The sequence below is a fragment of the Microlunatus soli genome, assembly GCF_900105385.1.
Classification (GTDB): Bacteria; Actinomycetota; Actinomycetes; order Propionibacteriales; family Propionibacteriaceae; genus Microlunatus; species Microlunatus soli.
This window is the reverse complement of record NZ_LT629772.1, coordinates 2,345,023-2,459,644: the sequence shown is the minus strand read 5'-3', so window position 1 is coordinate 2,459,644 and position 114,622 is coordinate 2,345,023. Positions and strand designations below refer to the sequence as shown.

At 67.7% G+C, this 114,622-nt stretch carries 103 protein-coding genes, 3 tRNA genes, 1 other RNA gene and 2 pseudogenes (1 of these 109 cut by a window edge); 46 read left to right on the top strand and 63 right to left on the bottom strand.

The genetic code is table 11. The features are described 5' to 3' along the window. From BLU38_RS11375 to BLU38_RS11360, 4 genes are all read left to right on the top strand, one after another. Positions 1-766: the 3' portion of a glycoside hydrolase family 5 protein gene (locus tag BLU38_RS11375; protein WP_231920295.1), read on the top strand. It extends 632 nt beyond the left edge of the window; only the last 766 of its 1,398 coding nucleotides appear in the window; its start codon lies off the left edge, out of view; the stop codon is at positions 764-766. After that, complete coding sequence (locus BLU38_RS11370; RefSeq protein WP_091524595.1) at positions 763-1,872, top strand: zinc-binding dehydrogenase; 1,110 nt, start codon at positions 763-765, stop codon at positions 1,870-1,872. Before BLU38_RS11375 ends, BLU38_RS11370 begins: the two co-directional genes overlap by 4 nt. A gap of 45 nt (positions 1,873-1,917) precedes the next feature. Beyond that, the gene (locus BLU38_RS11365) at positions 1,918-3,633 is read left to right on the top strand and encodes an IlvD/Edd family dehydratase (protein ID WP_091524592.1); all 1,716 of its coding nucleotides are present in this window, start codon (positions 1,918-1,920) and stop codon (positions 3,631-3,633) included. Positions 3,634-3,899: 266 nt separating this feature from the next. Beyond that, complete coding sequence (locus tag BLU38_RS11360) at positions 3,900-5,615, top strand: DUF222 domain-containing protein (RefSeq protein ID WP_157683389.1); 1,716 nt, start codon at positions 3,900-3,902, stop codon at positions 5,613-5,615. A 13-nt stretch (positions 5,616-5,628) separates the two neighbouring features. Here BLU38_RS11360 and BLU38_RS11355 read toward each other — a convergent pair whose 3' ends face one another. From BLU38_RS11355 to BLU38_RS11325, 7 genes are all read right to left on the bottom strand, one after another. Further along, the gene (locus BLU38_RS11355; RefSeq protein WP_091524585.1) at positions 5,629-6,573 is read right to left on the bottom strand and encodes an aldo/keto reductase; all 945 of its coding nucleotides are present in this window, start codon (positions 6,571-6,573) and stop codon (positions 5,629-5,631) included. A 2-nt stretch (positions 6,574-6,575) separates the two neighbouring features. After that, positions 6,576-7,634: an NAD-dependent epimerase/dehydratase family protein gene (locus BLU38_RS11350; protein ID WP_197680078.1), complete on the bottom strand. Its 1,059-nt coding sequence runs from the start codon at positions 7,632-7,634 to the stop codon at positions 6,576-6,578. Further along, positions 7,631-8,002: a tautomerase family protein gene (locus BLU38_RS11345; protein WP_091524581.1), complete on the bottom strand. Its 372-nt coding sequence runs from the start codon at positions 8,000-8,002 to the stop codon at positions 7,631-7,633. The genes BLU38_RS11350 and BLU38_RS11345 overlap by 4 nt, the downstream gene beginning before the upstream one ends. 30 nt (positions 8,003-8,032) lie before the next feature. After that, the gene (locus BLU38_RS11340) at positions 8,033-8,821 is read right to left on the bottom strand and encodes a carbohydrate ABC transporter permease (protein WP_091524578.1); all 789 of its coding nucleotides are present in this window, start codon (positions 8,819-8,821) and stop codon (positions 8,033-8,035) included. Further along, the gene (locus BLU38_RS11335; protein ID WP_091524576.1) at positions 8,814-9,701 is read right to left on the bottom strand and encodes a carbohydrate ABC transporter permease; all 888 of its coding nucleotides are present in this window, start codon (positions 9,699-9,701) and stop codon (positions 8,814-8,816) included. Before BLU38_RS11335 ends, BLU38_RS11340 begins: the two co-directional genes overlap by 8 nt. Next, positions 9,698-11,089: an ABC transporter substrate-binding protein gene (locus BLU38_RS11330; protein WP_091524572.1), complete on the bottom strand. Its 1,392-nt coding sequence runs from the start codon at positions 11,087-11,089 to the stop codon at positions 9,698-9,700. Before BLU38_RS11330 ends, BLU38_RS11335 begins: the two co-directional genes overlap by 4 nt. 120 nt (positions 11,090-11,209) lie before the next feature. Next, a complete protein-coding gene (locus BLU38_RS11325; RefSeq protein WP_091524567.1) occupies positions 11,210-12,250 on the bottom strand; it encodes a LacI family DNA-binding transcriptional regulator in 1,041 nt (346 codons plus the stop codon). A gap of 116 nt (positions 12,251-12,366) precedes the next feature. On the opposite strand from BLU38_RS11325, the gene BLU38_RS11320 reads away from it, so the two are divergent. Then, positions 12,367-13,278, top strand: coding sequence for a DUF2510 domain-containing protein (locus tag BLU38_RS11320; protein ID WP_091524563.1), 912 nt, complete (start codon positions 12,367-12,369; stop codon positions 13,276-13,278). 86 nt (positions 13,279-13,364) lie between these two features. On the opposite strand, the gene BLU38_RS11315 is transcribed toward BLU38_RS11320, so the two are convergent. After that, a tRNA-Ser gene (locus BLU38_RS11315) sits at positions 13,365-13,451 on the bottom strand. 120 nt (positions 13,452-13,571) lie between these two features. Between BLU38_RS11315 and BLU38_RS11310 the strand changes: the two genes are divergently transcribed. The 4 genes from BLU38_RS11310 to BLU38_RS11295 all read left to right on the top strand — a co-directional run bounded on the left by BLU38_RS11310 (position 13,572) and on the right by BLU38_RS11295 (position 18,574). After that, positions 13,572-14,831 carry an alanine racemase gene (locus tag BLU38_RS11310; protein ID WP_091524560.1) on the top strand — a complete coding sequence of 420 codons (1,260 nt, stop codon included), beginning with the start codon at positions 13,572-13,574 and terminating at the stop codon, positions 14,829-14,831. A gap of 2 nt (positions 14,832-14,833) precedes the next feature. Next, positions 14,834-16,387, top strand: coding sequence for an N-acyl-D-amino-acid deacylase family protein (locus BLU38_RS11305; RefSeq protein ID WP_091524556.1), 1,554 nt, complete (start codon positions 14,834-14,836; stop codon positions 16,385-16,387). 219 nt (positions 16,388-16,606) lie between these two features. Then, positions 16,607-17,014, top strand: coding sequence for a MarR family winged helix-turn-helix transcriptional regulator (locus BLU38_RS11300; RefSeq protein ID WP_091524552.1), 408 nt, complete (start codon positions 16,607-16,609; stop codon positions 17,012-17,014). Positions 17,015-17,047: 33 nt separating this feature from the next. After that, positions 17,048-18,574, top strand: coding sequence for a potassium/proton antiporter (locus tag BLU38_RS11295; protein ID WP_091524548.1), 1,527 nt, complete (start codon positions 17,048-17,050; stop codon positions 18,572-18,574). Between the two features lie 23 nt (positions 18,575-18,597). Here the strand turns inward: BLU38_RS11295 and BLU38_RS11290 are convergent, their stop codons facing one another. Further along, entirely contained in the window at positions 18,598-19,119 is a 522-nt protein-coding gene (locus tag BLU38_RS11290; protein WP_091524545.1) for a LytR C-terminal domain-containing protein, read from the bottom strand. A 115-nt stretch (positions 19,120-19,234) separates the two neighbouring features. Next, positions 19,235-19,531, bottom strand: a complete 297-nt coding sequence (locus tag BLU38_RS11285; protein ID WP_091524541.1) for a type II toxin-antitoxin system VapB family antitoxin — start codon at positions 19,529-19,531, stop codon at positions 19,235-19,237. Between the two features lie 163 nt (positions 19,532-19,694). On the opposite strand from BLU38_RS11285, the gene BLU38_RS11280 reads away from it, so the two are divergent. Beyond that, entirely contained in the window at positions 19,695-21,413 is a 1,719-nt protein-coding gene (locus tag BLU38_RS11280; protein WP_091524538.1) for an alkaline phosphatase D family protein, read from the top strand. An 87-nt stretch (positions 21,414-21,500) separates the two neighbouring features. Here BLU38_RS11280 and BLU38_RS11275 read toward each other — a convergent pair whose 3' ends face one another. The 7 genes from BLU38_RS11275 to BLU38_RS11260 form a co-directional block, all read right to left on the bottom strand. Next, on the bottom strand, positions 21,501-21,731 hold the full coding sequence (locus tag BLU38_RS11275) for a hypothetical protein (protein ID WP_091524535.1): 231 nt from the start codon (positions 21,729-21,731) through the stop codon (positions 21,501-21,503). A gap of 85 nt (positions 21,732-21,816) precedes the next feature. Then, complete coding sequence (locus BLU38_RS30860) at positions 21,817-22,038, bottom strand: hypothetical protein (RefSeq protein ID WP_157683387.1); 222 nt, start codon at positions 22,036-22,038, stop codon at positions 21,817-21,819. Between the two features lie 411 nt (positions 22,039-22,449). Then, on the bottom strand, positions 22,450-22,584 hold the full coding sequence (locus BLU38_RS32035) for a hypothetical protein (protein WP_269458172.1): 135 nt from the start codon (positions 22,582-22,584) through the stop codon (positions 22,450-22,452). 811 nt (positions 22,585-23,395) lie between these two features. Further along, complete coding sequence (locus tag BLU38_RS30855; protein WP_157683386.1) at positions 23,396-23,539, bottom strand: hypothetical protein; 144 nt, start codon at positions 23,537-23,539, stop codon at positions 23,396-23,398. Between the two features lie 375 nt (positions 23,540-23,914). Continuing rightward, positions 23,915-23,999: transfer RNA gene (locus tag BLU38_RS11270), tRNA-Ser, on the bottom strand. A gap of 46 nt (positions 24,000-24,045) precedes the next feature. Next, positions 24,046-24,588: a DUF1707 SHOCT-like domain-containing protein gene (locus BLU38_RS11265; RefSeq protein WP_091524532.1), complete on the bottom strand. Its 543-nt coding sequence runs from the start codon at positions 24,586-24,588 to the stop codon at positions 24,046-24,048. Positions 24,589-24,707: 119 nt separating this feature from the next. Then, a complete protein-coding gene (locus tag BLU38_RS11260; RefSeq protein WP_157683385.1) occupies positions 24,708-25,247 on the bottom strand; it encodes a DUF1707 SHOCT-like domain-containing protein in 540 nt (179 codons plus the stop codon). Positions 25,248-25,583: 336 nt separating this feature from the next. Between BLU38_RS11260 and ffs the strand changes: the two genes are divergently transcribed. Further along, positions 25,584-25,680, top strand: an RNA gene (ffs, locus tag BLU38_RS11250) — signal recognition particle sRNA small type. 21 nt (positions 25,681-25,701) lie between these two features. Here the strand turns inward: ffs and BLU38_RS11245 are convergent. Beyond that, positions 25,702-26,322, bottom strand: a complete 621-nt coding sequence (locus tag BLU38_RS11245) for an HAD family hydrolase (protein ID WP_091524522.1) — start codon at positions 26,320-26,322, stop codon at positions 25,702-25,704. A gap of 125 nt (positions 26,323-26,447) precedes the next feature. On the opposite strand from BLU38_RS11245, the pseudogene BLU38_RS11240 reads away from it, so the two are divergent. The 3 genes and pseudogenes from BLU38_RS11240 to recR form a co-directional block, all read left to right on the top strand. Then, positions 26,448-28,679, top strand: a pseudogene (locus BLU38_RS11240) (DNA polymerase III subunit gamma and tau); the annotation flags it as partial. Positions 28,680-29,194: 515 nt separating this feature from the next. Next, positions 29,195-29,647 (top strand): YbaB/EbfC family nucleoid-associated protein, encoded by a 453-nt coding sequence (locus tag BLU38_RS11235; protein ID WP_407939673.1) that lies wholly within the window; start codon positions 29,195-29,197, stop codon positions 29,645-29,647. Positions 29,648-29,706: 59 nt separating this feature from the next. Beyond that, positions 29,707-30,306, top strand: coding sequence for a recombination mediator RecR (gene recR, locus BLU38_RS11230; protein WP_091524515.1), 600 nt, complete (start codon positions 29,707-29,709; stop codon positions 30,304-30,306). A gap of 6 nt (positions 30,307-30,312) precedes the next feature. Here recR and BLU38_RS11225 read toward each other — a convergent pair whose 3' ends face one another. Beyond that, positions 30,313-31,482, bottom strand: a complete 1,170-nt coding sequence (locus BLU38_RS11225) for a serine/threonine-protein kinase (RefSeq protein WP_091524511.1) — start codon at positions 31,480-31,482, stop codon at positions 30,313-30,315. A gap of 58 nt (positions 31,483-31,540) precedes the next feature. Here BLU38_RS11225 and BLU38_RS11220 point away from each other — a divergent pair, with 58 nt between their 5' ends. Beyond that, positions 31,541-32,122: an RNA polymerase sigma factor gene (locus BLU38_RS11220; protein WP_091524507.1), complete on the top strand. Its 582-nt coding sequence runs from the start codon at positions 31,541-31,543 to the stop codon at positions 32,120-32,122. Positions 32,123-32,131: 9 nt separating this feature from the next. Here the strand turns inward: BLU38_RS11220 and BLU38_RS11215 are convergent, their stop codons facing one another. The 6 genes from BLU38_RS11215 to BLU38_RS11190 form a co-directional block, all read right to left on the bottom strand. Further along, positions 32,132-33,322: a hypothetical protein gene (locus tag BLU38_RS11215; protein ID WP_091524505.1), complete on the bottom strand. Its 1,191-nt coding sequence runs from the start codon at positions 33,320-33,322 to the stop codon at positions 32,132-32,134. Positions 33,323-33,594: 272 nt separating this feature from the next. Next, a complete protein-coding gene (locus BLU38_RS11210; RefSeq protein ID WP_091524501.1) occupies positions 33,595-34,602 on the bottom strand; it encodes a Gfo/Idh/MocA family protein in 1,008 nt (335 codons plus the stop codon). Continuing rightward, positions 34,595-35,692 carry a phosphotransferase gene (locus BLU38_RS32350; protein WP_407939672.1) on the bottom strand — a complete coding sequence of 366 codons (1,098 nt, stop codon included), beginning with the start codon at positions 35,690-35,692 and terminating at the stop codon, positions 34,595-34,597. Before BLU38_RS32350 ends, BLU38_RS11210 begins: the two co-directional genes overlap by 8 nt. Before the next feature lie 30 nt (positions 35,693-35,722). Continuing rightward, entirely contained in the window at positions 35,723-36,463 is a 741-nt protein-coding gene (locus BLU38_RS11200; protein ID WP_091524498.1) for an alpha/beta hydrolase, read from the bottom strand. A 205-nt stretch (positions 36,464-36,668) separates the two neighbouring features. Then, positions 36,669-37,355, bottom strand: a complete 687-nt coding sequence (locus tag BLU38_RS11195; RefSeq protein ID WP_091524494.1) for a nucleotidyltransferase domain-containing protein — start codon at positions 37,353-37,355, stop codon at positions 36,669-36,671. Positions 37,356-37,359: 4 nt separating this feature from the next. Further along, positions 37,360-38,007: an ArsR/SmtB family transcription factor gene (locus BLU38_RS11190; RefSeq protein ID WP_091524491.1), complete on the bottom strand. Its 648-nt coding sequence runs from the start codon at positions 38,005-38,007 to the stop codon at positions 37,360-37,362. Between the two features lie 188 nt (positions 38,008-38,195). Between BLU38_RS11190 and BLU38_RS11185 the strand changes: the two genes are divergently transcribed. The 4 genes from BLU38_RS11185 (at position 38,196) to BLU38_RS11170 (ending at position 40,722) form a co-directional block, all read left to right on the top strand. Then, on the top strand, positions 38,196-39,461 hold the full coding sequence (locus tag BLU38_RS11185; RefSeq protein WP_091524488.1) for an aspartate kinase: 1,266 nt from the start codon (positions 38,196-38,198) through the stop codon (positions 39,459-39,461). An 80-nt stretch (positions 39,462-39,541) separates the two neighbouring features. Further along, a complete protein-coding gene (locus BLU38_RS11180) occupies positions 39,542-39,985 on the top strand; it encodes a hypothetical protein (protein WP_157683384.1) in 444 nt (147 codons plus the stop codon). Between the two features lie 78 nt (positions 39,986-40,063). After that, positions 40,064-40,357, top strand: a complete 294-nt coding sequence (locus BLU38_RS11175) for a hypothetical protein (protein ID WP_091524483.1) — start codon at positions 40,064-40,066, stop codon at positions 40,355-40,357. Continuing rightward, positions 40,354-40,722, top strand: coding sequence for a hypothetical protein (locus tag BLU38_RS11170; RefSeq protein ID WP_091524480.1), 369 nt, complete (start codon positions 40,354-40,356; stop codon positions 40,720-40,722). The genes BLU38_RS11175 and BLU38_RS11170 overlap by 4 nt, the downstream gene beginning before the upstream one ends. On the opposite strand, the gene BLU38_RS11165 is transcribed toward BLU38_RS11170, so the two are convergent. From BLU38_RS11165 to BLU38_RS11155, 3 genes are read right to left on the bottom strand one after another with little or no spacing between them, the layout of a single operon-like run. Then, positions 40,723-41,346, bottom strand: a complete 624-nt coding sequence (locus BLU38_RS11165; RefSeq protein WP_091524478.1) for a CoA transferase subunit B — start codon at positions 41,344-41,346, stop codon at positions 40,723-40,725. Continuing rightward, positions 41,343-42,143 carry a CoA transferase subunit A gene (locus BLU38_RS11160; protein WP_091524475.1) on the bottom strand — a complete coding sequence of 267 codons (801 nt, stop codon included), beginning with the start codon at positions 42,141-42,143 and terminating at the stop codon, positions 41,343-41,345. Before BLU38_RS11160 ends, BLU38_RS11165 begins: the two co-directional genes overlap by 4 nt. Positions 42,144-42,157: 14 nt before the next feature. Continuing rightward, entirely contained in the window at positions 42,158-43,069 is a 912-nt protein-coding gene (locus BLU38_RS11155; protein ID WP_231920292.1) for an SMP-30/gluconolactonase/LRE family protein, read from the bottom strand. An 81-nt stretch (positions 43,070-43,150) separates the two neighbouring features. Between BLU38_RS11155 and BLU38_RS11150 the strand changes: the two genes are divergently transcribed. From BLU38_RS11150 to BLU38_RS11140, 3 genes are all read left to right on the top strand, one after another. Then, complete coding sequence (locus tag BLU38_RS11150; protein WP_157683383.1) at positions 43,151-45,271, top strand: cytochrome c oxidase assembly protein; 2,121 nt, start codon at positions 43,151-43,153, stop codon at positions 45,269-45,271. Further along, positions 45,268-47,568 (top strand): heavy metal translocating P-type ATPase, encoded by a 2,301-nt coding sequence (locus BLU38_RS11145; protein ID WP_091524468.1) that lies wholly within the window; start codon positions 45,268-45,270, stop codon positions 47,566-47,568. The genes BLU38_RS11150 and BLU38_RS11145 overlap by 4 nt, the downstream gene beginning before the upstream one ends. 120 nt (positions 47,569-47,688) lie before the next feature. Continuing rightward, positions 47,689-48,591: an alpha/beta hydrolase family esterase gene (locus tag BLU38_RS11140; RefSeq protein ID WP_157683382.1), complete on the top strand. Its 903-nt coding sequence runs from the start codon at positions 47,689-47,691 to the stop codon at positions 48,589-48,591. 177 nt (positions 48,592-48,768) lie between these two features. Here BLU38_RS11140 and BLU38_RS11135 read toward each other — a convergent pair whose 3' ends face one another. Further along, a complete protein-coding gene (locus BLU38_RS11135; RefSeq protein WP_197680077.1) occupies positions 48,769-49,506 on the bottom strand; it encodes an SDR family oxidoreductase in 738 nt (245 codons plus the stop codon). A 417-nt stretch (positions 49,507-49,923) separates the two neighbouring features. Between BLU38_RS11135 and aspS the strand changes: the two genes are divergently transcribed. Then, positions 49,924-51,204, top strand: a complete 1,281-nt coding sequence (gene aspS / locus BLU38_RS11130; RefSeq protein ID WP_231920291.1) for an aspartate--tRNA(Asn) ligase — start codon at positions 49,924-49,926, stop codon at positions 51,202-51,204. 77 nt (positions 51,205-51,281) lie between these two features. Further along, on the top strand, positions 51,282-52,307 hold the full coding sequence (locus BLU38_RS11125) for a type IV toxin-antitoxin system AbiEi family antitoxin domain-containing protein (RefSeq protein WP_331715074.1): 1,026 nt from the start codon (positions 51,282-51,284) through the stop codon (positions 52,305-52,307). A gap of 45 nt (positions 52,308-52,352) precedes the next feature. On the opposite strand, the gene BLU38_RS11120 is transcribed toward BLU38_RS11125, so the two are convergent. The 3 genes from BLU38_RS11120 to BLU38_RS11110 all read right to left on the bottom strand — a co-directional run bounded on the left by BLU38_RS11120 (position 52,353) and on the right by BLU38_RS11110 (position 54,467). After that, on the bottom strand, positions 52,353-53,096 hold the full coding sequence (locus tag BLU38_RS11120) for an alpha/beta hydrolase (protein ID WP_157683380.1): 744 nt from the start codon (positions 53,094-53,096) through the stop codon (positions 52,353-52,355). 287 nt (positions 53,097-53,383) lie between these two features. Beyond that, positions 53,384-53,457 (bottom strand) — tRNA-Pro (locus BLU38_RS11115). Between the two features lie 77 nt (positions 53,458-53,534). Then, entirely contained in the window at positions 53,535-54,467 is a 933-nt protein-coding gene (locus tag BLU38_RS11110) for a metallophosphoesterase (RefSeq protein ID WP_091524449.1), read from the bottom strand. A gap of 162 nt (positions 54,468-54,629) precedes the next feature. Here BLU38_RS11110 and BLU38_RS11105 point away from each other — a divergent pair, with 162 nt between their 5' ends. After that, positions 54,630-55,097: a GatB/YqeY domain-containing protein gene (locus BLU38_RS11105; protein ID WP_091524445.1), complete on the top strand. Its 468-nt coding sequence runs from the start codon at positions 54,630-54,632 to the stop codon at positions 55,095-55,097. Between the two features lie 127 nt (positions 55,098-55,224). Here BLU38_RS11105 and BLU38_RS11100 read toward each other — a convergent pair whose 3' ends face one another. Further along, a complete protein-coding gene (locus BLU38_RS11100) occupies positions 55,225-57,684 on the bottom strand; it encodes a transglycosylase domain-containing protein (RefSeq protein WP_172836117.1) in 2,460 nt (819 codons plus the stop codon). Positions 57,685-57,928: 244 nt separating this feature from the next. Between BLU38_RS11100 and BLU38_RS11095 the strand changes: the two genes are divergently transcribed. Next, positions 57,929-58,240, top strand: a complete 312-nt coding sequence (locus BLU38_RS11095) for a WhiB family transcriptional regulator (protein WP_091532270.1) — start codon at positions 57,929-57,931, stop codon at positions 58,238-58,240. 105 nt (positions 58,241-58,345) lie between these two features. On the opposite strand, the gene BLU38_RS11090 is transcribed toward BLU38_RS11095, so the two are convergent. The 5 genes from BLU38_RS11090 to BLU38_RS11070 all read right to left on the bottom strand — a co-directional run bounded on the left by BLU38_RS11090 (position 58,346) and on the right by BLU38_RS11070 (position 63,773). Continuing rightward, the gene (locus BLU38_RS11090; protein ID WP_091524436.1) at positions 58,346-59,476 is read right to left on the bottom strand and encodes an ArsA family ATPase; all 1,131 of its coding nucleotides are present in this window, start codon (positions 59,474-59,476) and stop codon (positions 58,346-58,348) included. After that, the gene (locus BLU38_RS11085) at positions 59,473-60,480 is read right to left on the bottom strand and encodes an ArsA family ATPase (RefSeq protein WP_091524433.1); all 1,008 of its coding nucleotides are present in this window, start codon (positions 60,478-60,480) and stop codon (positions 59,473-59,475) included. The genes BLU38_RS11090 and BLU38_RS11085 overlap by 4 nt, the downstream gene beginning before the upstream one ends. A gap of 16 nt (positions 60,481-60,496) precedes the next feature. Further along, positions 60,497-61,174 carry an NADPH-dependent F420 reductase gene (npdG, locus tag BLU38_RS11080; protein WP_091524429.1) on the bottom strand — a complete coding sequence of 226 codons (678 nt, stop codon included), beginning with the start codon at positions 61,172-61,174 and terminating at the stop codon, positions 60,497-60,499. A 74-nt stretch (positions 61,175-61,248) separates the two neighbouring features. Then, the gene (locus BLU38_RS11075) at positions 61,249-63,024 is read right to left on the bottom strand and encodes a hypothetical protein (RefSeq protein ID WP_091524425.1); all 1,776 of its coding nucleotides are present in this window, start codon (positions 63,022-63,024) and stop codon (positions 61,249-61,251) included. Then, positions 63,024-63,773, bottom strand: a complete 750-nt coding sequence (locus BLU38_RS11070; RefSeq protein ID WP_091524421.1) for a hypothetical protein — start codon at positions 63,771-63,773, stop codon at positions 63,024-63,026. The genes BLU38_RS11075 and BLU38_RS11070 overlap by 1 nt, the downstream gene beginning before the upstream one ends. A gap of 134 nt (positions 63,774-63,907) precedes the next feature. Here BLU38_RS11070 and BLU38_RS11065 point away from each other — a divergent pair, with 134 nt between their 5' ends. The 4 genes from BLU38_RS11065 to BLU38_RS11050 are packed head-to-tail and all read left to right on the top strand — an operon-like array spanning position 63,908 to position 66,012. After that, positions 63,908-64,090, top strand: a complete 183-nt coding sequence (locus BLU38_RS11065; RefSeq protein WP_091524417.1) for a DUF4177 domain-containing protein — start codon at positions 63,908-63,910, stop codon at positions 64,088-64,090. Beyond that, complete coding sequence (locus BLU38_RS11060; RefSeq protein ID WP_091524414.1) at positions 64,087-64,548, top strand: RidA family protein; 462 nt, start codon at positions 64,087-64,089, stop codon at positions 64,546-64,548. Before BLU38_RS11065 ends, BLU38_RS11060 begins: the two co-directional genes overlap by 4 nt. 2 nt (positions 64,549-64,550) lie before the next feature. Continuing rightward, positions 64,551-65,243, top strand: coding sequence for an NUDIX hydrolase (locus tag BLU38_RS11055; RefSeq protein WP_091524410.1), 693 nt, complete (start codon positions 64,551-64,553; stop codon positions 65,241-65,243). Further along, positions 65,233-66,012, top strand: coding sequence for an MBL fold metallo-hydrolase (locus tag BLU38_RS11050; RefSeq protein ID WP_231920290.1), 780 nt, complete (start codon positions 65,233-65,235; stop codon positions 66,010-66,012). The genes BLU38_RS11055 and BLU38_RS11050 overlap by 11 nt, the downstream gene beginning before the upstream one ends. Before the next feature lie 53 nt (positions 66,013-66,065). Here BLU38_RS11050 and BLU38_RS11045 read toward each other — a convergent pair whose 3' ends face one another. From BLU38_RS11045 to BLU38_RS11005, 8 genes are all read right to left on the bottom strand, one after another. Further along, positions 66,066-67,139: a hypothetical protein gene (locus BLU38_RS11045; RefSeq protein ID WP_091524407.1), complete on the bottom strand. Its 1,074-nt coding sequence runs from the start codon at positions 67,137-67,139 to the stop codon at positions 66,066-66,068. Positions 67,140-67,145: 6 nt separating this feature from the next. After that, positions 67,146-67,628 (bottom strand): hypothetical protein, encoded by a 483-nt coding sequence (locus tag BLU38_RS11040; protein WP_197680076.1) that lies wholly within the window; start codon positions 67,626-67,628, stop codon positions 67,146-67,148. Then, positions 67,628-71,077: a zeta toxin family protein gene (locus BLU38_RS30850; protein WP_172836116.1), complete on the bottom strand. Its 3,450-nt coding sequence runs from the start codon at positions 71,075-71,077 to the stop codon at positions 67,628-67,630. Before BLU38_RS30850 ends, BLU38_RS11040 begins: the two co-directional genes overlap by 1 nt. Then, the gene (locus BLU38_RS31200) at positions 71,074-71,721 is read right to left on the bottom strand and encodes a hypothetical protein (RefSeq protein ID WP_172836115.1); all 648 of its coding nucleotides are present in this window, start codon (positions 71,719-71,721) and stop codon (positions 71,074-71,076) included. The genes BLU38_RS30850 and BLU38_RS31200 overlap by 4 nt, the downstream gene beginning before the upstream one ends. After that, on the bottom strand, positions 71,718-73,202 hold the full coding sequence (locus BLU38_RS11020; RefSeq protein ID WP_231920289.1) for a type IV secretory system conjugative DNA transfer family protein: 1,485 nt from the start codon (positions 73,200-73,202) through the stop codon (positions 71,718-71,720). The genes BLU38_RS31200 and BLU38_RS11020 overlap by 4 nt, the downstream gene beginning before the upstream one ends. After that, complete coding sequence (locus BLU38_RS31385) at positions 73,195-75,150, bottom strand: M48 family metalloprotease (protein ID WP_197680075.1); 1,956 nt, start codon at positions 75,148-75,150, stop codon at positions 73,195-73,197. The genes BLU38_RS11020 and BLU38_RS31385 overlap by 8 nt, the downstream gene beginning before the upstream one ends. Positions 75,151-75,244: 94 nt before the next feature. Continuing rightward, complete coding sequence (locus BLU38_RS11010; protein ID WP_091524402.1) at positions 75,245-75,958, bottom strand: hypothetical protein; 714 nt, start codon at positions 75,956-75,958, stop codon at positions 75,245-75,247. Continuing rightward, entirely contained in the window at positions 75,955-76,308 is a 354-nt protein-coding gene (locus BLU38_RS11005) for a hypothetical protein (RefSeq protein WP_091524398.1), read from the bottom strand. The genes BLU38_RS11010 and BLU38_RS11005 overlap by 4 nt, the downstream gene beginning before the upstream one ends. Positions 76,309-76,469: 161 nt before the next feature. Here BLU38_RS11005 and BLU38_RS11000 point away from each other — a divergent pair, with 161 nt between their 5' ends. Beyond that, positions 76,470-77,951, top strand: a complete 1,482-nt coding sequence (locus tag BLU38_RS11000) for a S1C family serine protease (RefSeq protein ID WP_157683378.1) — start codon at positions 76,470-76,472, stop codon at positions 77,949-77,951. 91 nt (positions 77,952-78,042) lie between these two features. On the opposite strand, the gene BLU38_RS10995 is transcribed toward BLU38_RS11000, so the two are convergent. After that, positions 78,043-78,720, bottom strand: coding sequence for a Crp/Fnr family transcriptional regulator (locus tag BLU38_RS10995; protein WP_091524391.1), 678 nt, complete (start codon positions 78,718-78,720; stop codon positions 78,043-78,045). A gap of 101 nt (positions 78,721-78,821) precedes the next feature. On the opposite strand from BLU38_RS10995, the gene nth reads away from it, so the two are divergent. The 4 genes from nth to BLU38_RS10975 all read left to right on the top strand — a co-directional run bounded on the left by nth (position 78,822) and on the right by BLU38_RS10975 (position 81,636). Then, complete coding sequence (gene nth, locus BLU38_RS10990) at positions 78,822-79,568, top strand: endonuclease III (RefSeq protein WP_091524387.1); 747 nt, start codon at positions 78,822-78,824, stop codon at positions 79,566-79,568. Continuing rightward, complete coding sequence (locus BLU38_RS10985) at positions 79,565-80,206, top strand: TlpA family protein disulfide reductase (RefSeq protein ID WP_231920288.1); 642 nt, start codon at positions 79,565-79,567, stop codon at positions 80,204-80,206. Before nth ends, BLU38_RS10985 begins: the two co-directional genes overlap by 4 nt. Beyond that, positions 80,203-80,874, top strand: a complete 672-nt coding sequence (locus BLU38_RS10980; protein WP_091524383.1) for an NUDIX hydrolase — start codon at positions 80,203-80,205, stop codon at positions 80,872-80,874. Before BLU38_RS10985 ends, BLU38_RS10980 begins: the two co-directional genes overlap by 4 nt. Positions 80,875-80,952: 78 nt before the next feature. Continuing rightward, positions 80,953-81,636, top strand: coding sequence for an HD domain-containing protein (locus BLU38_RS10975; RefSeq protein WP_197680074.1), 684 nt, complete (start codon positions 80,953-80,955; stop codon positions 81,634-81,636). A 203-nt stretch (positions 81,637-81,839) separates the two neighbouring features. Here BLU38_RS10975 and BLU38_RS10970 read toward each other — a convergent pair whose 3' ends face one another. The 10 genes from BLU38_RS10970 to BLU38_RS10925 all read right to left on the bottom strand — a co-directional run bounded on the left by BLU38_RS10970 (position 81,840) and on the right by BLU38_RS10925 (position 95,218). Then, positions 81,840-82,922: an ABC transporter permease gene (locus BLU38_RS10970; protein WP_091524379.1), complete on the bottom strand. Its 1,083-nt coding sequence runs from the start codon at positions 82,920-82,922 to the stop codon at positions 81,840-81,842. Further along, the gene (locus BLU38_RS10965; protein WP_091524374.1) at positions 82,919-83,803 is read right to left on the bottom strand and encodes an ABC transporter ATP-binding protein; all 885 of its coding nucleotides are present in this window, start codon (positions 83,801-83,803) and stop codon (positions 82,919-82,921) included. The genes BLU38_RS10970 and BLU38_RS10965 overlap by 4 nt, the downstream gene beginning before the upstream one ends. 154 nt (positions 83,804-83,957) lie before the next feature. Next, positions 83,958-84,650 (bottom strand): response regulator, encoded by a 693-nt coding sequence (locus BLU38_RS10960; RefSeq protein ID WP_231920287.1) that lies wholly within the window; start codon positions 84,648-84,650, stop codon positions 83,958-83,960. 8 nt (positions 84,651-84,658) lie between these two features. Continuing rightward, a complete protein-coding gene (locus BLU38_RS10955) occupies positions 84,659-86,002 on the bottom strand; it encodes a sensor histidine kinase (RefSeq protein WP_157683377.1) in 1,344 nt (447 codons plus the stop codon). 164 nt (positions 86,003-86,166) lie between these two features. Next, positions 86,167-89,847 (bottom strand): ABC transporter ATP-binding protein, encoded by a 3,681-nt coding sequence (locus tag BLU38_RS10950; RefSeq protein WP_091524361.1) that lies wholly within the window; start codon positions 89,845-89,847, stop codon positions 86,167-86,169. A 406-nt stretch (positions 89,848-90,253) separates the two neighbouring features. Next, positions 90,254-91,030, bottom strand: a complete 777-nt coding sequence (locus tag BLU38_RS10945) for a response regulator (protein ID WP_091524357.1) — start codon at positions 91,028-91,030, stop codon at positions 90,254-90,256. A gap of 70 nt (positions 91,031-91,100) precedes the next feature. Further along, positions 91,101-92,531, bottom strand: a complete 1,431-nt coding sequence (locus BLU38_RS10940; RefSeq protein ID WP_091524353.1) for a sensor histidine kinase — start codon at positions 92,529-92,531, stop codon at positions 91,101-91,103. An 85-nt stretch (positions 92,532-92,616) separates the two neighbouring features. Next, positions 92,617-93,135: a phage holin family protein gene (locus BLU38_RS10935; protein ID WP_091524348.1), complete on the bottom strand. Its 519-nt coding sequence runs from the start codon at positions 93,133-93,135 to the stop codon at positions 92,617-92,619. Positions 93,136-93,235: 100 nt separating this feature from the next. Then, complete coding sequence (nhaA, locus tag BLU38_RS10930) at positions 93,236-94,471, bottom strand: Na+/H+ antiporter NhaA (protein ID WP_231920286.1); 1,236 nt, start codon at positions 94,469-94,471, stop codon at positions 93,236-93,238. Between the two features lie 153 nt (positions 94,472-94,624). Further along, on the bottom strand, positions 94,625-95,218 hold the full coding sequence (locus tag BLU38_RS10925) for a TetR family transcriptional regulator (protein ID WP_091524344.1): 594 nt from the start codon (positions 95,216-95,218) through the stop codon (positions 94,625-94,627). 123 nt (positions 95,219-95,341) lie between these two features. Between BLU38_RS10925 and BLU38_RS10920 the strand changes: the two genes are divergently transcribed. Further along, positions 95,342-96,415, top strand: coding sequence for a saccharopine dehydrogenase family protein (locus BLU38_RS10920; protein WP_091524341.1), 1,074 nt, complete (start codon positions 95,342-95,344; stop codon positions 96,413-96,415). Between the two features lie 74 nt (positions 96,416-96,489). Here the strand turns inward: BLU38_RS10920 and BLU38_RS32030 are convergent, their stop codons facing one another. After that, positions 96,490-97,407, bottom strand: coding sequence for a YbjQ family protein (locus tag BLU38_RS32030; protein ID WP_091524336.1), 918 nt, complete (start codon positions 97,405-97,407; stop codon positions 96,490-96,492). Positions 97,408-97,775: 368 nt separating this feature from the next. Further along, positions 97,776-99,734 carry an acetate--CoA ligase gene (gene acs / locus BLU38_RS10910; RefSeq protein ID WP_091524333.1) on the bottom strand — a complete coding sequence of 653 codons (1,959 nt, stop codon included), beginning with the start codon at positions 99,732-99,734 and terminating at the stop codon, positions 97,776-97,778. Between the two features lie 303 nt (positions 99,735-100,037). Between acs and BLU38_RS10905 the strand changes: the two are divergent. Further along, positions 100,038-102,344: pseudogene (locus tag BLU38_RS10905) on the top strand (efflux RND transporter permease subunit); the annotation flags it as partial. Positions 102,345-102,734: 390 nt separating this feature from the next. Then, entirely contained in the window at positions 102,735-103,580 is an 846-nt protein-coding gene (locus tag BLU38_RS32345; RefSeq protein WP_407939703.1) for an efflux RND transporter permease subunit, read from the top strand. On the opposite strand, the gene BLU38_RS10900 is transcribed toward BLU38_RS32345, so the two are convergent. The 4 genes from BLU38_RS10900 to BLU38_RS10885 all read right to left on the bottom strand — a co-directional run bounded on the left by BLU38_RS10900 (position 103,543) and on the right by BLU38_RS10885 (position 107,127). Further along, complete coding sequence (locus tag BLU38_RS10900) at positions 103,543-104,133, bottom strand: pentapeptide repeat-containing protein (protein WP_091524325.1); 591 nt, start codon at positions 104,131-104,133, stop codon at positions 103,543-103,545. The genes BLU38_RS32345 and BLU38_RS10900 overlap by 38 nt on opposite strands. Positions 104,134-104,200: 67 nt before the next feature. Next, the gene (locus tag BLU38_RS10895) at positions 104,201-105,847 is read right to left on the bottom strand and encodes a solute symporter family protein (RefSeq protein ID WP_091524321.1); all 1,647 of its coding nucleotides are present in this window, start codon (positions 105,845-105,847) and stop codon (positions 104,201-104,203) included. Then, the gene (locus BLU38_RS10890) at positions 105,844-106,218 is read right to left on the bottom strand and encodes a DUF485 domain-containing protein (protein ID WP_091524317.1); all 375 of its coding nucleotides are present in this window, start codon (positions 106,216-106,218) and stop codon (positions 105,844-105,846) included. The genes BLU38_RS10895 and BLU38_RS10890 overlap by 4 nt, the downstream gene beginning before the upstream one ends. A 147-nt stretch (positions 106,219-106,365) precedes the next feature. Beyond that, positions 106,366-107,127, bottom strand: a complete 762-nt coding sequence (locus tag BLU38_RS10885) for a class I SAM-dependent methyltransferase (protein ID WP_091524314.1) — start codon at positions 107,125-107,127, stop codon at positions 106,366-106,368. A gap of 274 nt (positions 107,128-107,401) precedes the next feature. Between BLU38_RS10885 and BLU38_RS10880 the strand changes: the two genes are divergently transcribed. The 8 genes from BLU38_RS10880 to BLU38_RS10845 all read left to right on the top strand — a co-directional run bounded on the left by BLU38_RS10880 (position 107,402) and on the right by BLU38_RS10845 (position 114,035). Then, positions 107,402-108,130 (top strand): Fic family protein, encoded by a 729-nt coding sequence (locus BLU38_RS10880; RefSeq protein WP_091524310.1) that lies wholly within the window; start codon positions 107,402-107,404, stop codon positions 108,128-108,130. 554 nt (positions 108,131-108,684) lie between these two features. Further along, positions 108,685-109,788, top strand: a complete 1,104-nt coding sequence (gene ssd, locus BLU38_RS10875; protein WP_091524307.1) for a septum site-determining protein Ssd — start codon at positions 108,685-108,687, stop codon at positions 109,786-109,788. After that, positions 109,785-110,936 carry a TadA family conjugal transfer-associated ATPase gene (locus BLU38_RS10870; RefSeq protein ID WP_091524304.1) on the top strand — a complete coding sequence of 384 codons (1,152 nt, stop codon included), beginning with the start codon at positions 109,785-109,787 and terminating at the stop codon, positions 110,934-110,936. The genes ssd and BLU38_RS10870 overlap by 4 nt, the downstream gene beginning before the upstream one ends. Next, positions 110,933-111,754, top strand: coding sequence for a type II secretion system F family protein (locus BLU38_RS10865; protein ID WP_091524300.1), 822 nt, complete (start codon positions 110,933-110,935; stop codon positions 111,752-111,754). The genes BLU38_RS10870 and BLU38_RS10865 overlap by 4 nt, the downstream gene beginning before the upstream one ends. Then, complete coding sequence (locus BLU38_RS10860; RefSeq protein ID WP_091524297.1) at positions 111,751-112,548, top strand: type II secretion system F family protein; 798 nt, start codon at positions 111,751-111,753, stop codon at positions 112,546-112,548. The genes BLU38_RS10865 and BLU38_RS10860 overlap by 4 nt, the downstream gene beginning before the upstream one ends. A gap of 464 nt (positions 112,549-113,012) precedes the next feature. Continuing rightward, positions 113,013-113,267, top strand: a complete 255-nt coding sequence (locus tag BLU38_RS10855) for a hypothetical protein (RefSeq protein WP_091524294.1) — start codon at positions 113,013-113,015, stop codon at positions 113,265-113,267. 22 nt (positions 113,268-113,289) lie between these two features. Further along, positions 113,290-113,661, top strand: coding sequence for a TadE family type IV pilus minor pilin (locus tag BLU38_RS10850; protein ID WP_157683375.1), 372 nt, complete (start codon positions 113,290-113,292; stop codon positions 113,659-113,661). Continuing rightward, positions 113,658-114,035 carry an Rv3654c family TadE-like protein gene (locus BLU38_RS10845; RefSeq protein ID WP_091524288.1) on the top strand — a complete coding sequence of 126 codons (378 nt, stop codon included), beginning with the start codon at positions 113,658-113,660 and terminating at the stop codon, positions 114,033-114,035. The genes BLU38_RS10850 and BLU38_RS10845 overlap by 4 nt, the downstream gene beginning before the upstream one ends. Positions 114,036-114,622 lie beyond the last annotated feature (587 nt).

Below are 114,622 nucleotides of genomic sequence, written 5' to 3'. Positions count from 1 at the left end.
GCGGATCTTCGACGCCGTCCGAGAGATCGACGCCGATCACACGATCTATCTGGACGGCAACACCTACGCCACCGACTTCTCCGCCTTCGACGAGGCGTGGGACAACACGGTCTACGTGCTGCATGACTACGTGGCCGCCGGGCTGGGCCGCGGAACCGGCTACCCCGGGACCACCGACGGCGTCTACATCGACCGTGACTACGTGGAGCAGAAGTTCCTGCAGCGCTCCGAATTCGCCCGGCGGACAGGCACCCCGTTGCTGGTCGGTGAGTTCGGACCGATCTACACCGGCGACGAGGTCCAAGATCGTCAGCGACGCCAGATCCTTGATGATCAACTCGAGATCTATCGACGGTACGACGTCAGCTGGACGTTGTGGATGTACAAGGACCTCGGTCGGCAGGGGCTGGTCTCGGTGAAGCCGGAATCGCCGTACCAGCAGCGGTTCGGTGACTTCGTTGCCAAGAAGCGTCGGCTGTCGGTCGATCAGTGGGGCAGTGACGGCGAGGGCCCGAAGGACATCACGGGCCCGGTCCAGGAACTGATCGCACGCGAGTTCCCGAACTTCGACCCGTACCCGTGGGGACGCTTCGACTGGGTCCGGACAATGCTGCTCAACCTGCTGATCGCCCAACCGATGGCCTCTGAGTACGCTGACCTGATGAAGGGACTGGATGACAGCGAGCTGGACGCACTGGCCGACTCCTTCGGTTTCGACCAGTGCCAGGTGCGGCAATCGCTGCTTGATCAACTCCAGAACGGATGACCACGACCACGCGCGCCGCCGTGCTGCGGACTCCGGGCGAGCCGCTCACGGTGGAGGAAGTCGAGTTGGATCCACCGCAGCGCGGCGAACTCCGGATCCGGGTCGAAGCAGCCGGCGTCTGCCACACCGACTACCACTACATGACCGGCGACATGACCTGCCGGCTCCCGTCCGTGCTCGGCCACGAGGGAGCGGGAGTGGTCGAGGAAGTCGGACCGGGCGGCCGCAGCGGCGTGCAACCGGGCGACCGGGTGGCGATGCTCTGGCGACCGCACTGCGGCGCCTGCCCGGCCTGCCTGGCCGGCAATCCCGTGCTCTGCCGACTCGGCCGTGTCCAGGCCCAGACCGGTGGCCTGCCCGACGGCACGTCGCGGATCCGTCGCGGCTCGGAGACCCTGCACCACTTCCTCGGCGTCTCCTGCTTCGCCGACCAGGTGGTGGTGTCGGAAGACGCGGTCGTCCCGGTGCCGGACGGGGTCCCGGCCGAGATCGCCGCGATCTCCAGTTGTGCCGTGATCACCGGACTCGGCGCCGCGCTGAATGCCGTACGCGATGCGGCCGGTCGGCCGCTGGTGGTGCTCGGCGCCGGAGGTGTCGGGGTGTCCGCCATCCTCGGTGCGCGCCTGATCGGTGCCGACCCGGTGATCGCGATCGATGTCGACCAGCGTCGGCTCGACGCGGCGCGACGTCTCGGTGCCGACATCGTGATCAACGCCGGCGATGCCGACCCGGTCGAGCAGGTGCTCGACCTGACCGGCGGCGGAGCGCCGTGGGTGATCGAGGCGGTCGGTCGACCGCCGACGTTGCAGCAGGCCCTGGCGATGCTGTCACCGCGGGGCAGCCTGGTGATGGTCGGGCTCGGAGCGGTCGACGCGACCTTCGCCGTACCGGTCAATCTGCTGGTCCAGCAGCAGCGCAGCATCATCGGTTCGCTGTACGGCTCGAGCAATCCGTTCGTCGACCTGCCCCGGATCTTCGCCCTCTACGCCGACGGCAAACTACCCCTCGACGACCTGATCGGCGAGCGGATGCGGTTGGATCAGGTGAACGACGCGTACGCCGGACTGGTCGGCGGTGCGGTCGGGCGGACCATCCTGCGTCCATGATCAACTGGGCCCAGGAACAACGAGCGATCCGGCGAAGGAGTCGAGATGACCGGCCTGCGGAGTGACAACTGGTACGGCGGAGACAATCGGGACGGTTACATCCATCGGGCCTGGATGCGGCGCGGGCTGCCGCAGAGCGCCTTCGAGGGCAGGCCGCAGATCGCGATCGCCAACACCGCCTCCGACCTGACCCCGTGCAACGCCCACTTCAACGAGGTCGCCGAGTCGGTCAAGCAGGGTGTGTACGAAGCCGGCGGGATCCCGCAGAACCTGCCGGTGATGTCGCTGGGCGAGACCAACGTCCGGCCGACCGCGATGCTCTGGCGCAACCTGGCGGCGATGTCGATGGAGGAGATGTTCCGCGCGAACCCGGTCGACGGCGTGGTGCTCCTCGGCGGCTGTGACAAGACCATCCCGGCGCTGCTGATGGCGGCGGCGTCGGTCGACCTGCCGGCCGTGGTGATTCCTGGCGGGCCGATGCTCAGCGGCAGTTTCCGCGGTCGGCCGATGGCCTGCGGCACCGACATCTGGAAACTCAGCGAGGACGTTCGCGCCGGTGCGATGACCCAGGAACTCTTCCAGCGTTCGGAATCGTCGATGATCCGCAGCCGCGGGCACTGCAACACGATGGGCACCGCCTCGACGATGGGGATCGTGGCCGAGGCACTGGGGATGACCATCCCGGGGTTGGCCGGCACTCCGGCTGCGGACAGCCGGCTGCTGGAGGCCTCGCATGCCACCGGTCGGCTGGCCGTGGATCTGGTCCGGTCCGACCGGCGCCCGAGTCAGGTGATCACCAAGGCCGCCTTCCACAATGCGATCGTCGCCCTGGGCGCGATCGGCGGTTCCACCAACGCCGTGGTGCATCTGCTGGCGATCGCCGGGCGGCTCGGCGTCGACCTGAGCCTGGACGACTTCGACCGAATCGGCAGCAACGTGCCGATGCTGGTCAACCTGCAGCCGGCCGGCGAATACCTGATGGAGGACCTGTTCCGGGCCGGCGGTCCGTTGGCCGTCCTGCAGCAGGTCAAGGACCTGCTGGATCCGTCGGCGATCACCGTCACCGGCAAACCGTTGGTGGACTATCTGACCGACCAGGAGATCTGGGACAGTGCCGTCATCGGTACCCGTGACGCGCCCATCCAGGATCACGCCGGGATCGCCGTGTTGCAAGGCAATCTGGCGCCGCTGGGTGCCATCATCAAGCCGGCGGCGGCAACACCCGCGCTGCTCACCCATCGCGGCCGCGCCGTGGTCTTCGACTCGGTGGAGGACTGCCATGCCCGGATCGACGATCCGGACCTCGAGGTCGATGCCGACTCGGTGCTGGTGTTGCGTGGCTGCGGACCGAAGGGCTATCCGGGGATGCCGGAGGTGTCCAACATGCCGCTGCCGACCAAGTTGCTGCAGCAGGGCATCCGGGACATGGTCCGGATCTGCGATGGTCGGATGAGTGGCACCGCCTACGGAACGGTGGTGCTGCACGTCGCACCGGAAGCCGCCGCCGGTGGTCCACTGGCGCTGGTCCGCGACGGCGACATGATCGAACTCGATGTGCCGAACCGAGTGCTCCGGTTGGACGTCTCCGATGAGGAGCTGGCGACCCGCAGCGCGGAACCGGCGATGACCGAATCCGTCGCGCATCCGTTGCGGGGCTGGGAAAAGCTGTATGTCGACCATGTCGGCCAAGCCGACACCGGCGTCGATCTCGACTTCCTGGTCGGCGCCACCGGCAACGCCGTCGGTCGCGAATCCCACTGAGCGCAATGTGATCCGAGGCGTCAGTCGCGCCAATCGGGATCGAACTCGGTCACCAGGGTCTCGAACAGGTCGAACGTCACCGCGTCAACGCCGCTCACGGTCAGCACCATAGCCCGCTGGCGGACTGCATGGCAGGGCGACCGCGCCAGATCGACGTGCTGTAAGGAAAAGCACGAAGATGATCGTGATCGGACCGTTACTTGGGCGGGTCGATCTGGGCATGATCGACGGGTGTTCTGTCGGAGGTCGTCCGTAGTGTGTTGATCATGGAAACCGGCACCGACGTTGGGGACGAGGCGGTGCCGCGCGACCATGATCTGGCAGATGTCGATCTGGCCACGCTGGCAGCCGATGCCGCCGCCTGCGTGCAGGCCGAGATCGCCGCTGGCTGTCGGTTGTTGCGGCTGGCGGCCTGTTGGGCCGACCACCATCCGGCCGATGGGATCGTCCATCAGCGCACCCGATTGGCGGTGGCCGGCGAGCGCTCGATGCGTTACGGCGGTGACGGCACGCCGGACATCGCGGAGGGAGCTCCCGCCGGCTTGGGCCTGGAGATCAGGATGAATCCCCGCCAGGCGGCCAGCTTGATCGCCGACGCCGTGGATCTGCGACACCGACTGCCGCGGCTGTGGCGACGGGTCTGCGAAGCGCAGCTGCCGGCCTGGCAAGCCCGACGAGTCGCCTTCCGGACGCGCACCCTGAGCCGCGAGCAGGCCCGGCTGGTCGACCGCCGTCTTGCGGGACGCGTCGGCCAGGTGTCGCGCCGTCGGCTGGAGTTGTTGATCGACGCCGAGCTGCTGCGCGCCGATCCGGATCGGGCTGCCAAGGTCGCTGCGGCGGCGCAGTCCAGGCAGGTGTGGCTGGGGCAGAGCAACGAGTACGGGGTGAAGGACTTCTACGCCCGGATGGACGCCGCCGATGCGATCTGGCTGGACGGCACGGTCGATCGGTTGGCTGACATCCTGCTGGCCGATCCCGAACGGCTGCCGGCCGGCATCCCGGACCGGGGCGCTCGCACCAAGGCCGAATGGCGTGCCGTCGCGCTCGGCCTGCTGGCCCGCCCGCTGATCGCGGCCCGGCTGCTCGCCGAGGACGCCCAACCCGACCTGTTCGACGACCTCGGCCTCCCCGGCACACCTTCAGGACCGGACACCGACTTCACCACCCGGCCGCAACAGAATGGCGGCGCCGAACCTGCTGACCGGCCATTGCTGTCCCTGCAGGGTCTTGAGTCTGTCGGAGGGCCGGAATCCGTTGCAGGACAGGCATCTGACGCCGCGGCCGACACAACTTCGAAGGATCGCGCCGACGATCTCGCTCCGCCCGCGCCAAAGCCGGACGCGATACCGGTGGCGTTGTCGGCGGCCGACCGGGAACGGCTGCTCGGCGAGCTGGCGCGACGGATCCGTCCTGACCGGCTGGCTCCTCGCGCCGTGCTGCATGTCCACCTCAACGCCGAGGCGCTCCTCGACCCCGACGGGCCTGACGGTCACGTCGTTCGCACCGAGGATTTGGGCGCTCAGCTCGGCCTCACCGTCAAACAGTGGCTACAACGCACTCGACTGCGAGTGCAACCCATCCTGGATCCCACCGACCTGCCCGCTGTAGATGCCTACGAAACTCCCGGCTGGATGGCCGACGGCCTCTTCGAACGCTCCCCGGCCAGCGTGTTCCCGTTCACTTCCGCGATGGGACGCCGGCTGCAGAAGGACCACACCCTTCGCTATCGACCACCACCCGCCGGGCCGCCGGGCCAGACCGGTGGCCACAACCTCGGCCCACTGGCCGTCGCCGAGCACCGGCCCAAGACCTTCGGCACCGTCCGTGTCGCCCAACCCCAACCGGGCAGCTACGTCTGGCGCACCAGCTTCGGCCGGGTGATCATCACCAACCCGACCGGCACCTTCGACCTCGGTGCCGGATCATTCCCTGACGCCCTGTGGCGGCTGGTCCGAGAGCACGGACTCTCCGGCACGGGTTGACTTCCTGATCGGCTCAATCCAGCCGGGAGGTGGTCGGGGCGAGTGCCTCGATCTCGGTCCACAACGCGTCGGGGATGCTGACGGCTGCGAGGTCCAGGGTCTGCTGTACCCGGTCCGGTGCCGAGACGCCGACCACCGTGCTGTCCACCAACGGGCTGCGCAGGGAGAACTGCAGCGCTGCCGCGGCCAGCGGCACCTCGTACCGGGCGCAGGCCCGCTCGATGGCGACGGCACTGTCGATCAACTCCTGGTCCCGCTCGCTGTAGGCGTAACTGCGGTTGACGCTGGGCCCCTTGGCCAGCATTCCGCCGCCGTACGGAGCCGCGTTGATCACTCCGATCCCGCGTTCGCGGGACGTGCCGAAGAGGTCGGTCGCAGACCGATCCAACAGGGTGTAGCGGTTGTGGTTCAGCAGCACCTCGAATTCGCCGGTGTCGACATACTGCTCCAAGATCGACAGCTTTCCGCCGGCTACCCCGATGTGGTCGACCGCTCCTTGATCACGCAGCTCGATCAATGCCCGGGCAGGTCCGTCCGTGGCCATCCCGTCTTCGAATGAGATCCGTTCCGGGTCATGCAGGTAGAGCAGCGGGACCCGGTCGACGCCAAGCCGTTCCTTGCTCTCCTGCCAGGACTGCCGGACCCGTGCGCCGGAGAAGTCGGTGGAACCGCGGACCGGGTCGACCTTCGTTGCCAGCAAGACGTTGCTCGGCAGGCCGCCTGCTTGCCGCAGCGCGGCACCGATCCGCAGTTCGGAGGACCCGTCGACGCCGTAGCTGTTGGACGTGTCGATCATGGTGATCGGGCTGTCCAGGGTGGCCAGCACGGTGTCGATGGCGCGCTGCTCGGCCACGCTGTAGCCGTACAGCCGCTCCATGCTGCCCAGCGGGCTGGTGCCGATGCCGATCGCCGAGCATTCCAGTCCGGTGTCGCCGAGCCGGTGGGTGGCCAGGTCCATGATCACTTCTCCTTCGGTGCGAAGCCGGAGGCTGTTTCGGCGATGGCGTGTTGGGCATCGACCAGCCGCTGCAATACCTCTGCGTCGCCGGGCTTCGGACCGGTGCTGTCCGGATGATCCGCACGCCACTGCGCCATCCTTCGGGCAGCCCGGTGGAAGGTCAGCTGGGGTGCGAACGCCGGCACGTAGCTGCGCAGCTTGCTGTTGTCGAAGACCGCGCTGTGTCCGATGTCCCACAGTGCTTCGTACGACCAGAACCAGTCCGGCGCGATGACCGGGAACAGCTCGGACGGCAGGTGGGTCAGCTTGGCCTCGACTCCGAGGGCACCGGCGACGATGGTGTAGATCTGGTCCCAGGTGTAGACGTCGTCGCCGGTGATGTGGAAGGTCTCGCCGATCGTCCGTGGGTTGCCGAGAAGGCCGATCAGCCCGACAGCGAAGTCCTCACTGTGGGTCAAGGTCCACAGTGACGTGCCGTCGCCGTGTACGACGATCTCCTCGCCGCGGGCGAGCCGGTCCACGGCCGCCCAGCCGCCGGGTAGCGGTGGGTTGGCATCGTCGTAGGTGTGCGACGGCCGGACGATGGTGGCGGGGAATCCCTTGTCGGTGTAGGACTCCAGCAGAGCTCGCTCGGTCTCGGCCTTGGCGTTGGCGTAGGGGAACAGTGGGTTGTGGGCCGGCACCGACTCGGTGATCGGCGAGCGGTGCACCGGCTTGGCATACACCGAGGCGGAGCTGATGTGGACGTACTGCGCGGTCCGTCCGGCGAAGACGTCGACCATCCGGCGGGCGTCGTCGGCGTCGAAGGACAGGAAGTTGATCACCGCGTCGTAGGTCCGGTCGCCGAGCGCGGCCAGCAGCGAAGCGGTGTCGGTCACGTCGGCGGTCAACGTGGTGACAGCGGCGGGCAGCTCGCGTTGGGCGGCGTTGTTGCCCCGGTTCACCAGCGTGACGTCCATCCCGGCGGCGACGGACAACCGGACGCAGGACGCGCTGATGGTGCCGGTGCCACCGAGGTAGAGCACCTTCAGTGGTGCGCTGTCGTAATCCAGCATGATCATTCTCCCTTCATCGCCGTGCCGGCGAACCAGTCTTCGAATCCGTTCTCGACGATGCAGATCAACACGTCGTCCGGGCGGACACCGACCTCGGCGAGGCGGCTGGTCATCGCGTCGTACAACTTCTGCTTCGCGGCAACCGGATGCATGTGCACCATGGTGATCCGGATCAGCAACAGGTGCTGACGGTCGACACCGCCGAACGTGGGCGAGAAGACGAACTCGCCGGGTTCGTGCGGCCGGTAGACCTGGAACAGGTCATCCGCGGGTGCGTTCAACACCTCGAGCTGGGCGTCATGGACGGCCTTGCTGATCTCCTCCTTCGAAGAGTCGAACAGCTCGCGTTCGAGGTCGATCTGGATCAGGGGCATGAAGTCGATCTCCTTGAGGTCGGGTTGTTGTCATTTGATCGCGCCGGCGGACAGGCCGCGTTCGAAGAGACGTTGCAGGCAGAGGTAGGCGACGACCTCGGGAATGGCGGTCAACACCGCCGAGGCCAGCACCTTGGTCTGATCGTTGCTGAACTGTCCGATGAAGAACTGCGGCACCAGGGTGATCGTCTGCATGCTCGGGTCCTGCAGGAAGACCAGCGGCATCAGATAGTCGTTCCAGGCGCCGACCAGGGTGAAGATCAACACCGCCGCGGCGATCGGCCGGGTCAGCGGGATCACCAGGTGGATGAAGGTGTGCAGCGTGTTGGCACCGTCGACCCGGGCGGCCTCGAACATCTCGTCGGGCAGCCCGTTGATGAAGGTCCGGGTGAGCAGCACGGCGAACGGTACCTGCAACGCCGCCAGTGGCAGGATCACCGCGAGGTAGGTGTTGTAGAGCCCGAAGGCGGTGGCCGTGGTGAACAACGGGGTCAGCAGCACGACCTCGGGCAGCGTCAGACAGGCCAACAGCAACCAGAAGTAGATCTCCCGGCCACGGAGATGCAGCTTGGCGAAGCCGAAGGCGGCCAGCATGGTGACCAGATAGACCAGGACGATCACGGCAGCGGCGATGATGGCACTGTTCAGGAAGAAGCGGGCGAACCCCGGGACAGCCAGTACGGCACGGTAGTTCTGCCAGCCCTGGCCGGCGAGCGATCCCTTCACCATCACCACCAACGGGAAAGCGAACGGCAGGATCAGCAAGGTGATCAGCAGCTGCAGGATGATCTTGCTACGGCGGGTCCTGAATTCAAACACGGGGCACCTCCCGCTCCCGGCCGCGGATCTGGAAACCGATGGCGATCACCAGGGCGACGACCAGCAGGATGATCGACAGTGCCGCACCGTAGCCGACGTGCGCCTGCGGGATCGTCATCCGATAGATGTAGGTGCCGAGGAACTCGGTGGCGTAGTTCGGGCCGCCGATCGTCACCAGGTAAGGGACATCGAAGGTCTTCAGGGCGCCGATCGCGGCCAGGATCGCCAACGCCAGCGTGGTGCCCCGGACGCCGGGCCAGATGATGCTGACCAGCACCCGGAAGTTGCCGGCACCGTCGATCCGGGCTGCTTCCAGGGTCGAGCTGTCGATCTGGCCCATCGCTGCGAAGTAGAGCACGAAGGTGACCCCGGTCCACTGCCAGATGGTGATCGCCATGATCACCGGCAGTGCTGTGCTGGGCTGGCCGATCCACGGCTGGGTGAGGAAGCCGAGCCCGATGTGCTCCAGGACCCAGTTGAACTCACCGTCCGGCGCGAAGATCTGACGGAACACCGGTGCCATGATGGCCGGCGCCAGCACCACCGGGATGAAGATCAACACCTTGTAAACGACGCCGAGCCTGACCGAGGAATGCAGCAACACCGCGAACAGCACCCCGAGCAGGGTCTGCACGCCGAAGGTGACCACGAAGAAGATCACCGTGTGCCACAGGGCCTTCCAGAAGATCGGGTCGGCAATGATCCGGGAGTAGTTGCTGAGCCCGACGCGTGCCGGATCGGCGCTGACGCCGTCCCAGTCCAGGGTGGACACGAATCCGGTATAGCCGATGCAGTAGTAGATCAGCCCGACGGCGAGGACCAAGGCGGGAAGGATCCACGGCAGGCCGGTCGGTGGGCGGAGCTGACGGCGGGCGCTCATCGTTGCACCGCCGCGGCGGCCTCGGCCGCCTGTTGCAGAGTCTGGGCGGCCTCCTGTGGTGTGGACTGGCCGGTGGCGACGGCGGACGCCGAGGCCTGCATCGCGGTTGAAACGTCCTGATTGACCAGCGACATCCGCGGCTCGGTCACCGTACTGGTCTGCTTGACCAGGCTCTTGATCCAGGGGACCTGCCGGTCGTCGACCATTGTGATCTTGTCGAAGTCCGGTTGGATCGACCGTAGTGACGGCAGGTCCAGCAGCGAATCGGCGACCGCGTGCTGGCCCTGTTCGCTGGTGGTCATCCAGCGCACGAAGGTCTTGGCTGCGGCCCGGTGTTCGGAGCGGATGTTCACCGACAGGCCGTAGTCGGCGTCACCGAAGAGCGCACTCGGATGGTGCGAGCCGTCCACCCGGGGGAACGGGATCGGCTGCATGGCGAAGGGCTGCGGATCGGCGACACCGGCGGCGCTGAGCGAGCTCTGCATCCCGGTCCTGGTGCTGTTGATCATGTACCAGGTGCCCATCATCACCATCGCGTACTTGCCGCTGAGGAAGTCATTGTTGGCGTCCGGATACTGCTGGTAGCCGATTGCTCCGGGCTGCATGATCCCGGAGTCGAACAGGTCCTTCCAGGTCTGCAGTGTCCTGATGATCACCGGGTGGGTCCACTTCACCTCGCCCTTGGAGGCCTTGGTCCAGATCCCGGGCTGGATCGAATCGGCGATCGCCTGCAGGGTGTCTTGGTTGAAGCCGGCCCCGGCGGCACCCTGCACGAAGCAGCCCTGGTCATGGGACCGGAACACCTTGCAGACCTTCTTCCACTCGGCCATGGTCCGGGGCGGCTGCAGGTGATACTTCGCGAACAGGTCGGGATTGATCCACACCGAGCCGGCGTAGGTCTGGCCGACCGACAGTGCAGTCAGTTTGCCGTCGTAGGTCAGGCCCTTGACGCCGATCTCGGCCAGTTTGTCCTTCCAGGCCGGGCCGAGGGCATCCTCGGCCAGCGGCGTCAGGTCCTCGGTGAAGCCCTTGAACCGCTCGACCCGTTGACCGGGCTCCATGTCGAACACGTCGGGGCCGCTGGACGAGGCGAGGGCGGGCCGGAGTGCCGCATCCCAGGAGTCGATGGATACCAGCCGGAAGGTGACGTGGATGTTCGGATATTCCTTGTTGAACGCCGCGATGTACTGCTTGGCGACCGCGGCGTCGGTCGGTGTCCAGCCCCACCAGGTGATGTTTCCCGAGGTGGGCGAGCCGGGCGGCGGTGGTTTTCCCGGGCCCGGCACGCAGCCGGTGCTGGCCAGAGCAGTCACCGCAGCGGTGATCGCTGCGGCGAAGATCATCCCGAGTCGACGCAGCGACGCCCGTGAGACGTGCACGGAGCGCATCGAAGTATTCCCCTTCGTCGCGGAGGACTGCGAAGGCCGAGGCTCACCCGACGCGCCTCCGAACGGCGCGATCGTACCTTCGCAAGTTTCTGCGATAGTAGCGAAACTTGAGCGAAACGTCTACGGATCGAGGTCGATACTTGCTGTACTTTCGCGTACGACCAGCGAGGTGGCGACCTCGATCCGCGGAACGGTGAGGTTCGGGTCGTCGCGCAGTGCACGCAGCAGCCGGGTCGCCTCCTTCGACATCTCGGCCAGCGGCACCCGGATGGTGGTCAGCGGCGGGGCGGTCCACGGCGCCAGCGGCAGGTCGTCGTAGCCGACCACCGACAACTGGTCAGGAATGCCGATCCGCAGTGCCCGGGCGGCCTCGTACACGCCGAGTGCCTGCACGTCGCTGCCGGCGAAGATCGCCGTCGGCCGGTTCTCCCGGGTCAGCAACAGGTGCCCCTGGGCCAGGCCGTCGGCGTGATGGAACTCGCCCGGTCGGATCAGGTCGGGATCGACGCTCAGTCCGGCCGTCTCCACAGCGGCGCGGAAGCCCGCGACCCGTGCGGTGGAGACCATCAGGTCGCTGGGGCCGGTGATCATGCCGATGGTGCGGTGTCCGAGATCGAGCAGGTGCTTGGTTGCCGCGTAGCCGCCGCTGAAGTCGGCCGATCCGATCGACGGCACGTCGCCGCGCCCCGAGCTGTCCGGGGAGTCGCCGGCATCCATCGTGACCAGGGGGATGTTCCGAGCGCGGAGTTGCTTGATCTGCTCCGTGGGCAGCGTCGAGATCAGGCTGATGACTCCGAGCGGATTGCGATTCAGGACCCCCTCCAACCAAGCAGGGTCGGCCGCGTGCCGGTCGTTCGTCCCGGAGACCACGACTCCCATCGCCTGCTGGCGGGCGATCCGTTCGACCCCGCTGATCGCCTCCACCGCCCAGGCGCTGTCCACCTCGTAGCAGAGGATGTCGATCAACGGTGCGATCGGGCGCGGTGAATTGCGGCGGTTGTAGTGGCGCCGATCGAGCAGTTCCTCGATCTCGGTGCGGGTTTCGGCAGAGACTCCCGGCCGGCCGTTCAGCACCTTGGAGACGGTGGACACCGATACTCCGGCGGTCCTGGCCACCTCGGCAAGGGTTGCTCGGGGTGTGTCGTCGGACGTGCCTGACATGTCGGCCACCTTATCTGTTTCGTTGTCGACCGCGACTGTTTCCTTCGTCGGTCACCCGACCCGCCGGCCCGCTACTCTTCCTCTTCGGTCAACTCGGCGTGTTGTGAAGGGGCGGCGTGAATCCTCCTGGGTGGTATCCCGATCCGGCTGGCACTCCTGATTCGTACCGATGGTGGGACGGCAGTTCGTGGACCGCGGCCACGACCTTCTCGCCGGCCACGACGCCGCCGCCGACCGGCTCCGACAGTGGATCGGCTCCGGCCGCGCCGGTCACGGAGCGGCCGAGGTCGAAGCGCACCCGGTTGCTGGTCGGTGCGGCAATCGGCGTGGTCGTGATCGCAGTGATCGTTGCCGGTGTCTGGTGGGGAATGGCGCGCTGGCGCAGCGACTCCGGCGAGAACCCCGTCGTGCCGCTGCCGTCCGGGTCCGCCAGTGCCGACCCGTCGCCCTCTGCGGGGCCGTCGTCGGGGTCCGGCAAGGAGGTCGACCTCAACTGCGCCGGCGGCAATCAGGTCGCTACCGGCAGTCAGGCGCCGATCTATGCCTCCAGTGGGCTGCAGTACGAAGGCGTCAAGGACTGGGGGTTCCGCTACGACAAGACCCAATGGTCCTGGCTCGATGATCAAGCCGTCTGGGGCACCACCAAGATCAAACCAACGGACCAGGACTGGGCGGCCGGCATCGCGATCGGCGGGATTCGGTCGGAGAACGGGTTCGGTGACCCGGCGGACGCGGCGGACCAGTTGATCAGCTGCCTGACCAGCTACGGCTTCATGAACGACGGCAGCTGGAAGGTCACCGAGGAGGAGTCCGAGGACGTCACGGTCGACGGCATGGCGGGCCACCGCACGGTGCATCTGCTCAGTGACGGCGCCCAGGCCGACTATCCGGGCTATCGGGTCGTCACGGTGGTCCTGGACACCGGTCAGGACGGCACCCTGGGGACTTGGATGAGCTTCGCCCCGAAGGGGGAGCCGACGACGTCGGCCCAGATCGAGGCCGCCGAGAAGACCCTGGTCAAGCACTGAATCCGGTTGCCACCCCACAACCACAGAACTCCGTCCCGGATCATCCGGGACGGAGTTCGCAGTTTCGGCCGCTGTCGGCCGATCGGCGGTGGCGGCGGGATTTGAACCCGCGGAGGGTTTGACCCCTCACTCGCTTTCGAGGCGAGCTCTTTAGGCCGCTCAGACACGCCACCGCCGGAGAGATTACCAATCCTGCAAGCGGAGCGCGAAATCGTTCGATGCCCTGGTCGGCGCGGCCATCCCACGCGAGCACGGGTCGACGGACCCGGGAGCGGCGGGGATAGGGTCGCCGTGTGAGCCATCTGGACGCGTTGCGCGACAATCTGATCACCCTCGACCTCCGGGACAAGAACTGGAGTCCGGCGCTGGCCGCGGCGCCCGGGCCGGCGGAGGTGGACGTGCCGCTCGCGGAGGTGTCGACGCCCGTCTTCACCCTCGATCTCGACCTGGTCGCCGGCAATCTGACCGCGATGCAGCGTTGGGTCGATGATCATGGGGCGTCGCTGGCCCCACACGGCAAGACCACGATGTGTCCGGCGCTGTGGCAGTGGCAGCTGGCGCAGGGCAGCTGGGCGATCACGGTCGCCAACGAACCTCAGCTGCGGGTCGCCCGGGATGCCGGCATCGGCCGGGTCGTGGTGGCCAATGAGTATCTGTCGCCGGTCGGGCTGCGTTGGCTGGCCGGTGAGCTGGACGCCGATCCCGATTTCGAGGTGACCACCTGGGTGGACTCGGTCGCCGGCGTCGAGCAGATGACCGGCCTGCTGGAGGCAGCGGGTGCACGGCGGCAACTGCCGGTCTGCGTCGAGATCGGCCACCCGCATGCCCGCGCCGGTGTCCGAGAGCATGACGATGCGCTGACGATCGCCCGCGCCGTGGTCGACTCGCCGCGGCTGTTGCTGCGCGGCGTCGCCGGCTACGAGGGTTCGGTGCCCGGCGACAGCCCGCAGACTCGGGTGGACGCGGTCAAGGTGTTCCTGGCCGCGATGGCAGATCGCTTCACGGCGATCGCGCCGCTGGTGGAGACCGACGACGCGATCCTCACCGCGGGCGGCAGCGCGCACTTCGACCTGGTCGCCGAGATCCTCGGACCGGTGGCGGAGCGGACGCCGAACGGACGGCTGCTGCTGCGGTCCGGCGCCTATATCGTGCATGACGACGGCATGTACGCCGGTCTGACGCCGGCCGCGACCAGGACCGGCCCCGAGCTGCAGGCCGCCGCCCATGTCTGGGCTCGAGTGGTCTCGGCGCCGGAGCCGCACCTGATCCTGCTGGACGCCGGCAAGCGTGACCTGCCGTACGACGCCGGGCTGCCGACCATCCAGCAGGTGCTCACGGCCGGCGGGCTGGCCCCGGCGCCGGCTGCGACCATCGTGAACACCAATGATCAACATGCCTACGTCGAGCTGTCCGAACCGGGCAGCTTGAAGGTCGGCGACGTCGTACGGCTCGGGTTGTCCCATCCGTGCACGATGTTCGACAAGTGGCGGTCGGTGCTGTTGGTCGAAGGAGCCGAACCCAGGATCCGCGGCGCCGTCGCGACCTACTTCTGATCATGACCGTCAAGATCACCGGCGGCACCGTCGTCGACCCCTACGACGGCAGTTACCCCGCCGAGCTCATGCTGGATGGTGACCGGATCGCCGCGATCGGCACCGACCTGCCAGCAGCCGATCAGACCATCGACGCCACCGGCCGGATGATCATGCCGGGGGCGATCGACGCCCACTCGCACGCCGACGCTCGGGTCTTCGACGACGACGTCCAGCTCGGACTGCTGCGGTCCGGAGTGACCAGCGTGATCGCCGGCCAGGACGGCATCTCCTTCGCTCCGGGCGACGGCCGCTACGCCACGGACTACTTCGGCGCGCTCAACGGCCGCCATCCGAGCTATCGCGGTGGCGGGGTCGGAGCGCTGCTGGATGGCTGGGACGGACGCACCCGACTCAATGTCGGCTATCTGGTGCCGGCCGGGACCGTCCGCTACGAGGTGCTCGGACGCGAGGCCCGACGGCCGACCCCGTTCGAACTGGAGGCGATGGTGGGCATGGTCGCCGACGGGATGGCAGCCGGCGCCCTCGGCCTGTCCACCGGGCTGGACTACGTCCCCGGCGTCTTTGCCGACGCGGCCGAGCTCGCCGCCCTCTGCGGACCGGTCGCCGCCGCGTCCGGCATCTACGTCTCGCACATCCGGGGTTACGAGGAGAACGCCGGTGTCGGCGTCGACGAACTGATCGAGATCTGCCGGCGCAGCGGCGTCCGGGGGCACGCCTCACACTTCCACGCCCGACCCGAGCTGATCGGCGAGCTGATCGAACGCGCCAGGCGCGCCGGGGTCGATTTCTCCTGGGACGCCTACCCCTATTTCCGCGGCTTCACCCTGCTCAGCATGGTGTTGCTGCCCTCGGAGTTGATCATGCTCGGCAATGCCGAGGCGGCCCACCGACTGCAGGACGAGGCGGTGCGCAGCGAGCTGGCCGCCGGCTTCGCGGCCCGCGTCGAGGAACACGAGAATCTCGGCATCGGCTGGGAACACCGGATCCGGATCGCCTCGGCCGGGACCGGGAGTGATCGGGACCTCGAGGGCCTCACTCTGGCCGAGGCAGGTACCCGGCGTGGGCTGGATCCGCTGCAGGTCGGCTACCGGCTGCTGGCCGGATCTGGTCTGACCACGACCACGGTGATGGAAATCCCGCAACCGCGGACCGACGATCACCTGGCCCGGCAGTTCACCCTGTCGGGCGCCTGTTCGGGATCGGACGGCATCTTCTTCGGCGGCGCGCCGCACCCGCGCGGCTTCGGCTGCGTAGCCAGGATGTACGGCCGCTTCGGCCGCGAGCGCGGCGACTTCGACTGGCCGCAGTTGACCCGGATCACCTCCGGCACGGCGGCCGAGGCGTTCGGGTTGTCCGGCCGGGGCCGGGTGGTGGCCGGAGCCGTCGCCGATCTCGTGCTGCTCGATCCGACCACGGTCGCCGACCGCGCCGACTACGCCAACCCGCGCGAACTGTCGGTCGGCATTGATCAGGTCCTGGTCCGTGGCCGACTGGTCCTGGACGGCGGCGAACTCACAGCCGACCTGGCCGGCGGTTCCGTCCGCCGCGGTTGAGCCCGGCCGGATTGAGTCCGGTGGGCGATCTTGAGCCGCTGCCGGGTCCAGTCGCGATCCTGCACAAGGCCCGGTTGTCGACGCGAACTACTTCGAGTTGAAATCGTTTCACTCTGGATCATCGAGACTCGCATGATGACGCTGCTCGTGCTGCCGATAGAATAATCAGGCGGCCCGGACGCCAGGGGCGTGACTCTGCCGTCAGGGAAGGTGCACAGAATGATCATGAAGACCGATCGTGATGTCTGCCTGATGGTCGCCGAGTTGGCCAAGCGGATCGATGATCATCTCCGATCACATCTGCAGGGGTTGGGCCTGACCGCCAGCCAGGCGATGGCGCTGCGTGAACTGGCGACGCCGTTGACGATGCGTGAGCTGGCTCACCGAATGGCCTGTGAGGCATCCAACGTCACCTTCGTGGTGGACAAGCTGGAAGCCGGGGGACTGGTCGAGCGAATACCGCATCCCGACGATCGGCGGGCCAAGCGGGTGTGTCTCACAGCGGCCGGGAAGACGACCCGTTCGCGGTTGATGCGTCAGCTGACCAAGGACTCGCCCCTCGATCCGCTCGATGCCGCCGAGCGTCTGCTGCTGCAGGACCTGCTGGTGAAGGCCGTTCGCACCTGATCACAAGCCCGACCGCCGAGAGGGGGAAGCCCGATGATCGATCTCGACGCCGTACTGCTGATCGGTGCGATCGTGCTCATCGCCGCGATCTTCGCCGCTCGGGTCGGAGCGAAGTTCGGACTTCCCGCGCTGTTGCTGTTCCTCGGCATCGGCATGGTGCTCGGCGACTCGGTGATCGGGATCCATTTCGACAACGCCGAGGTGGCACAGGCGATCGGCTTCGGCGCCTTGGTCTTGATCTTGGCCGAGGGCGGTCTGACCACCAAGTGGGGCAACATCAAGTCCTCCACCGGAGTGGCGGTCACGCTGGCCACCGGCGGTGTCGCGGTCAGTGTCGCCACGGTCGGTCTGTTCGGCTATCTGGTGCTCGGGCTCGACCCCTGGGTGGCGATCCTGCTCGGTGCCGTGACGTCGCCGACCGATGCTGCGGCGGTCTTCGCCGTCCTGCGGCGGGTGCCGTTGCCGCACAAGATCCGCGGCATGTTGGAGGCCGAGTCGGGACTGAACGACGCCCCGACCGTCCTGGTCGTCACCCTGGCCAGCGCGGCTGCCGCCGGCAACCCGACGCACGGCGGCGTACCGGTGATGCTGCTGCTGATCATCGTCGAGTTGCTCGGCGGGCTGGCAATCGGTGCTGCCCTCGGCTGGATCGGCATCCAGATCCTGCGCCGGATCAACCTGCCGTCATCCGGCCTGTACGCCCTGGCGGCGCTCGGCTGGACGGTGCTGGCCTTTGCCGTGGCCGGGCAGGTGCACACCAGTGGCTTCGCCGCTGTCTACGTCTGCGGACTGCTGATCGGCAACGCCAAACTCCCGTTCCGGATGGCGACCCGGTCGTTCGTCGAGGGCATCGGATGGATCGCACAGATCGGTCTGTTCGTGATGCTCGGATTGTTGTCCTCGCCGCACCGGATCGACCTGTCCGACGTCGGGATCGCCCTCGCCGCCGGCTTCTTCCTGACCCTGATCGCCCGCCCGCTGTCGGTGTTCCTGTCGACGGTCTGGTTCAAGATCGGCTGGCGGGATCAGATCTTCCTGTCCTGGGCCGGGTTGCGCGGCGCGGTCCCGATCGTGCTCTGTACGATCCCGCTGGCCACCGGAGTACCGGACGCGACCAAGCTCTTCGACGTGGTGTTGATCTTCGTCATCGTGTTCACCGTGCTGCAGGGGCCGACGCTGCCCTGGGTGGCGTCGCGGTTGGGACTGACCGACCGGGCCCAGGCGACCGACGTCGAGGTCGAGGTCGCCCCGTTGGAGCGGGTCTCGGCCGATCTGCTGCAGGTCAAGATCCCGGCAGGGTCGAAGTTGAGTGGGGTCGAGATCGGTGAACTCCGGCTCGGCAAGAACGCCGCCGTGTCGTTGATCATCCGCGGTGACGTGTCGATGGTACCGGCGCAGCGGGAGCGGCTCCGGGTGGGTGACGAGATCTTGATCGTGACGCCCAGCCATCTGAGGGAACAGACCGAGCGTCGCCTCCGGGCGATCGGCCGCGGTGGCCGACTCGCGGCCTGGCGGACGACCGACCGTGACGGGACCGAGGACCTCGACGAGAAGGGCTGATCCGCTCCCGCGGAGATCGAAGGTCAGCTCTCGGCTGCGGGGCTGGCCGACGCGGGGAGGCAGACCGTGCTGGTCTTGACCGGATAGCTGGACTTGGCCTTGGAGTTGAAACCGCCGTACTTGTTGCCGACAAAGACGTCCACGGTGTGATCATCACGGCCGTCGGCCTTCACCGTCGCACCCTTGAAGAAGCTCTTGACCAGCAACACCTCGGGATTCTTCGCGGCGTTGCCGACGATCACGGTCTTGCTGATCTCGTCGTTGCTGTTGGCCGGGTCGAGCGCGTTGAAGTCCTTGGCCCGCAGCTGTCGGGTGACGTCCCCGGCCAGCCCCTTCTTGTCGCCGCCGTTGAAGACTTTGACCGTCACCTGACTGGACTTCAACGCCTTGTCGGTGACCTTGGTCTGCACGCACGGCGGTGGCGGTGTCTTCTTCGGCGGCGCCACGATGTTGTTCCAGCCCCACCAGGCCCCGAAGGCGAGAATCCCCAGCAAGATCAACAGCGTCAGCGGAGTACGGATGATGCGGAACACGCGTCCGACCATTCGCCTCCCCCTTTCGGTCCTGTGCTGGGCCCCGACGAGCCACAAGCAACGTTGATTGTCCTACATCGATGGAGCAGACGAGGTGATTGTGCGGCCTCGTCGGGTGGATCGAGACCTATTCGTTGAGCTGGAGCACCCGGGCATGCATCGTCTGCCGCTGCTGCAACGCGGCGCGGAGCGCCCGATGCAGGCCGTCCTCCAGATACAGATCGCCCCGCCAGGCGACGACGTGAGCGAACAGGTCACCGTAGAACGTCGAATCCTCCTCCAGGAGTGCTTCCAGATCCAGCGTCCGCTTGGTCGTCACCAGCTGGTCGAGGCGTACCTGGTGCGGTGCGATGGCCGCCCACTGCTTCTGGACGTAGCCGTGGTCCGGGTAAGGACGGATGTCCCCGACGCGCTTGAAAATCACGCCGTCACTTTAGTCAGTGACCCGGTCGCACTCGAACACGACATCGTTACGATCTGGCTGAGCGCTGAGAATGATCGTCGGCGGCAGAACCGTCGGCTGACGGTAACCGGAGTGCAACTGCCCCAACTCTCAGTTGTCGCTCAGGGTCGAAACGGTCGACCGTATGACCCCTTCGCCGCACTTCTCCGCCGGTTCCGGCCTGCCTGTTCATCCCGCTCCGACACCTCAACCGCGTCCGTCCCGGCGGGCCGTGCTCCGGGCCGGTCTGGTCACGACCTCGGCCGCCGCCCTCGGCACGTTGCCGGTGGCCACCGCCAACGCGGCACCGCAACTCCCGGCCGATCCCTTCACCCTCGGTGTCGCCTCCGGTGATCCGGACAGCCGCAGCGTCATCCTGTGGACCCGGTTGGCGATCGATCCGCTGGCCGACGACGGCCGTGGCGGTATGCCGAACCGCTCCTACCCGCTCAGTTGGCAGATCGCCGACGACGAGCGGTTCCGTCGAGTGGTCCGCTCCGGTCAGGCTGTCGCCCGACCGGATTACGGACACGCGGTCCACGTCACGGCCGACGGGCTGCGTCCTGGCCGGGAGTACTACTTCCGATTCCGGCAGGGCCGGTATCTGTCACCGGTCGCACGGACGGTGACGGCGCCGGCGGCCGACGAGTCGCCGGCGGCGCTGGCGATGTCCTTCGTGTCCTGCTCGCAGTACGAGCACGGCTGGTTCACCGGCTATCGGCGGTTGGCCGAAGATCAACCCGACCTGATCCTGCACCTCGGCGACTACCAGTACGAGTACAAGGCGAACAGCTACGTCGCGCCGACCGGGAACGTCCGTGATCATGCCGGACCGGAGACGGTCGATCTGGCCGGCTATCGGCAGCGGCACGCGCAGTACAAGACCGACCCCGATCTGCAGGCGGCGCACAGTGCGGCGCCGTTCGTCGTCGTTTTCGATGATCACGAGGTGGACAACAACTGGGCTGCCGATATTCCCGAGCATGCCGAGGACGCGCCCGGTTTCATCGATCGGCGGGCGGCGGCCTTCCGTGCCTATTACGAGAACATGCCGCTGCGGCCGACCTCGATCCCGCAGGGGGCGGCGATCCAGATCTATCGGCGTCTGCAGTGGGGCAAGCTGGCGAACTTCCACCTGCTCGACACCCGGCAGTTCCGTGATGATCAAGGCTGCGGCGACGGATATGATCATGATTGCCCCGAGGCTGTCGATCCGAATCGGTCGATCACCGGCGCGGAACAGGAAAGATGGCTGGTCGACGGATTCCGCCGGTCGACGGCGACCTGGGACGTGATCGGCCAGCAGGTGTTCTTCGCCCAGCGGGACAACGATCAGGGCCCGTTGAAGACGGTGTCGATGGATGCCTGGGACGGCTACGCGGCGTCCCGGGACCGGATCACCAAGGCCTGGGTCGACGCCAAGGTCCGCAATCCGGTGGTGCTGACCGGTGACGTCCATGCGCACTGGGCCTCGGACCTGAAGCTCGACTACGACGATCCGGACTCGCCGACGGTTGGGTCGGAGCTGGTGTGTTCGTCGATCACCTCGGGTGGTGACGGCGCTGATTCGGCGTCCGGGGCGCATCCCTGGCTGGCCTGGAATCCGCATCTGCGTTTCCAGAACAATCTGCGCGGTTACGTCCGGACCAAGATCACCGCGGAACGGATGGACGCCGACTTCCGCTGCGTGGCCAAGGTGTCGGTTCCCGACCAACCGGTCTTCACCAGAGCGTCGTTCGCTGTGTTCGACGGCCGGCCCGGTCTGCAACAGACCCAGGACAATCCGCCGGTAGCGCCGCTCGGCAAGCGACCCGCCACGGAGGTCACCCGGGATACGGTGGACTGGGAGACCAAGCGGCCGTGAAAGCCGTCAGCCCGTCCTTGATCACCTTTTGATGATCAAGGACGGGCTGCCCGGTTATCGGTCGTCGCGGTCCGCCCGCGGTCACGGTCAGACGCGTTCATGGTCGCGCTGCCGCTCGGCGATCGGATGGCGACGGGTCTGCCGCTCCATCCGTCGGATGTCCCGACGGATCTTCTTCAGTTCGCGTCGTTCGAAGCGGGCGAGGGCTTGCGCCTCACGCACTCCGCGCATGATCTCGTACAACTCGATCTGCAGATGGTTGGGCCGGCTGTACTCGGTGCGCGGCTCGGGCTGGATGCTGTACATCTGGAAGCTCATGATCAACTCCTCCTCTCAGCTGTTCGGTAACGGTCGGCGGGCAAATCGGGCAGGGTGGGGGATTCGGGCAATCACGCTGTACGCCTCAGAGGCAGCCACCGGGTCCGGTGTCGGCGTCCTGCGCGGGCACGTTCGCCGCGACGACGCTCCCGAAGTGCTTCTTGCAGGGCATACCGGCGGGCGGCGTGCAGGCTTCGGTCGTGATCGGATATTCGGAGCGCGTCGTAGAGCGCGTCAGATTCCAGCAACATGTGAATTCCTTCTCGGGCAGGGATGTGGGCCCGTCGCGTACGCGATCGGACAGCATGGCTCGACGCCGTGGTGGCAGCGAGCCGGTGAGTGAGCCGTTGGATGGCGTCGGTGCACTGGCGGGCAGCGGAGCAGCCCGGGCAGGCTTGGTGAGCGGGTCAGGCAGCCGGCGACGAGAGCCGGCCCGGCGTCAACAGGCGGGCTGCGAGTAGCCGCAGGAGACGCCCACCGCAACGTCGCCGGCAGCGGCGATCGGATCGGCATCGATGAAGTTGATCATGGGGGCACCTCCTTGGTGATTCATTCGTCGGACTTCCTTCGCCGGGCACCAGTCATGACGATCCGGTGATCATGGCGTGAGCATCACGCTATCGGGTCCAGTACCGGCACCGCAATCGGTTTATTCCCGCGATCCTCACCTCGCACCGCGAAGGCCGGTGCGAGGTGAGGACCAGGAGCCGGGGTGAGGTCAGGAGGCGGCCGCGATCGTGACCGCGACCTTCCACTGTTCGTGGTCCTGCTGGCTGACGGAGTCGTTCTCATGATCATCTTCTGCCGGCCGGTTCCAGCTCAGCAGCGAGACCACCGGCGGGAAGGTGGCCATCGAGTATCCGTAGACGAGAGTGAGGCGGCGGGATCGGCCTCGTGGCTGCGGCCGACGACCTGCTGGTCGCCGACGGCGGCGCCGAGGATCCGGGTTCGGTTGCAGCATGGAAGTGCATTCCTTCGGTACGTGAGTGTGAATTCGGGCAGCGGTCAGCGCCACGTTCGGACGCCAGGTGGCGACGAACACGGTGACGATGCGGCAGTGCCGACAGAGGGCGTGTCGGTCTGCGGTGACGAGAGGACGGACTGATCCCGCGCGGGCCCGGACGGGGCTCACTCAGCGGGCGGGCTGAGGTGGCGGCTCAATGGTTGCTGGTGCGGCGGCCTGCGACGACCATGGTGTGCGCTCCTCGATCTGGACGATCGTGCTGCACCCGACACTAGGACCGGGCGCAGGCCGGCGGCAACGCATTATCGGTGGCGGACCGCCGCTCCCGCCGCCCTCCGGAGGAGGAGCAGGGACGGTCCCGGGGGGTGAGGGACCGTCCCCTCCCTCAGGGGGATTCCTCGCGAGTCACCAAGGCGCACGGGCCAGAGGCCTGTCGGGGTTGCGCCGACTCGCAGGACCGCGTCGCAAAAAACGCGGCCTCCGGGAGCCTAGGGCACGCGACCAGGCTGGATCGCCGCCGTAGCGGAATCCTGACTGTTTGTGAGGCGATGTTGGGAAAATCCACACACCGCGCGTGGCGCAGCACACGTTGCGGCGAGCCCGCGGGACGAGAACGACGACGGCCGGCCGACTCGTGGCGAGTCGACCGGCCGGTCTGGCAGCCGACCTGGCGAGGCCAGGTCCACCGCGGTGTGGGTGATCAGCGAGCGGAACGCCGCCCCTGACGCCGACGCCGACGGTTCTCCCCGGCTGCGCGGATGTCACGGAAGTTGCGAGCGGCGCGATGGCTCAGGGCGCGGTCGTCCCGGGCGCCGTCGAACATTTGCAGGTACGGATTGATCATGATGTTCCTCGGTCGAGCGGGGCCCGTTGTGTGCGGCCCCGACAAGCATTTCTGGGCAGCCTGATCAGCCAGCGTTCTGCTGGTCGAATCAGGAGGGTCGCCACGTTGCGCAATCCGATCGCCGCAGCGATCGGGCGGTTGGGCCGGACCGAACCGGGCCGGTGCCGACAGGATCGAGCACGAGTGCCGGTCGATGGTGTCGCCACCGATCGACCTTCGCGTCGCCCTGCCGGGCCGACACTGATGACAACGATCTCGACGGTCGGGATATTCCGCCGACGGGAACGTTGTGCGATGCCGATGCACCGGTCACGACAAATGCCCCCGGACGTCTGACCTCGGAGGAGGTCAGCTGACCGAGGGCATTGTCAGCCGCGGAGGATAGGGGATTCGAACCCCTGAGGGCTTGCACCCAACCCGCTTTCCAAGCGAGCGCCATAGGCCACTAGGCGAATCCTCCAAGAGCAGGAGGGTACAGGGTGGGCCCATGATGCGCGAATCGTGGGTCAGCGTTGCCAGTGCGCCCGATGACCGAGATGCCGCATCCGGTGCCGCTGGTGTCGCTCGATCGCCTGCTGGCGACGGTGCTTGTGCAGACCGCCGGACATCGCCATCGGGATGAACATCAGCCACCACAGCTGCCAGCTGACGGTCGCGCAGACCACGACGGCGCCGACCCACATCAGCGCGACCATCAGATTCCAACCGGCCGTCTGCTGAGCTCGCGCGCAGCCGGCGGCCTGGTGGTCGGAGATCGGGCGATCCTGGTACGCGCCGGGTTGCGCGAGTCGATCCTCGGAGGACGCAGCGGGCGTGAACGGCTGGGCAGCCGACTCCGGGTGCGGTGCGGGCAGATCGACGAACAGGCCGTCGAGGTCGGACTGGTAGTGGGCGGTCAGGGCTTGCTCCAGTCGGTCGTCGAACTCGGCCGCGTCGAGACGGCCACTAGCCATGTGCTCGCGTAGGCACTCGGTCGCCCGGTCGCGTTCGGCATCACCGATCCGTTGCCGGACGGTGGTCATCGGGTCGTTCTCCTGGATCGCAGCCACCCATTCAGTATCGGGCCGCCGAGGGCGAACGCGCCATGGCAATTGTCACCGGGCGACCCCGGGTTCGACGGGTCAGGGTTGGGCCAGGGTCGGCACCCGCGGTCGGGCGGTGATCGGGGTCAGCCCAGCGGACCCCAGGGCCCGTTGGGGTCCTGGTAGCGCCGTCGCTCCTGCTCCAGGCGGCGCCGCTCGGCGTCCTGTTGCTGCTTGGCGTCCCGCTCGAGTTTGGCGCGCGCGGCATTGTCCTGGCTCTTCCGGCGATGCCACATCACGGTCAGCATGATGGCGAGGAAGATCAACAGGCCGGCGCGGCCGTGCAGGAAGACCATGCCGGCAATGGCGATCGGCCAGATCGCCACCGACAGCACGTCCATCATGTTGCGCGTCTTGTCCGACAGCAGGCCGGGGATGGTGGTCGATGCCGGCGGCTTGGCCTGTGGCACCGGTGCGACAGCACCGCGTGGGGTCGGAGCCGGCAGGTCGAAGAACAGCCGGTCCAGATCGGACTGCCACTTGGCGCTCAGTGCCGCGGTGATCCGATCGTCGAACTCGGCCGGGTCCAGACGACCCTGTGCGTGATGTTCTCGGAGGAATTCGGCAGCTTGATCCCGTTCGGCGTCCCCGATCCGCTGAGGTGGCATCGGCTGCGACTGACTCACACATCGATTATTCCTCGCGTTGGGGGCGCCTTCACCTGGTTCACAGAAGCGACCGAGCTGAGCAGCTCCTCAGCTGGTCGATCCGGTCCGTCGAGGCGTCAGCTGCCGTGCGGAGCATCCGGCGGCTCGATCGCGCGCGGCGTCCCCGATCCGCTGCGGCGGCTGTGCCGGCATGGACATGCGAACCAGTATGGCGCTGAGCGTGCCATCGACACCGAATGTGAGCTGATGGCTGCCGATCCGGTCGGCTGACAGCCACCAGCTCACATTCGGTGGCCAAGTGTGCGGTGTCGGTGGCCGGATGGTCTGGCGTCGGTTGATCGCGTACACTCGGGTGTCGGTCCCCCGCGTGGCGATATCTTGCCCAACTCCCCCAGGGTCGGAAGGCAGCAAGGGTAAGCGAGCTCTTTCGGGTACGCGGGGGGCTTTTTCATGTCCGGGGACATGAGGGACGTCAGACCTGGACGCCGTGCAGGCTCAGAATGCGGTCCAGCTCCCCTCGTCCGGCCGACTGGCTGAACAGCTCCGCGCGCAGCCCTGCCATCCGTGCTCCGTCGACGTTGGCCGCAGAGTCATCGATGAACAGCGCCTGCTCGGCCGCGATGCCGAGCTCCTCGAGAACCGCCGCGAAGAACGCCGGATCCGGTTTGGCCAGCCCCAACTCGGCCGAGTAGAACTGCCGGTCGAAGACATCGGCGTACTCCGGCATCGCCCGCATGTGGGAGATCCGGACGTCTTGTTGGTTGGTAGCCAGCGCGCAGTTGATTCCGGCCGCCCGCAGATCGCTGATCCTCGCGATCAGCTGCGGGTCGACCTCCAGCGTCCGCCAGGAGTTCAGGACTGCTTGCGGATCGACGTCGAGTCGTCGCTGCTGGAGGACCTCGGTGACGACGGCGGTGAAGTCGCCGCCGGTGATGGCCCGGGCCCGTTCGGCGGCGAAGATCTCGGCCAACGTCGCTTCCGGGTCGGTATCCGATCGGCCATCGGTCAGCTGGTCGAGCAGCGAGGACTTCCAGCCTACGGGCATCCGCTGCAGTACGCCGTCGGCATCGAACAGCATCCAGGTGATGGTCATGGAGTCATCACATCATCGAGCCGTCGGTTCTGTCGCAGCCACCTACTAGGGTGACGACCGTGGTTGATCAGGGAGGCGCCGACGTGACCGGCATGGACGGTGTGACCGGCTCGGATGGTGTTGGCATGACCGGTGCCGATGATGCACTGTTCGAGGCTCCGGCCGTGGCGCCGCCGCTTGCGCTCTATCGGCGCTACCGCCCCGACACCTTCGCCGAAGTGATCGGGCAGGAGCACGTCACCGAGCCGCTGCAGCGGGCGTTGGTCAACAACAAGGTCAATCACGCCTATCTGTTCTCCGGCCCGCGGGGCTGCGGCAAGACCACGTCGGCGCGCATCCTGGCGCGTGCGCTGAACTGCGAGCAGGCTCCGGTCGCCGAGCCGTGCGGTGAGTGCGCTTCGTGTCGTGACCTGGCCACCGGCGGGCCGGGAAGCATCGACGTGATCGAGATCGACGCGGCCAGCCACGGCGGCGTCGACGATGCGCGTGACCTGCGGGAGCGGGCGTTCTTCGCACCGGTCAGCAGCCGCTACAAGATCTACATCGTCGACGAGGCCCACATGGTCACCACGGCCGGCTTCAATGCGCTGCTGAAGCTGGTCGAGGAGCCGCCGCCGCACGTCAAGTTCATCTTCGCCACCACCGAGCCGGACAAGGTGATCGGGACGATCCGGTCCCGGACCCACCACTATCCGTTCCGGTTGGTGCCGCCGCGGGTGCTCAGCGATTATCTCGGCACGCTGTGCACCGCCGAGGGCATCCAGGTGGAGAACGGGGTGCTGCCGCTGGTGGTCAGGGCCGGCGCCGGTTCGGTCCGTGACTCACTGTCGGTCCTTGATCAACTTCTCGGAGCGGCCGCGGAGCAGGGTGTCTCCTACAGCCAGGCCGCGGCGCTGTTGGGCTATACGCCGGATTCCTTGCTGGACGAGATGTTGGACGCCTTCGCCGCCGGTGACGCAGGGGGCGTCTTCCGTTGTGTGGACAAGGTGATCGAGGTCGGTCAGGACCCGCGGCGGTTCGCCGAGGACCTGTTGCGCCGACTGCGTGATCTGGTGATCGTGGCTGCGGTGCCGGATGCGTTGACCTCCGGGCTGGTGGACGTGGCCGACGATCAGGCCGAGCGGTTCAGTTCGCAGGCGGCCGCGCTCGGAGCCGGGGAGTTGACCCGGGCCGGCGAGGTGTTGGCCGCCGGTCTGACCGAGATGCGCGGGACAACCGCGCCACGGCTGCACCTGGAACTGATGTGTGCCCGGGTGCTGCTGCCCGGGACCGATCTCGACGACCGTGGCGTGCATGCTCGGCTGGACCGCCTCGAGCGGCGGATCGGGATGACCAGCACCGGCGCCGCGCAGGACCAGCCGGTGGCGGCGACGGGACCCGGTCCGGGCAACCCGGCCGCAGGACCGTCCGTATCGCCGGCCGCCCAGCCGAGCGGCGACGCCGGCTCCGCGCCGCCGCAGAACACCGTCGATCCGGTCGGCGACCGACCGCCCTCGGTGCCGAGCGTTGCCCCGGAGTCGAGTGTTGCCCCGGAGCAGAACGTTGCCCCGGAGCAGAATGTGGCCCCGGCAGCCGATCGGTCGGCTGCGGCCCAACAGAGCCACGGTGTCGACGATTGGCCGACCCCGACGATGCCGGGGAGTCGGCCGCAGGCCCAGCAAGCAGATCGATCGCCCGCGCCGGAGTCTGAACCGACCGGGGCATCGCAGCCGCCGACGGCTGCGACCGATCCGGTCCCGGCACAGCCACCTGCGCCAGCACAGGCCGGACAGGGACAGGCTGGACCGGGAGGACCCGGGCAGGGATCCAACCTCTCCATCACCGATCTGCGACGGCTCTGGCCGGAGATCCTGGAAGAGGTCAAGAACCGGCGGCGGTTCACCTGGATCCTGCTGAGTCAGAACGCCCATGTCGCCGACCTCACCAACGGCACCCTCGTGCTGGCGATGCCGAATGCCGGCGCCCGGGAGAATTTCGCTCGCGGCGGTAGCGAGGACATCCTTCGCGATGCCCTGATCTCGGTGCTCGGCGCTCAGCTGAAGATCGAGACGATGATCGATCCGAGCGCCGGTTCTGGCGGCGGACGGGGCGGACGGCCGAACTCGAACCCATCGGATTCTCGCCCCTCCGCGCACTCGTCGGATACCGGCCCGTCGGACTCGAACTTCGGCTCGTCGGGTTCCGGGACCGCACCTGCGGGTCCGCCCGACACGCCGCCTTTTAGCGCAGGGCCCTCCGGCGCGGGCCCATCAAATCCAGCGCCATCGAATTCAGCCCGACCGAGTTCAGCGCCGTCCTCCGCGGGGCCGTCGGGATCGGCACCCGGCGGGCAGCCGCCCTTCGGCCGCGAATCGTCCGGACCTGCCGGTGCCGTACCGGTCGACCCGTGGGCACCCGTCGACTCGCCCGCGGGGACCGGGGCCGGATCGGCCGGTCAGCAGCACGATGGCGGCGGTCCGGGGAATCGGCCGCCGGATCCGGAGCGGCTGGCAGCTTTCGAGCGCCCCGGAGAATCCGGGCGATCCGGCGAGGCCGCGAATGCTGGGTGGTCCGGGAATGCTGGGCCCGGGCCGGGCGCCATCGACGATGCGCCGCCGTGGCGGGTCAGCCCGTCCTCGGCGGACGGGTCCGGAGGATCGGGTGGCGCCGAGGACTGGGACGCCCGTGATGCACTGGCCGACCGCAACGACGACACTCTGGATGAGGCCGCTGAGTCGCACACCGAACTGCTCCAACGCCGACTCGGCGCCGAGATCATCGCGGAGGAGGAGACGGGCGCATAGGCTGGGGTGTCCGTACGTGGAGCAGCTCTCGCAGCGAGAGCGTTCCGCGCTTCAGTCCATTCGCAACGCTCAGCCAGGAGTTCCGCGTCATGTCCGAACCGAACTCGCCCAACCCGAACTCGCCCAACCCAGATCCGGGTACACCCTCCGATCCGGCGTCCCCGGCTGATCCGCGGGGGAGCAGCGGCATTCCCGGCCTCGGAGATCTGGAGGGCCTCGGCGGGATGGGCGGCGCGCCCGGCGGCATGGACCTGGGCGGCATGCTGGCGCAGGCCCAGGCGATGCAGCAGCAGTTGATGCAGGCGCAGGAAGAACTGGCCGCCACCACGTTCGAGGGCCGGTCGGGTGGTGACCTGGTGATCGCCAAGGTGTCCGGCGCCGGTGAGCTGCTCGATCTGACGATCAAGCCCGAAGCTGCCGACCCCGACGACACCGAGACGCTCGCCGATCTGGTGCTGGCCGCGGTCCGGGCAGCAACCGAGGAGCAGCAGCAGGCCGCTGCGGCCAAGCTCGGCCCGATGGCCGGCGGTCTGGGTCTGTGACCTGCTCGGCCGATGACGATCGACTGCCGCAGCGCGGCGCCGAGGAGATGAGGGGATAGGTGTACGAGGGTCCGGTCCAAGACCTGATCGACGAGCTCGGACGGCTGCCCGGCATCGGGCCGAAGTCTGCGCAACGGATCGCGTTCCACATCCTCGCCGCCGACCCCGACGACATCCGCAAACTGGCCGACATCTTGATCGAAGTCAAGAGCAAGGTGAAGTTCTGCGAGACCTGCTTCAACGTCTCCGAGGACGACCAGTGCCGGATCTGTCGGGATCCGCGTCGCGATCCGGCGTTGATCTGCGTGGTCGAGGAGTCCAAGGACGTGGTGGCGATCGAACGCACCCGCGAGTTCCGCGGCCGCTACCACGTGCTCGGCGGGGCGATCAGTCCGATCGACGGGATCGGCCCGGGTGACCTCAAGATCCGTGAGCTGTGCGAACGGTTGGCCGACGGCACCGTGGTCGAGATCATCCTGGCCACCGACCCCAACCTGGAGGGTGAGGCCACGGCCACCTACCTGAGTCGGCTGTTGCTGCCGATGGGTGTCAAGGTGAGCCGGTTGGCTTCCGGGCTGCCGGTCGGCGGCGACCTCGAGTACGCCGACGAGGTCACCCTGGGGCGGGCCTTCGAGGGCCGCCGCTACGTCAACGCCTGAACCACGTCAACGCGTGAACAGGCTCACCAACACGAACGACAGCAGGAACGCCACCACGATCGCCAGCAGCGCGATCAGCAGCACCCGCCCGGGCCGGAGGTTCGGCCGGCCGCCGTCGGAACTCGGATCACCCGTGTTGTCGGGCTGCGGTGTGCGGCCGGCCTGCGACGGGGTCACGAATTGAGGTGATCCCGGCTGCGGGGTGTGACCTGGCGGTGTCTGGCTCGTCGGGGTATGGCCGGCCGGGGTCGTCCTGCTCTGGCCGAGCTGGGACCGGTCGGGTCCGAAACCTGTCGGGAACTGCGGTGGCGCGCTGCCCGGTTCGGGACCGGACGAGGCCGAACGACCCGGGACCGGCACCGGCTGGCCGGGGCCGAGCACACTGACCTGCAGTGCGTCGGTGAAGTCCACCACCTGGGCCCAGCGCCCCGCCGGATCGGGATCCAACGCGCGCAGCAGCACCGCGTCCACGCCGGGCGGCAGCGGTGTGTGCTGGGACGGCGGGATCGGCGGCTGCCCCTGGGCAACCGACTCCATTCCTTCGCGAACCCGACGGCCGGTGAACATCTGATAGGCGACTGCGCCGAGCGCGTGTACGTCGGCTCGCTGGTCGATGTCACCGCCGGTGGCCTGCTCCGGTGCCATGTAGGCGGGGGTACCGACGATCTGGGTGAGACCGCTGGCATGCAGCATCGCTTTGGCCACCCCGAGATCGGCGACCATCACCCGGGCCCGTCCGTCCGGCGCCGCCCGCAGCAGCAGGTTCTGCGGCTTGATGTCGCGGTGCACCACGCCGTGCCGATGCAACACGTCCAGACCCTGCGCCGCCTGGGACACCAGATCGACCACCATCGGCGGCGGCAGCGGCAGCCCGGGCGCCAGATGATCGGCCAGCGAGCCGCGGTCGGCGTACGACATCACGAAGTACGGCGTACCGTCGGCCTCGCCGATGTCGTAGACCCGGACCACATGGTCGGAGTCGGCCGCCCGCAGGATCCTTGCCTCCTCCAGGAACCGGTCCCGGACGTCATCGCGTTGCGCCCAGTTCTCGGCCAGCGCCTTCACCGCAACCGGTGATCGGAGTTCGTCGTCGTGGTAGAGCCAGACCGTCGCAAAGCCGCCCGCACCGATCCGGTTGATCCGGCGGAGACGTCCGAGCTGCTCTGGGAGTGACACGCAGCGTATTCTGCACGAGCCGCGGTCGGTTTTCCGTCTACGGTCGAAGGGGGATTCGATGAACATCGCCGACAACGTGGGTCAACCGGACCCCGCAGAGGCGGCGGAGCTGGAGGATCTGGCCCGCCGCGCCGCCGCCGGCGAGCCCGTCGTGCTGGACGATCTGCTGGCTCGGATCCTGCCGCAGGTCCGGCGGATCTGCGGTCGGATGCTGATCAATCCCGACGACGCCGAGGAGGCCACCCAGGACGCGATGTTGCTGGTCGCGACCCGGATCGAGTCCTTCGGCGGCCGCAGCCGCTTCAGCACCTGGCTGTACGCCGTCGCCGCCAACAGCGCCCGCAGCACCTATCGCAAGCTCAAGCGACGCGCGACCGAACGCAGTGTCGAGGCGTTCCCGACCTATGCCGATCCGCGGACCACCAGTGTCATTGCCGGCAGTCGGCTGGATCTGCTGGACGCCCTGGAGACGCTCGGAGAGAGCCGGCCGGAGTTGGTCGAACCGTTGGTGCTGCGAGACATCCAGCATCTGGACTATCGGGAGATCGCCGACCTGCTCGACGTGCCGTTGGGCACCGTGAAGTCGCGGATCCACACCGCCCGGCAGACCGTACGGCCGCTGCTCCGGGTGCACGGATAGCGTCCGCGGTCACGGGGTGCCGAGGGTGACCTTCCCCTTCACCTTGTCGACCTTGTCGGCGTTGCCGGCGAGATCCACCCGATAGATCAGCGTCCGCTTCTCGGAGTTGCCGTCGGGATGGGCCAGCACGGTCAGTGTCTGGTCGTCGGCCCAGGCCGCGTCGTAGGTCCATTCCGGGGCGTCGACCATGTAATACGGGGCGCCGGTGCGGGCGTCCAGGATGTCGAATTCGCCGGGACCGTAGCCGTCGGATTGTGCGTCGACGGTGAGCAGCCGGCGGCCGTTCGGTGAGTACGGAGAGACCGTGCTGAGTCGCCGGAAGTCGCAGTTGTGCCACCAGCCGTCGGTGCTCGCCGGCGCGGTGCTCGACGGGCTCGGGGCCAGCGCACCGCCGGACAGGCACTGACCGTCGTTCTCGGTGTCGTCGCCGACCGTGTCGCCGACGGCGTAGCTGCCGTCCGGAGAGGTGTTCGGGCGCTGCACGCCGGGTCCGGCGACCTCGGTGCTGGCGCCGCTGGTGGCGTCGGTCTGCACCAGGTGGGTGCCGTCACTGGCCTCCCAGGCGGTCAGAAAACCGGACCCGGTCGCTTGGACCCACGGTTTGGGTTCGCCGTCGTCCATCACCGGCAGGCCGTCGGCCGTGTCCGGTTCCAGATCCAGATCGGTCAGCTGACGGGTCTTCGGGTCGGCCCGGGTCCAGTTGCCACCATCGCCGTCGGCGGAGAACAGCACCTGACCGTCGGACGTGACGTCCCAGCCGGCACCGATCCGGTCCAGGTCCCAGCTGCTGCCGTCGGGGTAGACGACGGTGCCGACGTAGTCCTCCTGTTCGCCGCCGTCGCTGTCCAGTTGGACGACCAGCCAGCCGTCGCCGAGACGCTGCAGCGAGGACACCGGCCAGGACTTGGTCAGTTCTGGCCGAACGGTGCGGTCGCCGTCGTGGATCCGGTCATCGGCGAAGTAGAACAGCGGCGCCGGTGCCTGCGCGCCCTCGTCGGAGTTGACCGGGGAGCGATGACCGGAGGCGGCATCGGTCGACCCGTCGCCCGCCGGCTGCTCGGTGTCACCCGACGGTGTCGACCCTGCTGAGATGACCGGACCCAGGTGCTGATCGGTCATCGTGGCGGCAACGTACGTCCCGCCGCCGCCGCCGAGCACGGCTGCGGCGACGATCACGGCGACGCCGGTACTGCGTTTCATTCCAACCCCTCGGACACGTGTCGACCCCCTCGACCTCACCTGGTGAGATGCTCACCGACACGATTTGGTTCGTGTCGATTCTTACCGATCTTCCGGCCATCTACGGAGTCGCGTCGGATGCCGGGCAGATATCCACCCGTCGGCGGAGCCGGCCCAGCTTGCGGTCGCACAGGGCCGCCGCCCGGGTCCTGCGCCAGGGGGAGGAGCCAGCGGTCGGCACCCGGTGGTCGGGCAGTCAGCAGTCGCGCAGTCAGCAGGAGGGCAGTCAGGGGTCAGGAGCCGAGAACCGTCTCGTCCTCGGCATGGTGCACGCCGAGCTGCTCGGCGGCATCGTTCAGGATGCGTTGGACGGCGACCGTGTCGTCCAACCCCACCACCGGGCTCTCGATCTCGCCGGCCCGGATCCGTTCGCCGACCTCGATGAACTGATGCGGATAGCCATGACCGAGCGGGGTGCAGTCGATCTCCTCGGGCTCGGCACCCTTGCGGGTCACGATGATCCTGCTCGGGTGATGGAACCGGGGCGGAACGTCGATCCAACCGCCGGTGCCGACGATCCGCGCCGAGCCGGGGGAGGCGTTCTTGATCGAGCCGAGCAAGGTGGCGGCCCGGCCGTCGTCGTAGCCGAGCAGTAGACCGAACTCTGCGTCCACGCCGGTCGGCGCGAGCGAACCGTTGATCATGATCTCCGACGGCGCGCCGAGGATGTGCTGGGCGAACGACACCAGGTAGACACCAAGATCAAGAAGCGCGCCGCCGCCCTGTTTCGGGTCGAACAACCGGTCGGTCGGATCGTACGGGCGGTCGACGCCCAGATCGGCCTGCACCTGACGGACGTCGCCGATCGTACCGTCGGCGATCAGCGCTCGGATCTGTTCGTAGGCAGGAAGGAAGCGGGTCCACATCGCCTCCATCGCGAACACCTTCCGGGTCCGGGCGAGCTCCCGCAACTCCTCGGCCCCCGCCACCGTCGCGGTGAACGTCTTCTCCACCAGCACCGCCTTGCCCGCCTCGATCGCGGCCCGGGCGATCGCCAGGTGCTGCGGGTGCGGCGTGGTGATGTAGATCGCGTCCAGCTCCGGGTCGGTGATCAACTCCCGATAGCTGCCGTAGCTGCGTTCGATGCCGTGCCGATCTGCGAACGCCCGGGCCCGGTCCGCCGAACGGGACCCGACCGCGACCAACTCGGCATCCGGCACCAGGCCGAAGTCACCTGCCTCGGCATCGGCGATCCGACCCGGACCGGCAATTCCCCAACGGATGACTCGTGTATCAGGCACGGGTGGAGCCTAGTTGAAGGTCACGGCGGCGAGACGAGTCCGGCGTTCCGCCCAATTGGGAAAGGTCCAGGCAGCCCGGTGCTGAAATCGCCTTCGGCCGGGACCCTGCTAGCTTCGCGCCAACTTCGTTGCCCGTGCGGCCAATCGCTGAGTGGACTCCAGACTGGAAGGCTGCATCCAACCCTCGTTCAAGGAGCGGCCGCGGCCATCGGCGACCGCCATCCGGAAGTCGAGGCATTCCAGCCATAGTGGCCGCATGTTGAGGATGGACGGAAGCCGGTCGAGTTCGTCGTCGGTGAGTCGGACATGCCGGCAGTAGCCGTGCATGACCGCTGCAACGTTCTGCGAGCCGTTGCGTTCGTCGGCGGTACGCAGCAGCCAGGCCAGTGCGGGCAGTCTGGGCCCACGCCCCGACCCGGCCCAGCCGACGATCGAGATGTTGCCGGGTGTGCCGACGGCTGCCCAGGGATGGTAGTTGCTCTTTCGGCCGTCCCACGTGTGAGCCGTCACCGTGTTCCTCGGCGCCACCGTCCCTGGTGGTCGCGCCGCCTGCCGGGGGAAGGCTATGCAGCTGCCCCAGAAGATTCGCCATCTCCGACCACACCTGCGGTGAGGCGGCACTCGGGCGTCCGCCGTCGATGAGGTCGGTCACGATGATCCCGTTGCCGTCGAGAACGGTGACGGGATCCTGGTGGGCGATCTGTTCGGCGGGGAAGCGGTTGGCAGCGAGGAACTGCAGGACTTCTGCATCGCCCCGGACACGACTGACGCGGTCTGTCGACGAGGAGAAGACCCGCGCAATCCACTGTTGGCCGTCGGTGTGCTTGACGACCAGCGTCGAGGGGTAGTGGCCGGGCCAGGAGCCGGCGGGGCGGGTAGCCGGATCATCGTCGATCGGCAGGATCGAGTAGATCTCGATTCCGTAGTGCCGCTCGAGGTGAGCCTTCAGCGCCGTCTGCTCAAACGGTCGGGAACCGATGAAGGCCTGCCGATTCGCCAACTCCAGATCGGCCCGGGCCTGGGTGTATCGCTGTCCGGTAGCACGGGCACGTTCACGTGCCGCGCGTTTGAAACTGCTCTGCTTGGTCATGACAAGGAGAACCCTCCGCGAGGCGATCGGTCAGTTTCCGAACGCCCACGCCACCATCAGTGGGAATTCTTCTGCCCAGAACGGATCCCCGTGATCACCGGGACGCGCCGTCATCACGATGTCGGCCCCCGCAGCACGCAACGCGTCGGCCCACCGGGTCGCGTTCTCCAGGAACCACGGCTCTTCGGTGCCGCCGAGTAGGTAGGCGCGCGGCAATTTCTCCGGCATGGTCTCCGGTGGCCGATAGCCACCACCTGGAGAGGCGGCGAACACCGCGCCGTAGATGTCGGGATGCCGGATTCCGGTGGCCAGTGCGAGTTCTGCGCCGGCCGACACCCCGCACACCGCGGTGCGGTCAGTGGGCAGCGTGACACCGAAGCGTGACCGCACCCACTGCCGTACGTCCTGGACGAAGAACTGCTCGTGGGCTGCGAAGCGGGCCTTGTCGAAGGACGGTGAATACTCCCCGATGCGCACCATCTCATCGTCGGCATCGGTGCGGTGGGCGCCCACGATCATCGTGGCCGGCACGTCGGCGGCCGCCTCAAGGTATCCGCCCCACTGCGAGATCAGCTGACCGTCACCGGCGAACACGACGGCTTCGGGACGATCGGCCGGAACGTACACCGTGACCTGGCGGCCGCCGTCGTAGTCGAAGGTCTCGGTGACGAGCTCGCCCGCGATCGGGTCGGTCGGAACCGTCACCGGTGCAGCTTCGCGATACTTCCGTCCCGCCGCACGTGCATTGTTCGAACTGTCCTGCTTGGTCATGACAAGCCTCCTCGACATGCCTTCGCCCCCAGCAGCGCGGCACTCGAAACAGGCCCGAAAAATGAAAGTGACAGTGAGGGCAGATTCCCCTTCGCCAACACGAGGATCCGGCTGGGCGGCCCCTCAGAGGCTCGGCGTCAGTCAACGCCAAACTTGATCTTGGCGGAGCAACACGGCCGTGTCAACCATGGCGACACCGAGGCGGCTAGCCGGTGGTGACGAGGTCAAGAGTGCGTAGCCAGGGGTGCTCGGGCCTCAGCAATGCGAGCGTGTGTTCCAGCCATGCTCGACCTCCTGGTTCGAGATAGGGAAGGACGTAGAGGAAGTCGTTGGAATCCTTCAATCGTGGCTCCTCCGCGTCGTTGATCCCCAACGCTTTGTAGATCAGAACCTGTTCTGGACGTAGGTAGGGCACACCGGCGCCGGTGAACTCGATCGATTCGCTCCAGGGCCGGACGATCTCTGGGTGGTTGGCGAGTTCCCAGACTCCGGTGTCGGCGACCCGCATGACGTCCAGGACGAACTTGCCGGTTGATTCGTCGCGGCCGAACGTCTGCTGGTACTTGTCGTAGGCGGTTCCGGCAGTGTCCACCGGCCATTGCCCCTCGGCTCCGGAGACGTAGAAGGTGAGTTCCGGTTCGAGCCGCTGCCGGATCAGCGGAAACGAATCGCGCGGGACGATGATCTCCAGATCTTCGTGTTCACGGTGGACAACGCCGGTGAACAGGTCGAGGGCCCAGCCGCCGACAACACACCACCGGGCATCGATGTCGGCGAGTTTTGCGGCGAGCTGGTGCGGCATCCAGGGATCCCAGTTGCCGGGCCACCAGGGGAGCTGGATCGCCGCTGGCAGCGGCGTCGTGTTCGGTGTGCGTGTGTCGGTACGTCGCATCGAATCAGGTCCCTTCGACGTTCGATGGATCGCGTTGTTGTGCCTGTCCGGACTCGGCCGGGTCCTCGGGGCCGGCGGCCTCGGGTAGTTCTTCGCCGATGGGGAAGCCGGAGGCGTGGAGCAGCACTCGGGCTTGGCCGGGCTGCTTGGTCCGTCCCTCGACCACGCTCCGGATGGCGGCCGAGATCCCGGCACTGACCTGTCGCATCTCGTCTGGTGTGAGCCAGGTGTCGAACGACATCTCGAAGTTGCTCTGCTGCCACACGCTGGGTGCCGTTGGTGCTCTTCGACGCCAAGTCCGGACGTGTTCCTGGTGCGCGGCGTCCACGGCGGCCTGTGCAGCAGCGATCGCGGCAGTTGTCTCGGCGTCGGCGCCGACCGGACTCCAATAGGTGGTGCGATTGCTCAGCTTCCACGGCCGGTTGCGGCCCTGCCCGCCGCCGGCATCTTCGACGTATCCATACCGGGCAAGGGTCCTGAGGTGGAACGAACAACTCTGCGGACTCTCGTCCACGTGTTCACTGACCTGAGTTGCGCTGAGTGGTCCGAACTCGCCGAGCACGTCGAGAATCCGCAGTCGGAGCGGATGCGCCAAGGCACGGATCGTGCGGGCATCGGGTGACGCTGCTGCGGGTCGCTCGTCGATCGGCACGTGTTAAACGTAGTCTTTTAAACGTAGTCTTTCAATAGGTCGGCCCGGCGGGACGGAATCGCGGCCGACGGGCAGTGGCGTCTACAGTGGTCGAAGGGTCGTCCGCGGTGCACATATAAGAATCGGTTCACGACAATATTTCCTGTATGGTGCCCGCGTCGGAGTGTCGAACAGAAGGAGTTCCTCGCGTGGCACGCGTCGTGCAGAAATTTGGCGGTTCGTCGGTTGCTGATGCCGAAAGCATCAAGCGGGTGGCGAAGCGCGTCGTGGCGACGCGGCAGGCCGGGCACGAGGTCGTGGTCGTCATCTCGGCGATGGGTGACACCACCGATGAACTGATGGATCTGGCGATGCAGGTGTCGCCGCAGCCGGCGCCCCGCGAGCTGGACATGCTGCTGACCTCCGGCGAACGGATGAGTGCGGCGCTGCTGGCGATGGCGATCGGCGATCACGGTCTGCAGGCGCGGTCCTTCACCGGGTCACAGGCCGGTGTGATCACCACCGGCACCCACGGCAACGCCCGGATCATCGACATCACGCCGGGCCGGATCGCATCCGCGCTGGAGGGCGGCGACGTGGTGATCGTCGCCGGATTCCAGGGCGTCAGCCAGGACACCAAGGACATCACCACCATCGGTCGCGGTGGCTCGGACACCACAGCGGTCGCGCTGGCCGCGTCGCTCGGTGCGGACTACTGCGAGATCTACACCGACGTCGACGGTGTCTTCACCGCCGACCCGCGGATCGCGCCGAACGCCCGGCGGATCCCCAAGATCAGTTATGAGGAGATGCTGGAGATGGCCGCCTGTGGCGCCAAGATCCTGCATCTGCGGTGTGTGGAGTACGCCCGCCGCGAGCACGTCCCCGTCCACGTCCGTTCCTCCTTCACCACCAAGGAGGGCACCTGGGTTACCGATCTCGAGGAGGGATCCGCCATGGAACAGGCCATCATCTCCGGCGTCGCGCATGATCGCGGCGAGGCCAAGATCACGATCGTCGGCGTGCCGGACCGGGTCGGTGAGGCGGCGCGGATCTTCGAGGCGATCTCCACCATCGAGGTCAACATCGACATGATCGTGCAGAACGTGTCGGCGGTGGCCACCGGCCGGACCGACATCTCCTTCACCCTGCCGAAGACCGACGGCAAGGCCGCGATCGACACCCTGAACGCGCTGAAGGACAGCGTCGGCTTCGAGGATCTGCTCTACGACGACCAGATCGGCAAGGTGTCGGTCGTCGGCGTCGGCATGCGGTCCCACCCCGGCGTCACCGCGAAGTTCTTCGCCTCGCTCTCCGAGGCGCAGGTCAACATCGAGATGATCTCCACCTCCGAGATCCGGATCTCGGTCGTGGTCGACGGCGAGGATGTGGACCGTGCCGTCCGCGCCGCCCACACCGCCTTCGGTCTGGACTCCGAGGACGAGGCCGTCGTCTACGCCGGCACCGGCCGCTGACCCGACCTCGGGGTATCCCCCGTGCTGATCGGGAGGACTGCAGGATCGTGATCGCGGGGTCAGATCAGCAGGGTTGAGGGATGAATTCCTCGACGACGCTCCGAGTCGCCTGCAGTTGTCTCACGCTCGCTGTGATCGCGGGCATCGCCGAATCGGCGGTCGCCGTCATCACCTTCCTGCTGACCACCGGGCTGCCACCCGGGTGGCAGCTCCAGATCGGTGTACGGCTTGCCGTCTATGCCACTGCGTTCGTGCTGATCGCGCTCACCTGGCGCGGGTATCGGGCGACGCGCTGGATCTTGTTGATCTTGCTCGGGGTCCTCGGTACGGCGTCCATGGTGGTGCCGATGGTTGCCGAGGTGGCCACCGGGCACTCGATGCTGGAGGCGCTCGGCGGTGACACGTCGCCGTTGTTCCCGTTCCTTCGGGTGGCGCACATCGCGCTGGTGGTGACCGGGTCGATCGCGCTGCTGACCTATCGTCCGGCGGACACCGAGGAACGAACCCCTGTCGTGGTTCACTGAGCACGCCGATGGTGCAGTCCGATCCAGAAGGGGTGATCAGTGGGGTCGTCCCTGTTGTTCGCAGTCGGGGCTCCTACCGTGTTGCTCCTAGTCTGCGAGATCGTCGCGTTGGTCGTCGTGCTGATCGCCGCCCGCGGTGGGGCTCGCACGCTGGCCGCGATCGGCATCGGAATGTTGATCGTGGTGGGCGTGCTGCAGTCTGCCTATTCCGTCCTGGTGCCGCGGCTGATGCGGAGCCTCGATCTGAGCGCCATCGGTGTCGGCAACCTGAATGCCGGCATCTACACCCTGTTCGCGTTGATCCTGGCGGCAGCGTTGATCCTGATCGCTTTCGGAGCCGCTCGGACGGCCGGCGAACGGCGGCTCGGATGAGTGCCCTGATCGCGTCATTTCCTGTGCTGGTGGAGATCGCCGGTGCGGTGGTCGCTCTGATACTGATCCTGCAACGGACCACCGGACGCTCCCAGACGGCCGGCGTCGTCGGGCTGTTGTTGATCATGCTCGGATTCCTCGGCGCGGTGATCTTCAACCTGGTGATGGGCACCCGACTGCAGCAGGTCGGCACCGATCAGCTGCTGATGGTCATGGGCCTGCAGAACATCGGCCGAACGGTCCTGATCGGTGCCGGCGTGATCCTGTTGGCCGTCAGTGTGGTGCTCGGCCGGCGACGGCCGGTGCCTCAGACGCCGACACCGTACCCGCCGTCGACCAACCTGTACCCGCCGCCGCCTCGCTGATCACAGCGCTGGTTCGGTCTTGCTGCGGATCTCGTCCTCGGTGACATCCGGTGCCAGCTCGACCAGCTTGAGTCCTCCCGGCGTGACGTCGATGACTCCCAGATCGGTGATGATCCGGTTCACCACGCCACGTCCGGTGTAGGGGAGCGAGCACTCGTTGACGATCTTGTACGAGCCGTCCTTGGCGACGTGCTCCATCAGCACGATCACCCGCTTGGCGCCGTGCACCAGGTCCATCGCGCCGCCCATCCCCTTGATCATCTTGCCGGGGATCATCCAGTTGGCGATGTCGCCTCCGACCGAGACCTGCATCGCCCCGAGGATGGCGGCGTCGATCTTGCCGCCCCTGATCATCCCGAACGAGGTCGCCGAGTCGAAGATCGACGCGCCCGGGCGCAGCGTGACGGTCTCCTTGCCGGCGTTGATCAGATCGGGATCCTCCTCACCCTCGTAGGGGTAGGCCCCGACCCCGAGCAGTCCGTTCTCCGACTGCAACACCAACTCGACGTCGTCGGGGACGAAGTTGGGCACCAGGGTCGGCAGCCCGATACCGAGGTTGACGTAGCTGCCGTCGGACAGCTCGGCCGCGGCGCGGGCCGCCATCTGGTCGCGGTTCCAGCTCATGCCGCACCTCCGTCGACCGACGCGGTCGTCGGGCGCGGTCTGGTGGTCCGGCGTTCGATCCGTTTGTCGTTCTGCTGCTCGGTCAGTCCGAGCACGCGATGGACGTAGACGCCGGGGGTGTGGATCTCGGCCGGGTCGAGTTCGCCGGGCTCGACCAGCTCCTCCACCTCGGCGACGGTGAAGCGGGCCGCCATTGCGACCAGCGGGTTGAAATTCTGAGCCGACATCCGATAGATCAGATTGCCGTGCCGGTCACCCTTCCAGGCGTGCACCAGCGCGAAGTCGCAGACCAGTGCCCGTTCGAGCACGAACTCCTGCTGACCGTCTGCCACCTCGAAGGTCCGGGTCTCCTTGGCCGGCGACGACACCGCGACCGCGCCGGCGGCGTCGTAGCGCCAGGGCAGGCCGCCGTCGGCGATCTGGGTGCCGACCCCGGTCGCGGTGTAGAAGGCGGGGATCCCGGAGCCGGCGGCGCGGAGTCGCTCGGCCAACGTGCCCTGTGGGGTCAGCTCGACCTCCACCTCGCCCTCCAGATACTGCCGGGCGAATTCCTTGTTCTCCCCGACGTAGGACGCAACGACGCGCCGAATCCGGTGCTCAGCCAGCAGCATGCCCAGACCCCAGCCGTCGACGCCGCAGTTGTTGGACACCACCTCGAGCCGGTCGACGCCGGTGTCCAACAACTGCTTGATCAAGACATTCGGGACGCCGCAGAGGCCGAACCCGCCGACCCCGATCGTCGACCCCGAGACGATCTCGGCGACCGCCTCATCGGCACTCCGGACCACTTTGTCCATCGTCGACCTACCCTTCAGCTCGGTGAGATTCCGGTGGTGTTGACGCGAACCATGTAGATGGTGGTGGTGGCTGCCAGGAACAGTTGGTTGCGCTTCGGGCCACCGAAGCACAGGTTGGCGGCAACTTCGGGCAGGTGCAGCTTGCCGATCAGCTCCAGTTCAGGGGTGTAGATCCGGGCCCCTTCCTTGGTCGCGGTCCACAGCCGATGCGAGGAGTCGAAGCGGATGCCGTCGGCGCCGCCGGAGTCCTCGATCACCACGTCACCGCCGCTCAGCGTGTCGCCGGCGACGGTGAACCCGCGCAGGTGGCGCCGTTCGGAGTCCACGATCAGCAGTCGGGAGCCGTCCGGCGTGAACGCCAGCCCGTTCGGCCGGTCGAAGTCGTCGGCGACCACGGTCAGTGCGCCGTCCGGCGATGCCCGGTAGACGTGGCAGCCGCCGATCTCGGACTCGGCCTGGAATCCCTCGTAGTCGCTGTCGATCCCGTACGCCGGATCGGTGAACCAGATCGAGCCGTCGGCGGCGACCACGACGTCGTTCGGGCTGTTCAGTTGCTTGCCCTGGTAGCTGTCGGCGATCACGGTGATGCTGCCGTCGTGCTCGGTGCGGGTGACCCGCCGGTTGCCGTGCTCACAGCTGACCAGTCGGCCCTGGGCGTCGACCGTGTGTCCGTTGGTGTAGCCGGCCGGGGAGCGGAAGACGCCGACCTGGTTGGTCACCTCGTCCCAGCGCAGCATCCGATTGTTCGGGATGTCACTGACCACCAGGTAGCGGCCGGCGGCGAAATACGCCGGGCCCTCCAGCCAGGCTCCACCGGTGAACAGGCGCTGCACCATCCGGTCGCCCTTGATGGCGAATCGCTCGTCCAGGGCCTCCCACCGGGTCGGGATCGGATCGGTCAATTCGAGATCTGACGTCGTCGGCACCCCGCCATTATGTCCGTCCCTGTGGTCGGCCTTGTGGCCGGATTCGAGTCGGGTCGCCGAGCGAGCGAGAATGGAGCTGATATGAACGGCGACGAGGGTCAGGTACGGGAGACGACGGGGGAGCGGACGAGCGGGCCGCCGCCCGGCCCGGTGACCCCGAGTACGTCCCAACGCGTGCTGCCGACCAGCACCGCCGGCGTCGTGCTGATTGCGACCGCCGTGCTGCTCGCAGTGGTCGCAGTCGTCGCCGCGCAGGTCTGGCAGGTCGGGCAGCCGCCGTTGCCGGGCCGGATCGAGAACAGCCCGCTGACCGGCTTCATCGCCGGCCCGTTGGAACTGCTGGCCGCGTTGGCCGCCCTCGGGACGGTCGGCTCGCTGCTGGCGGCCGCCTGGGGCTATCGGCGTCCGGCGCGCGGCCAGGCCTGGAAACTCACCGATCGGGAGTACGCCGTCCTCGGCCAGGCCCGCCGGTGGGCGCTGCTCTGGGCGATCAGTGCGATCGTCCTGATCCCGGTGAACGCGGCCGACACCAACGGCGTTCCGCTCGGCTACCTGGCCGGCAGCCTCGGCGACTTCCTCGCCTCGACCCAGACCTCGCAGGCCTGGCTGCTGACCGCGGCTGTCGCCCTGGCAGTCGCTCTCGGCTGCTGGCTGAGCACGACCTGGCGGTGGACGATCGGGATGGTCGTGCTGGCGGTGTTGGCCTCGCTGCCGACCGTCGTCACCGCGCAGGTCTCGGTCGGCGCCGGACACGATCTGGCCACCGACGGTGCGATCTTCTTCACCCTCGCCGTCACCCTCTGGTTCGGAGCCGTCTGGGCGACGCCGGCGACGGCGCGGTCGATCGGGGCCGCGGCGGCGCAGCGCCGTACGCTGCGGATCGGGGCGGTCGCGGTCGGTGTCGCGATCATCGCCCGGCTGGGGATCGGTGCCTTCGAGATGGCCGGACAGTCGTTGCTGGACTGGGGATACGGCATCGGACTGATCGCGTCCATGATCATCTTGGTGCTGCTGGCTGTCCGGCTGGTGCTGCGCTGGCGCCGGGTCTCGGGTTCGTCGGCGGCCGTCGACGGACGGCTGCTGATCGGCAATGCCGTCGACCTGTCCCTGGTGGTGGTCTTCCTCGGTGTGCAGACCGCGCTGCTGCGGTTGGTGCCGCCGCGGTTCCTGGTCCGTCAGACACCGACCGAGAACTACCTCGGCTACAACCTGCCGGATCCGCCACGGGTCACCGAGGCGCTGCTGCCCGGTCGGCCCAATCTGTTGCTGCTGATCACCTCGGCAACGATGATCGGGCTGTATCTGTGGGGTGTGCTGCGGCTGCACCGCAACGGTGACCGGTGGCCGATCAGCCGGACGATCTGCTGGATCGTCGGCTGGCTGCTGGTGGTGATCCTGATCGGGTCCCGGATGTGGACCTATTCCTCGGCGACCTTCAGCTGGCACATGGTCGTGCACATGACCCTCAACATGGGTGCCCCGGCGCTGCTGGTGCTGGGCGGTCCGTTGACGCTGGTGCTGCGCACCACACAGCGCCATGGTGCCGGTGCGGCGGTCGGGCTGCACGATGTCGTCAGCACGGTGCTGAACTGGCGGCTGGTGCAGTTCCTGTTGCACCCGATCCTGGTCTGGGTCTTCTTCGTCGGATCGCTGTACGTGCTGTACTTCTCGCCGCTGTTCGGGATCGCGATGCGCTACCACTGGGCCCACCAGTTGATGGCCGTGCACTTCCTGATCATCGGCTACCTGTTCTACTGGCTGGTGATCGGCGTCGACCGGCCGCCGCGGTCGTTGCCGCACATCGCCAAGCTGGGCTACATCTTCGCCGCGATGCCGTTCCACGCCTTCTTCGCCGTTGCGGTGCTGTCCGGCGGAGCGATCATCGGGGAGAACTTCTACGTATCGCTCGACCTGCCCTGGCTGACCGACCTGGCCGCCCAGCAGCGGGCCGGTGGCCAGGTGACCTGGGCGACCGGTGAGATCCCGCTGTTCATCGTGATCATCGCCCTGGTGGCGCAGTGGTTCGCCCAGGATCAGCGGGAAGCCCGCCGCAAGGATCGGGCGGCCGACAGCGGCCACGACGACTCGTTGGCGGCGTACAACGAGATGCTGGCGGCGCTGGCGGCCCGCGATCGAGCGCAACAGGACCAGGAACGGACCCGAGTTGATCATGATCGGGCATCGGGCGGGGGCGCGTCATGACCAGTACTCCGGAGATCACGTCGGAGACCGACGTGGGGCAGCCGACCCGGGTCGAGCTCGACATCGACGGGATGACCTGTGCTGCCTGTGCCGCGCGGATCGAGAAGAAGCTGAACAAGTTCGACGGCGCCACCGCGATCGTCAACTATGCAACCGATCGTGCGGTCGTGACCGGTCTGCCCGAGTCGGCTACCTCGGATCTGGTGCAGGCGGTCAAGAAGGCCGGCTACTCCGCGACCCCGGTGGCCCGCGGAGAGGATCCGTACGCGACCAGCCGGCCGGACCGGGCGCGGATGCTGTTGATCCGGCTGCTGGTCGCCGCACTGCTGACGTTGCCGTTGGGCAACCTGGCGATCGTGTTGGCCCTGGTGCCGTCGCTACGATTCCCTTACTGGCAATGGGTCTGCGTGGCGCTGGCGATCCCGGTGGTGTTCTGGTGTGCCTGGCCGTTCCACCGGGCGACGCTGCGCAACATCCGACACGGCTCGTTCAGCATGGACACCCTGGTGTCGATCGGCGTCACCGCCGCCTTCGTATGGTCTGTGGTCTCGATCGCGCTCGGACTGGACGACGAACCCGGCTACTGGCTGTTCTGGGGTGCGACACCTGCCGGAGCCGATTCGATCTACCTGGAGGTCGCCGCGGCGGTGACGACCTTCCTGCTCGGCGGCCGCTACTTCGAGGCGCGGGCCCGGCGTTCGGCCGCCGACGTGCTCGGTGCGCTGAACGAGCTCGCAGCCAGCACCGTACGGGTGGTCACCGACGGCGGCGAGTACGTCATCCCGATCGACAAACTCCAACCAGGACAGCAGTTCTCGGTGCGACCGGGCGAGACGATCGCTGCCGACGGCGAGGTGATCAGCGGCAGTTCCGCGGTCGACACCTCGGCGATGACCGGTGAGCCGGTACCGGCCGAGATCGGCACCGGTGCACGGGTGCTCGGCGGCACCATCGCGCTCAGCGGGCGACTGCTGGTGCGCGCCGTCGCGGTCGGCGGCAAGACCCAGCTGGCCCAGATGGCGCAGCTGGCCGAACAGGCACAGGCTCGCAAGGCCCGGGTGCAGCGGCTGGTCGACAAGGTGGTGTCGGTCTTCGTACCGATCGTGCTCGGGATCGCCGTGCTGACCTTCGTCGGTTGGCTGGTCTTCGGCGGCGGACTCCGGGGCGGCTTCAGCGCCGCAGTGTCGGTGTTGATCATCGCCTGTCCGTGTGCGATGGGACTGGCCACACCGACCGCGCTGATGGTCGGCGTCGGCCGCGCCGGCCAGCTCGGAATCGTGATCAAGGGCCCGGAGGCGCTGGAGGCCAGCGGCTCCATCGACACCGTCGTGCTGGACAAGACCGGCACCCTGACCAGCGGCGAGATGACCGTCGAGTCCGTTCTGGCCCTCCAGGGGCCTGAGCTCGTCGAAGGACCGCAGGCCGGCCCCGTCCGCCGACTCGCCGCCGCCGTCGAAACACATTCCGAACACCCGGTCGGACGAGCCATCGCCGCGGGCGTCGACGAGTTGCCGGAGATCGCTGACTTCGAGGCCATGGCCGGGCTCGGCGCCCGCGGGACCGTTGACGATCAGGACGTGCTGATCGGCAGCTCGGCGCTCTTCGCCGAGCGAGGCATCGCGGTCCCCGCGCCGATCCGGGCGGCGGTCGATCGTGCTGAGACCGCGGGGAAGACCGCCGTACTGCTCGCTGTCGACCGTTCCGTCATCGGAACGTTGGTGCTGTCAGACCGGATCAAGCCCTCGGCGGTCGACGCCGTCGCCGCGCTGCGGGATCTGCGGCTCAGCACCGTGCTGCTGACCGGTGACAACGAACGCGCAGCCGAGGCGGTCGGTGCCGAACTCGGTGTCGACCGCGTGATCGCCGGTGTGCTGCCGACGGGAAAGTCCGCGATCATCGAACAGCTGCAGGCCGAGGGGCACCGGGTCGCCATGGTCGGCGACGGCATCAACGACGCCACCGCGCTGGCCACTGCGGATCTCGGACTGGCCGTGTTGAACGGCACCGACATCGCCCTCAAGTCCGCCGACGTGATCTTGGTACGCCGCCACCTCGGCGTGATCGCCGACGCGATCGGACTGGCCCGCAAGACGTTGCGCACCATCCAGGGCAACCTGGTCTGGGCCTTCGCCTACAACATCGCCGCCATCCCGCTGGCCGCCGCCGGCCTGCTCAACCCGCTGATCGCCGGCGCCGCGATGTCACTGTCCAGCGTCTTCGTCGTCACCAATTCGCTGCGGCTCCGCTCCTTCCGACCCCGGTCCGGTCAGAGCACGGCGGACAACGAGGCTCCCTGATCTGGTGGTCCCTGAGCTTGTCGTAGGGCACTGGTGGCGCCGCGCCGCGATGGGTCTGCCGAGCGTTCGGCAGGTGACGAGTGCTCTCCGCGAGGTTGATGCGGGGTTATGGTTTCGTGCATGTCGCTCGGAACCCAGCCCGTCACCGCCGAGGGCGGTAGCGGCCCCGACCTCGAACTGACCGTCGAACATCGCGGCGTGCCGTTCGATGTGCCGGTCTTCGTGCCTGCTGGTGTCGGGCGGCATCCGCTGCTGGTGCTCGACCTGCACAGTAGTCACGGCAATGCGGCCAGTCAGGCCGAGTGCTCACGGCTCGATGCATGGGCCGACCGTCGCGGGTGGGTGATCGCTCGGCCGGAAGGAGTGATCGAGGCCGAGTTGCCGAATGTCGATCGGCTCTGGCTGTGGAATGTGCCGGACGTGCCGACCACCACAGGACTCCGGCCGACGGAGCGGGATCGAGACGATGTCGCGTTCCTCACCGACGTGGTCGACACAGCAGCCGAGCGGTTCGGGACCGGGCGGCGGGCAGCGCTGGTCGGGATGTCCGGCGGCGCCCGGATGGCGAGTGCGTACGCTGCTGCTCGGCCCGACCGGGTCGCCGCGCTTGCCGCGGTCGCCGGCCTGCGAGCAGACGGTGTCGATCAAGGGGCAGCGGCCGACCGGGTGGTGCCGGCGGGCCACCGGCGAGAGCCGGTCCCGGTGCTCGCGATCCACGGCGACGCCGATGACACCAATCCGTGGCAGGGCGGCGCAGGTCCGCGCTGGCAGGCCTCGGTGCCGGCCGCTGTCGACGGGTGGGTCACCGCCAACGATTGTCATCGACCCGGCGTGCAGACCGCGGAGGCCGACCGGGTCACCCGGATCGCCTACGCCGGTACGGATTCGCGGAGCAATGTGACCCTGTATCGGATCGCGGGTGGCGGTCACAGCTGGCCCGGCAGTGCCGAGCCCGATGCCTTCCCGGGGCTGGACGCGACCGCGCTGATCGCTGACTTCTTCAGCCTCCATGCTGGGATCTAGTGGCGCGTTGCTGAAATTTGTTGACGTTTCGCGGCGCCCAGGCACGCACATCGCTGCGTTGGCGATCGCTCGACATACGCCCGGTATGCCTTCGCGACGCCGCCTTGCACTGCACGCACCTGGACACCGCCAAACGTCAACCTATTTCAGCAACACACCACTAGATGCGGACGTTCTTCAGCCAGCGGGCGTTCCCTGGTCGACCGTGCCGACGAAGATGATCTTGTCCGGATCGGTCGCCAGGGCGGCACCGGCGACCGCGTCGGCGAAGTCCTCGATGCTCGGCAGGTAGCCGGCCCGGTCGCGGCGTTCCTCGATCAGGCCGGGCCGGGCCCGGTCCAGCAGCTTGGCGGTGATGGTGCCGTCGATCAGGTCGCCGCTGACCACGACCAGCGAGACGCCACGGGCGGCAAAAGCCGCCTCGCGGTCCAGCAGCGCTCGCTCGCCGGCCTGTTTGCTGGCCGCAACCGGGGCGTACACGGGCAGGGTGGACCCGTCGGAGTAGAAGTGCGCCTCATGGCTGGTGACGAAGACGATCCGTCCGCCGTCGGTCATCCGATCCGCTGCCAACTCGGCGAGCCGGACCTGCGCATCCCGGTTGAGTCGTCGTGCGTAGTCCTCGGCAACATCCCGTTCCAGGCCGCCGCTGGCGTTCAAGATCAACAGATCCAGCCGACCGTACGCCGAGACGGTGCTCTCGATCATGGACCCGACGGCGTCGGCGTCGGTCAGATCCGCACGGGCCGTGAGGGCCCGGCGACCCAGGCCGCGGACCTGTTCGGCGACCGCCTCGGCGCGGGCCTGCTTGTCCCGGTAGTTGATCACCAGATCGACACCTCGGCGGGCCAACTGCACGGCGGTGGCGGCGCCGATGCCGCGGGAGGCGCCGGTGACCAGGGCTGTCCTCGTCGTCATGTTGCTCCTCCTCGGTGCAGGCTGCCCCTTGACGGGCGCAGAGCCGTAGTGCGGAGGATCACGGTAACGCAGCTGCGCTGGACTGCGGGACCGACGGCCGCACAGCGACGAAGCGAACCGACAAATCATTGTCCGGATCGATCGACGGTGGCTTAGGCTGAGCGCAGCGCGTTGACGGAGACGAGTAGTCCAGGACCCGTGAGCCGAGAGAGTCACCGGTTGCTGCGAAGGTGGCCTCACACCCTGGGCGAAGACACTCCTGAGCGGCGGGGAGGAAATGCCCCGCCCGGCCGGCATCCGGTGATCACTGCTGCAAGAGGCCATCCGTCCCGGACGGGTGGCGAAAGTGCGGTGGCACAGCGAGTCACCCTTATCGCCCGCACTCCCAAGGGATCACCAGATGTCCCTGAGGAGGGCATGATGATCCACCTACCACAACCTCGCGTGCTGGCAGCCCAGCTGCCGGACCACGTCGGGGAATCGGTTCAGATCGCCGGCTGGCTGCATCGGCACCGGCAACTCAAATCGATCAGTTTCATGATCATCCGGGACCGCAGCGGTCTCGCCCAGGTCGTTGTCACAGACCCGGCCATCACGTTCGCAGAGGAGTCGGTGCTGCAGGTCCGAGGGATCGTGACCGCAAACACCCAGGCCCCGGGCGGGGTGGAAATCACCGACCCGGAGATCGTGCAACTCGGCGAGGCCGAGCAGCCGCCGCCGTTCGACCTGTATCGCCCGACGGTGCCGGCCGGGCTGCCGGTGATCTTGGATCAAGCCCCGGTGACTCTGCGGCATCAACGGCTGCGGGCCGGTCACGCGCTGGCCGCCGCAGCTGTGGCCGGCTTCCGCGATTCCCTTGACAGACAGGGATTCACCGAGATCCATACCCCCAAGGTCGTGGAATCCGCGACCGAGTCCGGAGCCGGCGTCTTCAGCCTGGACTGGTTCGGTCGGCGGGCCTACCTCGCGCAGTCGCCGCAGTTCTACAAGCAGATCATGGTCGGCGTCTTCGAACGGGTCTACGAGACCGGTCCGGTCTTTCGAGCCGAGCCGCATGACACCGCGCGGCACCTGGCGCAGTACACCAGTCTGGACGCCGAGTTCGGTTTCATCGAGGACCACTCTGACGTGATGATCATGGTCGAGTCGGTGCTGGCCGGCATGCTGTCAGCCGTCCGGGAGCGGACCGCGGAGCTCGAGTTGCTGCAGGCCGAGCTACCCGAGCTGCCGGCGGAGATCCCGCGGATCCATTTCGCCGAGGCAATGCGGATGCTCGGCAAGGATGACGTCGACCTGGCTCCGGTCGACGAACGTGCCCTCGGTGAATGGGCGCTGCGGGAGCACGGCAGCGACTTCGTCTTCGTCACCGGCTATCCGATGGCCAAGCGCCCCTTCTACACCCATCCCGAGGTCGGCCGGGCGGAGTATTCCAACAGCTTCGACCTGCTGTTCCGGGGGTTGGAGTTGATCACCGGTGGCCAGCGTCTGCACCGTCACCAGGACTATCTGCGAGCGCTGGCCGACAACGGCGAGCCGGTCGAGCCGTACGCCGGGTATCTGTCCGCGTTCGCGCACGGGATGCCGCCGCACGGCGGCTTCGCGATCGGGCTGGAACGATTCGTCGCTCGGCTGATCGGCGCTGACAACGTCCGACTGACGACTCTCTTCCCCCGCGACCTGCATCGCCTGGCTCCCTGATCCGGGCACGGGTTGGGTGATCCACGGTTCGACATCGGACCGAGGATCACCCAATCCCTGCGGGCTTATCCACAGATGTGCCTGCTGGTGGCCCGAGCTGGGTGTGGGTCGGCGACGATCAGTGGAGGCGGGCACGAGTAGAGCCGAGTGAGGAGCTGCGTCGATTGGCAAAGCTGCAGGCCGGCGTGCTGACCAGGGAGCAGGCGATCGGGCACGGTTTTGGTGCGCCGAGCCTGCGGCGGTTGGTCCGTGACGGGCACTGGCAGCGGCTCGCGCGCGGCGTCTACCTGACCAGCCCGCTGAAACCCGATTGGACAGCAAATGCCTGGGCCGGCGTGCTGATCGGCGGCGACCAGGCCCGTCTCGGCGGACTCGCCGCGGCGTACCAGGAGAGACTCACCGAACCACCTGACGAGCTGTTGGTACTGGTCCCTCACACCATCCAGCGAGAGAACATGCCGCCCTGGATGTTTCGTCGGGAGCGCACCGAGGTCCGACGACCGATGTCCCTCGGCAGCCCGCCGCGCAGCAGGGTGGAAGACACCATCCTCGACCTGTGCGATCCGGATTTTCCCGGCTCGGACCTGCGGACGCCGGCGGACTGGATCGCCGATGCTGTGCAGAAGCGGCTGACGACGACGGCGCGGCTGCGGCGCGTGCTCGCCGGACGTCGGAAGGTGCCGCGTCGCCGATTGCTGGAGTCGTTGCTCGACGATGTGGGCGCCGGCGCCCAAAGCCGTCTTGAGCTGACCTACCTCAATGACGTCGAGCGCCCGCATGGGCTCCCTCGCGGGACCCGGCAGCGATCGACGCGCAACCGGGTCGGGCGATCATTCCAGGACGTGCGATACGAGGACTACGGTGTGATCGCCGAGTTGGACGGGGTCAGCACCCATGCCGGGGCGAACAGTTTCCGTGACATGCGACGGGACAATGCTGCTCTGCTCGATGGTGCGGTCACGTTGCGTTACGGCCGGCACGACCTGTTCACCGATCCGTGTGGTGTCGCATGGCAGGTGGGCGAACTACTGATCGGTCGAGGATGGCAGGGCATGGTGACCAGCTGCCTGCGCTGCCGGGACCGCCGGTCTGCTTCTGGGTGATTGCCGGTGTGACGTCGAACCGAGGATCACCCAAAGATGCTGAAGCTACAGCCAGCCCAGCTCGTCGAGCCAGGTCGCGCAGAGGTCCTTCCACTGCGCGACTGCCGGTTCCTCCTCGTCGGCAAGGCCGAGGCCGTGTCGACCGTGCCGGAAGACGTGGCCCTCGAAAGGGACTCCGGCGACTGCGAGCGCAGTCATCAGCTCCAGCGAATGCAGGGCGGGGACGCCCTCGTCGTCGCTGGTGGTCCAGATGTAGAGCGGCGGCACGTCCTCGGTGACCCGGGTGCTGGGGGAGAGGTCGGCGAGCAGTTCGGCGCTCGGTTCGTGCAGCAGGTTGCGGGTCGTGCCGATGTGCAGGTTGGGGATCCGACCCGCCAGCGATTCGCGCAGATCGGTCACCGGGTAGCAGAGGATGGCCGCGTCGGGTCGACCGGCGAAGCTGCGCGGATCGGTACCCATCACATCGTCGGTGTCGGTGGCCAGCATGCCGGCCAGATGCCCACCGGCAGAAAAGCCGAGCACGCCGAGATGGTCGTGCTCGACCGCCAACTCGGTGCGCCCGGTCCGCAGCAGGTGGAGCGCCTCGCGGCCGTCGTGCAGCGCCGCCGGATGCACCGCCTCGCCGACGGTGTACCGCAACACGGCGGCGTGCAGACCCAGAGTGTTCAACCACAGCGCGACCGGTTCGCCCTCATGGGCAGCCAGATGCGCATACCCGCCGCCGGGCAGCACGAGCACCGTCGGCCGTTCCTCGGAGTCGACGGGGTAGCAGGTCAGATCCAGGGCCATGGTCGCCAATCCTCGCACCCGCTCCGGCGCCGTCGACACCGGCACGACCGATCGACATCCGGCCCGACACCCAGATCGACGGCGAGGTCGGCAGCCAGGTCCACGGTCAGGAGGGGATCTTTGGACACTCGGCCGGTTTTCGGTGGTGGAGATCGATGATGGGCGGCGATTTGTGGACACTCGCCCGGTTCTCGCGCCGGTCCGATGCCGGTCGGCCGCCGCCGAGCTTCGAATGGGTACGAACAGAACGGGCCCTGACCATTGCTGGTCAGGGCCGTCTGTGTGGGTCGGGGTGACAGGATTTGAACCTGCGACTTCTTCGTCCCGAACGAAGCGCGCTACCAAGCTGCGCCACACCCCGGTGGCTCTGATCAACAGAGCCTCGGAGAGTTTAGCCCAAAGACGGCGGGCAGGACGAATCGGTTCGGATGAGGGTCGTCAGGGCCGTCGAGCGACGAGGGTCATCAGGGTGGCCTCGGGCCGGCAGGCGAACCGGATCGGTGCGTACGGCGAGGTCCCGACCCCGGCAGAGACGTGCAGGTAGGCGCGTCGGCGGCCCGCCTCGTGGGTGGACAGCCCCTTGGCCTTGAAGGGGTCGAGATCGCAGTTGGAGACCAGCGCGCCGTAGCCCGGGACGCAGACCTGACCACCGTGGGTGTGGCCGGCGACGATCAGGTCCATCCCGTCGGCGGTCATCGCATCCAGCAGCCGCCGGTAGGGAGCGTGGGTGACGCCGATCGACACCGCAGCGCCCGGATCGGCAGGGCCGGCGATCCTGTCGTAGCGGTCCAACTCCAGGTGGGCGTCGTTGGTGCCGCGGAACTCGATCTCGGTGCCGCCGATGTTCAGCCGGGTCCGGGCCTCGGTCAGCTCGACCCAGCCGGACTCGGCGAACACCTTCTGCAGCCGGTCCCAGGGCAGTTGGGTGCCGGCCGGTCGTGGTGTGTGCTGGCGCTTCTTCAGGTAGCGCAGTGGATTCTTCGGCTTGGGGCCGAAGTAATCGTTGGAGCCCCAGACGAAGACGCCGGGCGTCTCCAGCAGCCGTCCCAGGGCGGTGGTCACATAGGGCACCGCATCCGGATGGCCGAGATTGTCGCCGGTGTTGATCACCAGGTCGGGTTCGAGACCGGCCAGCCGGGCCAGCCAGCGTTGTTTGGCCTGCTGGTACGGCGTCAGGTGCAGATCGGAGATGTGCAGCACCCGGATCGGGGCGGCACCGGCCGGCAGCACCGGGATCTCGACCCGGCGGAGAGTGAACGCCCGCACCTCGTACAGGCTCGCGTAGGCGACACATCCGACGCCGATGCCGGCGACCGTACCGACTCCGGCGGCGATCCGTCCGAGGACACGGCGGGCGGGTCGATCTGGCATGCCTGCAGGCTACCCGACCGTGCTCGGCGGACCCGTCTGCCGGTTCGCGCCCGGCACTGCATCCGACGGGCCCTGAGCTTGTCGGAGGGTGTGATCTCGGGCCACTGGCTCGCGGTCCTTCGACAGGCTCAGGACGGTCGCCGAACATGGAAAGATGGCGGCATGTCTGACACCGATCTGCTGACCCGGCTGCGGGGCGATCTGACGACCGCCCTGAAGGCCAGGGACCAGCTGCGAGCCAACACCATCCGGAGCGTGCTGACGGCGGTAAGCCGGGCGGAGACCTCGGGTTCCGAGGCGACCGAACTCACCGACGATCAGGTCCGTGACGTGGTGATCACCGAGGCGAAGAAGCGGCGCGAATCCGCCGAGGCCTTCCGCGGAGCAGATCGCGCGGAGCTGGCAGACAAGGAGGACGCGGAGGGTGCGGTGCTGGCCGAGTATCTCCCGGCGGCGTTGTCCACAGAGGAGATCAGCAGCATCGTCGCCGAGGCGATCGACAAGACCGGTGCTGCCGAGCTCGGCATGCGGGGAATGGGCAAGGTGATGGGCGTGGTCACCGCACAGACCAAGGGCCGCGCGGACGGCAAGGCCGTGGCCGACGAGGTCAAACGCCAACTGAGTTCCTGAACGCCGCCGTCCGCGGGTGACACTGCAGGGGACAACGAACGGGTGACAACGAAACAGCCGCACCGGATCTCTCCGGTGCGGCTGTTTGCATGGTCCGCCGTGCCGGGCTCGGGCCCGGCCGGATCGGTCAGTTGTTCTTCTTCTTTTTCTTCTTGCCGCCGTCGTCGGACTTCTTTTTCTTGCCGCCGTCACCGTCGTCGGACTTCTTCTTTTTCTTCTTGCTCGTGTCGTTGTCCGAGGAGTCGGAACCGCCGGACTTCTGCTTCTTCGTCACCTTCGGCTTCGGCGCCGGACCGGCGGAGAAGACGGCGTAGATCGTGCTGAACTTGGGCAACTCGCCGCCGTACTGGGAGAAGCCGATGAAGCTGCCTTGGGCGTAGTCGCTGTAGCGGGTGGTGTTGACGACGCTGAAGCCCGCTTCCTCCAACTTCTCCTGGCCCTTCGTCAACCCCATGCCGCTGACATCGGGCACCGCGACATTCTTCGACCCGGCGGTGTCGCTGTTCTTGTAGTTTCCGAACTTGCTCGGTTCGACCCCCTTCAGGGCCTTGGTCATCGCCGGTGACCAGATGCCGGACCCGGCGTCGCCGCCACCGGAGCCCTGAAGTGTCCGGTCGCTGTGCTTCATGTAGTAACCCTCGAGGCCACCGGGTCGGCGGTCGTGCTTCTTGTCCTTGAGGAACGGCTTCATCGTGACGTCCTCGGCAATGGACGCCACACCGGCCAGGTCCGGGGTGTAACCCGCAAACCAGACCGCCTGGTTGTCGTTGGTGGTACCGGTCTTGCCTGCCTGCGGACGACCGTCCGGGATCCGCGCCGGGACGCCGGTGCCGTTGCCCTCCATCACGCCCTGCAGGATCGAGTTGACGCCATCGGCGACGTCCTTGGAGATGACCCGCTTGCAGTTGCCGCTCGGCGGGTCGATCTTCTTGCCGTCGGCATTGGTGATCTTGTCGATGATGATCGGATCGCAGTGGATGCCACGGGCGGCGAAGGTGGCGTAGGCCTCGGCCAGGCTGAGCGGGGCCAGGTCGACGACACCGAGGGTCAGTGACGGAATGGCGCCGTAGGTCTTGACCAGATCCTGTCCGTTGGCCATCTTCACGCCGAGCCGGTCGGCCATCTTGGCGACCTTGCAGATGCCGATCGTGCGTTCCAGTTGCAGGAAGTAGGTGTTCACCGAACCCTTGGCTGCCCGGCGCATATCCATCACGCCGTTGACACCGGTGGAGTTCTTCGCGTTGTACGAACCGCCGAGCGGGAATGCGCCGTCGCAGCCCTTCCAGACCTTTCCGTTGCCGAATTGCATGCGGGGTTGGGCGTTGTAGGTCTTGGAAGGCGAAACACCTTCCTCCAGAGCGGCCGCAATGGTGATCGCCTTGAAGGTCGAGCCCGACTGGAAGCCACCGGAGCTACCGCCGAGATCCGAGGTGGCCGGATAGTCGTAGTAGGTCTCGCCTTTCTTGGCGTTGTCGCCCATCTTGTAGCGATTCTGCGCCATCCCGACGATCAGACCGGTGCCCGGTTGGATCATCGACATGGTGGAGATGATCGGTTCCTTGGGGTCGACGTACTTGGTGACCGCCTTCTGCGCCGCATCCTGGGTCTTGGGATCGATGGCGGTCTCGATGTCCAGACCGCCGCGCTTGATGGCATTTTCCCGGGCCTGCGGCGTCTTACCCAGCGACGGCAGTTTCAGCAGGCTCTTGTAGACGTAGTCGCAGAGGAACGGGTACTGGGCCGACAGGCAGCCGTTCGGGGTCCGCTTGACCTCGCTCTCGTCGAAGGTGGCCTTCTTGGCCTCGGCGAGCTGCTTGCTGGTGATCGAACCGACCTCGCTCATCCGGCTGAGCACGAAGTTGCGGCGGTTGATCGCCTGCTCCTCGTGGCGGACCGGATCGTTGTCCGGGCTCTGCACCAGACCGGCCAGCATCGCTGCCTCCGGCAGATCGAGCTCGTCGGCCGACTTGCTGAAGTAATGCCGGGCTGCCGCCTCGACACCGTAGGCGCCGTCGCCGTAGTAGGCGATGTTCAGGTAGCGCTCCAGGATCTGATCCTTGGAGAGCTTCTTCTCCAGCCCGATCGCGTACTTCAGCTCCTGGATCTTCCGGGCGTAACCGGCGGCGCCGGAGGCGGTCTGGGCGTCCTGGATGCCCTTCTCGTTGCCTGCCAGCTCGGCCTGCTGGATCCGGACCATCTTCACGTACTGCTGGGTGATCGACGAACCACCGCCGGTCACGTCACCCGAAGCGGTGTTGGACAGCAGCGCCCGCAGTGTGCCCTGCACGTCGAGTGCCCCGTGCTCGTAGAAGCGGTGGTCCTCGATGGCCAGCTGCGCCTTGCGCATCACCGGCGCGATGTCCTTCAGCTTCACGTAGGTGCGGTCCTGGTCGTAGAAGTAGGCCAGCACCTTGCCGTTGGCCATCGTGACCTTGGACTTGACCGGCTGCGGTGGGGTCTCCAATGCCTGCGGCAGGTCTTCCACGGTCTTCTGCGCGGCGCGTCCACCGACTCCGGCCATCGCTGCGACGGGCACCGCGAGACCGGCGACCAACAGTCCGGCAACCATGCTCACAACGAGGAACATCGCGGCTGAGTAGGCTACACTCCCCGCACGTTTGGGGCTGAAAGGCATGTGCTACAGGCTACGTGAGGTTGAGGGCGACACCGAATCGTCGTGTCGGTGGCGAAGGTTGCGAAAAAGTCTCGGCCCTTTAGCCCTAGTCAGCGCACGCCTTCGTTCGTACTATGCCTACACCGATCCGATGGGAATGCATCTTCAGGAGTTGGGCCTGGGGGTGTACGGACGGGAAGAAACTGGGGGTTTACGCATGACCGCGTTGTATCAAGAGGACTGGACCCTGAACGCGAAGTGTCGGGGTCTGGAGGACGCTCTCTTTCCGGAAGCCTCGGAACAGAAGCGTGCTCGGGGGGTCTGCGCCGGCTGTCCGGTCCGTTCCGAGTGCCTCGCCGAGGCGCTCGACAACAGGATCGAATGGGGAGTCTGGGGCGGAATGACCGAACGGGAACGGCGGCAGCTGCTGCGGCGGCACACCGACGTCCGCAGTTGGCGCACGTTGTTGGTCGATCAGAGGGGCGGCCAGGAATCAGGGATGAAGCGAGAATCAGGGATCAAGCGCTGATCGAATCGACGGGACGCCCGAGGATGCCGCTGGCATCGTCGGGCGTCGCCCGCCCCGGTTGAGCCGAATTCGGAACGATTCACCGGGTTAAATCGATTCGCCGGGTCAGAACGATTCGCCGAGCCGTCGCAGTGTTGCGAGATCGGTGACATCGGACGGCAGCGCCGGGACCCTGGTCATCGCGACGTCGGGGCGCGATGACGTGAATCGGTTCAGCAGCCGGTGTTCACGATCGATCATCCGCATCCGGTCGGCATGACGGCGCAACGCGGCCACCTCGGCGGCGTGGGAATCGCTGCCCTGATCGGCGGCCAGATCCTCGGCGAGTGCCAGCGCGCGGTCGGCGGAGATCTCCAGTTCGCTGGAGTGCGTCCGATTGACCACCAGACCGGACAGCGGCAGTCGCGACTCGGTCAGCCGGTCGACGAAGAAGCTCGCCTCGCGCAGCGCGTCCGGCTCGGGGGTGGCGACGACGACGAAGGTCGTCCGGTCCGAGCTGAGCAGCCGTAGCGTCTCGGTCGAGCGCGCCCGAAAACCACCGAACAACGTCTCGAACGCCGCCGCGAAGGTCTTCACGTCGGTGATGATCTGCGCGCCGAGCACCTTCTCCATCGCGGTGTAGGCGAAGTTGAAGCCGACACTCATCAACCGGAACGGGCCCTTGGCCGGCGTCAGCAGCAGCCGCAGGAACTTGCCGTCCAGCAGGCTGCTGATGTGTTCGGGGGCGTCCAGGAAGTCCAGCGCGGAGCGGGACGGTGGGGTGTCGACGATGATCAGATCCCAGCGGCCGTCGCTCTCGGCCTGGGCCGACAGCTGGCCGAGCTTCTCCATCGCCATGTATTCCTGGGTGCCGGAGAACGAGGTGGACAGCGCCTGGTAGAAGGGGTTGGCGAAGATCGCGTCGGCCTTCTCCGGCGTCGCATGCATCGCGACGACGTCGTCGAAGGTGCGCTTCATGTCCAGCATCATCGCGTCCAACGAGCCGCCGGCGCCGGTGTCGATGCCGGCCACCGGACGTGGCGTGTTGTCCAACCGTCCGACGCCGAGCGACTGTGCCAGCCGGCGGGCCGGGTCGATCGTCAGCACCACGGTCCTGCGGCCTGCCTCGGCCGCCCGCAGCGCCAGTGCCGCCGAGGTGGTGGTCTTGCCGACCCCGCCGGAACCGCAACAGATGATGATCTTGGTGTTCCGGTCGGCGATCACTGCGGACAGGTCGAGCGCCGCGTTGTCGATCATGCTCGAACCTCCCCGGAGAGTTGATCACGGAGTCGGGCCGCGATGCCGAACAGGGCGGCGGTATCGATGCCGAGCGGGTCCTGATCGATCTCCACGATCGGCAGCCTCAGTTCGTCCAGCCGCGAGCGGCGTTGATCCTCGTCGAGCATCCGCTGCGCGTCGACCGCGAACTCTGCTGCCAAAGCTTTGTTGTCCACCTCCGACAGTCCGGGGACCATGATCGGCAGCTCGCCCTGGACGGCTCGGACGAGTTGATCATGGTCCAGCGTGTTCGGGGTAGCCATGTTGGCGATCACGGCGCCGAGTTCGATCTTGGTCGGCCCGAGATCGGTGACCGCCTCACAGGTCTCGGTGATCGGCATGTCCTCCAGCAGAGTGACCAGGTGCACCACCGTGTGCTCCGAACGCAGCAGGGCGGTGATCGAGTCGGCCTGGCTGCGGATCGGGCCCATCTTGGCCAGATCGGCGACCGCTTCCGGGACGTTGAGGAACTTTGCGATCCGGCCGGTCGGCGGCGCGTCCAGCACCACCGCGTCGTACGGCTGGGGCAGGCCCTTGATCAACCGCCGAGCGACCTCGTACACCTTGCCGGTGAGCAACACGTCCTGCAGACCGGGCGCGATCGAGGTGGCGAAGTCCACCACACCGAATCGGTCCAGCGCCTTGCCGGCCAGCCCCAGGTGGTAGAAGGTCTCCAGGTATTCCATCAGCGCGTTCTCGGGGTCGATCGACAGTCCGTGAACGGTGCCGCCCGTCGGGGTACGGACCAACCGGCGTTCGCCGGCTCCGCGCAGTGGATCGGCGTCGAAGAGCTGCGAGATACCTTCCCGGCCCTCGACCTCGCAGACCAGCACCCGACGGCCCTCGGTCGCCAGCGCACAGGCCAGGGACGCGGCGATCGTCGTCTTGCCCGTCCCGCCCTTGCCGCTGACGATGTGCAGGGTGTGCTTCGGGCCGTTCGGCGGCGGCGGTTTCAACCAACCCGGTCGTGCCGGACTCTCCATGATCACTTTCCGCGGCTCAGACGTCGGTGATCCGCAGCCCGGCGTGGGCCTTGTAGCGACGGTTGATCGCAATCAGATTGGCGGTCAGCGCCTCGACCTGGGCAGCGTTGCGGAGCCGGCCGCCGTAGATCCCGCGCGCACCGGGGATCGCAGTTGCCAGCCGGTTGACGACCTCGACGGCCGCGCGATCCTCGCCGAGGACCAGGACATCGAGCTCGATCTGCTCGACCTCCGGATCGTCCAGCAGCGTCGAGCTGACGTGGTGGAATGCGGCGATGACGGTCGAGTCGGGGAGGATCTCCGCCGCCTCCTGGGCGCTCGATCCGGCCGGCACTGCGATCGCGTACGGGCCCTGTTTGTCAAAGCCCATCCGGTTGACACAGTCGACGACGATCTTGCCGGTCAGTTTGGGCGCCAGCTCGGTGAGCAGTGCGGCGTGTCCGTCGTAGGGGACGGCGACCACCACCAGGTCGGCGCCGGCCGCGTCGGCGTTGGCGGCTCCGGTGACCGATCCGACCGCCGCGTAGTCCGCGGCGACTGCCGCGGCCCGCTCGGCGTCGCGGGATCCGATGACCACCTGGTAGCCGGCCGCTGCGAAGCGTCGAGCCAGTCCGCGCCCCTGCGGACCGGTACCGCCGAGGATGCCGATCGAGCCGGGAAGTTGCGTGCCTGCCGCGGGGGCGTCATCCGTCATATGTTCGATGGTAGACGGGCGCCGCACGCGCTGTCCCTCGGATCAGCCCGCTGCGGTCCGGTCCGATCCCTGGCTCAACCCTGGCCGCCGCCGGTGCTGTCGTCGGTGATCCCCTGGGCGGCGCCGCTGGCGAGTTGGGCCGCGACGAGTGCGCGGCTGCGACCGCCGCCTTCTCCGCTCCCGCCCCCCGTCCCGCCGCCACCACCGCCGCCGCCACCGGCACCGCTGGGGCTGCTGCCGGTCGACGCGTAACGACGTCCACGCGGTTTGTCATTGCCGGTCGGACCGCCGCTGATGCCGCCGCTGCCGGAACCGGCAGAGCTTGTCGCCGAGCCGGAGCCCTTGGCTGCCGAGCCGCTGCCGGCGCCGGCGGCTCCGGCCGTCGCACGCGTCGCGGTGTCGGCGGCATCGCGACCGGCCTTCCCGAGCGAGCCGGCCGCCCCGGCTAGGCCCTGGGCCCCGCCGACGCCCTGGCTGCCGGAGGAGCCGGTCATCCCAGGGCCGCCCGATCCTGAGCTGCCTGAACCCGACCCGCGGCCGCCGCCGGCCCGCTGCGATCCGCCGGAGCCGGCACCGGACGCACCGGATCCCGAACCCAGCTGCGCCAGTCGACCGACCGCCCCGCCGACGGCGCCGCCGGCGGAGCCGCCGCCGGCCGATCGCGCACCGCTGGGCAACGCGGACAGTGCGGCGACGGTGGCCGCACCGCTGGCTGCTCCACCGGCGGCTCCGGCGGCCATCGGTGAGACGAAGCGGAGGATGGCCGGCAGCGCGAACACCGCCAGCACCATCAACATGACGCCGGTCAGCATCGCGATCAGGTCGTCGGTGGTCTGGGCGCTGTTGCCGAACAGCTTGAATGCGGCCGCGTACACGATCGCAGCGGCCGGTTTGTAGAGCAGGAAGCCGATCAACCAGGAGACGCATTTACGAAACCAGGTCTTGCCGTTCTCGGTATTGGTCGCCGACGCAGCGATCGGCAGCACGCCGGCCAAGATCACCAACATCCCGGACCGAGCGATCAGCAACACGATCTGGATCAGCGTCGACAACAACGCCAACAGCGCGATCAGGCCCATCACCAGCAGCGATGACACCGCACCGCCGACCCCGTCCGGATCGGAATGATTGTTCAGGTGCAGCAGCTTGGCGACGCTGGCCGGGAAGCAGTTGGCATCGGTCAACGAACAGTCCAACGCCCCGTCGATCACCCAGGCGGAGAACGAATCCGCGGCCTTGATCAGGATGCCGACCATCGACACACCGGCTCCGGACACCACGACCAGCGTGATCACGCTCTTCAACGTGTCCATCCCTGGCTGCAGGCGTTGCTCCCAGGCCATCCTGATGCCGCCGATGATCACCGACACGATGGCGGCTGCGGCCATGTACCACCACAACGAGGCCTGGATGTAGCCGGTGGCGCCGCCGACGCCCTGCGGTCCGGACGGCAGGACCAAAGCGACCAACGAGGATGCGCTGGAGATCATGATCACCGCACCGAGCACGATGCCGATCCGGCCGACCGCGGCAACACCCTCACCGGCGCGCATCCGGGTGGCGATCATGGCGCCGAGGATGATCACCGCAATGATCGCGATGGCGAATCCGATCCAACTCACGTAGCCGAGGACGGTCAGCACACTCTCGGCATCGGCGGCATGCCCCCGCGGTGCGACCTCTCCGCCACCGGTCAGATCCGGAGTCTTCACCTTGACCCACAGCGTCCCCAAGCTGGTCAGCGCCGGCGTCACCGAATCGATGAAGGCGTCGACCGATGACGTGATCTTGTCCACCAAGGCATCTGCGCTCGCTTCGGTCGCGTAGCAGATCGGCTTCGGATCACACATCAGGCGTCGCCCCAGGAGGTGTAGCCGGACAGATCGACCAGACGCGTGGCCTGCACCGACTCGGGGACGTCGCTGCTGAACCGCCAGTCGCCGCGCTGCCAGACCAGATCGAACATCACCGACGTCGTCATCGATCGCTGCGGAGTCGACACCCGCACCGCAAGATCGATCTTGGCGTGATCACCGTCGTAGGACAGCATCCGATAGCCGATGGTCTCGCTGCGGACCGACGGGTCGGCGGGGACGTACTCGCCGTCGAGTTGTCGGTCCCGGTAGCGACCCTCGGCCTGCATGTAGCGCGACCAGGCCCGGGACGCCTCCCTGCCGGTGTTGTTGAACGCCATCGAACCGGCAGCCGAGAACAGCGCGCCGCGAGGCGAGTGTTGGAAGCAGTAGCGGAAGCCGGCCGGCGAGGTCCGGCCGGGCCCGTAGTCGGGTCCGGACGGATAGGCGGCGACACCGTCGTACTTCCAGTCGGCCTTCGGTGCGGCGAACTCCGCTGGGTCGCGGACTGCGTCGGGCAGGCCGCAGACGCTGGCCCCGGAATCGATGCGTTGCCGGGCCGGAGTAGCGGGCCCGTTGTCGGTGCTCGGATCGGCGACGGCGGACGCCGTCGGGTCGGGTGTGGAAGTTGCTGTCGGCGGTCGGCCCGCCGCGGCGCTCGCGGCATCGTCGCGGCCGTCAGCGGACCGGACGACAACCACGACACCGAGCAGAACGACGACGGCGACCAAGGTCGCGGCGATCACAAAACCAGGCTTCGTCCAACGGCCCGATGAGGCTTGATCCACAACGGCTCCTTTCGTTGCCGTCAACGCTAGGAACTTCCGGCCGCGAACTGGCGAGGTTATCCACAGGCACAGGTCATCAGTAGGGTGAGCCCATGACGAAATGGGAGTACGTGACCGTGCCGGTGCTGGTGCATGCCACCAAGCAGATTCTGGACAACTGGGGCGCTGACGGGTGGGAACTCGTGCAGATCGTTCCGGGGATGAATGCAGAGAATCTCGTCGCCTATCTGAAGCGTCCGATCAGCGACGGTCAGGGGACCGGCGGTCAGGCATGACCGCATCGGCCGCGCTGACCGAACTGGGCCTGGAGTTGCCCCAGACGGCCGCGCCGATCGGTTCCTACCAACCGGCGGTCCGGCTCGGAGATCTGATCTACACCTCCGGTCAGTTGCCGTTGGTCCAGGGCGATCTCAGCACAGCCGGCAAGGTCGGTGCCGACGTCACGATCGAGGCTGCCACGGATGCCGCGCGGATCGCCGGGCTGAATGCGATCGCTGCGGTGGCCCAGGTCGCCGGCGGAGTCGACAAGATCGAACGGATCGTCAAGGTCGTCGTCTACGTCGCCAGTGCGACGGACTTCACCGCGCAACCGAAGGTCGCCAACGGAGCCAGCGATCTGTTCGCCGCGGTGTTCGGTGACGGCGGCGTTCACGCTCGCAGCGCGGTCGGCGTCTCGGTGCTGCCGCTCGATGCGCCGGTCGAGGTCGAGATCATCGCGCAGGTCACTTCTTGATCATGGCCTCCTCGTCGAGGGATGTCCTCGGCCGGCTGTCGGATGCGGTGCCACCGGCGGTGGTCGACCGCCTGGCCGATGAACGGTCCGAGGTGGCGCCCGCCGGGCTCGCAGCAACGGTGGTGTTGCTTCGTGATCATGACGACGGGTTGCAGACCTATGCACTGCACCGACACAACAGGATGCCGTTCGCACCCGGCATGGTGGTGTTCCCCGGCGGCCGGCTCGATCCGGCCGACGGAGTGCCGGTTGATGATCATGATCTGGACGACCTTGCGGTGCGACACTGTGCGGTTCGGGAGACCGAGGAGGAGACCGGCGTCCGGCTGCGCCCCGAGGACCTGCAGCCGTGGGCCCGGTGGATCACCCCGGAGATCGAGCCGCGGCGTTACGACACCGCGTTCTATCTGGCGGCCATGCCAGCCGGTCAGACCGCCCGGGACATCTCCGGCGAGACCTCGGCGGCAGGCTGGCAGACCGTACGCGGTCTGTTGGCGGCCGCCGACGATGGCGAGATCACCCTGATGCCGCCGACCCGTGCGACGCTGCTCGAGTTGGCCGACCATGATCGGCTGGCATCGGCGTTGGCGGTCGGCAGCGACCGATTGATCGAGATCGTGATGCCGCGCCCGGTCCACAGACCGGACGGCGGATGGGTGTGGTCCTGGGAGGGCAGAGGAAACCGTGAACGATGAGCTGATCGCGCCCGGCGTGCAACGGGTGCTGGCGCCCAACCCGGGCCCGATGACGCTGGACGGCACCAACACCTGGGTGCTCGGCGACGTCGCACACCAGGCCCCGGTGGTGGTCGATCCCGGCCCATTGGACGAAGATCATCTACGGCGGGTGCTGGAGGCCTCCGGTCTGCGTATCTCGGCGATCTGGATCACGCACCGACATCATGATCACACCGACGGTGCACGACGACTGGCCGAGCTCGCGAGCTGTCCGGTGATGGCGGTCGACCCGGAGGTCGCCACCGGTCGGGACCAGGTCCTGAGCGACGGACATCGCACCGTCGTCGGCGATCTCGAGATCGTCGCCATCGCGACGCCGGGACACACCTCGGATTCGGCGTCGTTCCTGGTCCGCTCACCCGCCGGTCCGGCGCTGTTGCTGACCGGCGACATGGTGCTCGGTCGAGGGACGACCGTGATCACCTACCCGGATGGTGATCTCGGCGCCTACCTGGAATCGCTGGAGTTGATGATCAAGCTGGTGGATGATCATCAGGTGGTCGAGATCCTGCCGGGACACGGCGATCGGGTCCGCGATCCCGGCAGCGTACTGCGTTACTACCGGAAGCATCGGCAGCAGCGGCTGGACCAGGTCCGGCGTGCGCTGGCCGACGGTGCCCGATCGGCCGCCGAGGTGGTCCGGATCGTCTACGCCGATGTCGATCCGGCGGTGTGGCCGGCAGCGGAGCAGTCGGTCCGAGCACAGTTGGACTATCTGAACAGCTGACCATCGAGCGCCGGCCCGCCGTCCGATGGGCCGACCTGCAGGTCCGCGGCGGGTCAGCGGTCTGCGACAAACCGAATGGCCGCGCCACCATCGGTGGTGGCGAACCCGGACAGCTCGAACGGCAGCTGGGTATCTTCGCCCCAACCCGAGCCGGACGTCAGCTGGCCCGGCGTCGTGGTGGTCACCGTGATCGCGCCGTCGGTGACGGCCAGTTGGGTGGTCGGGTAGGCGTCGATGGTGATGTCCTCGCTGTACACACCACTGAGGAACGGGCAGTCGTCGGGCGCCCCGCTGGGGTCGGACCGCAGCTTCTCCACGCACCCGTCGACGTACGTCTTCACGACCGGTACGAATTTGGCCTGAGCGCCCTCCTTGAGGGTGGCCTTGATCGCGGCCCTGCCGGCACCGTTCACCGGGACGTTCACCGTGACCGGCTCGACGGTGACCAGCGGATTGTCCGCCGTGGTCACCCGATAGCCGCCCGGGTAGAGCACAGGGGAGTCGGTCGCCAACTGCTGGCCGTTGATCAACAGCATGGTGGGTGAACCGGCGATGTCGAGAGCCCCGAACGCGTCGGCGACCTTCCACTGATCAAACGTCGCGAAGGCACGCTCGGAGGACTTCACGACTCTGATCTTGGAGCTCACCGGCTTGCCGTCGACGGTGTAGTTGATCGCGGCGACGCCATTGTGATCACCCGATTCCAATGTCACCTTGCCGACCCGGAGATCTTCTGGTGCTCGGTAATCCTTGCTCTGCAAGAGTTTCCCGGCGGCCCGGACGGCTGTCGAATCCTCTTGGGCAGCAGCGGCGGCAACCTGATCATGGGCGCTCAGCGCGTCGAAGTAGCGCTGCACCGCTGCTCGGGGCGAGTAGATGGTTGCCCGGAGGATCGCCGAGACCGCGACCAGCAGCACGATCGCGGCAGCGATCGACAGGCAGACGATCCAGAACGTACGGGTCGGGATCCACGGCTTGACGAACGGTGAGGTGGCCAGCTGCTGCGGTGCGCTGACGGCGGGGGCGCCGGGCGATTCGAACTCGGTCGAGCCGCACCGTGGGCAGGCGGCGGCCGAAGCCGCGACGTCGTTGTGGCAGCTCGCGCACCGGACGAGTGTTGAGGCCATCGGTCCTTACCTCGGGTCGGGGAACTGTTGAACTTGCGGAGACGATTGGTGTTGCGGAGAAGCCGGCTGCTGCGATGCCGACAGGGCCGGTGGGGCGGTCTGCGTCTCGGCGCGGATCGCTTCGGCGATGTAGTCGTCGCGGCGCCGGCGTTCGCCGGCCCGGATCTGTTGGCGGTGCGGCATCGGCGGATCATGACGGCAATTGGCGAGATCGCGCCAGGCCTGCGCCGAGCGCCGCAACTCCTGATGCCAGCGGACGCCGTCGATGGGGTTGACCGCCTTGCGTTGCACCCACCGATGCCAGTACCAGTACATCCGCAGCTCGGTCCGGAGCCCTTCGTGATCCGGCCAGCAGGGTGGCAGCAGGACCCATGGAGCGTACGCGTCCTCCAGCCAGTCCACCCAGTCGGCGAGGTCGCGCCAGCTGCGTTCCAGCTTGCCGGGGTCGAGGTCGGTCCAGACCCAGGGCGGTGGTGTCGAGTCGGCCATCAGTCCTCTCTTCCCGTGCTGTAGTCGGCACCGGCGTCAGCACTTTCGCTGCTCCAGTCCGAGCCCTGCTCCGAGGACGCCATCGCATCGTCGACGCGATCGTCGTCGGCGGCCTGTTGATCTTCATAGCTGTCGCCCGCGTCGGATTCGCCCGCGTCGGATTCGCCCGCGTCGGCTTGGTCGACGTCGCTATCCTCGGCAGCCGGTTCCTCCTCGGCAGCCGGTTCCTCCTCGGCAGCCGGTTCCTCCTCGGCAGCCGGTTCCTCCTCGGCAGCCGGTTCCTCCTCGGCAGCCGGTTCCTCCTCGGCAGCCGGTTCCTCCTCGGCAGCCGGTTCCTCCTCGGCAGCCGGTTCCTCCTCGGCAGCCGGTTCCTCCTCGGCAGCCGGTTCCTCCTCGGCAGCCGGTTCCTCCTCGGCAGCCGGTTCCTCCTCGGCAGCCGGTTCCTCCTCGGCAGCCGGTTCCTCCTCGGCAGCCGGTTCCTCCTCGGCAGCCGGTTCCTCCTCGGCAGCCGGTTCCTCCTCGGCAGCCGGTTCCTCCTCGGCAGCCGGTTCCTCCTCGGCAGCCGGTTCCTCCTCGGCAGCCGGTTCCTCCTCGGCAGCCGGTTCCTCCTCGGCAGCCGGTTCCTCCTCGGCAGCCGGTTCCTCCTCGGCAGCCGGTTCCTCCTCGGCAGCCGGTTCCTCCTCGGCAGCCGGTTCCTCCTCGGCAGCCGGTTCCTCCTCGGCAGCCGGTTCCTCCTCGGCAGCCGGTTCCTCCTCGGCAGCCGGTTCCTCCTCGGCAGCCGGTTCGTCCTCGGTGGCCGGTTCGTCCTCGGTGGCCGGTTCGTCCTCGGTGGCCGGTTCGTCCTCGGTGGCCGGTTCGTCCTCGGTGGCCGGTTCGTCCTCGGTGGCCGGTTCGTCCTCGGTGGCCGGTTCGTCCTCGGTGGCCGGTTCGTCCTCGGTGGCCGGTTCGTCCTCGGTGGCCGGTTCGTCCTCGGTGGCCGGTTCGTCCTCGGTGGCCGGTTCGTCCTCGGTGGCCGGTTCGTCCTCGGTGGCCGGTTCGTCCTCGGTGGCCGGTTCGTCCTCGGTGGCCGGTTCGTCCTCGGTGGCCGGTTCGTCCTCGGTGGCCGGTTCGTCCTCGGTGGCCGGTTCGTCCTCGGTGGCCGGTTCGTCCTCGGTGGCCGGTTCGTCCTCGGTGGCCGGTTCGTCCTCGGTGGCCGGTTCGTCCTCGGTGGCCGGTTCGTCGTCGGTGGCCGGTTCGTCGTCGGTGGCCGGTTCGTCGTCGGTGGCCGGTTCGTCGTCGGTGGCCGGTTCGTCGTCGGTGGCCGGTTCGTCGTCGGTGGCCGGTTCGTCGTCGGTGGCCGGTTCGTCGTCGGTGGCCGGTTCGTCGTCGGTGGCCGGTTCGTCGTCGGTGGCCGGTTCGTCGTCGGTGGCCGGTTCGTCGTCGGTGGCCGGTTCGTCGTCGGTGGCCGGTTCGTCGTCGGTGGCCGGTTCGTCGTCGGTGGCCGGTTCGTCGTCGGTGGCCGGTTCGTCGTCGGTGGCCGGTTCGTCGTCGGTGGCCGGTTCGTCGTCGGTGGCCGGTTCGTCGTCGGTGGCCGGTTCGTCGTCGGTGGCCGGTTCGTCGTCGGTGGCCGGTTCGTCGTCGGTGGCCGGTTCGTCGTCGGTGGCCGGTTCGTCGTCCCACCAGCCGTACATGTCGGAGGTTCCGAACTGGCGTGGTGGTTGCGAGGGCGGCATCTCGGGCCAGACCATGTTCTGCGAGGGGTGACCATCGGGCGGCGGGATAAAGTTCGCCAGCCGATCGTCGACCAGACCCTGGGTCGGGTCCGGCGTCTGCCGGGCGCCGGCGGGCTCGTTGCTGCGATCGTCCTGTCGGGACTCGCCGCGGCGGAGCCACCGCCACCGCGCGGGTTGCCGGTCGGCCTGCTGCTCGGGTGTCAGCCACGGCTCCCGGGTCCCGTCGGGGTTATGGGCATACCAGATCCCGTCCGGTGGCCGAGTCTGGCGGACAAACCCGAACCTGTTCCTTCGCTCCGATGTCGCGTACGGCTGGTCGCCGGGACGCTCACCGCCCCACGCATACTGGTCCGGCGCGATCACCCGAACACCCATCTCGCTCGACAAGCGTCGGGCAAAGCCGTTGTCCGGGTCCGCGCCGGTGTGGCAGGACATCAGAAAGATGTCTCGGCCGTTCCAGTTGGGATCGGCCCGGATCAGCTGCGCGAGCTCGAACTCGGTGACCCCGAAGCGTCCATATCTCACCGAGTTCGAGGTTCCGTGCATATCGACGGTGTAGAGCCCGTCCTGGGCCGCGACGTTCGGCGCAAATCGGGCCGTCTGGTCACCCGGTGCGAAGTAGGCACGGCCACCAGGGGTGTCGAATCCGTTGTCGTAGATCTCCTGCAGCCAACCGTGCAGCCGTGCCGGCTCGTGTTCTGTTCCACGGGATTCTTCGGCACGGCGGGCCGTTCCTCGGCGGCGCAGTTCCAGAGTCCGGGTCGGCTGGGCGTCGTACTCGGACGGGGTGAAGGCCCGATCCATGCCGTGCCGGGCGTCTCGGATCTCCTGCAATTCCGGCTCGGCGCGGTCCGGATGACTTCGATAGCGGACGTAGCTCTCGATGCCCGGCTGGGTCTCGGCGATCCGCGCGGCGGTCAGCGTCGAGCGGCAGCGGCCGTCCTCGGTGAACATGCTGCGCGGCACCGAATCCGCGATCGCCCGCCCGCCGAAACGGTCGGACGGTTGGAGTTGTTGTCCGTCGAGCTCTCGTTCGCCGCGTGCCAACGCCTCTGCGCGGGCGTTGCCGCCGAGATGGCGTCCCTCGACACGTTCGATCGAGGTATCCCGGTCGGCGTCCACGCTGACCAGATGAATCCGGTATCCCCGCCCCTGCAGTCGTCCGACCAGTGCATCGGCCTTCTGCGAGTTGGCCAGGGTGCCGTCGACGATGACGTTGTCACCGCGCTCGATCGCACTGTCCCGGGCGCGATCGGCGATCCGGGCGCTCTCCTCGTGCACGAGTCCGGCCATCTCGCGTGGGTACGGGTTGAGGTCGCGTACCTCGGCCGGCGCGAGTCGCGCCAGGGAGCCGTCCCGCTCCATCCGCTCGAAGACTCGGTCCTTGAAGTCATCGGGATCGATGTGGTGGAACTGGTCCTTGGTCATCCCGATCGCGGCAAGCTGCCGGTTCAGCGAGCCGGACTTGCCGGCGCCGGGAGGCCCGGCGGTGATGATCGCGACGGGTTCGCCGTTGCTCTGAGCGCGTGGCGCCTCGGCCCGGTGTTCGGCGAGGATCGACAGGTGCATGCGGTGGCGTTCGCCCAGCGGTTGGCGTCGGCCGGTACGCGTGACGTCGAAGTAAGCGGGGTTGTTGATCGTTGCGTTGGGACCGCGGGAGTCGAGTGGTCCGCCCGGCTCCGCTGCCTCCCGGATCCGGCGTCCTCGCTCGCGCGGATCAAGATCATCAGCGGTCATGACGGTTGCTGGCGCAGTCGGTCGATGATCGCTGTGTAGAGGTCGACGTCGATCAGCCCGTCGATCGATGCCTGCTCGATCTCGTCGACGGTACCGGGAGGTTGAACGACCGCGTCGTTCCATTCGCGATCATCGACCGTCGGCGTATACGGATACTCGGCCAGCAAGTTGATCAACTGCTCGCGGTCGAGCTCGCCCCGGGCAAACCGGCTACACCACTGGTACGGCGTCAACTCGACCAACCGCGAACGTTCCGCCTGAGCGGAGTCGACAGGCTCCTCCGCCTCGGCTTCCTCGTCGGCCTCGTCCAACGCGTCCATTGCGTCGTCGATCGCCGATTCGGGGACGTCGCCGACCTCGAAGTTGCGTCCGCGGGCGTATTCGATCAACTCGGGGTCGATCGGGATGTCGTGATGCTCGGCGTAGTAGATGTGTTCGGCGCTCCACACCCACTCGCCGTCGGTGTAGATGATCACGTTGACGGCCAGCGGACGCATCGGATCCATCTCGTCGGGCAGCAACGTCCGCGCGGCCGAAACCCCGAGCCCGTCATTCAGATAGCGCAGGATCGCCGGCTTGTCGGCGGCCCAGGTCTCCGGCCGCTGGACATCGGGATCCAACTGGCCCAGCATCGCGATCCTCATCGCTGGCTCCTCGCATACGGATCGGACCAACCGTCGGGTGACCGTGGGGTGAAGCCGCGCAGTTGTGCCAGTTGCGGGATCGCACCGGCCGGTCTGGCCTCGACCTGCCGTGGGCGTTCGCTGCGCCAGAACAGCCAGGCGTTGAACGGTGGCAGCATCTGGATCGCGTTCGTCGGTAGGACCGGGATCAGTGCCTGGGACATTGACATCTGTTGCATCCCGGTGCTCTGGTTGACCCCGATCTGCCCGCTCGGGGCTGCGCCCTGCGGACCGATCACCGTACTGGTCAGATTCTGCTTCTCCTCGCCGGCCCAGGACGAGATGTCGCGAAGATCATCTCCGCTGGAGATGCCGCCGAAGATCAACTTCGCGGTGGTCGCGGCCAGGATCGCCGACTGCTGCTCCTCGCCGTATCGGCTACGCAGCTGAGCAAGGCTCTGCGACGCCCACATCGTGATGATGCCGCGGCCGCCGCCCTCGCTGACCAACGACGGCAGGCTCTGCAGCGGCGCGATGTTGGCGATCTCGTCCAACGCCAGCAGCAGCGGCGGATCCAGCCGTCCGCCCTGACCAGCAGCGACTTCCGCGGCCCGCTGGGCGATGCTGTCGACCAGCCCGGCCATCAACGGGGCGATCGCCTGCTGCTGGTGTGACGGCCCGATGATGAACAGCGACGACCGGGTTGCCAGGAACTCGTCGATATCAAGATCGGTACGGTCGCAGGAGGCCAGCACCTTCGGCTCGGCCGTCGCCTCCAAGGTGTTCCGGGCGACGGAGTAGAAGCTGCCCCGCTCCCGGTCGCCGATCAGCTGCATCGCCTCCAGGTCGTCGGCCCAGATCTCCGCACCGGTACTGGCCAGCCGGAGGATCGCCACCGGATCACGCACCTCCTGCCCGGCCAGCCAGCGACGGACCGCGGCCATCGGCAACCGCTCAAGGGCCGCGGCGTGGAAGTAGGCCCGCAGAATGATCGCCGCGCCGGCCCGCCAGTGATCGCCGTCGCTGACACCCTGGCCGGAGACGGCGGTCATCGCCGCGACCCGTCGGTAGCAGACGCTGGGGTCCTCGCAGTCGGCCAACGGCGACCAGTGCATGGACAGCTGAGGGAACTCGCTGCCGAACGGATCGTAGACATGGATCCGGCCGCCGTACTGATCGGCGAGCCGCTGCCGAAGATCACCGGTGAAGCCGAGGATGTCGCCGCGGGTCGAAGTGCAGACCAACGGACCTTCCCACCACAGCAGGGTCGGGATGATCAGTCCGGAGGTCTTGCCGTAGCGGGGCGGGCCGACGATCCCGACCGAATCCTCCGGGGCGCTCCAGCACCGTTTGTAGCCGTCCCGGGCGTCCCAGCCGAGGAAGATCTGGCGACGGAAGCCCTGCTGGAAGGCTGGCATCTCCGGCCATTGGATGGTCATCGGCCGTTCCTGATGATCATCGACGGAACAGGCGTGATCACGGAGCTGATGATCATCAGTCACGCTCCAGCACACTGGTGACCGCGACCTGCATCGGCACCGCCGGACCGTCCGGATCCGGCAGCGGATAGTCCACGCCGTCGTCCTCGATCCGTTCCAGTCGGAGCTCGTTCGGCGGGTGGGTCGAGCCGACCGAGGCTTCCCAGCCGTTGCGCGCACCGTCGAAGCTGGCCCGGAAGCGGGCCAGAGCGCGACGCAGACCGGCCCGCATCCCGGCAGCTACCGCACCCTGGTCGGCCTGGTACTCCATCATCCGCGAACCGTTGCGCTGCGACGGCATGATCACCAACCGGACGCAGACCTGGATCGGCCAGAGGGTGATGATCAAGACGAAGGTGAGAATTCCTGCCCAGACACCGTAGGACCGCCGAGCGAGCCACATCACTCGGGTGATCGCGGCGTACAGCAGATACAGCGGCAGCGCGACCCCGCGGACCAAGTAGTTCGACACACAGTCGGCGTTGCGCCAGTGGGTGAGCTCGTGACAGAAGACGCCGGCGATCGGCTCCGGATCGTAGTTGAACTCGTCCATGAATCCGCGGGTGATGATCAGGTGCCGCGAGCCGGCGTACATGTTGGTCTCGCGGGTGTCGTCGATCAGTAACACCGGGAGATCGGTCAGGCCGAGCCGTCGGGCACAGTCGATCAGCAGCGGCTGGAACAGGGCCCGCTCACGGCGGCTGGGCCGCCGCATCCCGCGGATCCGGAAGTTCACCCGCTCGGCTGCGATCGAATACGTCGTGTAGAGCACGCTGCACAGTGCCGCGATCGGGATCTGGGCCAGCAGGATCGCCAGCCCGGTCGGCCAGCCTGCGGAGAATCCCAACACCCACGGCCCGATCAGGCCGATCAGGAATCCGGCGAGCGCCCCGAGGGCGGCTCCGACGAGCAGGCCGACGATGCCGCCGCCCCGGGCCGCGACCTCGTTCAGGAAGGTGCCGACGAACGGGGTCTGATTGATCATCGGCCCGATGATCGGCACCTGATCGATGCCGGCCAGCGGTCCGGCTGTGCCACCGATGAAACCGCCGACGCCGCCGATCACCAGTCCGACGCCGCCCAGCAGCACGCCGGTCGGCAGCCCGTACCAGGTCGCGATCAGCGCACCCAGCAGCCCGAGCTTGTTGCGGCCGGCCGCGGTCACCAGCCAGCTCAGATAGGACGGGTAGGCGGCCGGCCGGGCGAACGGCCGCGGATCCGCCCGCAACGGTTCCGCCGCGCTCGGTCCGGTCCGTACGCCGCCGGCCGAGACAGGATCCAGCGCCGGTTCGATACCTCCGGGGCCGCGTGGGTCGTGGTCCGGCGACCGGCCGGGACCGGGAAAGCCCAGCGATCCGGGAAATCCTTCGGGCGGTCTGCTGCTGCCGGTCGGCGGCCGGCCCGGTGGTGTCGCCCCGGGCGGTGTCGCGCCAGACGGTGTAGCCCCGCGCTGGGTGGTGGCGGATCGGGACGCATCGAAACCTGATGGGTGGGATGGTGTCGGATCGGGACGGCTCGCCTCGGCGTCGGTGACCCGGATCCAGTCCGATGTCGGCCGGGGCTCGGACAGTTGGGTCGGATACGGCGTGTTCCGGCCGTCGCCTCCCGGGCCGGTGGGTGCCGTTTGGCCGGCGGCTTGCCCGGATCCCGAACCGGCGTCGTCGCCGGCCTGTTGCGGCTCGGGGAAGACCGGCGCCGCCGCGTTGCGCTCCTGTCGCTGATCGGCCGACGGTCCGGTCGGCCCGGTCGCGCCGGCCTGCTGGATCCGGGTGTCGTCGTTCTGAGCGCCATCGGATCCGGCCTGCGCCGGCGGACCCTGCGGTGCGTCCGTCGGCCCGGACTGCCATGGATTGGTTGCCGTCTGATGGCCAGCAGACTGAGCCGACGACTGCGGATCCACCGCAGCGCCACAGGTCGGGCAGACGGTGCGGTCGGCGGAGAGCTGGGTGCCACAGCGCGGGCAGGTCGTCACGACGCTCCTGTCGGAAAGACGGATCAGACTGACCACTGTCGGGGTCGGAGGACCGGCGTGGTCCAAGTGACGGAAGTCTGCCACGCCCGACAGGTCATCCGCCTCGCAGTTGATCACCCATATCTTGGCGTCGTCCCGGCTGCGATCGCAGCGGTGGCCGCGAAACGTCTCGATCCGCGACGGCGGCTGAGCCTGCCCCGACACGTCGATGCAGCAGCCCGAGTGCGGTCTGGTCGGTCCCGCTGCCCAGCTCGGCGGCCCGGCCGTCACCGGCGGCCAGCTGCGCCGGTTCCGCGGGGGAGAAGGTCACAAAGGTCCCGGTCGGCGGTTTGATCGGACGGGGGATCCCGAACCCGTCCAGGCAACCGTCGGACGAATAGGGCTGGGCGCCGCCGCCGGGCTCGAAGTCCGACCAGGCCAGTTTGTCGGGGGCGGTCACGTCGACCCGCAGACTGGTGGCCAACTGCTGTGCGAAGCCGTCGTCGCGGCGCCCCGTGTCGCACGACATCAGAAAGACCGGCTGGCCCTGCCAGTCGGGAGTCTCGCGGATCAACGCCGCCAACTGGTCGGCGTCCAACCAGGTCGGACCGACCTTCGCCCGGTCGGCTGTGCCGTGGATGTCGACGACGTAGTAGCCGGGCTGCTGCGCCAGCGTCCGGGCCGCCTCCCGCATCGGCTGATCATCGGCGGGGTAGAAGGAACGACCGGCCGGCGTCGGCTCGCTGTCGTCCAGGATCTCCTGCAGCACCGGCGGCAGTGCCTCGTCCGCGGCCGCCCCTTCCTTGATGCTGTTCGCTCCGACGGTCACGACGCCATCCCGTCCACGGCCGCGAGCGCTGCCGTGACCGCGTCTGCCGACGGTTCGGCCGGAACGAATCCTTGGTCGCGGACATGGGACAGCAGTCCCGCATCGACGGGCACGTCGTGCCGTTCGGCGTAGTAGATGACCGCACCCGACCAGACCCACGCGCCGTCGGTCAGCAGGGTCAGCGGGACTGCCGGCTTACGCTCCGGGTCGAGCTCGTCGGGCGCCAGCGACCGTGCAGCCCGGATCACGCAGCCGCCCTTGAGATAGCTCAACACCGCGTCCCGATCTCGCTGCCACTGAGCCGGTTGCGACGATCCGACCTGCAGCGGCCCGAGCTTGGCGATCTTCATGGGTTCCTCCTCGGATCAGCGATCCGACGCCCCGTCGGATGTCCTGACAGTCTGCGGGCGGACATCGCCGCGACGGCGTGGTTATCCACAGCCTCGGATCGTCAGCCACCCGACAGCCGACCCACAGGCTCTGCACAGTCGAGCGCGGCACCGTGGTCGGCATGAACGAGAACGGGCCCGGCAACGGCAACGACCCGCAGGGGCAGGCGGGTCAGCAGCACTTCTTCGGACAGGGCGACGGTTTCGGCCGGCCGCCACAGCCATCCCCGTACGGCACCGGCTACGGCCAGGGCGGCTACGGCTACACCGAGCCGACCGCGGCGTACGAACAACAGCCCGGTCAGCAGCCGGATGACCCGGAACGTACGACGATCTTCGACCGCCCGGCCGGCGGCTTCCCGCCACCCGGCGGGCAGGGCGCAGGCACCGGACAGGGTTCGGCGATGGCCGGCCCACCGGCACCCCCTGCCGGCAGCAGCCCGTCAGCACAACCCGCACCGCAGCCGTCGCCGCGACGACGGGGTCGGGCCGGCCTGATGGTGTTGTCGCTGGCACTGGCCGCGCTGGTCGGCGGCGGCGTCGGGGTCGGGTCCTATGCCGCCCTCGGACGGGACGGGCAACAGGTCGCCTCACCGATCAACGTCAGCACTCAGCGGGCACCGCAACAGGCCAAGACCGACGGCACCGTCGAGGACGCGGCCAAGGTGATCGAACCGTCGGTGGTGACGATCACCGTGCAGTCCGGTACCAGCGGCGACATCGGCAGCGGCGTCGTGCTGGACAAGAACGGCCACATCCTGACCAACAACCACGTCGTCGCCGGCAGCCAGAGTGGCGGCGGCTTTCCCGGCAGCCAGGGTCAGGTGAGTGGACAGACCAAGATCACCGTCACGTTCAGCAACGGCAAGACCGCGCAGGCGAAGGTGGTCGGCAGTGACGAGACCGACGATCTCGCCGTGATCAAGGTCGACGGCGTCAAGGATCTGAAGCCGGCGAAGTTCGCCAAGTCGTCGTCGCTGTCGGTCGGCCAGTCGGTGGTCGCGGTCGGCGCACCCCTCGGACTGTCCCAGTCGGTCACCAGCGGAATCGTCTCCAACGAGGCCCGCCCCGTCCGGTCCGGCAACAACAACGACGCGGTCTACATGGCAGTGCAGACCGACGCGGCGATCAACCCGGGCAACTCCGGTGGCCCGCTGGTCGACCTGGACGGATCGGTGGTCGGCATCGACTCCTCGATCGCCTCGACCGACGAAGGCGGCGCCGGCGGCGGCAGCGAGTCCGGCAACATCGGCATCGGTTTCGCGATCCCGGCCGACGTCGCGGTCCGGGTCGCCTCCGAGCTGATCGACAACGGCAAGTCCGAAGACGCCGTCCTCGGTGTCACGATTGCCGGCACCGACGACAGTTCACTCGGATCGACCACCACCGGCGTCCAGTTGCGCAGCGTCGAATCCGGCAGCGCAGCCGACGACGCGGGGTTGCGGGCCGGTGATGTGGTGACCGCGCTGAACGGATTCAAGGTGACCACAGCCGACGGTCTGATCGCCGCGACCCACTACTACGCACCGGGCACCGCGGTGCAGGTCGACTATCAACGCGACGGACAATCCAAGACCGCCAAGGTCACCCTCGGCTCCGCCTGACCCCCACTCTTCCCGCGCACCTTCGAGGTCCCAGCGCAGGCTGCAAGCAGCGCTGGAACCGCAAAAGTGCGCGGGAACCGTACGGGGTGGGTCAGCGGGCTCGGCGTTCGACGCGTTCGACGTCGATCAGGGTGACCGAGCGCGGCTCGAGCCGGATCCAGCCGCGGGCGGCGAAGTCGGCCAGCGCCTTGTTGACCGTCTCGCGGGACGCGCCGACCAGCTGGGCCAGTTCCTCCTGGGTCAGGTCGTGGTGCACATGCACCCCGTCCTCACGATGGTCGCCGAAGCGGTGCGCCAGGTCGAGCAGCGCCTTGGCGACCCGGCCCGGCACGTCGGAGAAGACCAGATCGGCGTTGGTGTCGTTGGCCCGGCGGAGCCTGCTGGCGAGTTGACCGAGCAGACCCTGAGCCACCTCGGGACGGCCGACCAGCCACTTGTTCAGCACCTCGTGCTCCAGGACTCGCAGATCGCAGACCGTGACGGCGGTCGCCGTGGTCGAACGCGGTCCGGGATCGAAGACCGACAGCTCGCCGAACATCTGGCCGGGGCCGAGCACGGCCATCAGGTTCTCCCGGCCCGCCGAGCCGCTGCGGCCGAGCTTGACCTTGCCGCTGACCACGACGTAGAGCCGGTCCTCGGTGTCGCCCTCGTGAAACAGGATCTCGCCTCGCGCGAGATTGACCGTGCCCATTGCCGCCGACAGCGCCGCCACTGCCTCGTCGTCAAGCCCTTTGAACAGCGGAGCCTGTTTCAAGACTTCGGGGTCCACGTGCCCTCCTGGTCATCTCCAATTTCCCCCGACAGGCTACCGTCAGCCGCCGTGGTGTGCACCACGTCATCGCAGCGGCGCGGCGTCGTAGGCTGAGCCGTATGACTCCTGGCTCCACCTCGCCGACCGAAACCGACGCCGCGGCCGACGGTGTGGCACCGAGCCGGACGTCCCTGGTCCGCCGAGCGCGCACGATGAACCGTACTCTGCACGCAACCTATCCCGACGCGGCCTGCGAATTGGACTTCGACAGCCCGTTGCAGTTGTTGGTGGCGACGATTCTGTCCGCACAGACCACCGACAAACGGGTCAACCTGGTGACCCCGATCCTGTTCGGTCGCTATCCCGACGCCGCGGCGCTGGCGGGCGCGGACCGGGCGGAGATGGAGGAGATCCTCAAGCCAACCGGGTTCTTCCGGGCCAAGACCGAATCGATGCTCAAGCTCGGGGCGGCCCTGGTCGAGCGTTATGACGGACAGGTGCCCGGCAAGCTCAAGGAGCTCGTGACGTTACCGGGTGTCGGGCGGAAGACCGCCAATGTGGTGCTGGGCAATGCGTTCGGAGTGCCCGGGATCACCGTCGACACCCACTTCGGCCGACTGGTCCGTCGTTTCGGGTGGACCACCGAGACCGATCCGGACAAGGTCGAGGCCGAGGTCGGCACTCTCTTCCCGCGGAAGGACTGGACCCAGCTCAGCCACAACGTGATCTGGCACGGTCGGCGACGCTGCCACGCCCGCAATCCTGCCTGTGGCGCCTGCCCGTTGGCCCGCTGGTGCCCGTCGTACGGCGAGGGACCGACCGATCCGGCGAAGGCGGCGAAGCTGGTCCGGGAACCGCGGGGATGATGCCCGCAGCTCGCCCGGCGGCGGTCGCCGCAGGACTGTTGATCTTGCTGACCACCGGCTGCTCGGCATTGTCCCCCTCTGCGACCCCGGGTACGACCCCGTCGGCCCAGCCACCCGGCGCCTCGACCTCCTCAGATCCGAGCCTGGCGGCGGCGAAGAAGCAGGCCGGGATCGCCGACTGCCCGACCAGTGACGCCGACGCCCAGGCTCAGCCGGATGGTCTGCCGGCCGTCACGTTGCCCTGTCTGGGCGGTGGTCGGTCGGTCAATCTGGCCGGGCTGCGAGGCACCCCGACCGTGATCAACATCTGGGCCCAATGGTGCGGCCCCTGCCGGCAGGAAGCGCCGCACCTGCGGGCCGTCGCGGAACGAGCCGACAACAAGATCAACTTTCTCGGCATCGACTACGACGACCCCGATCCCGCTGCCGCGATCGACTATGCCGGGCGGGCGAAGTGGAGCTATCCGCAGCTCCAGGATCAACAGAAGTCGATCAAGCCCGGACTGCGGATCCTCGGGCCACCGCAGACGCTCTTCATCGACGAGAGCGGACGGATCGCCTACCGTCACAACGGTCCGATCACCTCCGACCGGGAACTGATCGACGCCATCGATGATCATCTCGGGGTCCGGCTGTGAGTCCGGACGACGGCGTTCCGGCCTGGCTGGACACCCTGCGGAACAGCCTGGATGACCCGGGCACCCCGCACACCTTCACCGAAGAGGAACGACGCCCGGCGGCGGTGTTGATCTTGCTCGGTGAGGACACCCTGCCGGGGCCGGACGGCGGTGCACCCGTCGGCGGACCGGATCTGTTGTTCATCGAGCGGGCGGCAGGGCTGCGCTCGCACCCCGGGCAGGTCGCGTTCCCCGGTGGCGGATACGAGCCCGGTGATCATGATCTGGCCGACACCGCGCTTCGCGAGTCGGTGGAGGAGACCGGGCTGGATCGGGACGGGGTCCAGGTGCTCGGGGAGCTGGCCACCATCGAGGTCCCGATCAGCGGCTACCAGGTGACGCCGGTGCTCGGCTGGTGGCGGCGGCCGAGTCCGATCGGCGTCGTCGATCCCGGCGAGGTCGCCGCCGTGCTGCGGATCCCGATCGCCCGACTCGCCGATCCGGAGAATCGCTTCACCATGACCCATCCCAGCGGACGGTACGGTCCCGGCTTCTTCATCGGGGAGTTGTTGATCTGGGGGCTCACCGCCTACATGGTGGACGGCGTCCTGACCCGCGGCGGCTGGCAGCAGCCGTGGGACCGGCGTCGTACCAAGAACATCCCGGACCGCTACCTCGGCAGAGTTTGAGGTCCCGTTACGCTCGTTCGGCCCGATACCCTCACAGGGGTCTTGTCCGGGTCGGATCCACACGAAGGAGCAGCACCGATGACCGAAGATCAAGAACTGGCGCAGAGTCTGAACGCACGGTTCGCCGATCTGCTCGGCGAGCACGCCGACGTCGGTGCGGAGCTGGTACGGCGCTACGCCGAGCCGCAGCGGCACTACCACGATCAGCGACATCTGGCCCACGTCCTGGATCGGGTCGAGGAGTTCGCGACCGCCAAGCATGATCGTTTCCTGGTCTCGTTGGCCGCCTGGTTCCACGATGCGGTGTATGCGATCCCGACCGCCGAACTGAGCAACGAGGAGGCCTCGGCCCGACTGGCCATCCGTACGCTCGGTCGCTGCGGCTTCGAACAGGAGGAGATCGGCGAGGTCGCCCGGCTGGTCCGGCTCACCGAGACCCATCGACCGTTGGGCTCCGACGCCGACGGCGAGTTGCTCTGTGACGCCGACCTGGCGATCCTCGCCGCCGAACCGGAGGACTATCGCCGCTACGTCGCCGACGTTCGCGCCGAATACCCCAAGCTGGATGATCAGGAGTTCGCCCGCGGTCGACTGGCTGTGCTGCAGCGCTTCGGTGGCCGGGACATCTTCCGGACCAGCAAGGGCCGCCGGTTGAACGCCGCCGCCCGGACCAATCTGACCACCGAGGCCCTGCAGTTGATCGACGACCTCGGCGTCCGCGCCGACTTCGACCCCGACGAGTGGCCCCTCAACGCCGGCTGAGGAGTCGTCGGCACCCGCAGACCACTCGCCAGGGGCCACCCATCTGGGCGATTTCGTAACACATGCGACCGTCTCGCCCCTGGCTGCCGCTCTCCAAGGGGCGATTCGGTAACACCGACTGCCATCTGACCGGACTGAGTGTGGACCGTTCGACGCCAGTACGCGACGGGGCGGGTCGCCGCTCGGCAGGATCGGATCCGAGGTCAGGCGTCGGAGCCGTGCAGGGCGTCGCGGAGGGTCACCCGGGCGCCCACCCGGAGCAGTGCGTTGCGGTAGATCCGGGACGCGATAGCGATCACGCCCGCGGTGCTCGCGATCAGGATCAGCAGTGACAGCAGCGGCTCCCACCAGGCGGCGTCGGAGACGAACATCCGGAACGGCATCCCGACCGCTGCCGAGAACGGCACGTAGGACATGATCGTGATCACCAGGTCGTTGTCGTTGAGGAAGATCACCAGGAAGTAGGGGATCATCACCAACATCGTGACCGGCATCAGCACCGACTGCACGTCCTCCTGGCGGGAGACCAGGGAGGCTGCGGCGGCGTACATCGCTGCCAGCAGGACGAAACCGATCACGAAGAACACCACGAACCAGGCGATCGGTGCCCCGAGCGCGCCGAGCAGTTGGGTGTCGCCGGTGACGGTCAGGCCGACGACGGCGCAGGCGCCGAGCAGCACCACCTGACCGAAGGCCAGCAGACTGTTCCCGATGATCTTGCCGGTCAGCAGTACCGACGCCGGAATGGTGGACAGCAGGATCTCCACGATCCGGGTCTGCTTCTCCTCCACGACACTCTGCGCGATCGTTCCGCCGAAGGTGACCGCGGAGATGAAGAACACCACACCGAAGGCGAGTGCGGCGAAGTAGCGCACCATCGGCGACATCTGGGACCGGTCCAACAGCTCGACCGAGGGCTTGACGCTCAACAGCGCCACCAGTTCGTCCGGGCTGGAGTCCTCGGCGATGATCTTGAGCCCGGTCCGGTTGCCGTTGTCGCTGATCACGACAGCATCCACGGTCCCGTCGCGGAGCAGCTGAACTCCCTGTTCCCGGTCGTTCACGGTCTTGACCGTCAGCTCTGGACTGTCGGCGATCTGCTGTGCCGCCGGACCGACCGCGGCGACCGGGGTCGAGTGATCACGATCGGCCAGCAGGCCGCTGATGATCACCGAGGCGAGTACGCCGGCCAGCATCAGCGCGGTCGAGATCAGGAACGCCTTGCTGCGGACCCGAGCCAGGATCTCCCGCTCGGCGACCAGCCAGATCTGTTGGCTGCGGTTCACTGGATGACCTCCTTGAAAATCTCGGCCAGCCTGGGCCGGCGAGGGGTGAAGCTGAGCACCGGGCCGCGTTCGACGGCCCGCGTCAGGACGGCCTGTGCGGCGTCGGCGGAGTCGGTCTCGAAGATCGCGTGCGGACCGTCGAACTCGATCACCTGGACCCCGGACTGATCACGCAGCCAGCCGGCATCGAAGCCGAAGGTCGCCTGATAGGTGCTACCGGCGTACTGTCGGCGCAGCGCGTCGCGATCACCGGTCGCCCGGATGGTGCCGTCGGCGATGATCACCAGGTCGTCGCAGAGCTGCTCCACGATGTCCAACTGGTGTGAGGAGAAGAGCACCGGCACGCCGGCATCGGCCCGCTCCTTCAACACCGCGAGCACGACGTCGACCGCGAGCGGATCCAGGCCGGAGAACGGCTCGTCGAGGATCAGCGCCTCCGGGTCGTGGACCAATGCCGCCGCGACCTGGGCCCGCTGTTGGTTGCCCAGGGACAGTGTCTCGACCCGGTCGCCGGAGCGTTCGGCGAGTCCGAGCTTGTCCAGCAGATCGGTGGTGTTGTGCCGAGCCCGGGACGCCGACAGCCCGTGCAGTCGGGCCAGGTAGCCGAGTTGCTCACCGATCGGCATCTTCGGATACAGCCCGCGTTCCTCCGGCATGTAGCCGAAGCGTCGTCGGTCGTCGGCGGTCAAGGACTGCTTGTCGAGCCGGACCTCGCCGCTGTCGGCGGCCAGCACGCCCAGCATGATCCGCATGGTGGTGGTCTTGCCGGCGCCGTTGCGGCCGACGAAGCCGGTGATCCGTCCACCGGCGACGTCGAAGCTGACATCCCTCAGCACCCGCCGCCCGGTGAAGGACTTGTTGATCTTCGACACTTCGAGCATGACCTCAGCCTAGGAAGCATCGCCCGGTCACACCTCCGCACCAAGGGGGAGATCCTGGCTCCACCCTCAGCCGGACCCGGCACACCCGCACCCGATCACCGCCGCACCACTTCCGTACCTTCGCACCACGTACACCTGGTGCGAAGGTACGCAACTAGTGCGACGGTGGGGGTGGGTCGAGGTCGGCCTGTTGGACGAGCAGGGCGATCTGGACCCGGTTGGCGACGTCCAGGTGGTCGAGCAGTCGGGAGATGTAGGTCTTCACGGTCGGCAGCGAGATGCTCAGCCGATCGGCGATGTCGGCGTTGCTGAGTCCGTCGGCGACGGCGCGGCCGACGTCCCGTTCGCGCGGTGACAGGTCGGCCAGCCGGGCACGTGCGGCGTCCCGGGACGCCGTCCGGTGATCTTGGCGTACGTGGTCGAGCAGCGCCCGCGCTGCCGTCGGAGCCAGTGTCGGTTCGCCACGGCCGGCCGCACGCACAGCATCGACCAGATCTTGCGGCGGTGTGTCCTTGAGCAGGAACCCGACCGCTCCGGCGGCCAACGCCGCCAGCGCCAGTTCCCCGGTGTCGAAGGTGGTCAGCGCGAGCACCCGTGTCGCGGGGCTGCCCTCGGCGATCCGTCGGGTGGTCTCGATGCCGTCCAGGACCGGCATCCGCAGGTCCATCAGGATCAGGTCTGGCGCGAGAGATCGTAACTGGGCAAGGCAATCCCGGCCGTTGGACGCCTCGCCGACGAGGCGCAGATCTGGCAACCCGTCCAGCATCATCCGCAGTCCGGAGCGGACGATCGGGTCATCGTCGACGATCATGATCCCGATCGCCGCCGGCGCGGTCGCAGGATCCACGGCCTCCATCACGCCGGAGCCGTCTCACTCGACTGCGTACCGGTCAGCGGACTTGCTGCGGCGCGCGGAAGATCGGCGCCGAGCGGCAGCCGGGCGTGCAGCGTGAAGTCGTTCGGTGATCGGTCGATGTCGAGACTCCCTCCGAGCAGGGCGACGCGTTCGGTCAGTCCGACAATGCCATAGCCGGACTCCGGCAGCGGCGCACCGGGTCGGGCCGATGGTGTTTGCGCGGCGATCGGGTTGCGGACGGTGATCTCCAGACTGCCGTCGGTCCTGTCGATCGTGAGTGACACCGGCTGGCCGAAGGCATGCCGTCCGGCGTTGGTCAGCGCCTCCTGGACGATCCGGTAGACGGCCCGACCGATCGGCGGAGCAAGATCATCGAGAACGTCCTGATCGATCCGGACGCGCAGGTCGGTCCCGGTCGAAGAGTGGGAGTCGAGGAGTTCGCCGAGGTGGGCGGCCGAAGCGATCGGCCGAGATCCGTCGGTGTCGTCGGTGTCGCGGAGTACGCCGAGGATGTCGCGCAGCTCGGTCAGCGCCAGATGGGACGACCGTTGGATGGTCGTGGCGGCCGCACCGACCTGAGCGGAGTCCAGGTCCGGGCGGAAGGCCAGGGCACCGGCATGCACCGAGATCTGCGAGATCCGATGGGCGAGCCCGTCGTGCATCTCGCGGGCGATCCGTTGCCGTTCCATGCTGCGAGCCTGCGCGATCCGCAGATCACGCTCGGCCTCGGCCCGTCGGGTCCGGTCCTGCAGCTTCCACAACAAGCTGCGCTGGGCTCCGATTGCGCCGCCGCAGATGCCGCAGGCCACCATCGTGACTGCGGTTGCGGCCGTCACGCCGAAGACGAAGAACGCGATCCCCTTCACACCGGCCTGGGGAACATGGTCGCTCGGCAACCCGGTGCTGAGGTCGATCGGAACCAGCATCTGGGCTGCGTAGATGATCAGCACGCCGGCACCGACCCATCCGTACTGTCGCCAGCGGCGTCGAGTGGCCAGCGAACACGACGCCCAGAGGAACGGGCCGAACGCCGGCGGCGACACCGCAGCACAGCAGAAGATCAGGAGCGGCGTGATTGCCGGGCGGCGTCGCCGGAAGAACACCAACACCCATCCGGCAGCACCGAAACCGATGGTCAGGATGATCGACCACGTGGGTTGTGTCCCCGCGCCGATCACGGACACCACCGTGTAGATCCAGGCCGCAGCACTGATCGCCGCACTGATGCAGATCCGCCCGAGAAGAGCGTTCGGGGTGAGCCGAGGTGGCGGCGGATCGGCCTCGTCGATGGCGTTCATGATGGTGACAATAGGAACGTCGAGGTCCGACCGATAGTCCTCCACGGAATGATCCGCCTTCGTCCGAAAGGATGACCGCCGATCGGCCGCACCCCTGAAGCGCTGAACCAGCCTGCCGCACCGTTTGCGTACGTTTGCACCAGGTGTACAGGGTGCGAAGGTACGCAAACGGTGCGGCAAGGGTGTGGTCCGGCGGACCGGGCGAGGGACTACATGGTGGCGAGGTAGTCGGCGGGCTGTTGATCACCGACGATGGCGCCGTCGGAGACCACCAGGACGCGTTCGACCCAGTGCAGGGACTGCGGCCGGTGGGTCACCACCAGCGTGGTCCGTCCCTGGGCGGCGACCCGCATCGCCTGGTTGACCTTGCGTTCGCTGGCCAGGTCCAGATTGGAGGTCGCCTCGTCCAAGATCAGGATCGACGGATCGACGATCAGCGCCCGGGCCAGGCAGAGCAGCTGCCGCTGACCGGCCGACAGGGAACGGCCCCGTTCGGTGATCAGCTGTCGGTAGCCACCCGGCATCCGGGAGATGAACTCGTGTGCACCGACCGCACGGGCCGCGGCCTCCACCTCGGCATCGGACGCGTCCGGCCGACCGTAGGCGATGTTGTCGCGGACCGACCGGGTGAACAGGTGCGGTTCCTGCGGCACGTATCCCATCCGGTTGCGGTAGTCGGCCAGATCGAACTGATCAAGGTCGATGTCGTCGACCAGAATCCGGCCCTCGGTCGGATCGTAGAACCGCGACACCAACTTCACCGTGGTCGACTTGCCGGCACCGGTCCGACCGACGAAGGCCACCCGCTGACCGGCCGGGATGTGCAGGTCGACCCGCTTCAGCGCGTCGCTGGTGGTGCCGGCGTAGCGCAGCCGGACCCCCTCCAGCTTGATGTCGCCGTTGATCACGTCCGGCCGGACCGGAGCATCCGCAACCGGGGTCGAGGTCTTCAACCCGAGCAGCTCGCTGATCCGGACCAGGCCGGCGCGGGCCCGCTGGTAGACGTCGAACACGGTGGCCAGCTGCTGGATCGGTGCGAACACCTGCGCCAGGTAGAGCATGAACGCCAACAGGGTGCCGACCGCCAGCGTGCCGGCGTCGACGAACCGCGCGCCCAGCCCGAGGACGGCGACGGTGGCCGAGGTGGACAGGATCTCGATCACGCCGACGTAGACCGCGGTGGCGAACGAGCTGCGCTTGGACCAGAACATGAAGTCCCGGCCGAGGGCTGCGAACCGGTCCAGGTTGGTGGCCTCCCGCCGGTAGGCGTGGGTGACCCGGATGCCGGCCAGCGATTCCTGCAGGTTGGAGTTCAGGATCGAGGTCCGCTCCCGAGCCTCGTCGTAGGCGACCGACGCCCGGCGGCGATACCACCAGGTCGCCACGGCTGCCGGCGGCACCACGCAGAGCACGGTCAGCGCCAGCCGCGGATCCAGCGCCAGCACCACGATCGACATCCCGGAGAAGGTCAAGATCGCCATCAGCAGGTTGATCAGACCGACCTGCAGCAGCTCCGCGATCGCGTCGATGTCGGAGGTCATCCGGGTCATGATCCGGCCGGCCTGGGTGCGGTCGTAGAAGTCGATGCCGAGCCGCTGCAACTGCCCGTAGACCCGGGACCGCAGCGCGACCAGCAGCCGTTCGGTGGTGCGCTGGGTGGTCAGCTGCGAGCCGCGCTGGACGAAGAACAGACCACCGGCCAGCAGTGCGGCGCCGACGCAGACCATCCCGAGCACCGGCAGGCTGCCGTCCAGCATGCCGCCGTTCACACCCTCGCGGATCAGCAGCGGATTGACCAACGCCAGTACGGTTTCCAAGGCCACCAGCAGCAGCCCGGCCAACAGCCCGTACCGGTAGGGGCTCAGGAACTTCACCAGCTTGAACGGCTCGGATCGCCGGCCCTCGCCGTCCAGGTCGACACCCGGATGATCATCGAAGGTCGGCAGTGCGGCGATCTTGGCGGCGACATCCGGCGGAGTCTCCAGCTCGGCCGGCGGACGGCCGCTGGCATCCTGCCGGGACTCCCAGGCCGAGGCGGTCGGCGCGAAGTCGCCCCGCCGGGCGGCCGGCAGCAGACCGGCAGCGTCGTCGTCGCCACCGGCCATCTCGCCGAACAGATCCCGGTAGAGCGCGCTGCGGTCGAACAGTTCCTCGTGGGTTCCATGATCGACAACGTGGCCGTCGTCGAGCAGCACGACCCGGTCGGCCATCCGCACGGTGGACTCCCGGTAGGCGACCATGACCGCTGTCCGGCTGGCCAGGAACGGCCCGAGGTTGGCGTGGATCTCGTGCTCGACCTTGGTGTCGACCGAGCTGGTGGCGTCGTCCAGCAACAGGATGTCGGGGTCGACCAGCAGCGCCCGGGCCAGAGCCACTCGCTGTCGCTGACCACCGGAGAGCGTCATGCCCTGCTCGCCGATCAACGTGTCGTAGCCGTCGTCCAGCCGGGTGATGAAGTCGTCGGCCATCGCCGCGCGGGCGGCAGCCCGGATCTCGTCGTCGGTCGCGTCCGGCCGACCGTAGGAGATGTTGTTGGCGATCGTGTCGGAGAACAGGAAGCTGTTCTCGAACACCATCCCGACCCGGCCGCGGAGCTGGGACAGCGACTGGGCGCGAACGTCGACGCCGTCCACCAGCACGCTGCCGTCGGTCGGGTCGAAGAACCGGCCGATCAGCTGCATGGCGGTGGACTTGCCGCAGCCGGACGGACCGACCAGGGCGATCGACTCGCCGGCGGCGATGCTCAGATCAAGATGGCGCAGCACCTGATGGCCGTCGCCGTCCACATAGGCGAAGGAGACATCGCGGAAGTCGATGGTGCCGGCCTGGTCGGTCGGGGTCACCGGCTCGGCGGGCTCGGTCAGGTCGGGACGCAGGTCGAGGATGTCGCCGATCCGCTCCACCGCGGCCTGGCACTGCGGCAGGTTGCTCAGGATCATCCCGATCACCCGGGCCTTGCCGGCCAGTCCGGTGAGGTAGCTGGAGAAGGCGAGGAAGACGCCGACGGTCAGGTAGCCGTTGATCACCAGCAGGCCGCCGAGGGCGATGATGATCACCTGGCCGAGTTGCGGCCCGGCCATCAGCGAGGCGAAGAACGGCGCCCGCAGCCGGACCGCCCGGACCCGTGCTCGGAACATGTTCAGCAGAGCATGGTGCAGCCGGGTCGTCTGGGCAGCCTCCTGGCCGAAGGCACGGACCACCCGGACGCCGAGCACGGCCTCCTCGATCTCGGTCATCAGCTCGGCCTCCTTCTGCTGGGAGTCCCAGCCGGAGGCGTGCACCTGGGTGCGCATCCGGTGTGTGATCACGAACACGGTGCCGATGATGATCATCACGACGACGGCCAGCAGCGGCGACAGCCGGAACATCACGACCAGCGAGACGGTGATGCCGACGGTGGTGGCCGCGACCTCGGCGATGAAGCCGATCAGCATCTGCACCCAGCGCAGATCTGTGCTGGCCCGGGAGACCAGCTGGCCGCTCTGCAGTTGCGAGTGGCCGGAGAAGTCCAGTCGTTGCAGGGTGTCGTAGATGTCGTTGCGGATGTCGTGCTGGATCGCCAGCGCGGCCTTGCCGGAGCGGTAGCGCCACAGCATCGACAGCACACCGATGATCAGACCGAACACGGCCAACAGGCCGAGCCAAGGCAACAGCGGGCGATTCTTGGCGATGATCGCGTCGTCCAGCACGATCTGCTGGATCAGCGGCAGGGTCGAGCCGAGCGCGGCGTAGACCGCGGCCAGCACGGCCGTACCGATCAGCAGCCGACGGTGGCGGTTCAGGACGGGGAGGAGCCGGCGTCGCCAGGACGGCGGAGTGGGCGACTGCAGGGAGTCGACGGTTTCGGCGGGCGGCGCGGACGGACGGGTCCGGAGCGCGGGCGCGGACATGGAGTCTCCGAAGTTGATCTTGGAATGGGCTGCAGGAGGATGTCACCCGGGACCGCAACGGCGGTCGTCGGGTGCAGGCAGCAGGCATCGCTGCCGCGGTGTCGGGACACGGCGGCGTGTGGAGGGGGATGCTCAGGAGAGGGAAGAGGTGGTGGCGGTGTCGATCCGTTCGGCCCGTGTCGTCGGCTCGGAGCCGGCGAGGGGCGGATCGATGGCGCGATGGTTGTGGCGGCTCAGCGTCCACAGCCGATTAGGGCAGAAGCACCTGGAACACCAGCTAAGAGGAGTGGGATGGGAAGACGAGAGAAAAGTCTTGCACCATGTCACCGCAGAACTCAACTGCAGACCCGTTGTATTGCCAAATGCGATAAGAGATATTTCTCCGCACCGGTGTCTGCGGGCTCTGTCAGGAGACGGGCGTCACAATTCCGTGCTCGTAGGCATAGATGACGGCCTGGATCCGGTCGCGGAGTTGCAGTTTGGCCAACAGGTTGGAGACGTGGGTCTTGACGGTCGCCTCGCCGACCACCAGCTCCGCGGCGATCTCGGCGTTGGACTTGCCCTGCGCGATCAGCGCCAACACGTCGGACTCCCGTTCGGTCAGCTGGGGGATGTGGGCCGCCGCTCGGTCCGGATGTGCAGCTGCTGCCGGTCGGCGTTCATGATCACCGGGCGACAGCTGTGCGGGATCGCCGGTTCCGGTCGCGAAGCGGGCGATCACCCGCTTGGTGACTGCGGGGGCGAGCAGCGCGTCACCACCGGCGACGACCCGGACCGCCTCGATCAGATTCTCCGGTGAGGCGTTCTTGAGCAGGAAGCCGCTCGCCCCGGCCTGCAGCGCCTGATACAGGTAGTCGTCGCGATCGAAAGTGGTCAAGATCAACACCGCCGAGCCGACCGCCGGGTCGGCGACCAGCTCCCGGGTCGCGGCCAGCCCGTCCAACACCGGCATCTGGACGTCCATCAAGATCACGTCCGGGTGCAGCGTCCGGGCGCGGTCGATCGCCTGCCGTCCGTCGGAGGCCTCGCCGACCACCTCGATCCCGTCGGCCATGCCGAGAATGACCCCGAAGCCGTAGCGGACCAGGTCCTGATCATCGACCAGCAGGACGCTGATCGGTCCGGAACCGGTCTGCTCCGAGCCGGGGGCATCCGATCCCGGGGCGGTCGCATCGTCGTTCATGGTGTCCTTGCAGGTCGTGGGTGAATTGTCGAACGGGGCTGCCGAATCCTGATCGGTCCGGCTTCGGTCGCTACGAAGGATCCGGGTCGGTGGCCGGCGGTTGCAGCGGCATCCGCGCCCGGACCAGGTAGCCGCCGCGGTGCAGCGGCCCGAGCTCGATGGTGCCGGCGGAGGCGGCGACCCGTTCCCGCATCCCGCGCTGGCCGAGACCGGCGCCGGTCAGCCGATTGCCCGTCAGTGACGCGATGGAGCCGCCGTTGGTGATCTCGATCTCCGCCTGGTCGGCGTAGAACCGCAACCGGACGTCGGCCGTAGCGTGCGGCCCGGCATGCTTGCGGACGTTGGTCAACGCCTCCTGCACGATCCGGTAGATGTTGACGTCGGTGACTGCGGAGAGTGGCCAGCGGGTGCCGATCACCTCCAGTCTGGTCGGCAGGCCCGCCGCATTGGCCTGGCCGATCAGCTCCGGCAGCCGACGGGTCCCGACGGTCGCCGCGGCATCGGATGCCGACCGATCGGTCGTGTCGTCGGCGGACGGACCGTCCAAACCCGAACGCGGTACGGAGTCGCCGTCGGGGTCCCGCAGGGTGGTCAGGATGCCGCGGAGCTCGCTGATCGCCGACCGAGCGCTGTCCTCGACATTGCCCAGCGCATGCCGAGCGGTTTCATGATCACGATCGATCGCCATCCTGGCGGCGCTGGCCTGGACGCCCATCACCGAGACGTGGTGGGCGACGACGTCGTGCAGTTCGCGGGCGATCCGCACCCGTTCCAGGGTGATCGCCTGGGCGGTACTGCGTTCCCGTTCACGGGCAAGTTCCTGGCTCTGCCGATCCAGCGCGTCCTGCGCGACAGCCTGGCCGAACGCGCGATCCCCGAGGTAGTAGGCGCCGGCGAAGAAGACCGCATTGGTGAGCAGCTGGATCATCGCCACCGACACCAGCGGGGAGAACGGTCCGGTCTGCGCGGGTTCGTCCTGATGGGCGTCGCCGGTGGCATAGATGAAGATCGAGATCATCAGCCAGACGAACATCGCCGCGGTGATGATCACCCGCGTCCACCGTGCCCGCGCCCGGTTCGGTTCCCAGGCGCCGACGGTGTAGAACGCGACGAACAAGGCGATGTTGTGGAAGAACAACGACACCCCGAACGCGATTCCGCCGGCGATGAAGATCGCGGACACGGTTGCCGCCACCAGCAGCGGCTGCCGACGACGCCAGGCGATCGGCAGGCACAGCGCACCGGACCAGATCAGTTCGAGCCACATCGGCGCATCGGTGGGGGAGGTCAGCCCCGCCCACGGATACAACGGCAGGGTGAGGACGGCAGCCACGCACAGCGCGACCGCGGCGATCAGGTCGGCGCGGTACCCGCCCGGACCGGGATCGGGGCGGGACCAGCCCTCGTACGGCGGGTCGATGTTCGGCAGCAGGCCGACGTTCGGCGAGGCGCCGGGAGACGAGCCGGCGCCGGTACGGGACAACCCGGCTGATGCGCTCACCCGGCCACGGTAACCACCCGCAGCGGTCGGGACATCCGCCGTACGACGGAAACGGGTCGGCCGCAGAGCCGGCGCTCGATCAGGATCAGCGGCGGGCGGTCTGGTCGGCGGTGACGGCGGGTGTCGGCTCGACGGTCCCCTCGATCTGCTTGCCGCTGGCGGCGGCGTTGCCCCGCTCGATGGCTGCCTTGACGCTGTCGGCGGTGCGCTGCCCCTCGTCGATGGCGGCCTGCGGGGGCTTGACCTTCTTGACCCGGATGTAGCCGATCAGTCCGAGGATGCCGGCGACAACGATCAACACCCCGGCCATGATCACGAAGCCGAGCGCGATCGGCAGGTCGAGCCATTTCCAGATCGCCAGCGAACCGGCGATGAAGAGCAGGATCAGGGCGTTCAGCACGAAATAGAGCGCCCCGGAGAACAGGCCGGCGCCGATCCCGGCATTGACCGCGGACGGCTTCAACTCGCTGACCGCGAGCTCGACCTCGCCCTTGACCAGCACCTGGAGATCGGACTTGATCTTGTCGAAGACGTCCTTCACACCCGGAGCCGTCGGAGTCGATGACGTGGCCTGCTCGGGGGTTGAGTTCGCCGTATTCGTCATTGCCGCGGTCTCCTCTCGCGTCGATGGCCGACGCTGGATGAACGATGCCTCGCCGCAGAGCCTAACGGTTGGACCGACCACCCCGAACAGCCCGGCGTCCTCAGCCCGGGCCGGGATCCCGGGTCCGACGACGGCTCCGGTTGCGCCGGCTGAGGCTGAGAGTGGCGAGCACGGCCGCGAGTAGCGACCCGACGAGCACCGCGGACTTGCTTTGTTCGGCGGCGGCGGACGCGGTGCCGAACGCCAGATCGGAGACCAGCAGCGCCACAGTGAAGCCGACGCCGGCCAGGATCGCGACCGAGAAGACCTCCGACCACCGCAGGTCCTCGGCGAGTTCGGCCCGGGTGAAGCGGGCGGTCAGGAACGCGCCGCCGAAAACGCCGATGGTCTTGCCGGCGACCAGCGCGACCACGACGCCGAGCGCGAGGGGTTCGCGGAACAGACCGAGCAGGCCGGCGCCGCTGACCCGGACGCCGGCCGCGAGCAGTGCGAAGATCGGCACCGCGACGGCTGCCGAGATCGGCCGCCAGCGATGCTCCCAGGCTTCGGCCGGCGAGGTGACCTCGTCGCCGCGGGAACGGGTCGCGAGCCCGACCGCGACACCAGCGATGGTGGCGTGCACGCCACTCTGCAGGGTGCAGATCCAGGCCAGCACGCCGAGCGGCAGGAAGATCCACCAGTGGTCGATCCGACGCCGTTGCAGCCACCACCACAGCGTCACGCAGGCGGCGGCGCCGAGCAGCCAGAGCAGGTTGACCGAATCGGTGAAGATGATCGCGATCACGCTGATCGCGCCGAGATCGTCGACGATGGCCAGGGTGAGCAGGAAGGCGCGCAGGCTGGCCGGCAGTTGTCGACCGACGATGGCCAGGATCGCCAGCGCGAACGCGATGTCGGTCGCCATCGGCACCGCCCATCCCTCGGGCCGCCCGTCGGCCGTCGGCAGGTTGATCGCCAGGTAGACCGCCGCGGGGATCGCCATCCCGGCGACCGCCGCCACGATCGGCACCAACGCATCCGCCGGCCGGGACAACGAGCCGGTGGTCAGTTCGCGCTTGAGTTCCAGCCCGGCGACGAAGAAGAAGATCGTCAGCAGCCCGTCGGCCGCCCAGTGTTCGAGGCTCAACGGGCCCAGGTGCAGGGTGCGGAAGATCTCGTACGAGTGGTGGCCGAGGTTGGCCCAGAACAGGGCGATCACGGTGGCGGCCAGCATCAGCGCGCCGCCGACGGTCTCGTCGCGGAGGAATTCGGCGACGGTACGGCGTTCGCGACCGGCGCCGGCGGCGAACAGCCGACGTTTGGGCAGCTTGTCCTTCAGGGGTGGGAGGTCGGGCACAGGGCTCCTCAACGGGCGGTCGACAGATGGCCGTGCCGACCAGACTTCCCGGCGCTCCGTTTCGCTGATTTTACCGGTCCGATGCGGCCCCGACCAAGTAGCCGGGCGGGATCGAGCAGGTAGCCAGGATCGAGCACGCAGGTGGGATCGGGCTCATTGCAGGGCGCGCAACTGCTCCAGGGTGTCCTTGGCGAACGCCTCCAGTTCGGTCGGATCGACCTCGCCCGGCTCGCGAGCCGCGCTGTCGCCCTCACCCAGCCAACGCCGTACCGAGACCGTGAAGACGGTCAGCGCTGTCTCGGCGGCGAGCAGTGCTGCCACGTCGTCCAGGCCGCGGAGCCTGAACCCCTCGCCGATGGCGTCGCGGAGATCGGCGAGCTTGCGCAATTCGCGTTCGCGCAGGCTGGGGTCGGCGGCGATCACCGCTCGTCGCTTGCGGACGTAGCTGATGCTGCGGCCCTGGAAGATGGTCCCGCTGAACGACCGGAGTGCCTGCTCGATCACCTGCAGCGGCGACAGCGCGGCCGGGGGCTCGGTGATTGCCTGGGTGGCCATCGGCGGCAGCGCCTCCTCGCCGGCGAACAGCACCTCCCGCTTGTCGGCGAAGTAGCGGAAGAAGGTCCGCGTGGTCAGGCCTGCCCGATGCGCGATCTGGTTGACGGTGGTCTGCTCGTAGCCCTGTTCGGCGAACAGATCCAGTGCCGCCTGCTGCAGCCGTTCGCCGGCCCCCGGTTCCCAACGCGCCATGGGCCCAGTCTAGTGATGACACGGTATGACATCAGGGTGTAGGGTGATGACACGTAATGACATCACTCCTTGATGGGTACCGCAATGAACGGGGTCGGCAATGAGCACAGACGGGGGACAACAATGAACACAGAGGTATGGATCCTCGGCAGCACCGGCCGGGTCGGGCGAGCGGTCGCCGCCCGGTTGACCGACAGCGGCGTCCCGGTCGTGCTCTGCGGACGGGACAGCGAACGCCTGGCGCGGCTGAGCTCCCAACTCGGGAACCCATCGCGGGTGGTCGCCGGCTCGCTGACCGAGGTACTGGCCGGATTGGGTCAGCAGGCACCCGCCGCCGTCGTCAATACCGTCGGTCCGTTCCCGGAGACGGCACCACAGGTGCTTGCCGCCTGCTCACCCACCACGCACTACGTCGATGTGGCCAACGAGCCGTCCGCTGTATCGGCCGTCCTCGACCGGGACCCGGCCGAGGACGCGACGCGGACCGTGGTGACCGGTGCCGGGTTCGGGGTGCTCGGCACCGAGAGCATCGCCGGCAGGGTGTGCGCCGATCGCCCACCGGCGGCGTCGTTGCGAGTGGATGCGATCGCCTCGGTCGAAGGAGAAGCCGGACGATTCGGTACGGCGCTGGCCAGGTCGCTGCTGGAGAGCATCGTGCTCGGCGGTCATCAGGTCGAGGACGGCCGGCTGGTGCCGGCCCGATTCGGCGATCATCCGATCGAACTGGTCACTCCCGACGGCGACACCGTACGGACCGCGGGGATGCCGAGCGGCGAGCTGATCGCCGCTTGGCGGCTGAGCGGGGCGAGGTCGGTGCTGGCCGCCTCGAACATGGCGCCGTCGACCCTGCCCGTACGGATCGCGCTGCGGGTCGGCACCGCGCTGCTGCAGATCCCGCCGGTCGCGCGGTTCGCGGTCGCCCGGTTGGCCGCCGTCCGGATGCCGGCCAGGCCGCGGCCGCGAGAGCACTCCTGGGCCCGCGCTCGGGCGCAGTGGGCGGACGGTGAGGTCCGGGAGGGCTGGCTGCGCGCTCCGGAGGGGATGGCGTTCACCTCGGCGATCATTGCCGAAGTCGTCCGTCGCTGTGTCGCCGGCGACAGCAAGCCCGGTGCCTACACGCCGGTGGCCGCCTTCGGCCCCGAGCTCGCCGAAGCTGCCGGGGCCGAATTCATCTTCTCCGAGTCCGTCGGCAGGTAGTCCCGCACCCGGTGACGACCGGTGTGCCCCGGTGCTGCAGGTGGATGTGGTCAGGAGGGCCAGGGATCGCGGCCCTAGGGGCGATCCTGCGGCGGCGGGATCTGCGGGGAGTAGCCGTGGGCGTCCGGGCGCGGCATCGGCTCGGCCGACTGTTGCGCCGCCGCCGATGAGGATCCCGACGGCGGCTGGGTCGGATCCTCCCGGCCGGCCCGGGTCTCGTCGCCCCGGTCCTGCCGGGCCTGGTACTGGCTCGACTCGGCCGTCGAGGGTTCGGGCCGGGCAGGTTCGGGTCGGGCGGGTTCGGGTCGGGCGGGTTCGGGTCGGGCGGGATTCGGCGGCTGTTGAGCAGTGCCCGGCGGCACCGGCTGCCACGGACTTTGTGGTTGTGCTGCCGGTCCACCGTGTGGTCGTGCCGTCGGAGCACCCTGCGGAGGTGCCCCCGGACCGCCCTGCGGCGGGGGTGCTGCAGGCCCGCTCGGCTGCGGTGCCGGCGGGCCGCCCTGCGGCATCGGCGGCGGTCCGCCGAATCCTGGCCTGCCCGGCTGCGGACGGCCGAAGCCCTGCCCGCCCTGCGGTCCCGGCTGTGGTCGATTGGGCTGGTGCTGACCCGGTTGGGACGGGCGCTGACCGGCCTGCTGGATCGACTGCGGAGTGGCGCCCTGCTCGCCCTCGCCGAGCGGGCGGGCGACCACGGCCGTCCCGTAGGCACAGATCTCGGTGAACGCCTGACCGATGTCACCGGTGTCGAATCGCATCCCGATGATCGCGTTCGCGCCGCGCCGCTGGGCCTCCGACCACATCCGGTTCATCACCTCGTTACGACTCTCGTAGACGAGCTGGGTGTATTCGGTCACCTCCCCGCCACCGATCGCCCGGAAGCTGGCGGAAAAGTTGGCGCCGAAGTTCGCGCTGCGGACGGTCATCCCCATCACCTCGCCCAACACCGCCTCGATCGCGTACCCGGGCACCTCGTTCGTCGTCACGATGATCACCAGGCAATTCCACCAGACCCCGGGTCACCCACCCGCCGACCCGTCAGTTTGTCCCGCCTATTTGCGGCGTGTCGGTGAGCAATCGACGGGTCGGCCCAGAAGGGTTTCGCCGGGTCGGCGCCGGTGTGGGAGGGATTGCCGGGTCGGGCCTGGTGTGAGAGGGGTTGCCCGGGTCGGCCCAGAAGGGAATCGCCGGGTCGGCGCCGGTGTGGGAGGGATTGCCGGATCGGTCCTGGTGTGGGAGAGGGGTTGCCCGGGTCGGCCCTGCCTCGGGAGGCGGCGGGGCCGGCCCCCGGGACCCGTCAATTCCTCACCGACACGCCGCAAAAAGGCGGGAGGAATCGACGGGTCGGCGGGGTGGGTGTGGGTTAGTCCTCGGACGGGGCGCTGGTGAGGTTGGTCTTGATCAGGTCCATCACCGTCGAGTCCTGCAGGGTGGTGACGTCGCCCAGTTCGCGGTTCTCGGCGATGTCCCGCAGTAGCCGCCGCATGATCTTGCCCGAACGGGTCTTCGGCAGTTCCTCGACGATCATGATCTGCCGCGGTCGGGCGATCGGGCCGATCTCGTTGGAGACATGCTGACGCAGTTCCTTCACCACGTCCGGCCCGCCGTCACCGGCCTCGGAGCGCAAGATCACGAAGGCGACGATCGCCTGGCCGGTGGTGTCGTCGGTGGCTCCGACGACCGCCGACTCGGCGACCTTCGGGTGCGACACCAGTGCCGACTCGATCTCGGTTGTCGACATCCGGTGACCGGACACGTTCATCACGTCGTCGACCCGGCCGAGCAACCAGAGGTCCCCGTCGGAGTCCTTCTTGGCACCGTCGCCGGCGAAATACAGCCCCTGGAAGCGTGACCAGTAGGTGTCGACGTAGCGCTGATCGTCACCCCAGAGCGTACGGAGCATGGCCGGCCACGGCTTGGTGATCACCAGATAGCCGCCCTCGCCGTTGCCGACCGGCTGGCCCTCGTCGTTGACGACGTCGATCGAGACCCCGGGGAACGGGGTCATCGCCGCGCCGGGCTTGCCCGACGTCACGCCCGGCATCGGGGTGATCATGTGCATCCCGGTCTCGGTCTGCCACCAGGTGTCGACCACCGGGGTCTTGTCGCCGCCGATGTTCTCCCGATACCAGACGTAGGCCTCCGGATTGATCGGTTCACCGACCGAGCCGAGCACCCGCAGGCTGGACAGATCGAACTTCGCCGGGATGTCCGACCCCCACTTCATGAAGGTCCGGATCGCGGTCGGAGCGCAGTACAAGATCGACACCTTGTATTTCTGGATGATCTCCCACCACCGGCCCTGGTGCGGCGTCTCCGGCGTGCCCTCGTACATCACGCTGGTGGTGCCGTTCACCAGCGGGCCGTAGACCAGATACGAATGCCCGGTCACCCAGCCGATGTCGGCCGCGGTCCAGAAGACGTCGCTGTCCGGTTTCAGATCGAAGGTCGCCCAGTGCGTGTAGGCGGTGCCGACCAGATAGCCGCCGGTGGTGTGCAGGATGCCCTTCGGCTTCCCGGTGCTGCCGGAGGTGTACATGATGTAGAGCGGATGCTCGGCCGGGAAATTCTCCGGGGTGTGCTCTTGCGCCTGCTTGCCGACGAAATCGGCCCACCACAGGTCGCGGCCCTCGGTCATCTCGGTGTCCTGGCCGGTCCGCTTGACGACCAGCACGTTGCGCACATCCGGGCACTGCTTCAGTGCCTGGTCCACGGCCGGCTTCAGCGAGGACGCCTTGCCCTTGCGGTAACCGCCGTCGGCGGTGATCACCACCTCGCAGCCGCAGTCGGTGATCCGGCTGGCCAGGGCGTCGGCGGAGAAGCCGCCGAAGACGACCGTATGCGGAGCGCCGATCCGGGCGCAGGCCAGCATCGCGATCGCGGCCTCGGGGATCATCGGCATGTAGATCGCCACCCGGTCGCCGGTCTTGACGCCGAGCTCCAGCAGCGCGTTGGCCGCCTTCTTCACCTCGGTGGTCAGCTCGGCATAGGTGATCGACCGGCTGTCACCCGGTTCGCCCTCGAAGTGGAACGCGACCCGGTCGCCGTTGCCGGCCTCGACATGCCGATCACAGGCGTTGTAGGCGGCATTCAGCGTGCCGTCGGCGAACCACTTCGCGAACGGCGCATTGCTCCAGTCCAGCGTCTGGGTCGGTTCAGTGCCCCAGGTCACGATCCCGGCCTGCTTGGCCCAGAACGCCTCCGGGTCGGCGGCCGCTTCGTCGTAGGTCGCCTGGGTGACGTTGGCGCTCGAGGCGAGGTCTGCCGGAGGCGGGAACCGCCGGTCTTCGGACAGCAAGTTCGACAGGGTCTCGTCACTCACAACAACACGCCTCCTTGGGTGAAACACGATTCGCGCCCCAGCGTAACGGGACCGGCGTCGCCGACGGTCCGACCCCCATTTCGGCCGTCGTCGCCGGGCCGCTGTCCGAAAACCGGATCCGAACACGACACTTCGGTTCGGCTCACGACATCGGGGATGCCCCCGATGGTCGCGCTTGACACTGTCGGGAAGACTTGGCCGGGGTCGGAATCGCCTGGCCCGGCACACGTACGCCGCCGTGGGGGTGCCCAGCACATCTTCTGTCATCTGATCTGTGTCTTCTGATTCTGGGGTTGAGAGCTTGTGGGACGACTGGCCAATCTGAGCCTGCGGAACAGGGCGTTGATCGCGCTGGTCACCGTGTTCGTGATGATCTTCGGCGGCATCACCGCGACCCAGCTCAAACAGGAACTCATCCCGTCGATCAGCGTGCCGACCGCGGTGATCAGCACCACTTACTCCGGCGCCGCCCCGCAAGTGGTGGCGCAGCGGGTGACCACGCCGATCGAGCAGGCGGTCGGGGGTGTGTCCGGGATCGACTCGGTGACCTCGACCTCGTCGACCGGTTCCTCCCAGGTGACGGTCAACATGCAGTACGGCACCGACATGACGGCCGCTCAGCAGGACCTCGAGGCGGCGATCAGTCGGATCAAGTCGACCCTGCCCGACGACGTCGACAGTCAGGTCAGCACCGGCAGCGTCGACGACTTCCCGGTGGTGCAGCTGAGCGTCACCAACGACTCCGGCAACACCGCCCGACTGGCCGATCAGCTCACCAACACCGCCGTCCCGGATCTGCAGAAGATCGATGGCGTACGGGCCGTCACCGTCTCGGGCGCACCGGTCCGGCAGATCGAAGTCGATCTTGATCTGAACAAGCTCGACGACGAGGGAGTGACGACCAGCCAGGTCAGCCAGACGTTGCAGTCCGCCGGCCTGGTCAACTCGGCCGGCAGTGTCGACTCCGGTGATCGGACGATGTCGGTCAACGTCGGCCAGCGGCTGGAGTCGGCGGCCGACGTCGCCGGTCTGAAGATCTTGAACAGCGACGGGGACAGCGTCGCGATCGGCGACGTCGCCACGGTCAAGGAGAAGAACGCTCCGGCCACCTCGATCTCTCGTACCAACGGTCACCAGAGCCTGTCGTTGTCGATCACCAAGACGCCGGAGGGCAACACCGTCGATGTCAGCGAGGCGGTGACCAAGGCCCTGCCCGGGCTGGCCGACAAGCTCGGTGACGGTGCGAAGTTCAGTACGGTCTTCGATCAGGCTCCGTTCATCACCCAGTCCATCGACGACCTGCTCACCGAGGGCGGGCTCGGTCTGGCGATGGCGATCGTGGTGATCTTGATCTTCCTGCTGTCCGGTACGGCGACGCTGGTCACCGCGATCTCGATCCCGGTGTCGGTGTTGATCACCCTGATCGGGCTGCGGGTGACCGACTATTCGCTGAACATCCTCACCCTCGGTGCGTTGACCATCGCGGTCGGCCGGATCGTGGACGACTCGATCGTGGTGATCGAGAACATCCGAAGACATCTCTCGTACGGTGAGCCGAAGCTGAAGGCGATCACCACGGCGGTGCGCGAGGTGGCGACCGCGATCACCGCGGCCACGGTCACCACCGTCGCGGTCTTCCTGCCGATCACCCTGGTCGGTGGTCAGGTCGGCGAGCTGTTCCGACCGTTCGGGCTGACGGTGACGATCGCGTTGATGGCGTCGTTGCTGGTCGCGTTGACCATCGTGCCGGTGTTGGCCTACTGGATTCTGCGGCCACCGAAGACGATCGTCGATCCCGATCAGGTGAAGGAAGCCGCCGAGGCGAAGGAACGACGCAACCTGCTGCAGCGTGGCTACGTCCCGATCATCCGATCCGCCACCAAACATCCGCTGGTGACGATCCTGATCGCCCTGCTGGTGATGGGCGGCACCGGCACCCTGGCCACCAATCTGAAGACCGACTTCCTGGGCAGCAGCGGCCAGAACACACTGACCGTCAGCCAGCAGTTCACCCCGGTGCTGAGTCTGGACACCAAGGGCGCCCAAGCAGCCAAGGTGGAGAAGGCGATCAAGGGTATCGACGGGGTGCAGACCGTCCAGACCACGATCGGCGGTGGCGGCTTCGCCGGCTTCGGTGGTGGTGGGTCGGACTCGGCGTCGTTCACCGTGACCACGAATGCCGACGATGATCAGGACCGGATCCAACGCGACGTGTCAGCAGCCGTTGATGATCTTGTCGACGTCGGCGACGTCACGGTGAGCAGCAACTCCGGCTTCGGGACCAGTTCCGATGTCGAGGTGATCGTCACAGCTCCGGACAGCGCCAAGCTGGACGAGGCGACCAGCGACGTGCTGGCCCGGATGAAGAAGGTGCCGGGGACGACCAACGTGAGTTCCTCGATCGCCGCCGCGCAGCCGATCGTGCAGATCGATGTCGACCCGATCAAGGCCGCCAAGAAGGGACTGTCGGCGAGCCAGGTCAACGACACTCTGAAGGGAGTGCTCGCGCCGGCGACCGTGGGGACCATCGAGACCACCGGTGATGACGAGGACATTGTGCTCAAGGTCGCCGATGCGCCGGTCGGGATCCAGGAACTGCGCGATCTCAAGATCACCGTGCCGACGTCGGCAACCGGGCAATCCGGTTCGGCCGGCCAGGCTGGTGCTGGTCAGGCTGGTGCTGGTCAGGCTGGTGCTGGTCAGGCGGGTGCTGGTCAGGCGGGTGCTGGTCAGGCGGGTGCTGGTCAGGCGGGTGCTGGTCAGGCGGGTGCTGGTCAGGCGGGTGCTGGTCAGGCGGGTGCTGGTCAGGCGGGTGCTGGTCAGGCGGGTGCCGGTCAGGCGGGTGCTGGTCAGGCAGGGGCAGGGCAGGCAGGCACCGATCAGTCCGGTGCAGGCGCCGGCGCCGGTACGACCGGTCAGTCGGGCTCGACAGCCACGCAGCAGGAGACCAAGCCGGAAAAGATCAAACTCTCCTCGATCGCCGAGGTCCGCCAGACCAAGGTGGCGCCGACGATCAGCCGCCGCGACGGGCAGCAGAGTGCGACCGTCTCACTCACCCCGACCGGCGACAATCTCACCGCGGTGAACGCCGACGTCACCGAGGCTCTCGACGGGCTTGACCTGCCGTCCGGGGCCGAGACCGAGCTCGGCGGCGTCAGCTCCGATCAGGCCGACGCCTTCTCCCAGCTCGGGCTCGCGCTGCTGGTCGCCATCGCCATCGTGTACGTGGTGATGGTGGCGACGTTCCGCAGTCTGATCCAGCCGCTGATCCTGTTGGTCTCCATCCCGTTCGCTGCGGTCGGCGCCCTGCTGGCGCTGGTGATCACCGACACCCCGCTCGGTGTGCCGAGTCTGATCGGGCTGCTGATGCTGGTCGGCATCGTGGTGACCAACGCGATCGTGTTGATCGATCTGGTCAACCACTACCGGGCGCAGGGCGAGTCGGTTGATGATGCCCTGATCGACGGTTCCCGTCGACGGCTCCGGCCGATCCTGATGACCGCGATCGCGACGATCTTCGCGCTGATCCCGATGTCGCTGGGAGTGACCGGCGGCGGCGTGTTCATCTCCCAGCCGTTGGCGATCGTGGTGATCGGCGGCCTGCTGTCGTCGACCGTGCTGACGCTGATCCTGGTGCCGGTGCTCTACAAGCTGGTCGAGGGACGCAGGGAACGCAAGGCGCTCGCTCGGGAGGCCGAACGGCACGCCCGGGAGGCGGAGATCGCCGCCCAGCGTGCCGAGGAGAAGCGCGTTGCCGAGGCAGCCGAGGCGGCGCGGCAGGCCGAGATCGAGGCGGAGCAGCGGGCGGCTAGGCCAGGACTGCTCCGTAGGCTGCGGCGACGCTGATTGCGCCGTTCAGGTCGACCTTCGTGTCGCGCAGCACCGCGTCCCGGAGGTCGACCGCATCCAGCTGAGCGCCGGTCAGGTCGGCCCCGGCCAGCTGGGTGTTCCGCAAGGTGGCATGCCCGAGGTTGCAGCCGCTCAGGTCGGCACCGGTGAGGTCGGACTCCGACAGGTCGGCGTCCCGCAGGTCGGCGCCGGCGAACTTGATCTTGGTCAGGTCGGTGCCACGGATCGTGACCCCCTGCCACAGCCCGCCGATGATCGTGATCGGCTGGAAGACGCAGTCCACGAAGGTGGAGCCGGAGAATTTGCAGGCATCCAACGTTGCGGAGAAGAACGAACTGCGGGCGAACGTGCAGGCCACAAAGCTCGAGCTCCGGTGCTCCGACACGTTGAACTTGCAGTTGGCGAACCGGCAGTCCTCGAACACCAGGCCGCCGGTCCGCACCTCGGTGAAGTCGACCCGGCTGAATCGGACATCGACGAACCGCATGCCGCTCAGCTCGTTGCCGTACCAGTCCTCGTCGACGACATCTTCGTCCACTCGCTCGTCCATGACCGACACCGTAGAGCCCAGCACCGACAGCCGGCTTAGGGTCCAGCCGTACGCCCCGCGCATCGAGTCAGTGCTTGGAGGCACCCTCCGCACCGGCGCCGGTCAGGGCGCGTACCGACAACTCGTCGTACCGGCCGGCACTGCCGTCGTCCTTGCCGATCAACGTCCCGATGACGCCGAGCAGGAAGCCGATCGGGATCGAGATCAGCCCCGGATTGGACAGCGGGAACCAGGCGAAGTCGGCATTGGGGAACAGCGATTTCTCCGTCCCGGACACGACGGGGGAGAAGATCACCAGGAACAGCGTCACCGCCAACCCGCCGTAGATGCTGAACACCGCGCCGGTGGTGTTGAATCGCCGCCAGAACAGGTTGAACAGCAGCGCCGGCAGATTGGCCGACGCCGCGAGCGCGAACGCCAGGGCGACCAGGAAGGCGATGTTCAACCGCTGGGCGAAGATCGCCAACAGGATCGCCACCGCGCCGATGCCGATCGCCGACAGCCGAGCCACCGCCATCTCGCCCCGCTCCGTGGCGGTGCCCTTCTTGATCACGTTGGCGTAGATGTCGTGCGCCATCGACGAGGCCGAGGTCAGTGTCAATCCGGCGACCACCGCGAGGATGGTGGCGAAGGCCACCGCGGCGATGAAGGCCAGCAGGATCGCGCCGCCGAAGGATCCCTCGCCACCGCCGACGGCCTGGGCCAACAGCGGGGAGGCGACGTTGCCCGACGACTCCGCGACCGGGCTGCCCTCCTTGGTGTCGACCAGCGCCGCAGCGCCGAAGCCGAGCACCAGGGTCATCAGATAGAAGGCGCCGATCAGACCGATCGCCCAGAGCACCGACTTGCGGGCGGCTCGGGCGGTCGGCGTGGTGTAGAACCGGATCAGGATGTGTGGCAGCCCTGCGGTGCCGAGGACGAGCGCGAGCCCCAGTGACAGGAAGTCGAACTTGCCGACGAGATCCTTGCCGTACAAGAGTCCTGGTTGCAGGAAAGCCGCACCTTGGCCGGACTTGTCCGCGGCACTGCCGAGCAGCTCGGAGAGGTTGAAGCCGAATTTCGCCAGCACCAGGATGGTGATCAACAACGTCCCCAGCATCAACAGCACGGCCTTGACGATCTGCACCCAGGTGGTGCCCTTCATGCCGCCGAACGTGACATAGATGATCATCAACGCGCCGACTCCGACGATCACCAGGGACTTGATCGTGGTGCTTTCCACGCCGAGCAATAGGCCGACCAGGCTGCCGGCGCCGACCATCTGGGCGAGCAGGTAGAAGATCGACACCACGATCGTCGAGGTCGCGGCGGCGGAGCGTACCGGAGTCTGCCGCATCCGGTAGGCCAGCTGATCGGCCATCGTGTACTTGCCGGAGTTGCGCAGCAACTCGGCCACCAGCAGCAATGCGACCAGCCAGGCGACCAGGAAGCCGATGGAGTAGAGGAAGCCGTCGTAGCCGTTCAGCGCGATCGAGCCGGAGATGCCGAGGAAGGAAGCCGCCGACATGTAGTCGCCGCCGACCGCCAACCCATTCTGTAATCCGGAGAACGAGCGACCGCCGGCGTAGTAGTCCGCGGCGGTCTTGGTCTGCCGGGATGCCCAGATCGTGATCGCCAGGGTGAGCAGCACGACGACCAGGAAAAGGCCGATCGTCAGACCGCGTCCCTGGGTCTGCAGCGGCATGATCATCGGTACAAGATCAGCAGTGATCATGATCGATCCTCCTTCGGCTGAACCTGAGCCTCGAATTGCTGGCGCAGCTTGTCGGCCGCCGGATCGATCGACCGGTTGGCATGACGGGCATACAAGATCGCGATGACGAAGGTCGAGACGAATTGCAACAGCCCGAAGATCAGCGCGATGTTGATGTTGCCGAAGACCTGGATGTCCATGAAGCCTCGTGCCCAGTTGTTGCAGAGTACATAGACCACGTACCAGATCATGAAGATGACGGTCGCCGGGAACGCGAAGCTCAGGAAGCGTTTCCGGAGGTTCTGGAACTCCGTCGACGCGGCGATCTCGGCGTAGGCCTTGTGTTGGGCCGGATCGATCCGATCCGCTTCCGGAGTGTCTGGTTGGGACATCGTCGTGCCACCTCCACAGTCAATTGCGGTGCTGGTGACGATAGTCGCTAACAGCGGCTGCAGCCAGGACCGGAGGACCGACAAGCCGAGATTGGGCACCAGTCCGACTTGGGTGCTCGACTGCGCGTCGCGCAGCGGAAGGGCCTTTCAAAAGGTGAGCGGGATCTCCAGACCGGAGTCGTCGTCGGCCGGAGGTGCCAACTGCTGATGATCGACAACCGCCCTCCAGCACGAGGTCTGGAAGGGCAGCAACAGAGGCTCGGGCCCACGCGCGTAGGAGTCGTACAAGGACCCGACCTCGTCCAGCAACCGGTGCCGATCAGGCTCGTCCAACTGGGCGGTGACCGGACGACGGGACACCATGTCGATCAATCCGGCACGGTCGATCGGCACCCAGTTGCGAAAATTCTTCTGTTCCAGATCGACGAAGTACGGACTGTCGGCCAATGCATGGACCGAGTCCTGGCCGTAGGCGCCGCGCATCGCATCCGGGTCGACGTACTGCAGGATCTTCGCCAGCTTCTTCACCCACGGAACGGTGTCGTCGCGGGTGTTGTAGAGCACCGAAACGACGCCGCCGGGCCGCAATACGCGGGCGATCTCCGCGGCCACCAGGCCGGGGGCGAACTTGTGCAGCGACTCCGCGGAGGTGACGACATCGAACTGCTGGTCGGCATACGGCAAGGACTCGGCCTGGGCGACCAGGTGCAGCCGACTCTGCATCGTCGCCGTCAGCCGGAAGATCCGCTCCGTGGACCGGTCGACACAGAAGACCTGATGGCCGGCATCGGCCAGCATCCGGGCGAACCGGCCACGACCCGATCCCAGGTCGAGCACCCGCCGCGGATCGTTGCCGGCCATCCAGTCGAGCGCCGCGACGGGGAACGGCGTACGGCGCGGCTCAGGCATGCCCGCAGTGTAAATCACCCCTGCTCCCCGGCTCCGCACGACGCGGCCCGGCAACCCGGTCCTGCCGTCCGAAGGTTCCTGAGCGCGTCGAAGGACCGAGGTCGCCGAGTCTGAGGGAGGGGGCAGAGCCTGTCGAAGGCTCCTGAGCCTGTCGAAGGGCCGAGCGCCGCGCGCTTGCGGCGTCGGGAGTCGCCGCCGACGCTCCCGGGGGCGGCAACGCGCCCCGGGTGGGGTTACTGTTCCTGCTCCAGACGTCGAGCCGTGGAGGTGCCAGATGGCGACGCCGATCAGCGATCCGCTCGCCGAGCTGACCCGACTGGAGGGGGTCGGATCGGCGGCTGCGGCCGCACGCGACGCGCTCGATGCGGTGTTACGGGACCGCGGCCGCCGGACCGTGTCGGCAGAGCAGAGTGCGGCGGCCCTGCTGGCGGCAGCGCGGGCGACCGCAGCCCTGGAGATCAACCAGGATGATCACGCCGGTCCGGCGATCGATTGGACCGCGCCGGCGGTCCGGTTGTACACCGAATTGGTCGATCTCGCCGGCCTGATCCGGGTTTCGCCCGGTCAGGCGATCGCCCGCTCGCACGCCATCCTGTGCCGCGGGATCGCTGCCGATGATGATCTTGGCCGGGTCCGCCCCGGGGACGATCTCGGCGCCCGGTTGACGGCTCTCCAACGATTGCTGACGACGCACACCGACGCGCCGGTCATCGTCCTCGCCGGAGTCGCTCACGCGGAGTTGATCACGATGGCCCCGTTCGTCACCGGTAACGGCATGGTGGCCCGTGCGGTGCAGCACATGATCTTGATCGACGGCGACCTCGACCGGCCGGCGGTCACAGTGCCGGAGGCTGGGCATCAAGCACTCGAGGGCGACTATCGGCGGGCGCTGGCGGCGTATCGCACCGGGGCGGCCGACGGGGTACGGGATTGGCTGCTGCATGTTTGTGAGGCGGTGGCCAAGGGTGCCGAACTGTCGCCGCTGAAGCCGATCGCCCGCTAGCAGCAGCCCGCACACAGCTCGGCGCCCACACCTGACGGGTGGGCGCCGGCTTGCGCAATCATCCAAGCGACCAAGCGTGCACACTATGTGTTGGCCCAGGCAAGCCTGGATCGCAACTGCCCTTTGCGGATGGGTGATCACCGCGTGGGTACTTGGTTCCTGCGCAAGAATCACTGATGATCATCGCGCCGACTGCGGACGGCCACAGCGGGCCGACTCGGCATCGTCGCCGACAGTCCGACACAGCGGGCGGACCGATCAAAACCTAAGCAGGACAACAATCCCGGTCTGCACTCGGTACGAGATCATTCAGTTCTTCTTGGCATCAGTTGTACTCCTGCCGACGCCATTTGAGAAGGGTCCGTCACCAATTTTCTGGTCCACTCCTGACGGTCGCGCGAACCTTGGACGATCGTCTGATCTTGGAACCGGTTGACCGCTGCTGACCGGGTGCCGGTGGTTTTCCACAGCCCCGGCGTACACGATCCGACCGTTGTCCACAATCGAGCGGTCATCGCCGAACAGGTGACGCCGATTCGCCCCATGGTGAAGATATGGGAGTCAACCAGACACAGACCCGCGGTCGACCGGATGGTCGGTCCGAGGCTGCATCGGCATTGGTGCTGACCGGTGACGTGGATCTGTTGGACAGCGTCCTTGCCGCTGCAGCAGCGGCCGGGGTCGAGCCGACGGTCAGCGCCGAGCCTGCGGCGGTCAGACCGCAGTGGATGACGGCAGCGATCGTCGTCGTCGGGCTCGATCGGGCGCGGCAGTTGGCCGAGCTCGTCCTCCCACATCGGACCGAGGTGTATGTCGTCGGCCCCCAGGACGACGATGAATTGTGGCGCTGGTCGGCCCCACTCGGTGCGGCGGTGCTGGGGCTGCCGCAGGCTGCCGGCGTGCTGACCGCGGCGATCGCCGATGCCACCGGACGACCGAGCGGTGGTGGCCGGACGGTGTCCGTAGTCGGCGCATCCGGCGGTGTCGGCGCGTCGTCGCTGGCTGCGGGGCTGGCCGTGGTGGCGGCGGGGCAGGGGCTGCCGGCGATGCTGGTCGACCTGGACCCGATGAGTGGCGGGCTGGACCTGCTGGTCGGGGCCGAAGGGGTGCCGGGCTGGCGATGGCCACGGCTGGTCGCCGCCCAGGGCCACCTCGGGGATCTGAGCGGACATCTGCCGCGGCTGGCCGGGCTCGATCTGCTGTCGGCGGCGCGGGAGGACGTGGTCGTCATACCGACCGTCGACGCCGTACGGGCTGTGCTGCAGTCGGCCGCGCGGACCCATCGGCTCACCGTCGTCGACCTGCCGCGGGCACTGGATCCCGGTGGGCGCGAGGTGCTGCGTCGGGCCGATCTCGCGCTGGTGGTCGTCGCGGCCGACGTCCGAGGGATCGCAGCGGCCCAACAATTCGTCCCTGCCCTGCGTGAGGCGGCGATCGACGTCGAACTGGTTGTCCGGCGACCGCGCAGCGGTGGCGTCGAGGCGCGACTGGTGGCCGACGCGCTCGAGCTTCCGCTGGCAGGGGTGCTGCGGGAGGACGCCGCGCTCCGTCAGGGGGCGGAGCGCGGCGATCCTCCCGGTAGAGCGTCCCGTGGCCCGCTGGCCAAACTGAGCCGGCGACTGCTGGAGCGGATCGACGTCGAGTCACGGGCAGCATGACTGTCGCCGATCTGGATCCGATCCGGGCCAAGCTCGCAGGTCTCGGACGGGCCCACACACCGGCCGACGTGGCTGCGGCGATGCGGGCCGAAGGGCTGCTGGTCAGTGACGCGAGCCTCTTCGAGACGGTGGAAGCGATCCGCCGGGACAGCGTAGGAGCGGGTCCGCTCGATCCGCTGCTGCGGATCGACGGGGTGACCGACGTGTTGGTCAACGGGCCCGACCAGGTGTTCATCGACCGCGGCACGGGCCTTGAGCCGTCCGGTGTCCGCTTCGGTTCCGAATCCGAGGTCCGCAGACTGGCGCAGCGGCTGGCGGCCGGCGCCGGGCGCCGCCTCGATGACGCCGCACCGTATGTCGACACGCGACTGTCCGACGGCACCCGGGTGCACGCGATCCTCGGCACGCTGGCCGATCCGGGGACCTGCATCTCGCTGCGGGTGCCGGCACGCCGGTCCTTCTCGCTGCAGGACATGGTCGATTCCGGTTCGATGTCCGCCGTCGGTGCGGAGTTGCTGACGGCGATGATCAACGCCCGCGTCGGGTTCCTGATCAGCGGCGGCACCGGATCGGGCAAGACGACACTGTTGGCCGCGATGTTGGCTCGCGTCCCGCCGACCGAGCGGATGGTGATCGTCGAGGACTCCCGTGAGCTCGCCCCGGATCACCAGCACCTGATTCGACTGGAGGCCAGACCGGGCAACGCCGAGCTGATCGGTGCGGTGACCCTGACCGACCTGGTGCGTCAGGCGTTGCGGATGCGGCCGGACCGGTTGATCGTCGGCGAGGTCCGAGGACCGGAACTGTGTGATCTGCTGTCCGCCATGAACACCGGGCACGAAGGTGGCTGCGGCACGGTGCATGCCAACTCCGCCGCCGACGTCCCGGCGCGGTTGGAGGCATTGGCCGCGCTGGGCGGGATGGCCAGAGATGCCCTGCATGCACAGGTCGCTTCGGCGCTGGACGTGCTGGTGCACATCACCCGTTCGGCGACCGGGCAACGACGGATCGCCGAGATCGACGTCGTCGACCGGGACCGCGAGTCTTCGTGGGTGCGTGCCGAACCGGCGGTCCGCTTCGATGAGCGGGGTCGCTCGGCGCTCGGCCCGGGATCGCATCGGTTGAAGGAGTTGCTGTCCAGATCATGATCATTTTCACCGTGCTGGTGGCGGGGTTGGCCGCCGCGATCGCGGTCCGGCCGCCGCTGTCCCGGATCGTCCTGCGGCGACTCTCGGTCGAGGCATCAGAGATCGAGCCGCGCCGTCGGCGGCGCATCCACGCGGGTCTGGTCGTGCCGGCGACGCTGGCGATCGGGGTGCCTGCACTGATCGGTCTGGCCTGGGGGCGGCAGGCCTTCTGGCTGTGCGTGCCGATCATGATCATGGCTGGCACGGGCTGGGTGATCATCAAGCGCGCCCTTCGTCGACGTCGGGCAGCCGACAACAGTCGCGAAGTCGCCCAGGCATGTGCGGTGCTGGCCGCGCAGGTGCGGATCGGCCAGCCGCCATTGGTCGCGTTGAGGTCAGCGGCCCAGGACTGCCCGGTGTTACGTCCCGCTGTCGCTACTGCTGACCTCGGTGGCGACATGCCGAACGGGTGGCTGCGTCAATCGCGTGAAGCAGGACGCGCCGGCCTCGCTGATCTTGCCAGGGCATGGCGGCTGTCGTCGACGACCGGATCCGGGATGGCCGAGGCTTTGGATGACGTGTCGGAGGCCCTGGTGGCTGACGAATCATTGGGCCTGGTGATCGGCAGCGAGGCCGCGGGGCCGCGTGCCAGCGGCAAGGTGATGGCAGCGCTCCCGTTGGTGGGCGTGGCACTGGGCTACCTGATCGGCGGTGATCCGCTCGACTTCCTGATCAACTCCGGTGCCGGCTGGGCCTGTCTGATCGCCGGTGCGGCCCTGGCTGCCGCCGGCGTGCTGTGGATGGAACGGGTTGCCGATCACGCATCCGGCGGGAGATGATCATGCACGTCATGGTGGCGCTAGCACTATCCGTGACCCTTGCCGGACTCTCGGCAGCCGGTCTGGTGAGCAGCCCGTCGGGGCGACTCCACAGATTGGGCAGGCAACGGCGGCGTTCGCCCGAGCAGTCGCGGCTGCGGTGGTGGCTGCAATTGCTGGCGCCCAGACCGTATGCTCCACCCGTTCGGACGCGTTACCTGGTCGGCGTCGCCGCCGGCCTGGTTGCCATGCTCGGCTGGCGGGTCCTCGATCCGGATGTCGGGCCGGTCGTCGTGCTCGCGGTTCCGATCATCGGGGTCGTCATGATCATCTTTCTCGGTCGTGCGGAGCTTCCCGCTGAGCGCAGGCGCCGGGAGCAGATGATCCAGGATCTTCCTCATGTGCTCGAGTTGATGGCCTCGGCGATGAACGCCGGCTTGCCGCTGCGTGCTGCCGTACGGGAGGTCGTGGCGGTGACCAGCGGGCCGTTGACCGACGACCTGGCCGACGTCGTCCGCAACATCGACCTCGGTCGTTCGGACGCGGACGCCTGGCGCGCCCTTCGTGATCATCCACAACTCGGGCGGGTGAGCGTCGATCTCGCCCGGTCGGTCGATTCCGGGACGATGCTGGTTGCCGTGCTGCGGCGTTCCGCGGAGATCGCGCGCAGGGATCGCCGCGGCGCGATGGAGGCCCGAGCCCGTACGGTCGGGGTCAAGTCGGTGCCGCCGCTGATGGTCTGCTTCGTCCCGGCGTTCCTGCTCGTCTGCGTGGTGCCGACGATCGTGTCGGCACTGCAGAATTCGCTGGGCTGAGACGACAGCGACAGGTGGCTGTCCGGCCCCGTTGCTCATCGCTCTCGCCCGTTGGGATCTGCGTGGCGAACAGCCAAGTCATCAAGTTGACCGAGCGAGTTGCTGTGATCCAGCCCGTTTGGCAGCAACCTTCTCGGTCAAGCTCGCCGGGCACACGTGTCCCGCGCCGACTCCGCCCGACCTCGACGTCGCAAACAGGATGCCGGGGCCCTTTTCGCGGGAACCTCCCGGCTTCACAGGACCTCGGATCTTCGTGGACGCGGCCGTCGCGACTTCTGGTCCGGCTTCCGAACCTCTCTGCAGGACGGGGCGGCGGCACCAGCAGACAGTTGTCCACAGCCCGAAACCCACCACGAAGCGCTGTCCACAGGCGAAACAGTCACGGTCGAAAATCCCCAGAGTGTCAGTGCAGGGCAAGTCCGGGGAGCACATCGGGGCTCCCCTCTTCACACAGAGGAGTTGGGATGCATCAATCATTGGAGGCGGCTTCGGCGGCGAGCGTCAGCGCCGGTCCGCTCAGTCTGTTCAGCACCATGCTCGGCTACATCCTGTCGCCGCCTCGCCCGTCGGAGCGAGGCATGGTCACCGTCGAATTCATCTTCGGCACGCTGGTGGTGATCGCGATCGTCACCGTCGTGGCGACGATGCTGCATGACGAGAAGATGGCGACGTTCCTGGCCGGAGTGTTCAAGGATCTGGTCAGCAAGATCTTCGACTGATCGATCTTTCGGAGGATCAGCGATGCCTCGATTGCAGCGTTCGGATCGGTCGCCGGCCACGGGATCACACCGCGGGATGGTCACCGTCGAACTGGTCTGCGGCATCTTGATCGTGATGATGATGCTCGCGTTCTTCGGCTGGGCGATCTCCCTGTTCGGGACGCAGGCGATGTGCATCGACGCAGCCAGCGACATCGCCCGGCAGGCGGCGCGCGGAGACAAGGACGCAGTCCGCCGGGAGACCGCGTCGGCGCCGACCGGATCCACGGTCGACGTGGACAGCCATGGGCAGGAGGTCACCGTCATCGTGAAGGTGACCTCCAAGCCTTTCGACTTCGTGCCCGCGGTGACGCTGCAAGCACAGTCGACAGCAGTGAAGGAGCCGGGATCGTGATCAGTCGTGTGCCGCTGCGCGGCCGGGAGCGGGGCAGCGGCACCATCCTCTTGATGACCGTGGTGATCTTCATGCTGGTGCTGGCCGCAGGCTTCGGAGTCGTCGGGCGTTACATCGTCGCCAACCATCAGGCGCGGGCGGCCGCAGACCTGGCCGCCCTCGCCGGCGCCCGCGCCTACGGCACCGGCGCCGACGGCTGCCTCGCCGCCGCGGCCAACGCGATCAAGAACCGGCACAAGCTCGTCCACTGCGACATCGTCGGCGACCCGACGGACTTCGTGATCACGACCAAGATCTCCCAGCCGGTCCCGATCAAGATGCCTGGCCTCCGGAAAACCCTGGTAGTCCAGGCTCATGCAGGACCCGTGCGGTGAGCCGCGCCGGCGAGTTGGCCCGCTGCTAGCGCTCACCGGCGGAGGGAGCCATGAGATCACCAGCCGGCTGGATGGCGGTGATTGTGATGTGCGGTGTCAGCGCATGCGCTGGCGATACGCCGAGCATGGGTGGGCGATCGCCGTCGACGGACGTGACACCATCGACGTCAAGAGCCACGGATGCAACGTCGACTCCCAGTGCCTCCGATAGCGCCGAGCGGAGGCCAACGGAAGAGCAGTCTCGAATACAGACTGGGAACTCGTTGCCGTCGAGATGCATGCGCCGATCGTGGACGATCCGACGAAGTACAACCAGGCTGGCGCCTGGAAGGTGTTCCGCAGTGATCAGGTCAGAACACGAACGCGATGCACGTTTGGCGACTGATGGGCATCCGTCGAGTCTGCTCGCCGTGCGCACCAGCACGACTCTGCTGGTCGTGGCGGGGAGACCTGCGGACGAGACGTGCGATACCTCTCGTGATTCGGGAGGTGGGTTGAACAGAGAGAACGTGTCCGGGTGCGTCGAGTGAGTCAGCCAGCCACGGTCCATCATTCTGATGTGTTGAAGGCGTCTCTGTGCGGTCTTG

Bases quoted from the DNA above. Each gene is read 5' to 3' on its own strand.
- BLU38_RS11370 (WP_091524595.1), top strand. From the start codon at position 763: ATGACCACGACCACGCGCGCCGCCGTGCTGCGGACTCCGGGCGAGCCG.
- BLU38_RS11365 (WP_091524592.1), top strand. From the start codon at position 1,918: ATGACCGGCCTGCGGAGTGACAACTGGTACGGCGGAGACAATCGGGAC.
- BLU38_RS11360 (WP_157683389.1), top strand. From the start codon at position 3,900: ATGGAAACCGGCACCGACGTTGGGGACGAGGCGGTGCCGCGCGACCAT.
- BLU38_RS11355 (WP_091524585.1), bottom strand. From the start codon at position 6,573: ATGGACCTGGCCACCCACCGGCTCGGCGACACCGGACTGGAATGCTCG.
- BLU38_RS11350 (WP_197680078.1), bottom strand. From the start codon at position 7,634: ATGATCATGCTGGATTACGACAGCGCACCACTGAAGGTGCTCTACCTC.
- BLU38_RS11345 (WP_091524581.1), bottom strand. From the start codon at position 8,002: ATGCCCCTGATCCAGATCGACCTCGAACGCGAGCTGTTCGACTCTTCG.
- BLU38_RS11335 (WP_091524576.1), bottom strand. From the start codon at position 9,701: ATGAGCGCCCGCCGTCAGCTCCGCCCACCGACCGGCCTGCCGTGGATC.
- BLU38_RS11330 (WP_091524572.1), bottom strand. From the start codon at position 11,089: ATGCGCTCCGTGCACGTCTCACGGGCGTCGCTGCGTCGACTCGGGATG.
- BLU38_RS11325 (WP_091524567.1), bottom strand. From the start codon at position 12,250: ATGTCAGGCACGTCCGACGACACACCCCGAGCAACCCTTGCCGAGGTG.
- BLU38_RS11305 (WP_091524556.1), top strand. From the start codon at position 14,834: ATGACCGTCAAGATCACCGGCGGCACCGTCGTCGACCCCTACGACGGC.
- BLU38_RS11300 (WP_091524552.1), top strand. From the start codon at position 16,607: ATGATCATGAAGACCGATCGTGATGTCTGCCTGATGGTCGCCGAGTTG.
- BLU38_RS11295 (WP_091524548.1), top strand. From the start codon at position 17,048: ATGATCGATCTCGACGCCGTACTGCTGATCGGTGCGATCGTGCTCATC.
- BLU38_RS11290 (WP_091524545.1), bottom strand. From the start codon at position 19,119: ATGGTCGGACGCGTGTTCCGCATCATCCGTACTCCGCTGACGCTGTTG.
- BLU38_RS11280 (WP_091524538.1), top strand. From the start codon at position 19,695: ATGACCCCTTCGCCGCACTTCTCCGCCGGTTCCGGCCTGCCTGTTCAT.
- BLU38_RS11275 (WP_091524535.1), bottom strand. From the start codon at position 21,731: ATGAGCTTCCAGATGTACAGCATCCAGCCCGAGCCGCGCACCGAGTAC.
- BLU38_RS30860 (WP_157683387.1), bottom strand. From the start codon at position 22,038: ATGCTGTCCGATCGCGTACGCGACGGGCCCACATCCCTGCCCGAGAAG.
- BLU38_RS32035 (WP_269458172.1), bottom strand. From the start codon at position 22,584: ATGGCCACCTTCCCGCCGGTGGTCTCGCTGCTGAGCTGGAACCGGCCG.
- BLU38_RS30855 (WP_157683386.1), bottom strand. From the start codon at position 23,539: ATGATCAATCCGTACCTGCAAATGTTCGACGGCGCCCGGGACGACCGC.
- BLU38_RS11245 (WP_091524522.1), bottom strand. From the start codon at position 26,322: ATGACCATCACCTGGATGCTGTTCGATGCCGACGGCGTACTGCAGCGG.
- BLU38_RS11235 (WP_407939673.1), top strand. From the start codon at position 29,195: ATGTCCGAACCGAACTCGCCCAACCCGAACTCGCCCAACCCAGATCCG.
- BLU38_RS11220 (WP_091524507.1), top strand. From the start codon at position 31,541: ATGAACATCGCCGACAACGTGGGTCAACCGGACCCCGCAGAGGCGGCG.
- BLU38_RS11215 (WP_091524505.1), bottom strand. From the start codon at position 33,322: ATGAAACGCAGTACCGGCGTCGCCGTGATCGTCGCCGCAGCCGTGCTC.
- BLU38_RS32350 (WP_407939672.1), bottom strand. From the start codon at position 35,692: ATGACCAAGCAGAGCAGTTTCAAACGCGCGGCACGTGAACGTGCCCGT.
- BLU38_RS11200 (WP_091524498.1), bottom strand. From the start codon at position 36,463: ATGACCAAGCAGGACAGTTCGAACAATGCACGTGCGGCGGGACGGAAG.
- BLU38_RS11195 (WP_091524494.1), bottom strand. From the start codon at position 37,355: ATGCGACGTACCGACACACGCACACCGAACACGACGCCGCTGCCAGCG.
- BLU38_RS11180 (WP_157683384.1), top strand. From the start codon at position 39,542: ATGAATTCCTCGACGACGCTCCGAGTCGCCTGCAGTTGTCTCACGCTC.
- BLU38_RS11170 (WP_091524480.1), top strand. From the start codon at position 40,354: ATGAGTGCCCTGATCGCGTCATTTCCTGTGCTGGTGGAGATCGCCGGT.
- BLU38_RS11165 (WP_091524478.1), bottom strand. From the start codon at position 41,346: ATGAGCTGGAACCGCGACCAGATGGCGGCCCGCGCCGCGGCCGAGCTG.
- BLU38_RS11160 (WP_091524475.1), bottom strand. From the start codon at position 42,143: ATGGACAAAGTGGTCCGGAGTGCCGATGAGGCGGTCGCCGAGATCGTC.
- BLU38_RS11150 (WP_157683383.1), top strand. From the start codon at position 43,151: ATGAACGGCGACGAGGGTCAGGTACGGGAGACGACGGGGGAGCGGACG.
- BLU38_RS11145 (WP_091524468.1), top strand. From the start codon at position 45,268: ATGACCAGTACTCCGGAGATCACGTCGGAGACCGACGTGGGGCAGCCG.
- BLU38_RS11140 (WP_157683382.1), top strand. From the start codon at position 47,689: ATGTCGCTCGGAACCCAGCCCGTCACCGCCGAGGGCGGTAGCGGCCCC.
- BLU38_RS11135 (WP_197680077.1), bottom strand. From the start codon at position 49,506: ATGACGACGAGGACAGCCCTGGTCACCGGCGCCTCCCGCGGCATCGGC.
- aspS (WP_231920291.1), top strand. From the start codon at position 49,924: ATGATGATCCACCTACCACAACCTCGCGTGCTGGCAGCCCAGCTGCCG.
- BLU38_RS11120 (WP_157683380.1), bottom strand. From the start codon at position 53,096: ATGGCCCTGGATCTGACCTGCTACCCCGTCGACTCCGAGGAACGGCCG.
- BLU38_RS11110 (WP_091524449.1), bottom strand. From the start codon at position 54,467: ATGCCAGATCGACCCGCCCGCCGTGTCCTCGGACGGATCGCCGCCGGA.
- BLU38_RS11105 (WP_091524445.1), top strand. From the start codon at position 54,630: ATGTCTGACACCGATCTGCTGACCCGGCTGCGGGGCGATCTGACGACC.
- BLU38_RS11100 (WP_172836117.1), bottom strand. From the start codon at position 57,684: ATGTTCCTCGTTGTGAGCATGGTTGCCGGACTGTTGGTCGCCGGTCTC.
- BLU38_RS11095 (WP_091532270.1), top strand. From the start codon at position 57,929: ATGACCGCGTTGTATCAAGAGGACTGGACCCTGAACGCGAAGTGTCGG.
- BLU38_RS11090 (WP_091524436.1), bottom strand. From the start codon at position 59,476: ATGATCGACAACGCGGCGCTCGACCTGTCCGCAGTGATCGCCGACCGG.
- BLU38_RS11085 (WP_091524433.1), bottom strand. From the start codon at position 60,480: ATGGAGAGTCCGGCACGACCGGGTTGGTTGAAACCGCCGCCGCCGAAC.
- npdG (WP_091524429.1), bottom strand. From the start codon at position 61,174: ATGACGGATGACGCCCCCGCGGCAGGCACGCAACTTCCCGGCTCGATC.
- BLU38_RS11075 (WP_091524425.1), bottom strand. From the start codon at position 63,024: ATGTGTGATCCGAAGCCGATCTGCTACGCGACCGAAGCGAGCGCAGAT.
- BLU38_RS11065 (WP_091524417.1), top strand. From the start codon at position 63,908: ATGACGAAATGGGAGTACGTGACCGTGCCGGTGCTGGTGCATGCCACC.
- BLU38_RS11060 (WP_091524414.1), top strand. From the start codon at position 64,087: ATGACCGCATCGGCCGCGCTGACCGAACTGGGCCTGGAGTTGCCCCAG.
- BLU38_RS11055 (WP_091524410.1), top strand. From the start codon at position 64,551: ATGGCCTCCTCGTCGAGGGATGTCCTCGGCCGGCTGTCGGATGCGGTG.
- BLU38_RS11045 (WP_091524407.1), bottom strand. From the start codon at position 67,139: ATGGCCTCAACACTCGTCCGGTGCGCGAGCTGCCACAACGACGTCGCG.
- BLU38_RS11040 (WP_197680076.1), bottom strand. From the start codon at position 67,628: ATGGCCGACTCGACACCACCGCCCTGGGTCTGGACCGACCTCGACCCC.
- BLU38_RS30850 (WP_172836116.1), bottom strand. From the start codon at position 71,077: ATGACCGCTGATGATCTTGATCCGCGCGAGCGAGGACGCCGGATCCGG.
- BLU38_RS31200 (WP_172836115.1), bottom strand. From the start codon at position 71,721: ATGAGGATCGCGATGCTGGGCCAGTTGGATCCCGATGTCCAGCGGCCG.
- BLU38_RS11005 (WP_091524398.1), bottom strand. From the start codon at position 76,308: ATGAAGATCGCCAAGCTCGGGCCGCTGCAGGTCGGATCGTCGCAACCG.
- BLU38_RS11000 (WP_157683378.1), top strand. From the start codon at position 76,470: ATGAACGAGAACGGGCCCGGCAACGGCAACGACCCGCAGGGGCAGGCG.
- nth (WP_091524387.1), top strand. From the start codon at position 78,822: ATGACTCCTGGCTCCACCTCGCCGACCGAAACCGACGCCGCGGCCGAC.
- BLU38_RS10985 (WP_231920288.1), top strand. From the start codon at position 79,565: ATGATGCCCGCAGCTCGCCCGGCGGCGGTCGCCGCAGGACTGTTGATC.
- BLU38_RS10975 (WP_197680074.1), top strand. From the start codon at position 80,953: ATGACCGAAGATCAAGAACTGGCGCAGAGTCTGAACGCACGGTTCGCC.
- BLU38_RS10965 (WP_091524374.1), bottom strand. From the start codon at position 83,803: ATGCTCGAAGTGTCGAAGATCAACAAGTCCTTCACCGGGCGGCGGGTG.
- BLU38_RS10950 (WP_091524361.1), bottom strand. From the start codon at position 89,847: ATGTCCGCGCCCGCGCTCCGGACCCGTCCGTCCGCGCCGCCCGCCGAA.
- BLU38_RS10945 (WP_091524357.1), bottom strand. From the start codon at position 91,030: ATGAACGACGATGCGACCGCCCCGGGATCGGATGCCCCCGGCTCGGAG.
- BLU38_RS10935 (WP_091524348.1), bottom strand. From the start codon at position 93,135: ATGACGAATACGGCGAACTCAACCCCCGAGCAGGCCACGTCATCGACT.
- BLU38_RS10925 (WP_091524344.1), bottom strand. From the start codon at position 95,218: ATGGCGCGTTGGGAACCGGGGGCCGGCGAACGGCTGCAGCAGGCGGCA.
- BLU38_RS10920 (WP_091524341.1), top strand. From the start codon at position 95,342: ATGAACACAGAGGTATGGATCCTCGGCAGCACCGGCCGGGTCGGGCGA.
- BLU38_RS10900 (WP_091524325.1), bottom strand. From the start codon at position 104,133: ATGGACGAGCGAGTGGACGAAGATGTCGTCGACGAGGACTGGTACGGC.
- BLU38_RS10895 (WP_091524321.1), bottom strand. From the start codon at position 105,847: ATGATCACTGCTGATCTTGTACCGATGATCATGCCGCTGCAGACCCAG.
- BLU38_RS10890 (WP_091524317.1), bottom strand. From the start codon at position 106,218: ATGTCCCAACCAGACACTCCGGAAGCGGATCGGATCGATCCGGCCCAA.
- BLU38_RS10885 (WP_091524314.1), bottom strand. From the start codon at position 107,127: ATGCCTGAGCCGCGCCGTACGCCGTTCCCCGTCGCGGCGCTCGACTGG.
- BLU38_RS10880 (WP_091524310.1), top strand. From the start codon at position 107,402: ATGGCGACGCCGATCAGCGATCCGCTCGCCGAGCTGACCCGACTGGAG.
- ssd (WP_091524307.1), top strand. From the start codon at position 108,685: ATGGGAGTCAACCAGACACAGACCCGCGGTCGACCGGATGGTCGGTCC.
- BLU38_RS10870 (WP_091524304.1), top strand. From the start codon at position 109,785: ATGACTGTCGCCGATCTGGATCCGATCCGGGCCAAGCTCGCAGGTCTC.
- BLU38_RS10865 (WP_091524300.1), top strand. From the start codon at position 110,933: ATGATCATTTTCACCGTGCTGGTGGCGGGGTTGGCCGCCGCGATCGCG.
- BLU38_RS10860 (WP_091524297.1), top strand. From the start codon at position 111,751: ATGATCATGCACGTCATGGTGGCGCTAGCACTATCCGTGACCCTTGCC.
- BLU38_RS10855 (WP_091524294.1), top strand. From the start codon at position 113,013: ATGCATCAATCATTGGAGGCGGCTTCGGCGGCGAGCGTCAGCGCCGGT.
- BLU38_RS10850 (WP_157683375.1), top strand. From the start codon at position 113,290: ATGCCTCGATTGCAGCGTTCGGATCGGTCGCCGGCCACGGGATCACAC.